This is a genomic window from Aquimarina sp. AD10, from assembly GCF_003443715.1.
In the GTDB taxonomy this organism is placed as follows: domain Bacteria; phylum Bacteroidota; class Bacteroidia; order Flavobacteriales; family Flavobacteriaceae; genus Aquimarina; species Aquimarina aggregata.
Window position 1 is genome coordinate 3,920,287 of record NZ_CP031965.1, and the last position, 115,343, is coordinate 4,035,629.

The following is a 115,343-nucleotide window of genomic DNA, read 5'->3' on the forward strand; positions in this document are numbered from 1 at the left end:
AAAGAGATTCGCTCTTCAAAAGTATCTTCATTAAGAATTACCAGGCGATACTTATTAAGTAGCTTTTTTGTAATTTTCTTTGGTTCTTTGTTCTTTTTTGCCATGGATTACATCTTGAATGCCGCATGTTATCAAAACTGTGCTCGATAACCGCAAATATACATATTCTTGCAATTAAAGAATATAACGCTATCGATTAATAGTTTAGCCTAAATTATAGAAAAAATAACATTTCTAAAATGCTTTTTTAACGATAAGAAACGTCTCTTTTTGTTTCTACATTCATAAAAAGTGCTTTTCTTCGACTATTGTACTTAATTCACTCTTAAAAGGTGTTAATATCTACTCATAATTTTATATCTGCTCTTTTCTTGCTAACTTTGTATCCTAATTTCGAAGATCATGATATCAGCTAGTATAATTTTAGGATTAGTAGGACCATGGCAAATTGCCTTAATTGTTGTAATTGTATTGCTTTTATTTGGAGGAAAAAAAATTCCTGAACTAATGAGAGGCCTTGGTAGTGGTATAAAAGAATTTAAGGATGCTTCTAAAGAAGAAGAGGATCCTAAAATTGATGATAAAAACTAATTCCTGAATACAGAATAATAAAAAGCCTAACTATCTTTAGTTAGGCTTTTTTTATGTTTTACTATTAAACCCTATATACATTAATCAATAAGTGATAATTGGATTCTTTTTCTACTCATATCTACCTCTAACACAGTAACCATAAGGTGCTGATGTAATTGTACTACGGCATTAACATCACTAATAAACTCGTTGGCAAGTTTTGAAATATGTATCAAGCCACTTTCTTTGACTCCTATATCAACAAAACATCCAAAATTTGTTATGTTGTTAACTATTCCTGGTAGTTTCATTCCTGCCTTGATATCAGCAATAGTCTTTACATTTGGGTCAAACTCAAAAACTGTTACTTTTTTTCTTGGGTCTACTCCTGGTTTTTCTAATTCCTTAACAATATCGGTTAAGGTAGGAAGACCGACTTCATCGGTAATATAGTTTTGTAGCTTAATTTTAGCAATTGCATTTTTATTTCCTATTAGTTCTTGCAAAGAAACACCAGATTCTTTGGCCATTTTAGCTACTAATGCATACCGTTCTGGGTGCACTGCAGAATTATCTAATGGGTTCTTTGGGCTAGTAATTCTAAGAAATGCTGCAGCTTGTTCATATGCTTTCCCGCCTAATCTTGGTACTTTTTTTAGTTCATTTCGCGACTGTAACGCACCATTTTCAGATCTATACGTCACAATATTCTCTGCTAATTTTTCACCAATACCAGACACATAACTTAATAGTGGGACACTGGCTGTATTCACGTTTATACCCACACTATTTACGCAGCTCATTACCACTGTATCCAATTCATTTTTAAGTTTTGTTTGGTCTACATCATGCTGATATTGCCCAACACCAATGGATTTGGCATCAATTTTTACAAGTTCTGCCAAGGGGTCTGCCAGCCTTCTTCCTATGGATACTGCACCACGTACTGTAACGTCATAATTAGGAAACTCTGCCCTCGCTATTTTGGATGCAGAATATATTGATGCCCCACTTTCATTTACCATAAATACCTGAATAGGATTATCAAAAGGAATTTTCTTAATAAAAGCTTCTGTTTCTCTTGCTGCGGTGCCATTTCCTATGGCAATAGCCTCAATCTTATATGCATTTACGAGAGATCGTATTTTTTTGATCGCCCCAGTAACCTCACGTTGTGGCGGATGAGGATAAATATTTTCATTATGCAATAAACCTCCTTGTTTATCAAGACAAACCACTTTACAACCTGACTTAAAACCAGGATCTAACGCAAGTATTGTTTTTTGACCCAAGGGAGAAGCTAATAGTAGTTGTTTTAAATTTTGTGCAAAAACCTTAATTGCACTATCGTCAGCTTTTTGTTTTGCCAGATTTAAAATTTCGGTAGAAATTGCAGGAGCTAATAACCTCTTATATGCATCTGAACTTGCTAAAAACATATGGTCGGTACAGGCTTCAACATTAGTTTTTATCATTACGTCATCAATGATATCTAACGCATCATCCTCTGGAACAACAATTTTTACTCTAACTACTTTCTCGTTTTCTGCTCTTAGAATTGCTAAAAGTCGATGAGATGGACATTTATGAAGTGACTCTTCCCACTCAAAATATTGTTGATATTTTTGAGCAGCTTCTTCATCTTTTTTAGTTTTAATTACTGTAGAACTTATGGTGGCTTTACGTTGATATAATCTGCGCAGTCTATTTCTGATTTTCTCGTCTTCACTAATCCATTCTGCGATAATATCTCGAGCACCTTGCAGGGCCAATTCTTCGTTTACTATAGTATCGTTTAGGTACTTAGAAGCTACAAAAAGAATTTCTTCTTCTTTTTGTTCTAGAATGACCTTCGCCAAGGGTTCTAATCCTTGCTCTTTGGCTGCAGAAGCTTTCGTTTTTCGCTTCTTTTTATAAGGTAAGTATAGATCCTCAACTTGTGTAAGCGTATCTGCTGCTATTATTCTTTTTTCAAGTTCGGGTGTTAGTGCTTCTTGTTCTTTTATAGCCGCCAACACACTTTCTTTTCGCTTCTCTAATGCTTCAAAAGCAGTTTTATATTTTACAATTTCACCTATTGCTACTTCATCTAGATCACCAGTCATTTCCTTACGATATCTTGCAATAAAAGGGATGGTAGCGCCCTCATCTAATAAAGAAACGGTTTTAGTAATTTGTTTTTCGGAAATAGGAGTTTGTTTAGCTATAAAAGAAACTGTATTCATTGGAATTTGGAATTTTTATAATTGCTAAATATAATGTCAAAATTCAAGGAATATTTTATACTCAATAGAAAGTTTTCTACAATTTTTAAGAATAAGCGCTATTCACCTTATAAACCTGTGCTTACCAATACACCAAAAAAAGTTTTAATTTGTATTGTTACTTTTTAAGGTCTGCATTTTTGAAATTAACGTTCCGTCGCTTCCCATACCTTCAATATAAAAAGTAACACCCTCTAATCCCGTATCTGGAATCTTAAATAATGCCGAACCGTTTTTATCGGGTTGTAGTTGTGCCTCCCAATGAATCGTACCATAATTTTTAAACCCAGGACTTGAATAATTAAGATACTTTGGCGTGTAAAACTCTTTGATAGGCTCAAAGCCTTTGTCTAAGCTATACTCTGTGATATAAGAGCTTTGCTTTTGATTACCATATTTTCCCAATGGGACTTTTCTGGTATAAATAAGAATTGTTCCACTGCCATTTAATCCAGTTATTGATCCATATTTGTCCACCAAGATCTGATCAATATCTGCAGTCTGTAAATTGAATAAAATATCAAGGTTTGATATCCTAAAATCATCGATATATACGGCAACACCTGATCCATCTAAGGTTACACTATTAATAGGAAGTATTTCTACTTGTTTATCACTATTATTCCAATATCCATATTTCACTCTAAATCCTGTTGTAGCTATATAGTCTAATATGTTAGGGAAGTTCTGTGTATCCTGTTTAGAAATCTTTCTCGCATTTCTCTTTACATTATCAGATATAAAGGCGTCATTAAACTCTTCCTTCTTCTTTGCGCCCTTAACTATTACCTTCTCTAATTTCTCAACATCGTCATTATAAAAACTATCCACAATCTCTGTCAAATCAGGCATAGATAATCTTTTCTTTATACTGGTATCCAACAAATTTGTCTCAAAAGGCTTCTTAAATCGATTCGTCTGTACCTTTAAATACATATTCGTTCTAGCCATACTACCATTACTGCGTATCGTAGAAAAACGAAGCTTCTCATTCTTCTTTAAAAACAAAGTATTTACTACAAAACTATTGTCATTAGGGTCTAAATCAATAACACTGCCAGGATTATTCTCAAAAGGAAACAAATACACCTTATCTATCTTACTTACTCTAGTATTCTGAACCCTACCTCGCAATACCAAACCCCTATTAAAATCATATAATACTTTAGGTTCCTTGTTCTTGATATTATTCCAATGATAACGACTCCAACCCTGTGTTAATAATAACAAATCTAAATCTGATAACTTAATCTCATCCTGATCCCTAAAATAATAACCCCCCTGCTCTATTACTCCCTTAACATAAGGACGTAACAACATAGCAGAAATAATATTATCATGTGGTGCATAACTCTTACTACCCTCTGGTAGTACAGAAACACTTAAATCATAAACAACATCATTCTTAGGAACATTAATACTCATAATCAATGAATCACGCTTACTGTTTAGCTTTGTAACACGAATGTCATCCTCTATCTTATCTGTGCCATTAAATATCAAACGCTCTAACAATGGAGTCTGTTCCCGAAACAATGTTAAGGTATTAACTCCACTAAATAATCGATTCCGTGCAATAGTAAGTGTCTTGGATAATTCTTTGTCATCAAAAACTAAGGCAACCTTATTGGTCTTATCGTTCTGATGTACTAAAACATAATAATCACCACTTACTGAGGGACTAGAAGTCCTATTTAAAACTACAGAAATATGATCCCTATTCCTACTATCAACCTGCATCGAAATACCACTACCCTTTATATCTTTTATAGGAATACTAAGTTCCTTGCCATCTCCTAAAATAACCTTAGCACTATACTGCATCCCTAAAACTGGACGAAACCTAAACTTACCTAAACCTAAACTATTAGATGTAAAACTTACAAGCTTACTACCCTGAGCATCAACTATAAAACCCTCATAAAAACTCTTGCCTCTACCCTGACTATCTAATAACTTAAATCCAACCGTATTGTCTACTTCACTAACCAAATGACCACCCTCTGGCAATAACTGAAAATCATATGAATCCTCAACACTTGTAGCATCTACTGATAAATCACCATTGATAATACGAATCTTTGAAGTAAAAGAATCATCCTCTATAAAATTATTCATCCAATTCGTAGAGATACGAACATAATAATCACCACTCTTCCAATCTGATCCAATCGCAATATTACCCAAAGTAACACCTTGATAGCCTAAAAATAATCCACTATACTTCTCGGTACCTTGATCATCAAAAACCTCTATATTAAAATTAGTGCTCGCTAAAGACGGTAAACCATTCTTACGATCATGAACATAACCCTTAAACCAAATCTCATCCTGAACAACATATGTGCTCTTGTTTAAATGTAAGTAAACCGTCTCTCTTGGTAGTTTAAAATAAGATGATACGGCAGCTTCCGAATCCACAACAGTAACCTGACCAAATGAAAGAAACGAACTAAATAATAAACCTAAAAGAAAAGATGATGAACGCATAATCTGCAGGATTTATAAAGATAAAATTGATGGTTAAAATGACAAATTAGTCAATGAACTTAAATATAAACATCGAAAAACACTTAAACTCTTAACAGTAAGGTTTTTAACTTAAGTTTATTATCTTTTTCTAGTTAGAGTTTTTGTTTTGTATTGTTTGTATTTTTGAAATTAATGTTCCGTCACTTCCCATACCTTCAATATAAAAAGTAACACCCTCTAATCCCGTATCTGGAATCTTAAATAATGCCGAACCGTTTTTATCGGGCTGTAGTTGTGCCTCCCAATGAATCGTACCATAATTTTTAAATCCAGGACTTGAATAATTAAGATACTTTGGCGTGTAAAACTCTTTGATAGACTCAAAGCCTTTGTCTAAGCTATACTCTGTGATATAAGAACTCTCTTTTTGTTTGCCAAACCCTTCTAAGGGAACTTTTCTGGTGTAAATGAGAATGGTTCCAGCACCATTTAATCCAGTTATTGAGCCTCTTTTATCAACTAATATCTGATCAATGTCTGCTGTTTGCATATCAAGTAAGAGATTAAAATTCGATAATCTAAAATCATCAACATATACAGCAACACCAGATCCATTAAATGTTACGCCATTAATCGGAAGTATTGTAACATACTCTGTAGTATTTATGTGATATCCGTATTTCACTCTAAATCCTTTTGTAGCTATATAGTCTAATATATTAGGAAAATCCTGTGTATCCTGTTTAGAAATCTTTCTCGCATTTCTCTTTACATTATCAGATATAAAGGCGTCATTAAACTCTTCCTTCTTCTTTGCGCCCTTAACTATTACCTTCTCTAATTTCTCAACATCGTCATTATAAAAACTATCCACAATCTCTGTCAAATCAGGCATAGATAATCTTTTCTTTATACTGGTATCCAACAAATTTGTCTCAAAAGGCTTCTTAAATCGATTCGTCTGTACCTTTAAATACATATTCGTTCTAGCCATACTACCATTACTGCGTATCGTAGAAAAACGAAGCTTCTCATTCTTCTTTAAAAACAAAGTATTTACTACAAAACTATTGTCATTAGGGTCTAAATCAATAACACTGCCAGGGTTATTCTCAAAGGGAAACAAATAAACCTTATCTATCTTACTTACTCTAGTATTCTGAACCCTACCTCGCAATACCAAGCCCCTATTAAAATCGTATAATACTTTAGGTTCCTTGTTCTTGATATTATTCCAATGATAACGACTCCAACCCTGTGTTAATAATAACAAATCTAAATCTGATAACTTAATCTCATCCTGATCCCTAAAATAATAACCCCCCTGCTCTATTACTCCCTTAACATAAGGACGTAACAACATAGCAGAAATAATATTATCATGTGGTGCATAACTCTTACTACCCTCTGGTAGTACAGAAACACTTAAATCATAAACAACATCATTCTTAGGAACATTAATACTCATAATCAATGAATCACGCTTACTGTTTAGCTTTGTAACACGAATGTCATCCTCTATCTTATCTGTGCCATTAAATATCAAACGCTCTAACAATGGAGTCTGTTCCCGAAACAATGTTAAGGTATTAACTCCACTAAATAATCGATTCCGTGCAATAGTAAGTGTCTTGGATAATTCTTTGTCATCAAAAACTAAGGCAACCTTATTGGTCTTATCGTTCTGATGTACTAAAACATAATAATCACCACTTACTGAGGGACTAGAAGTCCTATTTAAAACTACAGAAATATGATCCCTATTCCTACTATCAACCTGCATCGAAATACCACTACCCTTTATATCTTTTATAGGAATACTAAGTTCCTTGCCATCTCCTAAAATAACCTTAGCACTATACTGCATCCCTAAAACTGGACGAAACCTAAACTTACCTAAACCTAAACTATTAGATGTAAAACTTACAAGCTTACTACCCTGAGCATCAACTATAAAACCCTCATAAAAACTCTTGCCTCTACCCTGACTATCTAATAACTTAAATCCAACCGTATTGTCTACTTCACTAACCAAATGACCACCCTCTGGTAATAACTGAAAATCATATGAATCCTCAACACTTGTAGCATCTACTGATAAAGCACCATTGATAATACGAATCTTTGAAGTAAAAGAATCATCCTCTATAAAATTATTCATCCAATTCGTAGAGATACGAACATAATAATCACCACTCTTCCAATCTGATCCAATCGCAATATTACCCAAAGTAACGCCTTGATAGCCTAAAAATAATCCACTATACTTCTCGGTACCTTGATCATCAAAAACCTCTATATTAAAATTAGTGCTCGCTAAAGACGGTAAACCATTCTTACGATCATGAACATAACCCTTAAACCAAATCTCATCCTGAACAACATATGTGCTCTTGTTTAAATGTAAGTAAACTGTCTCTCTTGGTAGTTTAAAATAAGATGATACGGCAGCTTCTGAATCCACAACAGTAACCTGACCAAATGAAAGAAACGAACTAAATAATAAACCTAAAAGAAAAGATGATGAACGCATAATCTGCACTATTTATAAAAGTAAAATTGATGGTTAAAATGACAAATTAGTCAATGAACTTAAATATAAACATCGAAAAACACTTAAACTCTTAACAATAAGATATTTAACTTAAGTTTATTATCTTTTTCTAGTTAGAGTTTTTGTTTTGTATTGTTTGTATTTTTGAAATTAGTGTTCCGTCGCTTCCCATACCTTCAATATAAAAAGTAACACCCTCTAATCCCGTATCTGGAATCTTAAATAATGCCGAACCGTTTTTATCGGGTTGTAGTTGTGCCTCCCAATGAATCGTACCATAATTTTTAAACCCAGAACTTGAATAATTAAGATACTTTGGCGTGTAAAACTCTTTGATAGGCTCAAATCCTTTGTCTAAACTATACTCTGTGATATAAGAGCTTTGCTTTTGATTACTATATCCCTCTAAGGGAACTTTTCTGGTATAGATAAGGATTGTTCCACTACCACTTAAGCCTGTTATTGCACCATTTCTATCAACTAATACTTGGTCAATATCTGCAGTCTGTAAATTAAACAAGAGATCTAGGCTTGATAACCTAAAATCATCAATATATACAGCAACACCTGCGCCATTTACAGTAGCACTATTGACAGGAAGTATGGAAATTAAAGGGTCTTCACCTTCAGAAGTTGTTGTTCCAGTGCCATATTTTACTCTAAACCCTTTTGTAGCTATATAGTCTAATATGTTAGGGAAGTTCTGTGTATCCTGTTTAGAAATCTTTCTCGCATTTCTCTTTACATTATCAGATATAAAGGCGTCATTAAACTCTTCCTTCTTCTTTGCGCCCTTAACTATTACCTTCTCTAATTTCTCAACATCGTCATTATAAAAACTATCCACAATCTCTGTCAAATCAGGCATAGATAATCTTTTCTTTATACTGGTATCCAACAAATTTGTCTCAAAAGGCTTCTTAAATCGATTCGTCTGTACCTTTAAATACATATTCGTTCTAGCCATACTACCATTACTGCGTATCGTAGAAAAACGAAGCTTCTCATTCTTCTTTAAAAACAAAGTATTTACTACAAAACTATTGTCATTAGGGTCTAAATCAATAACACTGCCAGGATTATTCTCAAAAGGAAACAAATACACCTTATCTATCTTACTTACTCTAGTATTCTGAACCCTACCTCGCAATACCAAACCCCTATTAAAATCATATAATACTTTAGGTTCCTTGTTCTTGATATTATTCCAATGATAACGACTCCAACCCTGTGTTAATAATAACAAATCTAAATCTGATAACTTAATCTCATCCTGATCCCTAAAATAATAACCCCCCTGCTCTATTACTCCCTTAACATAAGGACGTAACAACATAGCAGAAATAATATTATCATGTGGTGCATAACTCTTACTACCCTCTGGTAGTACAGAAACACTTAAATCATAAACAACATCATTCTTAGGAACATTAATACTCATAATCAATGAATCACGCTTACTGTTTAGCTTTGTAACACGAATGTCATCCTCTATCTTATCTGTGCCATTAAATATCAAACGCTCTAACAATGGAGTCTGTTCCCGAAACAATGTTAAGGTATTAACTCCACTAAATAATCGATTCCGTGCAATAGTAAGTGTCTTGGATAATTCTTTGTCATCAAAAACTAAGGCAACCTTATTGGTCTTATCATTCTGATGTACTAAAACATAATAATCACCACTTACTGAGGTACTAGAAGTCCTATTTAAAACTACAGAAATATGATCCCTATTCCTGCTATCAACCTGCATCGAAATACCACTACCCTTTATATCTTTTATAGGAATACTAAGTTCCTTGCCATCTCCTAAAATAACCTTAGCACTATACTGCATCCCTAAAACTGGACGAAACGTAAACTTACCTAAACCTAAACTATTAGATGTAAAACTTACAAGCTTATTATTCTGGGCATCAACTATAAAACCCTCATAAAAACTCTTGCCTCTACCCTGACTATCTAATAACTTAAATCCAACCGTATTGTCTACTTCACTAACCAAATGACCACCTTCTGGCAATAACTGAAAATCATATGAATCCTCAACACTTGTAGCATCTACTGATAAAGCACCATTGATAATACGAATCTTTGAAGTAAAAGAATCATCCTCTATAAAATTATTCATCCAATTCGTAGAGATACGAACATAATAATCCCCACTCTTCCAATCTGATCCAATCGCAATATTACCCAAAGTAACGCCTTGATAGCCTAAAAATAATCCACTATACTTCTCGGTACCTTGATCATCAAAAACCTCTATATTAAAATTAGTGCTCGCTAAAGACGGTAAACCATTCTTACGATCATGAACATAACCCTTAAACCAAATCTCATCCTGAACAACATATGTACTCTTGTTTAAATGTAAGTAAACCGTCTCTCTTGGTAGTTTAAAATAAGACGATACGGCAGCTTCTGAATCCACAACAGTAGCCTGACCAAATGAAAGAAACGAACTAAATAATAAACCTAAAAGAAAAGATGATGAACGCATATTATTTTACTTACTAGTTTTTAATGTATTGTTTTGCCCCTTGCGATGAACTAAAGATAAAAATATAATTCCATCTTTAATTTGAGTTTATATTTTTTATTGTCTGAATTTTTGAAACAAGTGTTCCATCACTTCCAACACCTTCGATATAAAATTTTATGCTTTTTAAAAATGTATCCGGAATTTTTAAGGTACCAATTCCTTTGTCATCAAAAATAACTCTAGGTTGCCAATGTACTGTACCATAATCTCTAAAAAGAGGGTCTTGAAAACTGGCATAAATAGGGTTATAAAATTCCTTTGCAGGTGTAAAACCATTCTTAAAAGTATGTTCTGATATTTTATAATCTATTCCGGCACTTGCAGTACCATCAAAAAATGACTTTTTACTATAAATTCTTATTTCGCCACTACTACCTCCAAAACCAAATTTATCGTAATAAACATCCTCTACATCTTGGGTAAGTGTACTAAGTAAAATACTAAAATCTATGAGCTGTACATCATCTAAATATATTTCAGGAATATTTCTATTTGTCAATATATTTGGGGTCTGCACATTATCTGCATTGGGGTTTTCTGTAGCTCCGGCTGGATTTATATTTAACCGAATACCCAGAGACCGTATTAAATAATCTGCAATCGTTGTGTATGCATTTGCATCTGTTTCACTAATTTCTCTTGATTTTCCTATTAGAAACTCTGATTCTTCTTCTTTCTGTTTTTTCTTACCCTTTATAAGTACCTCATCTAATAGCTCTGTATCTCCAAAAAAATATGAAGGGATAGAAACATCGTCTGTTTTTTTGATGGTTGTTGAAAAAGCAGGTGGTGAAAAAGGTTTTTGAAACCGTTTTTGAAATGCCTGAACATATATGCCGGTTTTTATAAACTTACCTTTTGCATTTACGGCAGAGACATTGATTAATTCGCCTTGATTTGGGTAATAATTTTGAACCTTAAAGGCATTTGTACTATCCAAATCAATCAATCTAGATGTATTGTTTTTAGTTGGATAAAGATACACCTGTTTAATCTCCTTATTTTTAATATTCTGAAGCTTTCCTTTTAGTGTTAACCCGTTATTAAAATTATGTACAATACTTGGGGGTTTATTAAAGACTGTATCCCAGTTATATTTACTCCAACCTTGAGTTAGTAATAATAAATCCAGGTTATATACTTTTCTTCTATTTAAATTGGTAAAGTAGTACTTTGGATTCTGAATAAAACCTTTAACATAGGGTTTAAGAAGTATTGCAGAGCGTATATTATCTTTATGGTTGTACGATTTTGTTTCTTCTGGGAGAACAGAAACACTTAGATCATAGTTTACACCATTAGTGTAAGGCATCTTTATATTAAACAGTAAAGAATCATTTCTTGCATTTTGATATGTTAATTCTATTTCACTTTCTTTTTTTACCGCTGTATTAAAAAGTAACCGCTCTAGAATAGGTGTTTTATTTTTAAAGAGGGTGATTGTATTTACGCCATCATAAAATTGATCTCTTTTAATGTATATCGCTTTTTCAGTTTTTTTAGCAGAAAAATCTATTGCAATCTTCTTTGATTTGCCATTTTGGTGAATCAACAAATAATGCTTCTTATTTTTTATTTCTTTTAATGTGGTCTTATTTGTATTAAAAACGATTATAACATTATCTTTATAAAGGTTATTAACGGTTATAGAAATACCTTTCTTTTTAATTTCAGGGAAAGGTATTTTTATTTCTTTCTTATCGTCAAGAACAACAACTGCTGTATATCCTTGATTTGACTGAGGGTTAAAACTAAATTTTCCGATCCCAAATCTATTTGATGTAAAAGATGCTACTTTATTTTCCTTATCATCAAGTACAAATCCATTATCAAAAGATACCCCGAGTCCCGAATTATTAGTTAGTTTAAATCCAATTGTATTCTCAGCATCTGCAATGAGGTGTCCTCCTTCGGGAAGTAATTGAAAATCATAAAGAATGCTTTTTTCGATGACTTGATTATCCAAGGATTGATTTACAATCTTGATTTCCTTTTTATAATAGTCTTCTTCTAGAAAATTATTCATCCAATTGGTCGATACTCTAAGATAGTAACTGCCACTCGGCCATGTTTTTTTAATTTTAATAGCACCACTGGCACTACCGCGATATCCTAAAAATAGCCCACCAAAGACTTGATTGCCTTTAGTATCAAAAAGCTCAACATTGAAATTTGTTGTAAATCGTGATGGTAAATTGTTTTTTCGATCGTATGCGTACACTTTGAACCAAATTTCTTCTCCTGTTAGAAATGTGCTCTTGTTGACATGTGTATACAACGTTTCTCGAGGGCTTTTGAAATATTCGTCTATTGCTTTTTGAGAAATTTCACTAGAATCTGTTTGTCCGGTTATATGATATGAACAAAATAGTAGTCCAAAAATTAAAATTAGAAGCCGCATATAATTTGTGTGTGTCATCTTTATAAATTGTAAATCAATTATTTACACTCTTGTTTCTTTAAATATAAAAAACCCAATGTGCAATCATTATCACTCTGGGGTTTTTAACTTAATCTTATCAAAAATGCTTGTCTTAATTTGCATTTACATTTCTTATAGTGTGAGTTTTTGATATAAAACTACCGTCACTTCCCATTCCTTCAATAAAAAACTTAATATTTTCTATTGAGGTATCAGGAATTTTAAAAGTCCCTTTTCCTTTTTTATTAAAGGTAATCTCGGGTTGCCAATGGATAGTACCATAATTCACAAAAAGAGGGTCAGAAAAACTACTATATTCAGGGTTATAAAATTCTTTTTTCGGTTCAAACCCCTCCTTGATCTTATGTTCTGAAACTGTAGCCTTAACCTTTGACCCTGATGTATATCCTTCTAAAGGAGTTTTTCTGGTGTAAATAAAAAACGTTCCGTTTCCACTTAAACCAGTTATCCAGCCTCTTCTATCGATTAGTATTCGATCAATATCTTCAGTTCGTAAATTGAATAGTAGGTCCTGATTGGATATTCTAACATCATCAATATATACTGTATTTACCCCAACTATTTCTATTAAAGGGGAAAATACACCATCACCATATCGTACTCTATATCCATTTGCAACAATGTAATCAAGTATATTTGGAAAATTCTGTGTGTCCTGCTTTGTTATCTTTCTAGAATTTCTTTTAACATTATCAGAAATAAAAGCATCGTGAAACTCTTCTTTCTTATTCGAGCCTTTTAATATCACTTTTTCTAATTCCTCAACATTAGTACTGTATAATGAACCAACAATCTCTATAGGATCAAAATTTGTTATTCTATGGTCAACTTGTGTATTAAAAGTATCCAACGAAAGTGGTTTTTTAAATCTATTTGGTTGTACCTGCAAATACACTCCTGTTTTTGCAAAACGCCCATTTGATTTCATTGCTGATAACTTAATCGTTTCGTTCTTTTCTGGATAAAAATCAGTAATTACAAAGCTATTCCTTGTGCTGTCAAGATCAATAATTTTTGATGCATTATATTTCGTCGGAAACAAATATATTTTATTTATATCTTGACTTCTAGTGTTTTGCAATTTTCCTTTAACCGTTATACCATGGTTAAAATTATAATGAACTTTAGGTTGATTGGCATAGATGTTATGCCAGCTATATTTGCTCCACCCCTGTGTAATTAATAAAAGATCCAAATCATATGATTTTTCTCGATCTACATTTGTAAAGTAATATTTTGGGTTCTCAACAAAGCCTTTAAGGTGGTTTTTTAGCATTAAAGCAGATATTATATTATCGTCATGCTCATATGCCTTGGTGTATTCTGGTAATACTGATATACTCATATCATATTGAATCTCTTTTTTCTTATCTACCGCTATCGTAAAGGATAATGAATCTTTTTCTGTTCCTGCAGATGTAATAAGAACTTCATTAGTATTTATTGTCTGTATTGAGTTAAACAATAATCGTTCTAGAACAGGAACTTCTTCCTCAAATAAAGTTATACTATTAATCCCTTCAAAAAGTTCTTTTCTGCCAATATGAATAGGCTTTTTATATTGATTGGGCAAAAAACTCACAGCTACTTTTCTAGACTCACCATTTTGTCTAATCAATAGATAATACTCTTTTTGTTCTATATCTTTTGATGTGTTAGGGTTTGTATTTAATTCGATAACAATACTATCATCAAAAAGGTTATTAATGCTCATGGCAATTCCTTTAGGAGCTATGCTAGGAAAAGTAGTTCTCACTTCTTTTCCGTTCTTTAATTTTACAATAGCTTCATACTTTTTTTCAGGATCGGGCTGTATAGTAAACTTTCCCATTCCAAAAGCATTAGATCTAAAAGAAATGATTTTAGTATTTTGTTGGTCTACAATATAGGCTTCATCAAATGATACTCCGTATCCACGATTGTTTATTAATTTAAAACCAACTGTATTATCAGTGCCTGAGACGATATGACCTCCTTCTGGTAATAACTTAAAGTCGTAAGTAGTTTCCTGCGTTATATCCTCTTTAGCAATTTTTTGATTTATAATTTTAATCTTTTGTGTGTACGAATCATCTTCTATAAAATTATTCATCCAGTTGGTAGAGATTCTTAAATAATAGTTTCCACTGCTCCAGGTCGAATCTATTTTAATAGTTCCGCTGGTTTTACCATTCTCTCCTAAGTGCAAACTACTGTGAAGTTCTTTACCATCTTTATCGAATAGGGCTACATTAAAGTTTTTGGTTCTTAACGAGGGTAATCTATTTTTTCTATCATACGCATAGCCTTTAAACCATATATTCTCTCCTAAAACATAGGTGCTTTTATTAAGGTGAGCATATAGGGATTCTCTAGGTATTTCAAAATACTTAGCATTTGCATCTTCGGGCAACAACGTAACTTTTTTTTGTGAAAAAGAGAAATTAGATAGTACTAGTGTAGTACATAATAATATAAATAGCCTCATTTGATGGTAGTTTTTAAGTCTTAAAAATTTGTGTGTAATTATTATCACTCTTGGGTTTAATTTAACCGTATCAAAAATGCTTATTTTAATTTGCATTTACATTTCTTACGGTATAAACTTTTGATACCAAACTACCATCACTACCTATTCCTTCAATAAAAAATTTAATATTCTTTAAAGAAGTATCAGGAATTTTAAAAGTGCTTTTTCCTTTTTTGTTAAAGGTAATTTCAGGTTGCCAGTGGATCGTACCATAGTCTATAAAAAGAGGGTCAGAAAAACTACTATATTCTGGGTTATAAAATTCTTTTTTAGGCTCAAAACCGTCTTTTATTTTATGTTTTGAAACTGTAGATCTAACTTTTGACCCTGTTTTATATCCGCCCAAAGGAATTTTTCTAGTATAAATTTCAATAGTTCCTGCTCCTCTCAAACCGGTAATCGAACCCGTTCTGTCTATAAAGATTCGTTCTACTTCTTCTGTTCTAAAATTAAACAAGATATCATAATTGGAAAGTAACACGCCATCAAGAAACACTTGCGGAGAATTAGACCCAAGTGCAGAGACAAGTCTTGTCGAGATTATAGTAACCTCACCTTGAGGTGTTGTACTCACTGCATTTCCATTTTCACTACTTCCATATCTAACACGAAATCCCTTGGTCGAAATATAATCCAATACATTGGGATAAGATCTGGCATCTTGTTCTGTAATTTCTTTAGATCTTTTTTTTACATAATCGGGTATAAATATATTACTAAGGTTCTCTTGTTTTTTCACAGCACTAATTTCGACTTTATCCAATTTCTGAATTTCGCTATTAAAAAAGTAATCTGGTATATCCACATCATCCAAAACAATATTGTTTACATCTATTTTTGAGGGAATAGTTGCTGAAAACGATTTTTTAAACCTATTTGGTTGTACTTGAAGATACACTCCTGTTTTTGCAAAACGCCCATTTGATTTGATAGCCGAAAGCTTAACTATTTCGTTCTTTTCTGGATAAAAATCAGTAATTACAAAGCTATTTCTAGTACTGTCAAGATCAATAATTTTTGATGCACTATGTTTTGTTGGAAACAGGTAAATCTTATCAATATCATGATCTCTGGTATTTTGCAATTTCCCTTTAACCGTTATACCATAATTAAAGTCATAACGTATTTTGGGTTGATATGTGAAAATATTATGCCAGCTATATTTGCTCCACCCCTGTGTAATTAATAAAAGATCTAAATCATATGATTTTTCTCGATCTACATTTGTAAAGTAATATTTTGGGTTCTCAACAAAGCCTTTAAGGTGGTTTTTTAGCATTAAAGCAGATATTATATTATCATCATGCTCATATGCCTTGGTATATTCTGGTAATACTGATATACTCATATCATATTGAATCTCTTTTTTCTTATCTATTGCTATCGTAAAGGATAATGAATCTTTTTCTGCTTTTGAAGATGTAATAAGAACTTCATTAGTATTTATTTTGGTTATTGAATTAAACAATAATCGTTCTAGAACTGGAGTTTTATCTTTAAATAGTGTTATGATATTAACACCTTCAAAAAGTTCTTTTCTGCCAATATGAATCGTCTTTTTATATTGATTGGACAAAAAACTCACAGCTACTTTTCTAGACTCACCATTTTGTCTAATCAATAGATAATATTCTTTTTGTTCTATATCTTTTGATGTATTAGGGTTTGTATTTAATTCGATAACAATACTATCATCAAAAAGGTTATTAATGCTCATAGAAATTCCTTTAGGGGCTATGCTAGGAAAAGTAGTTCTCACTTCTTTTCCATTCTTCAATTTTACAATAGCTTCATACTTTTTTTCAGGATCGGGGTGTATAGTAAACTTTCCCATTCCAAAAGCATTAGATCTAAAAGAAATGATTTTAGTATTTTGTTGGTCTACAATATAGGCTTCATCAAATGATACTCCGTAACCACGATCATTTATTAATTTAAAACCAATTGTATTATCTGTGCCCGAAACGATATGACCTCCTTCTGGTAATAACTTAAAGTCGTAAGCAATCTCCTGCGTTATATCCTGTTTAACAATTTTTTGATTTATAATTTTAATCTTTTGCGTATATGAATCATCTTCTATAAAATTATTCATCCAGTTGGTAGAGATTCTTAAATAATAGTTTCCACTGCTCCAGGTCGAATCTATTTTAATAGTTCCGCTGGTTTTACCATCTTCTCCAAGGTGCAGACTACTGTAAACTTCTTTACCTTCTTTATTAAATAACTCTATATTAAAATTTTTAGTTCTTAACGAGGGTAGTCTATTTTTTCGATCATATGCATAGCCTTTAAACCAGATTTGATCTCCCAAAACATAGGTGCTTTTATTAAGATGAACATACAGGGACTCTCTAGGTATTTCAAAATACTTAGCATTTGCATCTTCGGGCAGTTCTGAAGGTGTTTTTTGTGAAAAAGCAAAGTTAGATAGTAGTAGTGTAGTCCACAATAATAGAAATAGCCTCATTTGATGGTAGTTTTTAAGTTTTAAAATGCTTGTGTGCAATTTAAAACAGTCATCAAAAAATATACCATCTCCTAAAAATCTTAAAAAAATACAGTTTTTTCAGGTTTCTAAGGCTATATGGGTGAATTTCTTAACAGAAAGTAAGGAAATACACTATTTAATCATACTATATGAGAAATTACTAATTAAATTTGATTGTTTTAATAATTGCTTCAAGTTCAAACATATTATTCCTTTTAGCAATCGAAGGTGCAAAAACAAACCCTTCTAAAACCAGTAATCTATTGTTTGGAACATCCTCGATAACATAATTTACAAAAGGACCTGCCATAAAGCGTTCTTTAATTTCCCAAGTTCCTTTAGTCTCAAAAGTAAATCTATTATCTAATTTAGTTTCATAAAGGTAAGGTGCATACGCTTCTTCGGTGATAAAATTTCCTACTGCCGATGTTGGGATTTTTACTGCGCCAATAGAATCTCTCATTTTAATAATACTAGAAACTGTGTTAGAATCTTTAGGAATCGTTCCTAAAGGGAGTTCATAAATCATTAAATCCATGCTTCCGTTAGTAATTTCTTTACGTATCCAGAAGAATTTATCCTCTTCAATTGCGACACGATATGCGCTAGGAATATCAAGATTGATTCCCATTTTTTCTGATAATTGCGGAATTCTTTCAAGAGATTTTTTAATCCGCTTATGTTTTTCTTTTGTCTCTGTAAGTTTATAGTTTGAAACTATCGTTTCATGATTTTTATGAATCAGCTCAATAATTTCATTTTCGGTACCCGAAATAACCACCCCATTTTGTGGTGTAGCAAATTTATTCTTTAATGTGATATAGTCTTTCTTCTTTCCTTTCTTAATAAGAAGGAATGTTCTGCTCTTGCGGGCCAAACCTGAAAATGCTGCATTGGGCATTTGCCTCATTGAAAACAAAGGTTCTACTTGCGGTAATCCTGGTACTTCGGCTCCAAAATATTTACGGATAGTATCGCCTACTCTTCCTTTCCAAAGGTCATTATCGATAACTACTGAAAGTTCATTTATTTTACCCACAGAGTGCGCCATTGCACCTCTTGAGGCAGTATCTTTATTCTCTTTTTTTTTCTCTGTACAACTTAAAATACAAAGTGAAAAAATAAATACTAGTGTAAGTTTTTTCATAATATAATACCCTAATTTATTCAAGTAACGGATCCGTGATATTGAACGCATTACATTTATCAGTGTCAATTCCTGATGATTTAATAGCACAAATCGTACCATTTGCTTTAAATAATTGCCCGTTATCTACCAATAATTCGTAAGTAAATACTTTTTTATCAAAAGATTGGTCTATCAAGTCTAATCCAAACCTTTGATTTAGGTGATAGTTTTCTGTTTCAAAAATCAATACACCTCTATCAAATATCTTAATACTATTATTGGGATAGGCTCCTAAACCTGAAATCACAAATTGATCATTAAAACCATCTCCATTAGGTGTAAATACATTAAAAAATAACAATTCAGTATCTCCAGAAAGATTATTTGTTTCGATGCTTAATGCATCTTCTCCACAACAAGATAAGTTATTATTATCAGTGTCATCATCAGAACAATTCAAGAAGAACAGACAGGTGATACCCGTTAAGAATAATTTATACATTATTAGTGTTTGTATTTATGATTTAGAAAGTCTTAATTTCATACCTGGTTTAATACCACTGCCACTAATATCGTTCCAGCTTTTTAGGTTTTCTACAGAAATATTTTTAAACTTCTTAGAAATACTCCATAACGTATCTCCTGATTTAACAGTGTACAATTCTGAAGTACTAGTAACTGTTTTCGCTTTAGTAGTTTTCGAAGAAGATGCTTTTTGAGTTGTATTTACTACGGGACGTCTTGGGTATACGGTAAGACGTTGACCCACTCTTAAGTTATTACTACGTAGTCTATTCCATTTTTTTAGTTGGCTTACTCTAACGCCATATCTTCGGGCGATTTTTCCCAAATAATCTCCACTTCGTACTCTATATCTAATCCTGTCATTAGCTTCAAAATATTTAGGAAGCGGTTTCTCTCGTTTATCAAATTCGGCTTTAGCCAATGTATACACTTGATCCTCATTAGCTACAAAAGGGCCTATTTTATCTAACGGCAAACGCAACACATAATTCTCATCTTTTATATACGGTATAATATCAAGTTTATACGAAGGGTTTAAGAATTGAAGTTCCTCCATGTCTATATTCATATATTCTGAAACCTGATCTAATGAAATCATCTGTTTCACTTTAATAGTATCGGTTTCAAAATATGCAAACTCTGGTTTTCTGGGTTTAAAACCATGTTTGTCTGCATACTCAAAGATATACATAGTGGCAAGAAAGGCAGGCAAATATCCAGCAGTCTCTCTTGGAAGGTTATGTCTTATATTCCAATAATTAGTGTAACCACCACTACGTCTAATTGCCTTAGTTACATTACCTGGTCCAGAATTATATGATGCTAAAGCAAGATCCCAATCTCCAAATATTTTATACAGTTTGGCAAGGTAAGCACAAGCCGCTTGGGTGGCCATAATTGGATCCATACGTTCATCTACATATGAGCTTACTTCTAAGCCATACATTTTTCCTGTACCAAACATAAACTGCCACAATCCTGTAGCGCCAACTCTAGACTTTGCTCTAGGTTTTAAAGCTGATTCTACAATAGCAAGGTATTTAATCTCTAAAGGTATATTTTGATTATCTAATTCTTGTTCAAAAAGAGGAAAATAAAATTCACTAAGTGCCATCAACCTGTTCAAGTGTTCGTGCCTGTTTTTTAAGTAATTTTTGATAACACTCTCTAAAGAAGTGTTGTATTCTACATTAAATGGTGTTCGAGCATTTAACTCTGCTAATCTTGCTTTTAAAGTATCTGTAGGTAAATCAACATATTCTACAGGCTCATATGCTAGTTCTGTAACAGATTTATAAATCGTATCAAAAAGACTAGAGTTGTATAGTTCTTGTTTCCATAAAGAATCTAACTCAGACATTTTTGGATAGTCTTTTGCTGCATAGGTTAGGCTATCTTTTATACTTGTTTTAGTTAGCGTAGTCATTTGCAATTCATTACTTGTAGTAATAATCTGTGTAGTTGTATCTACTACCTGAACTGTATCTCTTTGAACAGTTAGAGACTTTTCTAACAAGATTTCTTTGCTTTTATCTGTATCTGCAGTTTTATGTTCTTTTGTTTTTTGCGCAAATGCACAAAATGAAACCAATAGAAAAAAAAGAAATGAAGAAGTAGTTTTTCTCATACCTAATATTATTTACTTCAAATTTTAGAGATTTAGGGGTATATGTCTTTCTTTATTAAAAAGAATTTAGACAAAACGGGTACTGCTTTCAAAAATAATTAAAAAACAATCACTAATTAACATGTTATCAACAATACCGTCGCGAAAATCGCATTTTTTTTCTAAAGCACAAAAGATCAGAGCGTTAAAAACATAAAAAAACCAGTCGAGATGACTGGTTTTTCCTTCATTTTTTCCAAAACAAGGTTTTTTCTTACAAAACCTTGATGTAACTTATTTTTTTATCGCTGCAATTCCTGGTAATGTTTTTCCTTCTAAACTTTCTAACATAGCCCCTCCACCTGTAGAAACATAACTTACCTTATCACCAAAACCAAACTGTTTTACTGCTGCAACAGAATCTCCTCCTCCTACTAAAGAGAACGCTCCATTCTTAGTTGCTTCGGCAATAGAATCACCTAATGCAATAGTACCTTTTGCAAAATTTTCCATTTCAAAAACTCCTAATGGTCCATTCCATAGAATAGTTTTTGAAGCCAATATTACTTCATGAAAATTTTTCATAGTTTCAGGTCCTGCATCTAGCCCTTGCCAACCCTCTGGGATTTCTTTTACATCAACCACCTTAGTGTTCGCATTATTATCAAATGCATCTGCCCCTAATACATCAACTGGTAGATGAATTTGAACTCCTTTTTCTTTCGCTTGTTTAAGAATATTTAAAGCCAATTCTTGTTTGTCATCCTCACAGATAGAATCACCAATCTGTCCACCTTGCGCTTTTATAAATGTATAGGTCATACCACCACCAACAATCAAGTGATCTACTTTATCTAAAATATTTTCGATAATTGTAATTTTTGAAGATACTTTAGATCCTCCTAAAACAGCAGTTATTGGTTTCTCTCCACTACGCAATACTTTATCAATACTCTCTATTTCTTTTGCAAGCAGACTACCAAAACATTTGTCTTCTGGGAAAAACTGAGCCACTATTGTTGTAGAAGCATGTGCTCTATGGGCGGTTCCAAAAGCATCGTTAACGTAGATATCTCCTAATTTTGATAATTTTTCTGCAAAATCAACATCACCTGCAGTTTCACTAGGATGAAATCTAAGGTTTTCTAACAATAATACCTCACCAGAGCCAAGTTTTGCCACTGCATCTTCAGCTTCTTGTCCTGCACAATTTGGCACAAACTTTACCTGTACTCCAAGTACTTCTGATACTTTATCTACAATATGTCGAAGAGAAAACTCATCTTGAACCCCCTTTGGTCTTCCTAAGTGTGACATCAAAACTGCCGAGCCACCATCTTCTAATACTTTAATAATTGTAGGTTTAGCAGCTTGTATTCTAGTCTCGTCGGTTACCTCAAAACTATCATTTAAGGGTACATTAAAATCTACACGAATTAATGCTTTTTTATTTTCAAAATTAAAATCGTTGATTGTCTTCATCTTACAGTATTGATATTGAGTCAACGAAAATAATTCTATTTCGTTAAAAACATTAAAAATCGGCAGAAAAATTCTTTCGAAAACGATAGTAAATTTTCACTTTTATCGATTCTTTAGAAAAAGTGCTTTTTTGATAAAAAAATGATAGTGTTTTATTAAAAGATACTCTTTTCTAAACTTATAAAAAACACTTTTCAGTCCTACTATTATACAAATATCTTAGTTACAGTACGTGTTTCTTTTGATTCAAAAAGTACCTCAACCTACTTTATATACATAGTTTATTTTTGATTCTGTTTTTTTGCTTTGATCTCATCAAAAAATATATCTCCATTTGGTACATCAAATTCTAATCCTGTTATTTCATTATTTGTATTGGTGATAAAGCCTAGCGTTCCAAAATCAAACCATGCGTGTTCATTTTCCCATTGTATTTCAAAAGTATTGTAGTGCCAATGCGCAAGTTTAGCTGTTAAATCCGGAGCTCCTTCAAAGTTTAATTTTAGTTCATTTTTTGAATTTGTAGATACTGTTATTTTTGCTCCATAAAGATCATCATAATAGCTGCCTTCCATTTCGGTCTTTGCAATGGTAGGAGTGGTACCTTTTTTTTGCTTGGTACGAATGGTATTTTTCTTTTTATCGATCCAATCTGTATAATTAGTATAGTTGTTTAGTCCTATTTTATGCCAATCTGTATCCTTTCTATTTAAAAAGTAATCTAAAATATCATATGTAAGGTAGTCGCCAATACTTTTCATACTATTGGTTAATATTACAATTCCCAATCCTTGTTCTGGTACCATTGCGACTCTTGAATACATACCATCATAGCCGCCACTATGTGTAATTACTTTTTGCCCTTCATAATCATAAAGGCCAAAACCTAAACCATATGCCGAAAAATTCATAGGGTATACCGCCCTTCTTTTATAATTTACTTTATAACTATTATTAGGGTGCCACAATTCTTCTTGTTGATCTTGGGAAAAATATGTCTTATCATCAATCTTTCCATTTGAAAGATGAAGGTTAATCCATTTTAACATATCATCTACACTAGAAATAATGGCTCCGGCACTGCCCATACTATCCCAATTTGTCCATGTAATCGGTTTATTTTCATTTTTAATAGGTTTATGAGGTGTAGCGACATTAGAGAATTTGCCAAGCTCTTCTATGCTAGTTATTGTTCGGGTCATTTGTAAAGGTTCAAAAAAACGTGCTTTTACATAATCACTCCAAGAATTTCCTGTAATGGATTTAATGACTTCTCCCGCACTCATATACATCAAGTTACTATAACCGTATCCATTTCTGAAATCATAAGCTTTAGGGACATATTTGATTCTTTTTAAAAGGTCTGCAGCAGATCTATTATTCTTGTACCATATCACATCTCCACTAAAATTAGCAAAACCTACTTTATGGCTTAATATATCTCGAATTGTAACCTGTTCTGAAGTATAACTATCGTATAGTTCATAATCAGGGATATATTTTCGTACCTTATCATTCCATGATAGTTTTCCTTCTTCGACTAATGTTGCTAATGCTGTTGTCGTAAATGCCTTTGTGTTTGAAGCAATGGCATACATTGTCTTACTATTTGGTTTTTCTTTTCCTTTTGCATTTAAAACACCATATCCTTTTGCCAAGACTACTTTTCCGTCTTTAATAATTCCTATTGACATACCGGGTATATTCCATAATTGCAATGCCTCTTCGAAGCTTTTATCTAACTGCTCGATTGATTTTTGTGCAATAGATGATGCCTGAAAAAAGAACAAAAAAACTAAGACTGTAAGTGTTCTCATTGTTTTATTTATTTTGATAGTTTTAGGTAAGTTATTCATATTTATTATCACTCAAATTATTATTTGCCTCTTAAGAACTATCCCAAATATCTTCTTAAAATTTCTAATAACACAGTTTTACACTAAGACATTTTTACAATATCCTTTATTCATTGTGATCATTAAGACTCTTAAAATAGCCAAATGAGTTTAAAAATTAGTAAATACCCTTGGTTTTTAAATATGATCATAGCACAAGGTTTTCTTGTTTAACTATGAATGAGTTCATTATATTTGTCCATGCTTTTCTCAGAAATTTTAGGCCTAAAACATATTAAGAGCTATTTGGCAACAAGTGCAGATCGTAAGAGAATTCCTCATGCGCAACTTTTTGTAGGTCCAAACGGAAGTGGGACTTTACCAATGGCAATTGCGTATGCGCAATATATATTATGTCAAAATGAAAATGGAGAAAACACTAATGGTAATCAATCCTGCAATATTAAGTTTGATCATCTTGCACATCCTGATCTTCATTTTGCTTATCCAGTTGCCGTAAATGATAAAGTAAAAAAACACCCTACCTCTAATCATTTTGCAGAAGAATGGAGAAGCTTTGTAAAGGAAAACCCTTACGGAAGTATTTTTGACTGGTATCTTTCTTTAGGGATCGAAAAAAAACAAGGACAGATTGGTGTTGATGAGGCGCTAGAGATTGTAAAAAAACTTTCTCTAAAAAGTTATGAAGGTGGGTATAAAGTCATGCTTATTTGGATGGCGAATAAAATGAACATCGCCGCATCAAATAAACTTCTTAAACTTATTGAAGAACCTCCTGAAAAAACTGTATTTATTCTTATAGCAGAAGATGAAGAACAGCTTATACAAACCATTAGATCTAGATGTCAGGTTTTACATTTTCCACCTCTGGGAGAACAAGTTATAAAAGATGTATTACTAGAGAAAGAGAATTTATCTGATAGCGAAGCCTCAAAAATAGCACATCAAGCTAATGGTGATTACAGTAAGGCCTTGCATTTGCTACATCATGATGGAGGTGATGATCAATTTGAAGAATGGTTTATACAATGGGTACGTACTGCCTTTAGAGCAAAAGGAAATAAATCTGCTATAAATGATTTGATTAGTTGGAGTGAATCTATAGCGGGAACCGGAAGAGAAACACAAAAAAAATTCTTAAACTACTGTTTAGACTTTTTTAGACAAGCACTATTATTAAATTATGGCGCTAAAGATCTAGTTTTTCTAGAGCCTACTACAAGTGGTTTTAAACTCGAGAATTTTGCTCCTTTTATTCATGGAGCAAATATCATGGATATTTGTACAGAGTTACAAGATGCTGCGTATCATATAGAACGAAATGGTAATGCCAAAATCGTACTTACAGACCTTTCTATAAAACTTACACGTCTATTACATAAGAAAAGTTAATCGTTGTTGTAATACCCTATAGCTTTTCTTAAATGACATCTAGTTTTCAAATCTTATTCTATATTTGATATACTAAACATACTCATCATGGATAATTTTATGACGCATATTGTATCAATTACAATTCAATTATTTTTACTTATTACTTTTTTACAATCAGGAATTGATAAAATAGTGGATTGGAAAGGAAACGTTGGTTGGCTAAAAGAACATTTTGCAGCCAGTTTTATGGGCAAAATGGTGCCTTTACTATTAGTGATTATTTTGATTCTTGAAGTTTTTACTGCACTATGTTGTATAACTGCAATATATGCTCTCCTATGTTGCGGATATGGCTTTTATGCCATCTTAAGTGCATTTTCAGCGTCTGTAACGCTATTACTACTTCTTTTTGGACAACGAGTAGCAAAAGATTATCAAGGTGCTTTAACAATCACGTGTTACTTTATCGTAGCTATCTTTGGATTGTATATGGCAACAAAATAAAACAAAAAAAAGCTGCCTAAAAAGTATTGATAGTTGTAATCCGTCACATTGAGTGAAGTCGAAATGTATTGAAAATCAAGATATACTATTTCTCAACTTCGCTCGAAATGACAGAAAAATCACCTTTTTAGGCAGCTCTTTTTTATTTAACAATTCATGTTATTTTTTTACTAATCGAGTAAAGACCTCATCATTAGTATTGGTTACTACCTTAACAAAATAAATTCCGTTGGTTAACGAAGCAACGTCATAAGTGCTCTCTGATGTTTGTAAGACTAATTTACCCATCACATCAAAAACCTCTATACTTTTAACCTGCTTATTAATTTGTACCAAGCTAGTAGCCGGATTAGGATACATCACAAAATCTGGTTGGGTATCTGGTACTAGTCTTTCTGCCTTAAAATAATAGGTTTGTATTCGGTCTGTAGATTTATTTGCAAACTCGATTACTACCCTATATTCTCCTGCATCTGCAATGTCGCAATCATTAGTAGTACATAAATTAAACCAGCCAGAAGTGCAACTAGAGTCTGTTGTAGGACAATTATCTTGTAATTCTATATCACAATTAATATCATTAAATTTTTGCCAAACTACAGAAACCACATCCAGAAAAGGAATATCTAAGGTTTCACCATTAGCGTTTTCTATTGCAATTGTAGGGTAAATTTGTCCTGTTATCGTACAAAAGAAAATCTCATCTGCATACTCAATAATCGGGTTTTGAGCAGTAGACTCCATGGTAACTGTCTGGCCAACAATACATCCATTGCTATCCAAAACTTCAACAAGATATTCTCCTGATGAACCTACAGTAAAAGTATTTGAAAGTTGCTCACTAACTACAGTACCGGTCTGTATGTCTTTTAATTGATATATATATGGTGGGTTACCTCCTTTAGCGATGACTTCAATAACTCCATCTGCATCATTAGTAATCGGAGTAACTGTCACGTTCAAGAAAATTGCCGAAGCTTCTAAAATATCAACAGAAAGTGTTGTTATACAACTGTTTGCATCTCGAATATAGATTGTTGTTATTCCTGAAGGAAGATTGTCATAATTTAATTGACCTTCAACAAAATCAACATCATTATTTGTTATATTGGTTTGATATGGCGGAGTTCCTCCCGAAATTTCAAATACCACTGAACCATTACTATCTCCAAAACAAATCTCTGGTGTACTATTCACAACTGAAGCATGTATAGGCGTATTTTCTAAAATTTCTATAGTTGAAAGTTGCTCACACCCATTAGTGTCTTGTGCTAAAACATCATAAGTTCCTGGTCCTAAGTCTTTGAATACATGTTGATTAAAAATACCATCAGAATCATCACTAAAGAATGTATTAGGAATCGAACTAATTGCAAAAGAATAAGGAGGAGTACCTCCTGTTGCTAATATCGTAACGGTCCCATTATTCTCTCCATTACAAGAAACACTGCTTAGCGTTACTTCACTTAAAAACTCTGGTGGGTTTGTAATTGTAAACGGTACCGACACATGTTCTGCGCCCTCTCCGTTTACAGTATAAAGGTATGTCCCCGCAAATAGACCAGAAAAAGTATTACTTGTTTGGGGTCCAGAATTTATGGTTTCTCCTAGAATACTTGTTCCTGTAAGAACATACTCATATATACCCGTTCCTCCTGTTACATTTGATTTTATTGATGCATTACTTTCTCCGAAACAAGATATAAAAGCACTGTCTAAATTTAATACTACCGATATAGGCAATATTAATGGGTCTATCGTTGCTGATACTGTTTTGATACAGCCATTACTATCTCTTATAAATATGGTAAAGGTTCCTGAAGGAAGATTTTCGAAAGTATTTGATGTTTCAAAAATATTTCCCCCATCTAAAGAATATTGATAAGGAGGAGTACCTCCGTCTGTATTTACAATAATTTTTCCGTCATTTATTGTTGTTAGTGGTACGATCTCTGTCGACGCATTTAGGGCAGAAGGTTCTGTGATTTCAAAAATTGAAATATCCTCACAATTTGTAGTAATGTCAAAAACTCTTATGGTATACGTACCAGTTCCAAGATCTGAAACAACAATTGTGTCTACCGTAGACAATGGATTACTAACCATAAACCCAGTTACAGAATCAAAAATTTCATAACCAAAATTAGACGAATTTACTGTAAACGCTACACTACCATCAAGACTACCATTACATGTTATATCTTTAGGATTAAGACTCGTAATTTCAATTTGATTTATTAGATCTGCACTGTAGTTCTTTGCAATACCACATTCGTTATCACTTCTTTTTGCTTCTATAGTATAGATAATACCTCTGCTAAAGGTAATTGGCTGCATACCCGTTGTAGCTGTAATACTAAATGTTGCCGGTCCAGAAAAAGGAGCTGGTTGTATTGTAAAATCATATTGCACCCCATTTGCTATATCTGTAGAAGATAATGCTGGAAATGCTGTTACATCGGTAAGTACTGTTTGGTTTTCACAACTAGATGCTCCTTCTGTTAATATGATATCATCTATTTCTTCTAATTGATTAATGCTGATTGGCGCACTTGTCGGGCAAGCAGGTGCATTTGGGTTTCTAACAAAAATAGTATATACACCTGCCACGCTTATAGGAAACGATGTTATATCAGATACTATAGCAACAAAAGGTCCTGAGGCATTTAAACTCCATTCATAATCTCCTGTGCCGCCAGTAAAATTGGATAATGTAACTTGAGCATCTTCATTTCCAGAAATACAACTTAATTCTCTAGTTAGATTAATATCAAAAGTGATTGGGCTTGGTACAATAATATCATAACCTTCTTTAACAACAGGGCAGATTGAGTCGGCTGTTGGGTCTGTTGTGTCATTGTGCGACGCTCTTATTTTATAGCCTGTTCCTGAAGGTATATTCGTAAATGTAGTAGTAACATTAGATGTACTTATTGATTGTACTACCTCATCTTCACTAGTTAAAACTTCATAAACAAAAGTTCTTCCTGCAACTGCTGATGAAGGTGTAAGGGAAACCTCTATAGTACCCAAATCTGTTGGACAAACGGGATTGGAAGGCACTACCGAAGCAATCTCTATAGGAACGTACGTTTCTATTCCTGATATACTAGCTTCCTTAATGCAACTCAAAGGTAGACTTGTATCAAAAATTTGAAAATTAAATACATCCGAAGGTACCGCAGTAGTTGGTAGTGTAAATCTAAACCTATCTTGCGGTTCACCAGCATCAGGACTTACAAATACGCCTGAAGCAAATCCGAATTGATATGGCCCACCCGAGCCCTCTAAAACAATTACCTCTACTACTGCTCCCGTATCGCAGCTTGCAGGTGCTATAAAATCCACTCTTGTTGTAAACGCCGGTGCTGCAGGAACCACAACATTGGCAAACTCTTGAATGCATTCTGGATCTGGATTACGATTAGAAACTATCTGTACGGTATATATTCCAGGTAATAAGTCATTAAATGTATAATCACCTTGGTTTGATGCCTCATCTCCTGTTACTATATCGATAGCATTAGGTCCTCCCTGGATACGATATTCATATAATGGTAGTCCCCCAATAACTTCGGCTCTAATACTACCCAAACCACTTGGGTTATCAATAGTAGTGCACTCTGGTGCTGTAACAAAAATATCAAAAACAGGGTCAAATGATCTTATCGTACCATCTATCTCATACATACAATTTGGAAGTGCTGTATCCACAGCATACACTGTAAATAAAAATGGATTAGTTTGAAAAGGAATTACAAAACGTCCATCTATATTGGTTGATGCTATTACCTGTGCAGTAGTTGGTGGTGGATCTGAAGCTAGTCGAATCACAAATCTATACGTATCGCCGGGTGGTATATTGTTTACTTGAACAAGTCCATCATTACCACATTCCATATCCGAAATATCTACTTCTGGTTGGTAATCATTTTTATTAATATCAAAATAGAATATCTGCGTGCATCCTCCTACCACTTCTAATACCATTCTGTATTCTCCTGCATCTGTAAATTCATAAGTAGTTGGTGTACCCGATCCAGAAGGTAAGGTTGTCCAATTTCCAAATGCATCACAACCACCAGTAACGGCAGGGCAACTATCTGTTCTATCCTTACATGTATCGTTAGTTAATTGTTGCCAAGTTATAGCGACTAAATTATCTGGATTTGCTTGCGAATCTACAGTATATGTCTCATCACCACATAGATTAATTTTTGCTAAAGGCTGACTGCACCCTCCATTAGTATTATCAAAATAATCTATAAAATTCTCTACAGTTGCATCGTCTTGTAACGGATGAGGAGCCGACGCAAAGTTTATAACATCAAATTCTTCTGTAAGGGTCATACATATACCATCGGCAGGATTAGTATCCTCCTTAATTACGATATACAATCCGCTTTCATTTCCAGGCGGCACAACCACTGACGGTATCGTTGTAACTGTAGAAAAACCATTCGGTCCTGACCATGTATAGCGATCATATCCCGTTCCTGCAGTTAATATTAATTCACCGCCACATGTACTTACACTTTGTGTACACGCTGGTATGTTAACTAAAAAGTTTGTTGCTAATCCATCAGTATTTCCACATTCAAAAACTTCGTTTGCACTCTGTTGTGTTTGTTGTATCCCAGAAACGATACCGGTATATGTAGCTACCGCCAAATTCGTTATTTCATTAGAACACGTATCTCGTAACGATTCACAGTCAGAAACTACGCGTACCGTAAAATCGACAGTCAATTCTCCATCTCCTGGTCCCGAAGGGCTCGTATATTCTAAAAGATCAGCAGGTATTGACAATTTTAAGGTTTGAGTTCCTTGGCTATCAATATTTACTGCATAACCTATGGTAGGAATTGTTGCCAGATTACCTATTGGGTTTGCTGTTACATCAATACCATCAATAGACTCTAAATCAACATTTGCCGGTAATACATCATCTATAGTTACATTCTCTGCATAATTTTCGTTACCAACGTTTTTAACTCGTAAACGATATACTAAAGCATCGCCTGGCTCTACAGCAGTGCCACTAATTGACATGTTTAAGTCTGTTGGATCGTATACCTCGTTAATCAATAATAGTTCCGGTAAAATATCTTCGACTGCAATGACAGACATAAATGCCTGATAGCCGTCACCATTTGATGATAGCCTAAAATTTGCACTAGTAGCATCATTAGGAATAAGATCATTTGCATTATTCGGTAATTCAAAAATATCGGTATCAAAACCAAGCGTGTTGGCAGATGCTGGATTTCTGTTTGTTGATATTACTCCATCAACAGAGATCGAACTATTAAAAAAGTTATCTTGGGGATTAGCTGCATTAAATATGTCTACATAAATCCCAGAGGTGTTTTCTATCTGCAAATTATCATTTACTATACCACTATCACCTTCTAAAGCTCCTATTCCAAACTTTACGTTTACCGGACTTGGAGCAGCAAGGGTTCTAAATCCCTCTATGGGCAAATCGACAGTACTTGATGTCGTACCGGGTTGAATTTCTCTAAAACCATCAAAAACAGACATAAATTTATTGACTCCCTCAAAACTTGGGTCATTATAAATTACAACCAATGACCAACCACCTGTTGCTCCTGAAACTCCCGAAGTATCACCTACCGTTGCTTTCATATTAGCAACTGTATACGTACCATAACCATTTGCTTGCACTATAGCTGTTACATCTGCATAACAAGTGTACGGAACGTTATCACTAGCCGCCATACCAGGGTTTGAAGCTGTACCTGCATAACCATCATAAATAATACCACCATGAGTAGTTGTTCGCGTACCATTTACATCTATTACTTGAGAACCTGTTTGAGGCTGTACAAGTGTATAAGTAACAGCTCCCGGTGCTCCAAAACCTAATTGTATAGCTTTATAATCAGCAGTACCTCTAGCTCTAACATCGTTCAAAGGTAAACCAGTAGTGATTTCGTCACCTGTTGTAGATATGGTAGCGTTCATTACATTAGCCTCAAAATTAATAACATCGATAAGGTTATTACCAAAAATATCATTATTACCTATCGTTACAGACGGTATTGTTATGGTTGCACCATCCCCTGTAGCACGTTGCAAATTACCATTGTCATTTACAATTATTACTCCTATTGCTCCTGCATTTTGTGCATTAATGACTTTTTCTCTATCTGTACAACTACCTCCCGTATCAATAACTGCGATGTTGCCAGCTAATGCTCCTGCGTTTGTTATACCACAACCATTTCTAGGTGCTGCCACAACAAGGTTAGATGACGCAGGACTTAACCTAATATCAGAATTATCGTTAGAAAACTCTGTGACCCTAAGAAAATATGTATCTGCCCATTGTGAATTATTTAGTGTCAATACAGTATTAGAAGTACTAGCATTAACCCTACCAGTACCATCGAAATCTGTGGTGGGAATTTCATCTTCTATATATAAGGTTGGAATACCACCTCTTGCTAAATAATAATTAGCCGTCCAGTACAATCCAGCATATACAATTGTAGAGCAATTCTCGGTACTTGGGTTTTCTAAATCTGCACTACTAGAACTAAACGTTGAATTATCCCCATCGATATCAATATATGCAGTATCAAAGCTAGATCCATTATTAGTTCCAAGTGTATCATAATTTTCATTTGGATTGGACTGTATACCATGGATAGCATTACCGATTAAAAGTATATCTCCTCTGGTAGAAATATTCTGTCTAGGTCTAAAATCTTGTTGAGCCAGTATATTTGATACTGCACCAAAAAGCAAGCCCAATACTAAGAGTTTTTTGAGTAAAGTTGTTTTCATTTGTTTAGGTTTCGTTGATTATAAATTGTTTGTTACCAATAGATTATTCATATACTGTTATTACTTAGTGCAACCAGTAGAACAATTGTTACCCTTTAAAAACATCTTTTTCTTCTTTTTTTTGCATGAATTTAGTATCTCATGATAAAAAATCATGAAATATTCTAGAAAGACATTCATTTAATACAAAAACGTTTGTAAAATTATAGGGTTATGTGGGGTAGGATTTACTACAGGCAAATATAGTTGTCTAAAAATAAATATGTGATATTTATTTATTGTTATTATTTTTAGATAAAATAGTAAGCATAAAAAAGCCGATTCTTATAGGAATCGGCTTTTTAGTTATGTTATTTCTTTTCTAGTATGTACATCCACATTTACTTTGTCGACAACCAAAATCTAGTCCTAACGTAATCATATGAGATCCTGCACTTGTAGTTGGTTGTAATACTTCGTTTACATTTACTTGATATCCATACGCTACATAAAAATTAGCTTTTTTTATACCAATCATTGGTGAAACAGAAAGTGGTTTAAAATCTTGATCCACCAGAGACCTTACGCTTACACCAGCCCAATAATAATCTCCTCGATGTAATTTTCTAACCTTTAAATTTATATCTGTCGTAGAACGGCCATCTCCTGCAAAATTTTGATATAGGATTGAGGGTTCGATTTCTATATCACTAAATCTATGATAAAATGTATATCCTGTATACAAATAGTAGTTTTGTATTTGTGACGGTTCTGTTGGATTAAAATCGTCTATTTGCTTTTGTAATAAGTTTACTGCATTGGCACTTAAGAAAAACCTTCCTAGACGATATAACAATGCAATATCAAAGTTAGAATCATTTACACTTACATCTGCCAATCCTGGATTAAAAGGGTTGTCAGGGTCTCCATTATTAAAATCAGAAGTATCAATACCAAACTGAGTGAATTTATAGCTCAATCCAAAAGAAAGATATTGGTTATCATACTCGCTTATTGTTAAATGGTGTGCAAATGATAATTGAATACCTTTTTGGGTTGTAAAACCATTTTGATCATTAAATAAAATCGCTCCTACTCCTGACCTATCAGATATCCTACCATCTATAGACAGGGATTGTGTTCCTGGGGCATCTTCGATACTCACCCATTGCTCAAATCCGGAGGCTCTTATTTGCCAACAATCTCCTATACCTGCATACGCAGAAGATATTAAATAGGGGTTATCTGCAATGTATTGGTTTTGTACAGGGGCAAAAAACTCTTGTCCAAACGTGCAATAACTTGCAAAAAGACTAAGTATTACAATATATTTCTTCATCTAACATTTAAAATTACTAACCATTGACTTTTGTGTTTACGTGTCATTTGGCATTATCCATATTGTTTCTTCTATAACTCTCTTCGTTTTTATATATTATCTATATAAAGTAAAGTGGCCAGTAAACTCTCTTCTGTCAACATCATTAAGAACGATAGTAAACCAATAATCTCCAGACGGAAGTTCTTTTCCTTGATAAATACCAGACCATCCTTGTTGATTTCCTTTAAACTCTTTCAACATTCTACCGTATCTATCAAAAATTGTTACCTCCATATTTTCAAAGAAGAATGGGTCTCCTGCGGTTCCTGGGGGTAAAATTTGTCTAGGATACCAGAATCTTTCTTCTGAGCTTGCATTTGGATCATCTGGTCTAAAGTAATTAGGAATACGAATATTGATATACGTAAGCTCTTGAAGTGATATTACCTCACAACCATTTGCATCTATTACTCGTATTGCATAAAATCCAGTCTGTCGTATTCTAAAGACATTTCCATCAACCGCAATATTATAGTCCACTTCGTTTAATGGTGTCTCATTTGATGTTAATCCTACATATCCCACAAGGAATGTGTAGAAAGGATCTGTTGGTAATTGAACTCCTCCTGTAACATTGATCTCATATTCATTTGGATCTTGAGGGTTACCTGTCATCACTGCTACTGGTAATGTCATTGGTATGTATTCTTCTACCTCTATACGTGGTATTGGCTCAGAACATCCATCAGCATGTAACATTGTTCCTTCATATTCACCAGGTGATACCTCAAAAGTACCTGTCATATTAAAGTTACTAGGTGGGTTTGGTGTACCATTAACTCCTGTTAATGTATATACGATATCTGTAGTCACAGAATTTTCACCCAGTACAAAATCAATAAAGTATCTTGGTGCTTGTGTTACATTTCCATCTAAATCAATAACAGGACAATCTAATCTGTCTCTAAGTATTCCTTCAAGAATAACACCTGGATCTATCGTTACAGAAATATCTGTTGGACAGTCATTAGCATCTCGAATAAATATTCTTACAACTCCAGCGGCAAGGTCATCAAATGTAAATTGATCTTGTACAAAATCTGCATCATTATTGGTTAGACTAGTTCTATATGGTGGTGTACCACCTGTTATTATTATTGTTACCGAACCATCTTCATCACCAAAGCAGGTTTCTGGCGTAGGCTCGCCATCTACACCAACCATTAATGCTGTTGGTTCTGTAATCTCTATATCTCTAATCTCACTACAACCAAGTGCATCCTGAGCTATTACAGTGTACATTCCAGGAGCTAACTCATCAAAAGTATGCTCTCCTATAATTCCGTCTGATACATCATTAAGGAATGCTTCATTATTAATCGCATAAGAATATGGTGGCGTACCCCCACTTGCAACAATTCGAATGAAACCATTGTCCTCTCCAGCACAAGTTACATTTCCAACATCACTAAAATCTGGTGTAAATTCTGGTGGATTAATGATTGTAAATTGCTCTTGAGCAGAACAACTTCTATCGGTTGTTACTGTATATACATACACTGCAGGAGCTAAATCTCTAAACTCACTTGTAGATTGTACAATTGGTGTAAACGGTGTACCATCTGCAAGGTTACCAGATACTGTACTAAGTGTAAACGTATACATTCCTGTACCTCCTATAACGCTAGCATCTATTACTCCGTTTGATCCTCCATTACAATTTACGAAGGCAAAACGATCGTCTAATGTAATTTCTATATCTGGTATTGCAATAACAGGTAATGCTCCCGATGGTCTTGATTCACACCCTGTGTTATCAATAACAAAGAATTGATATTCTCCGACTGGTAAGGTAAATATACCTGTCGTATTTCTTTGAACCTCTACCGGATTTAATCGATCTGTACCGATATCTAACACTACAAAGGTTGTTATTGTTCTACCATTAATGATTCCTGTAGCTCCATCAAATCCTCCTGTCACAGTTACATCAACCGTTGGGTTAGGGTTTCCTGTACAATCAATTAATGAGGCATTAAAGTTCACTGTTAACTCAGCAAGTTCATTAATTATGGCTGGTGAAGTATCTGTACAACCTAATTCATCATAAGCCGTAACGGTATAATTACCAGGTGCTAAGTTTCTAAATTCATTTGAAGTTTGTAGTACACCTTCTGTACCTCCTGCTGGAGTTAAAGAATAACGTAATGGTGTATCAGTACCTGTAGCGGTTACTACAATTCTACCGTCTGCCTCACCAAAACATGATACATCAAAATCTTCGACTAAGCTTATATTAACATCATCAGCTGGTGGTCGAACAGTAATAATATCATCATCTGTACATACAAAGGTACCTCCCGGATCTGTATCTGTAGCAGTAACCGTAAACGTAAATGTTGGTGGTACAGTTGGTGGTACAACTGGTGTAGCTTGCGCTATTGACAACCCTTCAAATAATCCAGTAGTATTAGTTAATCCAGTTTCAACGAGTGTATAGGTAACATCTCCTCTTGCTCCTGTAACACTAGCCTGGAAAGAAATATCTCCTCCTGGATTACAAGATTCCTGATCATTTCTAGGGCTTATGTCTACTTCAAAGTCAGCTGTAGGTCCTGTAATTGTAAAGCTAGCAGCTTCATCACATTCAGGAGCACCAATTTGTACAACGTTAATGGTATAATTTCCTATTCCTAATCCAGGCTCCCCTGCTCTAGGTACTACAAAACTATTCGTTGTCGCTGTAGTTGTTTCGTTAGTACCACTTGCGGCACTATCATAAATTATCGTTACAGTTCCAACTGCATCTTCAGACGTAATTGTATAAGAAACTACACCTATATATCCGCCAAGTACAGTAAAACGAGCTCTACCATCTCTATCTTCGAAACAGGTTTCAGGTGTTTCTTCTGCAGCTGTTAACTCAAAATTATCATACTCAGGTATTGTATATGTTGTCGGTATTGTACACATTGTTCCTTCATCCCTCACTACAAAATTAAATGTATCGCCTACTACATTATTTAATGTGAAATCTGCTTCAAAAATTCCTGCTGCAGGGTCTTGAGTATCTAATACAGCACCCGTGCCATCTACTCTTGTAAAAATATAGTTTCCAGAACCTCCAGTTACCGTAACAGTTACTATTTCATTACTAGTACATGTCGCAGCCGTATCCTGGTTTGCTTCTGCCATGGTCATAATTTCAAAAACAGGAACAGGTATATTTGTTGTTCCAGAACAGTTATTACTATCCTCTATTGTGAAAGTATAAGTGCCATTACCTACAGGAGCTGTTACTTGATGTTGTACTCCAGGAGTAACAGGATCAGAATCTACTGCAACCTCATCTACTACAGGAGATAAAGGTGCTGGTCTTGTATATGAAACTCTATAAGTTCCATCGCCCCCAGAAATATCTAATGTAATCACAGGGAATACTTCATTATTAGATGAATCACAACCATATGGTGTTACACTAGGGTTTGCCACTATAGGAGCTGGTTCTGTGATAGGAATATTTGCTGTATTAACACATTCTACAGTTACCGCTCCAGCTCCAGAACCATTCACTACAGTTGCATAAACTGTTACTTCATATACATCCACATCTAAATTATTGAATGTAGGACTAACTTGTCTAGCTCTTAAGTCTCCTGTTGCAGGGGCTGCAGTAATCTCATACTCGTAAGTCACTCCAGCCTCAAAAGGAGCTGTTAATGTTACTGTAATACTTCCTGTAGGCGGTGTATCACTATTACATGTCATGTTTGTTATACCCATTGTAGGGTCAATAACAGGTAATGTCGGCCCCTCTAGACCTACTCTTGTTCTATAAGGACAACCTGTAGCAGGATTTCTATCAATATCGGTCAAGACAATCTCGTACTCTCCAACAGCTATACCAGGAAATACTCCTGTCGCATTTGTTTGAATAGCAGGAGTCACTACAACTCCACCAGTAACAGTAAACAATTCATATCTAGGTGGTGTAGCTCCGGCTAAGGTTCCTGATGTAATACTTGTAGTAATTGTTCCATCTGCTGCCTCACAATTTGGTGCAGTAAATACGGCTTCTATTGCTAAAGGAGGTAAAATGGTTATTGTATCGGTATCAGTACATCCGTTTCCGTCTCTAACAATAACTGTATATGTACCCGGTGCGTCTACCATAAATTCATGACTTGCACCATCTGGTACAAAAGCCACAGGATTAACACCATCATCAATACCATAAGATAAACTACCTGTTCCTACTGCTGTTACTGTAAAGACAAAATCATCTGTATCACAAGGGTTATCTACAATAGTCGGAGTAGTTAATGTAGGTCCAGGAATTACACTTACTGTAATTTCTAATCGGTGTTCACAACCATTATCATCACGGGTTAAAATATCCCATAGTAATTGATCTGTTGCATCTGTTGCACCATCACCATTAGTATCCGTATTAAAGGTTATTGTATTTGGAGCAGCTGTTACTGGGATTGGTAATGAGACATAGTTAGCTGGCACGGCTGGATCACCACGCTCGACCACTTGATACACATAACCGTCTCCAGGGGTAATGCTTCCACCTGTTTCTGTACCACCTGTTGTATTAACAACTAAAGAAGCCGATGTTTGGCATTCTGGTACGCTTGGATTATTTCCTGTTGTCACTAAAGGATCAGGAGTTTCTATTTCAAACTCTACAAGGTTACTAGGACATTGAGCGCCCAATCTTTCTGTTACTCTTAAAAAGTATCTTCCTTCTGGTAAAGCTCCTAATGGACCTATTGTTTCTGGATCAGTTGTTAAAACAACTGTTGTTCCTGTTTGAATTACATTAGTTAGATCAAATCTATCTAAAACTTCCCATGTTAAATCTTGACCTGGTACTGGATCATATCCAGTAATGTCAAATGTAAAAGTTCCATCAGTTAACGCTGGGGTTTGATTACATGAAATATCACCCGGCACCACATTAGAAATCACAGGACTACTTGGTCCGTTTTCGTTAAATTCTGCACGGAATCGACATCCTGTGTTAAGGTCTCTAACCGTAACTACATAAGTAACTCCAAAATCTAAGCCTGATTCTGAATATGTTGTAATCGGGTTACCGAATCCATCAACACCAAGGTTAGTAGTTACTATAGATGTTGCCGAACCTAAAATTCTTAAATCTAATTCAAATCCAGGAGCAGTTGTTGATCCTCCTGTAATATTCACATTCTGCGTATATCCAGCTGGACATGTTGCACCAACAGCTCCTAAAGTAAAGGTAACTCTTGGTCCAGAATTAATTGTTTCTGTAACTGTTGTTGTACAATCATTATCATCAGTAATTAAAATCTCATAGACTCCAAAATCCAAACCATCAAACAAAACTTCATCCACACCTAATGCTGGTGGGTTTGGTGGTACTGTTGGAGCAAAAGCAGGAAGAATAGTTGCATCGACTACACCATTACGAGTAACTTGATATGTATACCCAGATGCATCTCCTGCCGGGGTAACTGTACCACCCGTTAACGTAATTCTAATAGATCCTAAGATTTCTCCAACTCCTCCTACTGAATCGTCACATGTAATATCTGTTTTTGAAGAAGCTGCATTTAATGCCGCTGGTTCGTTGACGTCTACATCAAATCCTGTATAAGGACAACTTCTACTGTCTCTAAACTCAAAAGGATAGTTTCCGGCACCACGCACAAATTCTATAGTTCCACTTGGTGGCATAGGAACAAAGGCTGCTCCATCAAAACTAATCTGATATCCTCCAGAATCTGCTCCTGTAGCCGTAATTCTTATAATACCCGTATCTCCGTTACAGTCAACATCTATATCTGGTGCTGTAACCGTAGGCGGGTTATTATTTGATGTTACTTCTGCTGTAGATGTATCTGTACAACCTCTTGCATCAGTTACCGTAAAAATATAATCACCTACATCGCTTGTAAGATGAGTAAATACTGGTCCTGCACCGGGGCTTCCAGCAACAGTTCCCGATGTAGTATTTGTAGTATTCTCCCAAGTAACTGTATAATCGGTATAACCATCACTTATCGTTAATTCTATCTCTGCTTGTAAAAGTAATCCAGTAACTGGATCACATCTTAGGTCATTAACTCTTCTAGCTGCAATATTAACTGCAGGCTCTACAGTTTCGGTAAGTGTTACAGAACAATCATTATCATCGGTAAGTATAATTTCATAGTCACCATCTTGTGTAAATGTATTTGTAGTGAAACTAGCAATTGCACCAGTAACAACTGTAGATGTCTGAACAATAGTTCCGTTTCTGGATACTGTGTATCTGTAGTCCGGAGTTCCTGTACTTCCGTTACTATTTGGATTTATGGTAACAATAAAGCTAATTGCATTATCATCTAAACAAACATCTGATGTATTTGCAATTGCTGCCTCTAAAGGTGTTAATGCATCTATTGTTAATGTTTGTGTTGCATTACAAACACCTGTATTATCAAAAACAGTTACTGTATAATCTGTACCCGCACCATTAGGAACATTAGGAATAGCATCTGTTGAATTTGCTGGTCCAAAAGTACCATTTACGGGGTGAGTTAAGGTATAAGTATATGTAGGCCCATTTCCTCCTGTAGCGTTGCTAATTGAAACCTCATTAAGATTCGTACCACAATCTTGATTAACGTCATTAATTGTAAATGTAATTACATTAGGCTGCGTAATCGTAACTGTTCTTGTATCCATACATACTGTTGAACCTGCTCCCAATGTTCTATCGGTTACTGTAATTGTATACTCACCAGCAACCAAAGGATTACCTGCAGTTCCAGTTATAGTAACAGGGTTCGTTGTATTATTAGGAACATCTGCAATTGTTGTTGAAGAACCTCCTGTAGGACCAGTAACAACATAATCAAAAGTAGTACTATTTGCTACTGTAAACTGAAAAGCTCCATCAAAACCACCGTTACAAGTAACTGGACTAGTTTGATCTGCAGCAGTAATATCTATTTCTGGTAATACAGGTCTAGTAAATGGTGCATCTAAAGAACATTGATTATCTGTTCTTTGAGCCGTAAACACATAATTTGTACCTCTATCTAAAGTAAATACCCCAGTTGTAGCATTTCCAGCTACAGGCGCCGGAGTAACACTATATGTATACGTAGGTCCAACGGGTTCTGCATCAACAGTAACTACAATTGTTTGAGCCGTACAATCGGACACTCCATCAGAAATATTAAGAGCTGTAACCTCTAACAATGCTGGAATATCTACAGATTGCGGAACAGAACAATCTGGAGCTAGAGGGTCTCTAACATATACTGTAAAACCTGTTTGAGCTGTATCCACATCTATTACAACCGAAGTACCTGTAATAGCAACAAAACCAGTTGTAGGAGAAGTTATAGAATATTCATAAGTTCCTGCTCCCCCGCTAAAGTTGCTAATGGTAACTTGTGCATCTTCACTGCCTGTTATACAACTTAAATCTCTTGTTCTATTAATATCAAAATCAACTGCCGTTGCTGCAGTAATATCAAACGGTGGAGTAGAAAATACTGCACAAATAGGTGCGCCTGCAGGATCTGTAGTGTTATTATGAGTTACTCTTATTACATAATCGGTACCTACTGGTACGTTGGCAATATTAACTGTTGGATCTGGAGACGTCGCTGTTTGTACTGTAGTTAATACTGTTGGTGGAGTAGTACTTGAGTCTATAGTTACTACCTCATATGTGAAACTCCTACCTGCAATATCAGACGCGGGTGTTAGTGTCACTGCTACACTTCCTGGGTCTGTTGGACAAACAGGGCTAGTTGGTACTACAGATTGAATCTCTATAGGTACGTATGCTTCTATTCCCGTAATATCTGCTTCAATAACACATGCCAACGTTGTACTTGTATCACTTACTTCAAAAGTAAATACATCTGTCGGCACTGCTGTAGTTGGTAATGTAAATCTAAATCTATCTTGTGGATCACCCGCTGCTGGAGTTTGAAAAACACCTCCTTGTAAAGCAAATCGATATGGTCCTCTTGGTGGAGTACCTGCTGGAGAAGTAACTACCACTTCTACTATCGCTCCCGAATCACATGTGGCCGGAGCTATAAGGTCTACTCTTGCAGTAAAATCTGGCGCCTCTGGAACAACTAAACCAGCAAATTCAGCCATACATTCTGGGTCAGGGTTTCGATTCGAAACAACCTGTAATGTATATGTTCCTGGAGCTAAATCATTAAATGTATAATCTCCGTTACTCTCTGCTTCATTACCCGTTACAATATCAATGTTACTAGGACCTCCAATTAAACGATATTCATAAAGAGGAATACCTCCTGTTACTTCTATACTAATACTTCCTACCCCATTTCCATTATCATTGTTAACACACTGCGGTCCTGTTATTACAGGAGGGCCAAATACAGGATTGAATGATCTTACTGTACCATCTATCTCATATACACAATTCGGAAATGCAGTATCTACAGCATATACTGTAAATATATACGGATTTGTTTGAAAAGGAATTATAAAACGACCATCAATATTGGTAGATGCAGTCACTTGAGCAATAGTTGGTTCTGGATCCGTAGCTAATCGAATTACAAATCTATACGTGCCTCCTGGTGGTACATTGTTTACTTGTACAAGTCCATCATTCGAACACTCCATGTCGATAGTATCGACTCTTGGTTGATAATCATTCTTATTAATATCGAAGTAGAATACTCTTGTACATCCACCAACAATTTCTAGAACTAATCTATATTCTCCTGCATCAGAGAATTCATAAGTAATTGGTTTTGCGTCTGCAGATGGAAGAATGTCCCAATTCGCAGCGGCATCACACCCTCCTGTAATAGCAGGACAATTATCATCTCTATCTCTACAAGCATCGTTATTAAGTCTTTGCCATGTAATACTTACCAAGTTATCTGGGTTACGTTCAGAATCAACTGTATATGTTTCATCACCACATAACGTTATTTTTGCTAAGGGTTGACCACAACCTCCGTTAGTACTATCAAAATAATCTATAAAATCTTCTGTAGTTGCATCGTTTTGTAATGGGTGCGCTATAACACTAAAGTCAGTTACTTCTATCTCTTCTGTTAACGTCATACAGGTACCATCTGCAGGATTTGTATCCTCTTTGATAACGGTATATGTTCCTGCTCTTGTTGCTGGTGGTGCAACATCTGGTACGATAACTGAGGGTATTGCTGTTACCGCTGAAAAACCGTTAGGTCCTGACCATGTATAACGATCATAGCCAGTTCCCGCTGTAAGAATTAATTCATCACCACAAGTACTTGCATTCTGTTCACAAGCAGGTACGTTAGCCAAAAAGTTTGTTGCTAACCCATCTGTATCACCACAGACTAAGATCGCACTACTACTTGGGTCACCAGTAATAGTAACTCCCGATAGCGCTCCTGTGTAAGTACCTACTGCTATATTATTAATTTCATTAGAACATGCATCTCTTAGTGATGCACAATCGGATACTAATCGTACTAAAAAGTCTATTGTTACTTCTCCCGAGCCTGGTGCGCCGGGTTCACTGTGTGTTAATAAACCTGGCGGAATAGAAAATTGTATCGTTTGAACACCTCCACTACCTACTCCTGTAGATGTATAACCAATAGAAGGAATACTGCTCAAATTTCCTGTTGGATTTGCAACAATATCAATACCATCCACTGCCTCTAGGTTAACATTTGCTGGTAATACATCATCAATGATAACATTACCAACATAATCTTCATTTCCTGTGTTTTCTATACGCAAACGGTATATTAATGGATCTCCTAATTCGACAGAGGTATTATTAATTACTGTTCCTAAATCTGCAGGATCATATACTTCTTTGATGATTCTAAGATCCGGAACTATTTCTTCTACCGAAAATACAGACATAAATGCCTGATATGTATCTCCGTTTGTAGATAATCGAAAATCTGCTTGTGTAGCATCATTTGGAATAAGATCCTTGGAATCATTAGCCAATTCGAAAAAATCCGTATCAAAACCAAGTGTGTTGGCAGATGCAGGGTTACGATTTGTGGTAACTACTCCATCTAATGATATTGAACTATTAAAAAAGTTGTTTTGTGGGTTTGCAGCATTAAATATATCTACATATACTCCTGAAGTATTTTCTATCTGTAAATCATCATTTACAATACCACTATCTCCTTCTAAGGCACCTACACCAAATTTTACATTTACTGGATTAGGCGCAGGAAGTGTTCTAAATCCAGAAATTGGTAAATCTACTGTCGATGCACTTGATCCTCCTTGAATTTCTCTAAAACCATCAAAAACAGACATAAATCTATTCACTGCAGAAACATCAGGATCACTATAAATAACTACTAATGACCAACCACCAGTTGCTCCAGAAACCCCCGAAGTATCACCCAAAGTTGCTTTCATGTTTGCAACTGTATACGTACCATAACCATTAGCTTGTACTATAGCTGTTACATCTGCATAACAAGTGTACGGAACGTTATCACTAGCCGCCGTACCAGGGTTTGAAGCTGTACCGGCATAACCATCATAAATAATACCACCATGAGTAGTTGTTGGGGTACCATTTACATCTATTACTTGAGAACCTGTTTGAGGCTGTACAAGTGTATAAGTCACCGCTCCCGGTGCTCCAAAACCTAATTGTATATCTTTATAATCGGCAATACCATTAATTCTTACATCATTTGCAGGTAAACCAGTAGTAATTTCGTTACCTGTAGTAGACATGGTAGCGTTCATTACATTAGTCTCAAAATTAATAACATCGATAAGGTTATTACCAAAAATATCATTATTACCAATCGTCACAGACGGTATTGTTATGGTTGCACCACCACCTGTGGCACGTTGTAAATTACCATTATCATTCACAATAATAACCCCTATTGCTCCTGCATTCTGCGCATTGATTACTTTTTCTCTATCTGTACAGCCACCTCCGGTATCAAATACAGCAATATTACCCGCCAAAGCACCTGCGTTTGTAATACCACAACCGCTTCTTGGTGCTGCCACAACAAGATTAGATGATGCGGGACTTAACCTAATATCGGAATTATCGTTAGTAAATTCTGTAACCCTAAGAAAAAATGTCTCTGCCCATTGTGAATTATTTAGTGTTAACACCGTATTAGAATTACTAGCATTAACCCTACCAGTACCGTCAAAATCTGTGGTGGGAATTTCATCCTCTGTATACGTGGTCGGTGTTGCTGCTCTGGCTAAATAATAGTTAGCTGTCCAATATAATCCTGCATACAAAATTTCGGTACACCCTATATTCGGATCAACTAAATCTGCACTACTAGAACTAAACGTTGAATTATCCCCATCGATATCAATATACGCAGTATCAAAGCTAGATCCATTATTGGTTCCTAAAGTATTGTAACTATCATTAGGATTGGCTTGTCTACCATGTATAGCATTACCGATCAAAAGCACATCTCCTTTTGCAGAAATATTTTGCCTTGGCCGAAAATCTTGCTGAGCAAACACCCCTATAGTAGTCAAGAACAATAATACTACTAATTTTAGGTGCCTGTAGTTTTCTTTTTTCATAATGGGGGGTACAACGTTCTCTTTAGGTTTCATCTCCATCTATCTTTTGGGGTTACTGTATCTTTAATATATATAAATCACCATCATACGAATTGTTTACGTTAGAGAATAAGCTCTGTTTCGCATCATCAAGATTATCAAATCTTTTTAGGTAAACATATATATAATTATCTTTTGGATTTCTGAAAAATTGAGGTTCTAAGCCTTGCGATTTTAATTTAGCCATTCCTCTTTCAAAATAGTTTTCTCTCTTAAAAATGTTAGTAATTAAGTAGTATCCGTTCTCTATATTATGGCCTCCAATAAATGAAAGGCTTTCGCTTAATACAGTGTCGTCTTTAACTGTATCGGTTATTAATTTGGTTTCTTGTAATAATCGTTTAAAAGATGCCATTCTACTCTTAGCGATATGTAATATCCACATATCTCCATAGTATCTATTGTCAATATTACTCAAGTACTTCCTTGCTGCTTCATCTTTGTCTTGATAACTCTCAATAGCAACGTACTGGAAGTTGTTTTCAGGGTTTAGAATTATCTGTGAATTATTAAATCCTAAATCCTTCAATGTACTTGTGAATTTATTAGCATACTCGCCACCTTTAAACACGTTACCTATTAAATAATATCCTTCTGGATATCCTGGGATATATTTAGTAGCAAACTGTGCTTCTGGTCTTGTAGCATCAGCAAATTTTACAAATCTATTATTTGCAGACAATCGCTTAGAACTTGATGGATTTGCTTCTGCTTCTTTAGCATCGTCATCCATATTTACAAGAGATTCTAATAATTTATTAAATCCTCGTTTATCCACATTTAGACTAGTCGTTAATAATGAATCTCTACGAGCAAATATTTTATTCGTAATTCGACTATTGTTATCTAATTCTTTCTTTATTTCTTCTAAGCCTTCTTCATTTTCCTCTGGTACATTTGCAGCAGCTTCTGCAGCTAATCTCTGCTCTTCTGCTAATCGTGCAGCTTCTGCTTCTGCAGCTAATCTCTGCTCCTCGGCTAATCGTGCAGCTTCTGCCTCTGCAGCTAATCTCTGCTCCTCGGCTAATCGTGCAGCTTCTGCCTCTGCAGCTAATCTCTGCTCCTCGGCTAATCGTGCAGCTTCTGCCTCTGCAGCTAATCTCTGCTCCTCGGCTAATCGTGCAGCTTCTGCCTCTGCAGCTAATCTCTGCTCCTCGGCTAATCGTGCAGCTTCTGCCTCTGCAGCTAATCTCTGCTCCTCGGCTAATCGTGCAGCTTCTGCCTCTGCAGCTAATCTCTGCTCCTCGGCTAATCGTGCAGCTTCTGCTTCCGCAGCTAATCTCTGCTCCTCGGCTAATCGTGCGGCTTCTGCCTCTTCCGCCAATCTCTGTTCCTCAGCCAATCGTGCAGCTTCTGCTTCCGCAGCTAATCTCTGCTCCTCGGCTAATCGTGCAGCTTCTGCTTCCGCAGCTAATCTCTGCTCCTCGGCCAATCGTGCAGCCTCTGCTTCTGCAGCTAATCTCTGCTCCTCGGCTAATCGTGCAGCTTCCGCTTCTGCAGCTAATCTCTGCTCCTCAGCCAATCGCGCAGCTTCTGCCTCTTCCGCCAATCTCTGCTCCTCGGCTAATCGTGCAGCTTCTGCTTCCGCAGCTAATCTCTGCTCCTCGGCTAATCGTGCAGCTTCCGCTTCTGCAGCTAATCTCTGCTCTTCGGCTAATCGTGCGGCTTCTGCCTCTGCAGCTTGTTTATCTTCTTGTTCATTTTCAACACGTTCAATTTCTCTTTGTGCTGCCAAACGTTCCTCTTCAACCTTTTGTTCTGCTTCAACACGTTCGATTTCTCTTTGTGCGGCTAAACGTTCCTCTTCTGCTTTTTGCTCTGCTTCAACACGTTCTATCTCTCTTTGTGCGGCTAAACGTTCCTCTTCTGCCTTCTGCTCTGCTTCAACACGTTCTACCTCTCTTTGTGCAGCTAAACGTTCCTCTTCTGCCTTCTGCTCTGCTTCAACACGTTCTACTTCTCTTTGTGCAGCCAGACGTTCCTCTTCTGCTTTTTGCTCTGCGTCTTCTCTTTCGATTTCTCTTTGAGCAGCTAATCTATCTTCCTCTGCCTGCTGTTTAGCAGCCTCTGCTTCTCTTTCAGCTTCTTCTGCGGCAATCCTTGCCTCTTCAGTTTCTTGAGTAGATACTTCTCGCTCCACTTCTCTTTGCGCAGCTAAACGTTCCTCTTCTGCTTTTTGCTCTGCTTCTTCTCTTTCGATTTCTCTTTGAGCAGCTAATCTATCTTCTTCTGCTTGCTTATTAAGTAGTTTTACTTCTTCTTCACGTTGTAACTCTAACTGTCTTGCTGCTTCTGCTTCTTTTTCTTTGGCTTCTGCAATAGATCGTTCAAGTTCGCTCATTGCTCTTTGTTCCTGACTTTCAGCATCACCACGTTGTTCTTGAAGTTCTCTTATAATTCTATTCTGTTCTAATATTTCTCTTTTTAATCTTCTGATTTCAGAATCTCTTTCTTCATATGCTTTCTGAGATGATGTCTTTCTTCCTGATTTTCTTGAAGATCTTCTGTCTGATTCAAAATTATAGGCCAAACCAAATTCGTGCGTAGCACCAAATTCTGCTATAACCGCTTCTCCTCCTATACCGGGTTCTACCGTATATCCTATTGATACGTTTTTGGTAATATTTGCTCCTATACCTATTGCGGCCCCATAAAAACTATTATAACCCACTTGTCCCCATCCATATTGTGGTAATTCAAAAATCACGTTACCTCCGTATCTAAGTGCTTCTTCTCCTGGCTTAGAGGCATATACCATCCCACGGATTTCGTTATCTGCTCTCCAATCTAGATTTGTCGTATACATTACATGACCCGATAATATCATATTATCGGTGATCAATTCACTAGAAGAAACATTATACGCTACAAGGTTTCCTGCAGACACACCTACATCAAAATTTTCCCAATTAAAATTTACTCCAGGGTGAAGAAGGAAAACTGAACTATTCTGAAAATTATTTACAATATCATCATCTGCTTGTGCTTGATCTAAATTACTCTTAAGTCCACTTTGAGAATAGTTTAAATTCATCCCAAAAGTAAAATTCATATCTCTATTCAGTTCAATATTATACGCATAGTTTAAAGCTGCGCCAAAAAATCTGAATATGCCAACATTTTGCTGAAATAAACCTACTCCAACCCCTGTTTTTTCTTCGAATCTTGCCGAATAATTCATAAAATAAGTTTGTGAATTATCGCTGAAACTAGCTCTAGGGTTCCTGTTATAAATATTGATTGAATTTTTATTTTCTCTTACTAAAGAAAAGGTAGGATTAAACACGAAACGATTATACTTAATTGAATTGTGTAGAGGAATATCCGAAGGTAAAACTCCGCTAATAGGGGTCTCATCCTCTTGACCCATAATTACATTACAGGAAACTAAACATATGGCAATAAAAAGTATTCTTTTAATCATAAATTATCTCATTACTGTAATTGTACCTTTCCTGACTACGGAATTGCTTTTAGTTATTATATAAAAGTATAGTGATTCACTAGCTCCCGTAGCCGAATTTGCTGGCCATTCCTCATTATATCCTCCTGACTTCTGGAAATCTAATTCTCCTCTTGTACTATAAATACTTACTTCTACATCTGATTCGTTATACGTTGCGGGTAATATCCAATTGTTATTTGCACTATTTCCTCCTGGGGTGATTAGATTTGGTATTAATTCTGATACTCCTGGTGGATTACCTATAACAATACTATCATCATCCATACATATTCCTGACGAAATCATAACCTTATATTCTCCTTCTGCAGTAACTGTTATTGTATTACCATTAAGTCCTACTAAAGGTTCATCTACTCCATCAATTATTCTAAACCATTCATATGTATATGCCGGATTTTGTGGTACGGATAAAGTAACAGATCCACCTGCCGGTAAGGAGGTGGGTGAAGCTGTAATTTCGATACCTGATGGTATTGGTGCTATAGTTAGAGGGGGACTTGATTCGGCATCTAATTCTGGTCTTACTTCTCTATTAAATGTTGCTCGTAAAGCATACTCAGCGTTTTCGTCTGCTGTACTTATTTCTAATGTTCTTTCTGTTACTCCTGTAGGTACTCCATCTTTAAGCCACATAAAATCAAAAAGGTCATATTGATCCTCAGTCAAAGATACTTGCGGTGGTGCGCCACTACCACTCACAGTAAAACCAAACATGTCCTTAATTTCTAAAATTACAGAACTATCTGCACAATCAAAATCATCTGTCGCACCGATAGTTATTCCGATACCTACTGGTGCAAATACATTAGTTGTAGAATTTAACATACTAGAACAACTATCATCTGCCATGATGTCTATACTATATGTTCCAGGATTACCAACCGAAATACTTATAGTTGGATCTGTAAGCGATAGAATACCTGTAAGTGGACTGGTATCTCTAAACCATTGAAATAAACTTGTGGCTGGAGAAACTGGTGCATCTGTAGTAACTTCTAAGTCAAGTGTTTCTGTAGGAAGTATGATCAAATTCTCTAATAGTGGTGTTGTTATAGTAGATCCATCATTGATGACTCTAATTGGGTTAACTGGTAACGGGCAAGATGCTCCTATTTCTATATTTACATTATAATTACCATCAAAATTATTATCAGGTAAAGTATATGTAGGACCTGTAGCACCATCTATATCAACATCATCTTTTTGCCATTGAAAAGTTGCTCTAACGATTAATTGTGGATTAAGAACATCAACGATATTAGTTCTTAAAGTTTTATCTGGATCCTGTGGGCAAAAATTTACACTTGGTGAACCGATAATATTAATATCAGCAGTATCTACTTGTTGTACTCTAACAACATTTGTTTCTTCATTTGTAAAAGTTCCATTACACAAACCAAAATCTATAACTGCAAAAAAACTGGCGGTACCAGTTGCGTCAAGATCTCCTTGTGTTATGTCTAAAGTAGGTCCTGTCTCACCTGGAATTAGGACCTCATCAATTGCTGGTCTTCCTTTAAACCATTTATATGTAAAATCACCAGCATTAATTTCGTTGCCCGCTTCATCTCTTACACTAAAAGAAAGTGTTTCAACAAAATTAACCACATTACAAACTACAATAGTTCCTCCTGTCGTGTTGTTAAATCTAAGACTTAAGTCATTTCTGTAAAAATGAATCGGTAAGGGTTCGGAAACATCACCAGAATCTCCGGTTGATGATGTAACTACTCTAATCCTGTGTGTATCGCTGTTTGCATTTGGTGGTATCGCAATGTTTTCAAATCGCAAAATTACATCTGCCAAAGAAGCAGCGTTTTGTGTACCATTCCTCCCCAACTCTTGCGCATTATCAAAATTACCATCGGCATCAGAAAGTTCTAAAATAAATTCATTGTCACTTGGTAAAGCATCTCCAGGCCTTAAAACGGCTACCGCTGTAAAATTATTATTTGCAGGTGTAGAACTATTTGCGGCCGAAGCACATACCTGCTCAAGCTCATCACCTATATTATCGATAAAGTTAGGTGCTAAAATAGTACGTTGTGCTAAAAGTTCACCGTAGTTAATGAACGATAGCAGACTAACGAGTAGTATTAGGTTAAGTTTTTTATTCATGATATCACACTTATAATTCTGGTGGATATACTATATCAACTTCGCGATTTGGGGCGCTTGTTAATAATATTGTTAATATATTTTTTACCAAGTTATAAAATTATAAATTAAATAGTTATATCAAACTAATTTTTGATGTTTTTTTGTAATAATTTTCTGACTTCTAGTTTGTTATCTCATTCAAACTGAAACATTTTTAAATCATAATAACAAGTTAATATACATAAATTTTTGTTAATCAACTAGTTGTATTGTAAAAAAGATAGTAAAAGTACTGTAAATAAAAGCAGAAATTTCCCCATAATCTATCTAAAAAAATGTTCTATTTCAAAGAAAATCTATCTAATTTTTCCGCAAATATAGATTATTATACAGGTTAAAAAACACTTAAAAAGGCATTTTTTTTCGATTAAGTGTAAAAAAAAAGTAAAAAAATCAGCGAAGAAAAACCATTTTTTCCATCTTTAAAAGGATGTTTTTAGGCCTGTTTTATTAACTAGATTTACAGCAAAAAAATAACAAAAATGTATTTAGCTCAGTTACACTGGATAACCTAAATTATAGCTATAAAAATTACTCAATAACTATTCTTTTTCAACTACATTATCCCGTATTTATACTCTATAAATATACACTTACTAGCTTATCTACTAAAACCCATTTACTCATAAAAATCCCGACTATTCATTACATAAAAATGATACCCGTTTTTGAATAAATTCAAAAAAAAACCTCATTAGAAATGTCTAATGAGGTATATACATTCGATATAAAATATTATTCTTTTGTTTCTGTTTTGGCAGTTTCTCCACCATTTAATTCTTTAATAACATCTTCTGTAATATCTAATTCTTCTTTACCGTATAAAATATTACTAACCTCGGTATCACCATAGATATATGTATATCCATTTTTCTTACCGTATTCTTTAATAAAATCTTTTACTTTTGAAATTATAGAATCTATTTCTTTTTGGCTTCCTTGTTGAATCTCCTGCATTCTAGATTGTTGCTCTCTCTGAAGACCTTGTTGTTTAGCCATTAATTCTTGTTCTTTCTTCTCTCTATTCGTCTTAGACATAGATTTCATGATATTTTGATACCCTTGTACCTCGATCTGAAATTGTTTTGCCTTTTCCTCAAGCTCTGCTCTTACTTCGGTATTACGTTTTGTCCATTTTTCCTGAGCAACTTTCATTTCGGTGAAATCAGAAACAACTTTTGTGTTATTTACGAAACCTGTTTTCTCTATTTGTTGTTGACAAGAAGCAAATATCAAACATGCCCCCGCAATCCATAAAAATCTTTTCATTTTTCAAAAATTTAGTTCTGGGCAAAAATATCAAAGTTCAACTGATGTTATTCACTATATTCATCAAAAAAACAATTTATAATAAAAAACAATTAATTTATGTTTTATTATAAACAAAATCTATTAAAAAGAAGTTAATTTAAAGCTTTTTAAGCACTATTTAAAAATCTCGCATACGTTAACCCCAAATAAGCTCTAAAAAGCAAAGAAAACTTAATTAAAAACGATTTGATCACTTTTTTAACACATAAATATGCGAAGAAAACTCTTTTGTGCGCATTGCTTTTATGTTTGAAACAATTCCGACCCAAAAAGCTTTTAAAAAATTCATTTTTCCGTTTTTATATTTTTCGGATAACAAAGACACATAAAAAGAATCAAACCTCATTGGAAGTGTTTTCTGTAACATAATGTTCTCTTTTGAAAAAAGTGTTTTGATTGAAGTTTTAGAGAAATGCCATAAATGTCTTGGTACATCATAAGCCGCCCAAAATTTCTTATAATAATCAGCGTCATACGATTTGAAATTTGGTACAGCGATAATAAGATACCCTTCGGGTTTTAAAAGTCTTTTAATTTCTAAAATTTGATCATCCAAATCAGAAACATGTTCTAAAACGTGCCACATTGTAATAACATCGAACTTCTGTGATTCATAATCCAATGTAGTCCCGTCTAAATCAATTCCTTTTTGTTTGGCTAAATTTTTTGCTTGTTGATTAGGTTCTGTGCCAAAAACATGCCATCCAGCATTTTTGGCTACCAACAAAAATTCTCCTGTACCCGCTCCAATATCCAACAATATACCTGATTTACTTTTATTAGTTCTGGAGACAAGTCTTACTTTTTTACTAAGAGAGTATGTTTTAACCAAATGATATATTTTCTCAAAAAGAGATCTCTTTGCATCTGTATGAGAAATATAATCTTCGCTTTCATAATATTTCCCAATTTCTTCATTTTTTGGTTTAGGAGAAGTTATTAGCATATCATATTGTTTATCATGAAACAATTGAAATTTTTCTCCAGACACACTATGATCTTTACACTCGATAAAAAGTTCTAAATTTTGTTTTGTATTCATTATTCTGAAATCATTGGCTTAAGATAATCTTCTTTTTTAATGTTGTTTTTTATATCAAGTAACTTCGCTTTTGTTTTACTATAAAATAAAGAATGTGTAGATAGACAGTTTTTTCCGTTATTATCTTTAACGATTATTTTCACAAAAGTATATGTCGAGTTCTTAGTATGCTGTGATAAGTTATCACACAAACCTGGAGCAACATTTTTGTATGTATCCAAGTCTGTGTCAAAATTAATACTAACTGTAAAATTCAAATCTAAATTTTCAAACAATTTAGTTTTAAAGAAATTTAGTTTTTCATCCTCTTTCAATTCGAAATTTTTTCTCAACCAATATTTAGCTTCAGGAGTGGTAATTTTTGATTTAAACAAAAAATAGTCTCCAGTTCCGTATTTAAAAGAAACTATTCTATAATTTTCTATTTTGTTGATCGACTTACAGGAAAAAAAGAAAAAGGAAAGAAAAAAAACATATTTCACACAGCCTTTGTTCCACGTGGAACTATTCTTTGATAGCATCATGAATTTCTACATTTAGCACCTTACCCAATTTATTTGCAATTTTGACCGCATCATCATATCGTTTTGTTTTATAAACAGTATGATGTTTATTGTTTCTAAAAAACCGAATGACAATTCTATCATGCTTTTCACTTGTTCCTAAAGCACTCACTGTACTCCATTCATTATTTAATTTGAAAGAAGCTGAAAAAACAGAAATATAATCAGGGAATTCCAAATTCAAGTCTACGGCAAAAAAAGGAATTCCAAAACAACTGTATACTTTTTTATTTCTAAAATCTTTTGAGATTTTAAAAGAAATAGAAAAACCAAAAATTATGAGCGTCACAAAGAACAAAATAATTCTTGGTAAAAAAGGTTCGGTTTCATTAAATAAAAAAAGAAAAGAAAAAACCAAAACGATAGTTGTTAAGATTTTTCCTTTTAGTGCTTTTTCCTGTTTACAAATTACACTTTCCATTATCTGCCCATATAAACTAAAAGAACAGAAATATCACTTGGAGATACTCCACTAATTCTAGACGCTTGAGAAATTGTTGCTGGCTTAATTTTTGACATCTTTTCACATGCTTCAAAAGAAAGTGATTTAAGTTTAGTATAATCAAAATCTTTCGGGATTTTAATATCTTCTAATCTATTTAATTTATCAGCGTTATTTTTTTCCTTCTCTATGTACCCAGAATATTTTACTTGAATTTCAGCTTGCTCTAAAACTTCTTTATCCAAATTATGTTCCTGGATATACTCAGACACTTTTTTAAAATGTTTAATATCCTCTAATGCAATTTGCGGCCTAGAAAACAATTTAAACATTTTGCCACTTTGATTTATTAAAGAAGAATTGTTTGCTTCTAAAACTGGATTTGCTTCTTCTGGTGAAACACTAGTGTCTTTAAAAAACTGAACAAAAGCTGAAGACTTTTTCTCTTTATCTTCCATTCGTTTCATTCTATCATCTGATGCCAACCCTATCTTATGTGCTTTGGGTGTAAGTCTAAAGTCTGCATTATCCTGTCTAAGCAACGTTCTATACTCTGCTCTTGATGTAAACATCCTATAAGGCTCTTCTGTACCCTTAGTAATTAGATCGTCTATTAAGACCCCTATATACGCTTCACTTCTTTTAAGAATAAAAGACTCTTGTTCTTTTACTTTTAAGGCAGCATTCATTCCTGCCATTAGACCTTGAGATGCCGCTTCTTCATACCCTGTTGTTCCGTTAATCTGACCAGCAAAAAATAAACCAGAAACTAATTTTGTTTCTAAAGTATGCGTTAACTGCGTAGGCGGAAAATAATCATACTCGATTGCGTATCCAGGTCTAAAAAATTTGACATTTTCAAAACCAACCACAGATCTTAATGCTTTAAATTGTACATCTTCTGGCAAAGATGTTGAGAAACCATTTACATATACTTCTACAGTGTTCCAACCTTCTGGTTCCACAAATAACTGATGTCTGTCTTTATCTGCAAATCTATTAATCTTATCCTCGATAGACGGACAATATCTAGGACCTATACTTTTTATTCTACCATTAAACATTGGTGATCTATCAAAACCTTCTCGAAGTAAATCATGAACCTCATTAGAGGTATATGTCATGTAGCAGGATCTTTGTTCTTTTAATGGTTTTGTTAAATCGGTATAACTAAATTTCTCAGGATGATCGTCACCTGGTTGTTCAATCATCTTCGAATAATCCAAAGATCGTCCATCTACTCTTGGAGGTGTTCCGGTTTTCATTCTTCCAGAATCAAAACCAAAATCAATTAATTGTTCTGTAATTCCAGTTGCTGCTCTTTCACCTGCTCTACCTCCTCCAAATTGTTTCTCACCTATATGAATCAAACCGTTTAAAAAAGTCCCATTTGTAAGCACTACAGCTTTGGCTCTAACCTCAATTCCTAAAGAAGTTTTAACCCCACGAATTTCATCATTTTCTACAATAAGACCACTTACCATCTCCTGATAAAAATCTACATTAGGTGTTCCTTCAAGAAGCAACCTCCACTCTTCTGCAAAACGCATTCTATCACTTTGAACTCTCGGGCTCCACATTGCTGGACCTTTTGATTTGTTCAACATTTTAAATTGTATTGCCGTGCGATCACTAACTATTCCGCTATATCCTCCTAATGCATCAATTTCTCTTACTATTTGTCCTTTTGCAATTCCTCCCATTGCGGGATTACAACTCATTTGCGCGATGTTTTGCAGGTTCATAGTAATTAACAATGTACTACATCCTAAATTTGCCGCTGCCGCGGCAGCTTCACTACCCGCGTGTCCCGCACCAACAACTATAACATCATACTCCTTATCAAACATATTATTTCTTTTTGTTCCACGTGGAACATCATATTATAAAACATTTTTTTGTTCCACGTGGAACAAAAATTAAAACCAAAAAACTGCTATTGTTCCACGTGGAACAATAGCAGTTTTTCGTCTTCCTTATTTCTCATTAAAGCAGCCTCGTCATCTGATTTATCCTTATAACCACATAGGTGCAAAATTCCATGAACTATCACTCTACTCATCTCATTAGTTTCACTTACTTTAAACTTTTTTGCGTTCTCAAAAACTCTTTCAGTGGATATAAAAATATCTCCATTCAATTCGTTTCCCAAACTGTTATCAAAGCTAATAATATCCGTATACGTATCATGATTAAGAAATTCTTTGTTTAACTTCAACAAATACTCATCGTCACAAAAAATGAAACTTATTTCTCCTTCCTCTTTACTCTCGGATGAGATTACCTCACTAATCCATGAAGATATTCTGTCTTCATTTAACCTATCAATATCTCCTTCGTAAAAAAAATTAATCATTGTTTTTATTAAAATACTCTTGTACTTTTTGTTTATAATTTTGCCGCAAAGGTAATACTTGTCTGTTTAATATCTCGGTTGTATTAAAATATTGTTTCGCTCTGTTCAAACGTTCTGTATTTGTGTTTTTAAAATTAACCTTATTGGTTTTACTTTCTCTCTTTTTTTCTTCGCCTTGCTCAAAAGTAGCTTCCTCTAATTTTAATAACTCATGTTTTAAGTCTAACATTTTGCTTAACGTTTTTTCATTAAAACCTTTGTCCAAAAGCTCTTGTTCTACCTGCTCCATTCTTCTTAGTAAATCACTTCCTTTCTTGTTTCCAAAACCTTGCTTTTCAAGTTTATCTTGAAGCGCATTTCTCAACTGTTGTTGCTGTTTAAAAATATTATATAGTTCTCCGTTTAAGTCTTCATTAAATTCTTCATTATCCCCTTCCTCGCCATTTTGTTTCCCATCTTTACCTTTACCATTTTTTCCATTCTTCCCGTTCTTCTTTCCACTTTTACCTCCTTCTTTTTGACCATCTTTATGTCCTCCATTCTCGCCACTTTCACCTTTCTCTCCTTCTTTTCCATTCTGCTTTCCACCCTTCTCTTTTCCGCCTTCCTTATTTCCTTTCTCCTTACCTTTCTTCGTGCCTTCTTTCATTTTATCATTAAGTTCTTCTTGTTTCTTAATGATATCCGGCAACTGAAACTCACCCTTGCTATTCTTCCCTTTCTTACCCTTTCCAGATGCAGACATACTGTTCTGCATTTGATCCAAAGTTCTACTTAATAAATACGCCAAATCATTAGATCCAGTAATAGTGTATTGTTGATTTGCTGACCCCTGCACTATTTGGTTCTCTGCTAATTTCTCTAAAGACTTATCTATATTAAACTCTATATCTGTAAGCTTTTGCGTTACGTCCTCTGTTATTTGCGGTGTTCTTAACGCCAACGCATATAAACTATCATCTATGTGAACAAAGTTCTCTCGCAATACACTTTGCCTTTTTAATTTTTCAGAATACGTAGGATTGTCTTTTGTTACTTTTTTAAATCCAGCCATCAGGTTCTCTTGTTCAAAAGAAAAATCAACTAAGTTGTCTAGAATTTGTCTAAGCATTTCCATGTCCTCTTGTTGTTGCTCACTACCCGACATATTCATTTGCATCCTCATATTATTACTCATCTGCTTCATCTTCTGAGCTGCACTTTTTTGGTTTTTCTTAGCATCAGATTTATTCTCTTTCTCCAAATTTTCACTTGCCTTCTTCTGCTCTTCCTTTACCTCATTCTCATCTTCCTTTTTTTCATCTAAGCTCATAGGCTTTTTAAGCCCTTCATTTTGTTTTCTAAGATCCTCCATTTCCTTCTGGAAGTCGTCAAACTCTTTATTAAGCTTTTCTTGCCTTTCTTTGGTATTCTCTTCATCTTTCTTTTCAGAAAGTTCTTCTTGCTTTTTAGACATTTCTTCTAAAGCCAAACTTAGTTTTTCATGTTTCTCGATAACATAATATCTCTTTGTTAGCTCTAAAAGTTGTTCGAGATTTTTGTTTAAATTTTTATTTTCTTTACCTAATTCTTCTAACTTTTTCGTTAACTCTTCCTTTTGTATTTTATCAGAAAGCTTCTCAATTTCTTTTAATAATTTTTCATTTTTCTTTAGTCTTTCTTCATTACGTTCTAAACGCTCTTTTAGTGCATCCTTAAAAGGTTCCTCCTCTTCTTTTTTATCTAATTTCTCTAAATTATCTTTTAGCTGTTTAGAGAAGTTTTTCATCATTTTTTCTTGTTGCTTTTGTCTTTTTAAAAAATCCTCAAGTTTCTTTTTATCATTAAAATCTAATCTCTTTTTTTCTTTTTGTAACTTACTTAAGCTATTAAGTTCTTCCTGTTGTTTCTTAAACTTATCCAAAGATTTATCCAATCCGGATATCGCTTCATTTTGTTTTTCTAACAATTTATTTGATATTTCTTCTTTGGTAAGTTTGGTGAAATTAAAAACCTGACTCTTGGTACTTTTGAAATTATGAATTGCGTCATTGTCAAAAATCTCAAAATAAAACTCCTGTTCTATTCCTTCATTGATTTCTAAATCACCAGGGAATGTATATATAAACTCGTCAAAATTTGATTGACTAATTGTAATATTCTTAAATCTCTTTTGATCTGGTTTTTCTTGATCATAATAAACCAATCTTAATTTACTTAACCCATAATCATCACTTACACGTCCAAAAAAATACATGGTACTATTATCTAATGTATCCTTTTCTGACTTTAAATTTAGCTCTGGATATTGATCTTTGATAACATTCAAATTAAAAGACAGCCTATCATAATTATTTACATTTACATTAGAGGTAGTGATCTCGTAATCCATGTTTTTATAAATGTTCTTTTCTTTAGAAAAAGCAGTTTCATTTTTTTCCATTGGAATAATGGTGTCCTTAGTTTTTAATTCTACTTTATCAGTGTTTCGTGTATATACAAGCCAACTTACTTTTGTTCCTTCTGGTATCACAGCATTCCCTGTACTTTTTAAAACTTCATCACTTTTTTTTGTATATGCTGGGTAATCCAACCTCATTTCAAAATTCAATAAAGCCGGTACAGGTACTACTTCTAACTGATACGGAATCGAACTTACATCATTAGCACTTAATGTAAAATCAACTGAATTTTTGGGTTTTACAAACGTATACTCAAACTCACCGACTGCCGTATTCTTTAGAAAATAAATTTCTTCATTATAGTTAATAGTTACTGTTTCAGGAATTATATCCCCAGCAATCTTGACTTTTAGTAAAAAGTCCTTATTTTCAAAAGCATTTAGGTTTTCATTTACCACAAAAAACTGAAAAGGTGCCGGTGGCGTATACGCAACCTTATAATTTACCACTCTTTCATAACTATCTGAAATCCAACTAGTTTTATTAAAAACAGATAATAACAACAATATTACCACAGGTATTGCAGCATATTTTAAATATCCTACGTTTTTTCCAAAATTTATAGCTAGTTTAAAAGGAATCGGAGTTAGTTCTTCTGATTTTTGTTCTATACTTGCTAACAGTAATGATGAAGATGAATTGTTTTCTCTTAGCTGCAGTAGATTTAACAATCTATCACTTACCTCTGGGAAATGATTTCCAATAATTCCAGATGCATCCTTATAATCTATTCCTTTAGCCAATCTAAATAATTTAGCCAATGGTATAGCTATAAACTTTATAAACAAACCTAATTCTACAGTAATAAATAACCAAAACAATATGGTTCTACCTATAGGGTTTAACCATAAAAGATTTTCGATTAACAGTGTTATCAAAAAATATAACACTCCTATTGCGAAGAAAAGGATAAGTCCTTTTATTAATTCGTTTATATAATATTTTCTAGTAAACTGTTCTAGCTTACTCTTTATGACCTCAAAATTATTCATATACAGCTATCTTCATTTAGCATTAACTTTTAAAACTACAACTTTATTTTCAATAGATTTGTTATATTTATGATAATTCAACCCCTTATTATCTAAAGAGTTATGAAGGACCTTAAATATATATGTGCCTATACCATACCTATAACGGCTATCCTAGGTCTTTTCTTACAAGGCTATTTCACCTATTTAACACCTATTTATGCATTTGGTCTTATACCAATAATCGAATTATTTACTCAGGATTCTAAACAAAACTTAAACGAGCAACAACGATTATCTAAAGGGCAAAAAAAACTATTTAATTGGTTATTATACCTTAATTTACCCATTGTATACAGTCTAATATTTTTTACCATTTACACCTGTACCAATCAAACATTTTTTACTTATGAACTTATAGGAATTGTTATTTCTACAGGAATCGTATTAGGTACTAATGGTATTAATGTAGGTCATGAATTAGGACATAGATCCACTTATGAACGTTTTTTAGGTAAGGCTTTACTCCTACCTTCTTTATATATGCATTTTTTTATTGAACATAATTACGGCCATCATTTAAAAGTTGCCACCAAAGAAGATCCGGCTACTGCCAAATTTAATCATCCTGTATATTGGTTTTGGATTACCTCTACCATTGGACAATACATTAGCGCTTGGAAAATCCAGTTTAAGCTTTTACAACAAAACAAGCTTTCTTTATTTTCTATAAAAAATGATATGTTCTGGTATCTAATCATAACCGTATCCTATTTATTACTTATTTATTTCTCTTTTGGATCCTTTGGTTTTATCATTGCTTTGTCTAGTGGTATAGTAGGCTTTTTACTATTAGAAACAATAAATTATATTGAACATTATGGTCTAGCCAGAAGTAAAACAACAACCGGTAGATATGAACGAGTACGTGAAATTCACTCCTGGAACTCTAATCATACATTAGGTAGAATATTATTATACGAACTAACAAGACATAGTGATCATCATCATCGTGCGGCAAAAAAATATCAGTTATTAGATCATCATGATAAAAGTCCACAGCTGCCTTTTGGATATCCCACATCAATGGTATTATCCCTTATTCCTCCCCTATGGTTTATGGTCATGAATAAACATGTTCCACGTGAAATGAGAAATATTTCAAAATCTCAACACTAAAATTTCACAAGCAAAATCATTTCAACAGGACATTTAAGATTGTATCTTTGCCTTTAATTTTAGATCAAAAACCACACGATCATGGCAAATAATATTAGGGTTCGATTTGCACCTAGTCCCACAGGTCCGTTACATATTGGTGGCGTAAGAACCGCATTGTTTAATTATCTTTTTGCTAAAAAACAAAAAGGAACATTTATACTTCGTATAGAAGATACTGATCAAAACAGATATGTAGAAGGTGCAGAAGACTATATAAAACAAGCTTTGGATTGGTGCGGAATTCCGTTTGATGAAGGACCAGGAAAAGATGGCGGATTTGGACCTTACCGACAAAGTGAACGCAAACATTTATATAAGCAATATGCCGATCAGCTTATCAAAAATGGTCATGCTTATTATGCATTTGACACAGCAGAAGCATTAGATCATCACCGTAAAGATCATGAAAGTAAAGGTAAAACCTTTATTTATAATTGGCATAATAGAGAAAAGTTAACTAATTCATTATCATTAACAGACGATGAAGTTCAACAGAATTTAAATTCTGGTGTGTCGTATGTGATTCGATTTAAATCTCCACAAGACGAAACGCTTCATCTTTTTGATGAAATTCGTGGTGACATAAAAATTGATACCAACATCTTAGATGACAAGATTCTATTTAAAAGTGATGGTATGCCAACATATCACCTTGCCAACATTGTAGACGATCATTTAATGCAAATAACTCACGTTATTCGTGGAGAAGAATGGTTACCATCTCTAGCTTTACATGTATTGCTATATCGTTCTTTAGGTTGGAATCCTCCAAGTTTTTCGCATTTACCATTAATTTTAAAACCTGTTGGTAAAGGAAAACTAAGCAAACGTGATGGTGATAAATTAGGTTTTCCCGTATTTCCATTAGCTTGGACAGATCCTAAAACTAAAGATATATCATCAGGTTATAAAGAAGATGGTTACCTACCTCAAGCAGTTGTTAACATGTTAGCATTCTTGGGCTGGAACCCCGGAACTGAACAAGAATTATTTTCTTTAGAAGAATTAATTCAAGAATTCGATCTTAAACGTGTTAATAAAGCAGGCGCTAAATTTGATCCCGAAAAAACGAAATGGTTTCAACAACAACATTTACAGCAGACTAAGACCTCGATATTATCAGATCAATACGCCCAATTACTACAACAAAAAAATGTTTCAACTACTTTAGACATCCATAAAATTGTAGATACCATAAAAGAAAGAGCAGTATTCGTCGAGGATTTTTGGAATCTAAGTAACTTCTTTTTTATTGCACCTTCTGAATATGAAGCAAAAGCCACTAAAAAAGCTTGGAAAGAAGATACCCCTAGCCTAATGCACGAACTAGTTAGAATTCTTGATGATATCACCGATTTTTCTGAAGAAAATGTTTCTACGATTACCAAAGGATGGATTACCGGTAAAGAAATTGGATTTGGTAAAATTATGATGCCCCTTAGAGTAGCCCTTGTAGGTTCTTTACAGGGTCCTGATCTATTTCTTATTGCTTCTATGATTGGAAAAAATGAAACCATTCAACGTATAGAAAACGCTATAGAAAAACTTTAAAATACATAGTACAACTCCTAAAGAAAACCATTAATAGTTCAGACTATTAATGGTTTTCTTAGTTTATCGCCTGTAACATTTTTATCCCATCGTACACTAATACAGTAAGAACACATTGAACTAATACAACTATGGGAAAACAATTTAAAGTAATAGAAATATCTCATTCTTGGTCTCTTAAAAAACTAAGAGCAAAAGTTGAAGATGAATTAAATAGGGTATCAAAAGACGGCTGGGAGATTGTAGATATCTCTTTTATCGGAAGTATGTATACAGCAATGATAACAATTTCTAAATAACAACAATTGATCTATAATTTATTACTAAATTCAATCATTATTAACTTTAAAATATAAAAGATGGGGCAATATATAATTTATCTATTTTTATTCTTCGGAATTATAATCATATTAAAAGGAATATTTACTGTAAAACAACAAACTTCTGCAATTGTAGAACGTTTTGGTAAATTTTTAAGTATTAGAAACTCAGGATTACACTTTAAAATCCCAGTTTTTGATCGTATTGCAGGACGTATTAATCTTAAAATTCAACAGTTAGATGTATTAGTTGAAACAAAAACAAAAGATGATGTATTTGTACGTCTTAAGATTTCAGTACAATTTCAAGTTATTAAAGAAAAGGTTTACGATGCCTTTTATAAACTAGAAAATCCGCATGATCAAATTACATCTTATGTATTTGATGTTGTACGTGCTGAAGTTCCTAAAATGAAGTTGGATGATGTTTTTGAGCGTAAAGATGACATTGCAATTGCAGTGAAACAAGAACTTAATGAGGCCATGGTTAATTATGGATACGACATCATTAAAACTTTAGTTACCGATATTGATCCAGATCTGCAAGTTAAAGAAGCTATGAATCGTATTAATGCTGCAGAAAGAGAAAAAGTAGCAGCCGAGTATGAAGCTGAGGCTGAACGAATTAAAATTGTAGCAAAAGCCCGTGCCGAAGCTGAAAGTAAAAGATTACAAGGACAAGGTATTGCTGATCAACGTAGAGAAATTGCTAGAGGTTTAGAAGAGAGTGTTGATGTGTTAAATAATGTTGGTATAAATTCGCAAGAAGCCTCTGCCCTAATTGTAGTTACTCAACATTATGATACCCTTCAATCGATAGGTGAAGAAACTAATAGTAATTTAATATTACTTCCTAATTCTCCTCAAGCTGGTAGTGATATGTTAAACAATATGATTGCATCTTTTACAGCCTCTAACCAAATTGGTGAAGAAATGAAAAAACAAAATGCAAAAAAAGGAATCACTAGAAAAAAACCAGATTCTGACGCTTAAAAAATTATATCATTCACGTACCGAAACCCGATCCTAAAATTGATCGGGTTTTATTTTGTTAATTTTTATTCAAAATTAATTTAAGACCTTTTAAGCCATTTTAACATCATCATTAATCCAATCATAAATCGATGTTTTTTAAACACAACAAACAGCTTTATTTTAATTCAATTTTAATCATAAAAAATTATTAATACTAAAACTTAATAAATAAAATCTATTATAGTTAATATAGATTTTAACATCACTTATTATAATATTAATTTATCAAATATGAATGTATTTCATTTTACAAAATAATACGCTAAAATCTGTAGCGTCATAAATTTTATAATAGATCCAATATCAATAACTCATTTGTTCTACAAATAAAATTATTCTTTATAGACTTACCTTCCACATAGATTGCCCACTATATGTCTTATTAATAATTTTAATCCAAACTATTCTAATTCTAAAAACATTGTATTTTGGTTAAAATTACTTTACTTTTTGTACTACTGTTATTTCAATTTTTAGGGCACTCACAGCCCCCTGAACCACCTATTGGGCATCGTTGGGTACTATTTGATCAATACTCTGATGAATTCAACGATAAAGCTTTAGATACTAAGAAATGGCGAGATACATTTAATGGTTGGAAAGGCAGGCCACCCGCAAAGTTTGATCCTTCTACTATATCAGTACAAAACGGTACGATGCAAATAAAAAATAAAAAATTGGGTACTCCAGATGGAAAATATACTATAGCTGGGGGTGCCGTTCAATCTCTAAAACAAACTGCCCATTTTGGATACTACGAAGTTAAATTTAAAGCATCCAAACTATCTATGTCTACAACATTTTGGATGTCTAACGGCAAGAAAAAAATAAAAGGTCCAACCAAACTAAGTAATGATTGCCAAAAAGATAGCTGGAGTCAAGAATTGGACATTATAGAGAGTGTAGGTGGTGAATTTAATCAACCATGGGCGTCCGGTTTTAGAACAAAAATAAATTTTAATACACATTACCGTTATATTGACTGTAACGGATCTCCAGAAAAATTCTACTCTGCCGGAAATAATGCTATAGAAGGAAATGGTATCAAAGCCGATGCAACTCTCGTAGGTGGTGGTGAATCCTGGGAAGATTTTCATACTTATGGTTGCTATTGGAGAGATAGTAAAACCTTTGATTTTTATGTAGATAAAAAGTACGCCGGTACTGTAATCGCTAGTACAAATGTGGTAGACACCCCTTTCTCAGAACCAATGGGTATTAATATGGTTACAGAAACTTATGATTTTGCAACCCCCTATCCTACTGATGATCAATTATCTAATAATAAAATTAATACATCATATTACGATTGGGTAAGATCATATAGATTATTTGCTGTAAATGAACCTGAATCTAGTACTATTGATACTTCTATAGTTGAAGTTTTTGATGAAACTATATCTTTTTTTAAAGACCCAATTTTAGATAGTAAAAAGAACGGAATTACCCTTTCCTATTTATACAAAGCCAATCAAAATAGAACCTTAAAAGTTCATATTATTAATAATAAAAATAAGGAAGTTTATTCTCAAGATTTAAAGGTTTTAGAAGGTTACGGTAAAGCAAAAACCCAATTAAATTTAAAAACTTCTTTACCAAAAGGGTCTTATACAATTACTGCAGATATTAGATCTAATGTACCATCTAATACCTCGGTAATTGCAGTAACAAAAGACCATACAATAATATTTTAATTTACAATATTTTAGAATTAAAAGAAACTATTGCTAGAAGTTCTACTTTTTGGTACTATTTTTGCTCCGCATACTATAAATAGTTATCAATTTTAAAAGATCCTTTGATAATATCTGTTATACGTTAAGATATTGATTTATTAGAGTTTACAATAAATTTGTTTAATTTAAAATTAATTATACTTATAACAAAAGTCTCATGAAAAATTACTTAATCATTTTTTTATTCATCTCTGGAAATATATTTTCTCAAAGTATAGGTGAATTAAAAAAAACAGCTAAACGTGACGCTCAAGCAACAATTCAAGCTTCTGTGGATAGAAATCTTAGTACCATATTAAAATATACTCATCCTACCGTTTTTAAAGCATATGGCGAACAGAAACTTATGGAAACTATGAATGATATTTTTAGAACTATGGACGCCCAAAAAATCAAAATAAAAGACTTTAAAATTGATGAAGTAACAGAAGTTAAAAAAGAAGGAAATCAATATAAATCTTTAGTAAAAAACACGATTAATATGGATTTTAATGGGCGTTCTGTAACATTAAAGAGTTCATTATTTGGTTTTTATAATAAAAAGAAAGCACAATGGTATTTTGTTGAATCTAATAAACTTCTAGACGATCCCGATACCAAAAAGCTATTTCCAAAATTTAAAACCGATATAGAAATTCCTCTAGATGAACATATCGCAGATGATTATTAAATCATAAACAATCAAAAAAAAATAACCCCAAAACTCAAAGTTTTGGGGTTATTTTTTGGTTATAAACTGTACGTAGATGCTAATTCTTTAGCTTCTAATTGTAGCAATTCATTTTTATCTTCTAATGCCTTATTAATAAAATCCTTTGCCTCTTGATTGGGTTTTAACTTGTTATTTTTTAAAACAATACCAAGAGCTATCATTGTAGCAATTCTAGTACCTACTTTTTTAACAGCAGTTCCATATAACGGTTCCAGCTCTTCGATAGTTACATTGTTCGCAGCCTCCTGAATTTTATTTTTAAGTATAATTCTTTTCTCATCAGGTAAATTAGTGTACTTCTTACCTGCTCTTTTTACTTCTTCTATAGCAGGTATTACGGCTTGTTTATTATTTTGTTGTGGTTTTTGAGATTTATGTTGTTCTTGAACTGGTTTAACTTTAGCCCATGTGTCTCGTAAACCTACAGTTTTATTAAATACCAAATTTTCTGCAGTACTATCACTATCCATATTAAAATATCCTAATCTCTGAAATTGAAATTGTTCTAAAAGTTTACCTGTCTTTAAACTAGGTTCTACATAACCAGTTATTATTTTAAGAGAATCTGAATTAATAAATTCTACAAAATCCTTATCCTTATCACTATCAGGTGCTTCGTGATTAAATAAACGATCATAAATTCTAATTTCTGCAGGAATAGCATGTTTTACAGTAACCCAATGCAATGTTCCTTTTACATTGCGTTTAGATTCTTCTGTACCACTTCCCGATTTACTTTTAGGGTCATAAGTACAATGAATTTCTGTAATCTTACCGTTTTCATCTTTTACAACTCCTTCTCCTTTGATAATGTAAGCGTTTTTAAGACGTACCTCTTTACCTAATGTTAGTCTAAAGAACTTTCTACCTGCCTCTTCTTTAAAATCCTCTCTTTCGATATATAATTCACCAGAAAAAGGAACTTGTCTTGATCCTGCAGTTTCATCTTCAGGATTATTTTCTGCTGTTAACCATTCATCTTGATCTTTTGGATAGTTTGTAATTACCAATTTAACGGGATCAAGTACTGCCATTACACGTGATGCAGTTTTATTAAGATCCTCACGTACACAAAACTCTAACAACGAAACATCTATTACGTTTTCACGTTTTGCTACACCAACGGTATCTACAAATTTACGTATTGAATTAGGTGTATATCCTCTCCTTCTTAGTCCTGATATAGTAGGCATTCTTGGATCATCCCACCCAGATACTACTCCTTCTTGAACCAATCTAAGTAACTTGCGCTTACTCATTATGGTATAGCTTAAGTTAAGACGAGCAAATTCTCTTTGTTTTGGTCTAATATTGCTACTGTAGATTTGATCTAAAAACCAATCATAAAGTTTTCTATGCGGCTTAAACTCTAATGAACATAGTGAATGTGAAATATTTTCTATATAATCACTTTCACCATGTGTCCAATCATACATTGGATAAATACACCAATCATCTCCAGTTCTATGATGAGTTTTCTTTAAAATTCTATACATCAAAGGATCACGCATTAACATATTTGGATCTGCCATATCTATTTTGGCTCTAACCACGTGAGCTCCCTCATCAAACTCCCCATCTTTCATCTTTTGAAATAAGGACAGGTTTTCTTCTACCGAGCGATCTCTAAAAGGACTGTCAGTTCCAGGTTCTGTAGTTGTTCCTTTTTGCTCTGCAATAGCCTCTGCAGATTGTGAATCAACATATGCTTTACCTTCTTTGATTAACAATACCGTCCAATCATACAACTGTTGAAAGTAATCAGAAGAATAACACTCTTTATCCCATTGATATCCTAACCATGCGATATCTTCTTTGATAGCATCAACATATTCTTGTTCTTCTTTTGCAGGGTTAGTGTCGTCAAAGCGCAAATTTACAGGTGCGTTGTATCTAAGACCAAGACCAAAACTTATTCCTATAGCTTTGGTATGCCCTATGTGTAAATATCCATTAGGTTCTGGTGGAAAACGAAAGCGTAAGCTATCACTATTCATTCCTTCTTTTAGATCTTCTTCTATGATATGCTCTATAAAATTGAGCGATTTTTTCTCTTCTGTCATTACTTAAAAATAAAACACAAAACTACAAATTCTAATCCTGCTTAGCTATTCTATAAAAATGTTTAATATAAATTATTATGTATTCTATAATTTCATTTAAAAAGGGGTCGTTTTCCCTTGTTAATTAAACCAACATTCTCATTACCTTTGTTTAAAAAAAAGCAGTGGGATATATCAAACTGAAAAATATTAAAGTTTATGCCTATCATGGTTGTCTTGTTGAAGAAAAAAAAATAGGTTCTGATTATCGAGTAGATTTAAAAATTAAAGGTGATCTATCTAATTCTGCACAAACCGATCGTTTGGCGGATACTATAGATTACGTTCATCTAAATCATATTGTAAAAGAAGAGATGGCGATACGTTCTAAGCTACTAGAACATGCAGCAGAGCGTATTTTAAATAGAATCATAGTAGAGTTACCTTTGGTTCAAAAAGCGACCGTAGATGTCTCTAAAATCAATCCTCCTATTGGTGGAAATGTAGAAATGGTAACAATTACCAGAACCAAAAAACGCTAACTTTATAGTGTTAAAAAAAAATGAATGTTGTTTTAATGTGAAATCATTTGTTTAGAACTAATAAATTTTTTTACATTTGCCTGAATCCAACCAAAACTGGTGTCGTGGCCGAGTGGCTAGGCAGTGGTCTGCAACACCATCTACAGCGGTTCGAATCCGCTCGACACCTCAAAAAAATCCTGTAAGTATTTACAGGATTTTTTTATTTAGTATTAAAACTTGATTCTGGTCTAATTTTTTCGATTCTATCTTGAATTTTCTTTTCCATTGTGTCAGGTAATACACCTTTAAGAATAAGAAATACGCCAAAAACTACCATCATTATACTGATAACTCTTTTTATAATATACGTTCTTTTTGGTGTTAATTTCTTTTTTAAACGTTTAGCTAATAACATTTTAAAAATATCAATAAGTAGATAGGTTCCTAAAACCATACTAAAAAAATACAGAATTCTATTCGTATTCATATCTAGTTGTGGTCCAATTACTATGATTATACTTAACCAAAAACCTAGTACACCGATATTAATAAAATTAAGTAGAAACCCTTTTACAAAAAGCATTAAATAATTATGCTTATTAATAACTTCTACCGATGTATCTCTAAGTTTATTATAATTTTTACGTTCTTGAATAAATGATATTATCCCATAGGTACCTAGAAGCATTCCGCCAAAAATGAATAATGCGGGATCATCTTTTATTTTTTCTAAAATTTGATTTGTACTAAAATATGCAATAAGAATAAATACAATATCCGCAAAGATTACTCCTAAATCAACTGCAAGTGCTGCTCTAAAACCTTTTATAGCTGCAGTTTCTAACAATACAAAAAACACAGGTCCTATTAGAAATGCTAATAAAAACCCTAAAGGTATTGCTGCTTGTGCATCTTGGAGCATGTGATTTATGAATCTTTCTTACAAAGTTAAAAAACTACTTAGTTAACTTCAATAATTTTTCCTCCTAAAAGTTTTTGAGTATCCATTTCTTTTGGATTACCATAAATTCTGATCGTTCCACCAGCATTAGTATTTGCTTTGATATAGTTTTTGGCATATACTTCTGCCGAACCACCTGCACTAATTTTTACTTGTGTATCTTTTGTTTTTAGGTTTCTTCCGTAATATTGTCCACCAGATGTAACAACTACCTCCTGCTCTTTTACCTCACCATCTATTTCTATTTCTCCTCCTGATATTGCTTTTACAAATAAATGTTCTGCTTCAATATTTGCTCCAATACTGGCACCTTCTTGAGCTCTTAAATCTAACGAATTAGAAGATATTACATCTTTAGATTCTACTCGGGATCCTTCATTAACATCAATCTTTCTTAATTCTTTATAATACACAACCACCTGAGTGTTATTATTATCCCAAATATTATCTAAAGACATACTAATCTTTAACAGATTATTGTTTTGTATAACATTTATATTTCTGCGTTTTACTCCAGTAATTTCAACTTTATTTTCATCACTTTGAACTAAAGTAACTTGAATTTTATTAAATATTTTTAATTCACTGAAGTCACCAACATTTTTAGTTACTACATCCTGTGCTTGAACTACAGATACTGCACATACAAGTAAAAGAAACATTATTTTTTTCATCGCCCTATTTTTAAGATTTATAATTTTTTGTTTTATTATGAACGACACTTATATATTATTATTCCATTTCTTCTCTACTTCCTAACAACGTAAAGTCTAAGTGCCTTTTCACGAGATCAGCGTTTTTTACTCTCACAACCACTTCATCTCCTAATTGGTATGTTTTCTTATTGGTTTGCCCAATTACAGCATATTCATCTTGATCAAAAACATAATGATCATCTGCTATATCTTTAAGTCGAACCATGCCTTCGCATTTATTGCTTAAGATTTCTACATAAATACCCCATTCTGTTACTCCAGAGATCACTCCTATGAAATTTTCATTTTCATGATCTTTCATAAATTTTATCTGCATAAACTTAATAGAATCACGTTCTGCACTAGCAGCTAGATTTTCCATGCTACTACTGTGATTACATTTTTCTTCATATTCTTCTTCTACTACAGATTTTCCTTTATCTAAATAATGTTGTAGCAAACGGTGTGCCATAACATCAGGATACCTTCTTATTGGTGATGTAAAATGAGAATAATAATCAAAAGCTAAACCATAATGCCCTATGTTATGGGTTGTATATTCTGCTTTACTCATACTTCGTATAGCTAAAGTATCTACAAGATTTTGTTCTTTTTTACCTTGAACATCTTTTAATAAACCATTAAGTGATTTTGTAGTGGTCTTGCGATCTCTAAGATCTAGCTTATACCCAAATCGACCTATAATGTTTTGTAAGGCTGCTAATTTTTCATCATTAGGTTCATCATGAACTCTATAAATAAATGTTTTTTTAGGGTTCTGTTTTCCTATAAATTCTGCAACTTTTTTATTAGCTAGAAGCATAAACTCTTCGATAAGCTTATTTGCATCTTTAGAAGTCTTAAAAAATACTCCTACAGGTTCGTTATCTTGATTTAAATTAAACTTAACTTCTACCTTGTCAAAAGATATAGCTCCTTCTCCCATTCGTTTTGCACGCATTATTTTAGCTAATTCATCTAATTTTAATGTTGCTTCTGCTACTTTAGGATCTGCTTTATATTCTTTTCCTGTTAATGAGATTTCTGCAGGTATGGTATTTTCTTTAGTTTCTATGATATGCTGTGCTTCTTCATAAGCAAAACGTGCATCAGAATAGGTTACTGTTCTACCAAACCATTGATCTACAATTTCTGCTTTATGATTAAGTTCAAATACAGCAGAAAATGTATATTTTTCTTCATTTGGTCTCAATGAACAAGCATTATTAGACAAGACTTCTGGCAACATAGGTACTACTCTATCTACTAAATATACAGAGGTTGCTCTCTCATATGCTTCATCATCCAGAATTGTTCCTGGTTGTAGATAATGGGATACATCTGCAATATGAATCCCTATTTCATAGTTACCATTTTCTAATACTTCAAAAGACAACGCATCATCAAAATCCTTAGCATCTTTTGGATCAATTGTAAAGGTGAGAGTTTTTCTCATATCTCTACGTTTCTTGATCTCAGACTCTTGGATACTGGTATCTAGCGTATTTGCATATTCTTCTACTTCTGCCGGAAATTCATATGGTAAACCATACTGCGCCAAAATTGAATGAATTTCTGTATCATGCTCTCCTGGTTTTCCTAAAACACTAACTATTTTACCAAAAGGAGAATCTGCTTTTTCTGGCCAATCTTCGAGTTTAACCAATACTTTATCGCCATTTTCTGCGTCTCCAATTTTATTTTTAGGAACAAAAACATCGGTATACATTTTAGGATCCTGCATGTTTACAAATGCATAATTTTTTTGAATCTCTATAACGCCTACAAACTCCTCTCTTTTACGTGTTATAATTCTAGTAACCTCACCTTCACTTTTTCCTCTTCGTTTTCTGCGATATACATACACTTCTACTTCATCTCCATGTAAACCTTTATTTAGATTATTGCTAGGGATAAAGATATCATCATCTAGATCCTTTACGATAACATATCCACTACCTTTAGATGTGATATCTAAGATACCAGTGTATGTATTTATATTGGGTATTATTTTAAACTTTCCTCTATCTACCTCTTCTATTTGCTTTTTAGCAGCAAGCTGTGCTAATTTTTTAATAATTTGATTACGACTACTTGCGTCATTAACACCAAATTTTGCAGCTATTTGTTTATAATTAAAAGGGGTATTAGGTTCTGATTTTAATATTTTAAGTATTCCTTGGGTGATATTCTCTATTTTTGGAGACTTTTTTTTTCTATTTCTCTTTCTTTTCATTAATATTCATTATATATATACGTTAAAAGTACAGCTTATCTTTTAACATTTGTAATTTTAAGTTTAATCTTTTATTAATCCTTTAAAAGTGTCCTTAATTCAGCTGTTCAAAATATAGTATCTGTAAATCAACGTATTACAGTTATATATTTTATCTAAATCATCATTTATTTCTGATTTTTTGATTAATTTTAAAACACTAGGATATTATTTTGTTTACTAAGTATTTCCCCCTAATGAGTAAAGTCAAAAAAATACATAAGATTATATTTCTATTCGTTCTAATTTTTATCATAGGTGTTTACTCTTTTTCATTGTATATCAATAACACTATAGATAAGAAAAAAGAAACTACCTTAGAATCAGAAACTCACAACATTGACAAACAAGATCAAAAAGCAATACAATTATAGTAAACCTATAGGTCTATTCTATATTTAATTCATTCATATTTACGTATTCAATTATTACTACTTATTTTGTATATTTAGATTTACTATACCACAGGGAATTATTAGATGAAAGACTTTGTTATTATAAAAACGTATACCTATCCGCACGAGTATGCTGTTCTAAAACTTCTTTTAGACAAGGAACGCATTTCTTACTTTTTTGAAAATGAAACCATGATTGGCGTTTTTCCTTTTTACTCAAACGCACTAGGAGGTATTAATCTAAAAGTACATCAAAAAGACAAAGCAAAGGTACTACAAATTATAGACAATCTAAATACGGACTCTCATTTAACAATAGTCTAAACTTTTATTTCAATTTTATTTCACGATTTAAAACAGTTGTCAACACATATTATATATATATCTTTTTTCTTTTAAAATTTAAAAAATAAAATAGTGATTATTATATAGTGTGAATAGCGGTATAACTTTTCTAAGTTTTATTAGGTTCTTACGTTAGATTGAATTTTCAGAATGATATTAACAGGATATGAATATAGTAAGTACTTGAAAATCTTCTAAAAATGAAATTTAATTAACAACTGTTAATAGCTAATAAACACATATAATCTTTAATATTTTTACGGTAAAACCGTAGTTCATAACATTAAATTAATGTTTAAAAACTTATCCAAAAAAACATGAGTTATAATTTTGATATATGGTCATGATGCTTGTATTCTAATAAAAATGATAACGACCAAATAAACTTTCTGAATTTTAAGAACTATTTATCCACATGCAATGTTAACAGAGGATAGGGACTTATTAACATTGGGGTAACATTAAGGTAAAATATTGATTTTTTGGAGGTTAGTATTTCTGAGATTGAAGTATCTTTGTTGAAACAATAAAAACGTATTCAAAAAATGAAAATCGCCATTGGAAATGATCACGCCGGCACGGCATATAAGTTCGGTATTACTGAATATCTAAAATCTCAAGGGATTGAAGTTAATAATTATGGTACTAATGAAGATAGTAGTGTAGATTATCCAGATTTTGTTCATCCAGTTGCAAAAGATGTAGATGGTGAAGCAGTAGATTTTGGTATTTTAATTTGCGGTAGTGGAAATGGAGTATGCATGACAGCAAATAAATACAAAAATGTTAGAGCTGGATTATGTTGGACCAAAGAGATTACAGAATTAACAAGACAACATAATAATGCAAATATTATTTGTATTCCAGCTAGATTTACATCTCAACCCCAGGCATTAGAAATGGTAAAAACTTTTCTTGCTACAAGTTTTGAAGGAGGTAGACATCAAAATAGAGTAGATAAAATATCGATGTGCGTATAATTGTATGACAAAAACACACGCTCATAATCATTCTCATCAAAAACGTACTGGGCGTAATTTATTATTTTCAATTGTATTAAATATAGTAATTACAGTTGCTCAAGTAATTGGTGGATTGTTATCAGGTAGTTTATCTTTACTATCCGATGCGCTTCATAATTTTAGTGATGTTTTATCACTTATCGTAAGTTATTTTGCTAATCGATTGGCAAAGAAAGAGGCATCGATAAAAAGAACTTTTGGATTTAAGAGAGCAGAAATTATGGCAGCATTTATTAATGCTGCTTCTTTGATTATTATAGCTATTATTCTTGTTTTTGAAGCTGTAGAGCGATTACAAAACCCACAAGAGATTAGTGTTGGGATTGTGATTATATTATCTATCGTAGCTATATTAGGTAATGGTTTAAGTGTTTTACTATTACAAAAAGATAGTAAAGTAAATATGAATATGCGGTCGGCATATGTGCATTTACTTACAGATTTAATGGCTTCTGTAGCTGTTTTGTTAGGAGGTTTATTAATGCGATTTTATGAATTATTCTGGATAGATAGTGTATTAACTTTTGCTATTGCTGTTTATTTAATAATAGTAGGTTATGACCTTTTAAGAAAATCGTTTAAAATATTAATGCTGTATACGCCAGATACTATCGAAGTAAAAGAAATTGTAGCTACAATTAATGCATTGCCCAAAGTAAAAAGTATTCACCATGTACATGTATGGCAATTAAACGAAGAAGAAACACATCTAGAAGCTCATATTGATTTTAGTGCAGATATTCCTGTTTCTGAATTTGGAGAGATTCTTCATACAATTGAAGCTATAGTACACGAAAAATTTGAGATTAATCATGTTACTTTGCAACCAGAATTTGATAAAGAAGACAGTAAAGATATTATAGTACAAGACTAGGTTTATGAGTGTTAATTTTAGAGTGAAACAGTTTGAAGAAATCGAGGCATTAGAGTTATACAAAATTCTGCGCTTACGCGCAGAAGTATTTGTAGTAGAGCAAGATTGTGTTTATCAAGATATAGACAATAAAGATCAGAAAGCGCTGCATGTTATAGGATATAAAAACGATCAAATTGTGGCTTATACCAGATTATTTAAGGGTGGCGATTATTTTGAAAATGCAAGTATCGGTAGGGTAGTCGTATCGCAAAAAGAAAGACAATTTGGGTATGGTCATGATCTTATAAAAGCCAGTATTGAAGCTATAGAAAAACACTTTAAAACAACCGAAATTAAAATATCCGCACAAACGTATCTAAAGAAGTTTTATGAAAGCCATGGGTTCTCGCAAATAGGAGAGGAGTATCTAGAAGATGGTATCCCTCATATTGCGATGGTTAGAAGATGAGTTGATTTTAATTTCGTACTTCATTTTGATACGTATTAAGACCCCGGGGGTTTTCAAAACCTTTGGGGTGTACAACAGCTAAATTATTCTAAAGTATACTTAGCTTCAATAAAAACCTTTTTTTGAATATGAGCATATTCAAAGTTGGATTTTCCATCAAATATATCAAGTACATAGTTCCTAGAAACACTTGTTTCCTTATTTGATAGATATGCACGATATGATGAATGAGGATATCTTCTGAAATCTTTTGTTATTTGATGATGTTCTGCATTTGTATGAATATACAGTACTAAATTCTTAAAATATACTTCGTCTGTTATTCGTATTCTAGAAAACTTTCTTTTAAACAAACTTCCTGTTCTGTTGTACATTTTATTAATTGCTTTTGCTTTCTAAATTATGTTTTGTTTTTATCAATAAATGAAAATGATTAGGAAGCAGACAATAACAATGAATGTTAGCAATAGGAAGAATATGATTTTTCAATAATTTTAGAAAATAAGTATAGTTTTTTTCTTCAATAAATAAGTTTTCTTTATTGTTTCCTTGATTATAGATATGATAATATTGATTAGGCTGTACTACTTCGTACTTCATTTTGATACGTATTAAGACCCCGGGGGTTTTCAAAACCCCCGGGGTCTGGCAAGCTGTTAATTACTTTTAATTTTAATATTATCAATGTGATATCTGGTTGTAGCCCTTGGATCTCCTCCAACATACTTAAAACCAATTCGCATAGAACCTTCGACACAAGATAGGTTTATGGGTCCAGCAGGAGAAAAATCTCCAAATGCATTTATAGGACCTCTAGGGATCTGTGCATCAAGAAGTGTCCATGTTGCTGTGTTTATATCATCAGTAAAGTCATTAGAGACAAAGACTTGTAAAATATTACCATTATCAAAACCAGCTTGTAGATCAAAATTTAATACCTCATCTGTTGTGGTACTCATATCAATTTCTGGAGATAATAACCAGATTTCATACAAGGGTTCTTTTGATCTAAATCCGGTGATTTGTACATATTCGTTTTCACTAAATGTTGCAATATCATAATCCAAATCACCTTTTGTTAGATTGATATTAATCCATCCTTTTTCTTCAAGATCTTTTATTTTTAAACCTGTAAATTCTTCTTCAAATAAGACGTTTTTTCCTTCTGTAGCCGATGTACATGTTAATACTTCTGGATCACAACGATTTTCAATATCAAAAACCAATCCATCAGGATCGTTAAGTGCCAAATTGTATGCATTACCAAGAAAATTTTTGGTTAATATTCCTGTAAAACTTCCTTGTTGATTAGGAAGTGTGAGACCTCTAAAATCAGAAAAAGTACTGGTGCTTAAAATAGTAGTTCTTCCTGTTTCGCAACTTTCAATAATGCGTTCACCATCAAACTTATCATTGGGTTCTGCTGCAAATGTGAAAGCGTTGTTTTCTTGCACGATATTTTTATTAAACTGAATATTATTTACTTTGACATAAAGGTTTAAAAGACGATCTGTAAAATTATCTATGGTTGTTTCTAGAGGCGTGATAGCAAAAACTTCAGAAGATCGATTAATAACTTCGTTCACCGAAAACGAAGGAATAGCAGCAATAGTATTGCCATCTAAAACACCTAGTGTTGGCACACCATTTTCTATACCTATAGACAATCCATCTAGTTTTATAAATACTTTTCTACCAAACTCATACGAAGTGAATAAAGGCGCATTATCAATTAGTACGCGTATGCCAGCTGTTGGGTTTACTGTTGCATTCTGAAGTATCAATTCTTTAAAAAAATTGCCTCCTTTATCACTAGAAACAACATAACCAATACTATAATTATTGGTATCGGTAAAACTAGCTTTAGCATTTTCTCCTTCTTTCTCGATTTCTTGTGCTAAAATGCCGAGTAAGGCTTCTAAATCCATGACTGTACCATTAATAATGGGATCTTCTATAAGTAAAGGCGGTGTTTTAAAATCTTCTTCGGGTGTGCAACGTATTGCAATAAGTGTAAGGATAAAGATAAACACGATTGGTTTTAAATAGTGTGTAGACATATTTTTGTTTGTGTTAATTGTTTAAAATCGTACGTAAAAATTGATGTAATAAGATGTTCCAAAACCGTAGAAGTATTTGGGACCAAAAACAGGTGTTTGACGCTTGGATTCTTCTAGCGCTCTTCTATAATTCGCATTTCTGGTTTGTTCAAAACCTCCTGTTCTGTATTGTTGATTAAAAATGTTATTTACAGATGCAAAGAACCCAACATAATATTGATCTATTTTCCAGGATTTACCACCGATAGCATTCACTAAAAAGTAAGCATCGAATTGTTCTTGTTTTAGTAAGTTATTAGCAATGTTTTGATCAAAATCATTAAAAGGTAATCCATCTACATCTTGGTTAAAGTTAGTTGTTCGGGCAAACGGGCTAATACTTATAAAAGCGTTAGAAAAGTAGTTTGTTGTGGCACCAAACCACCAAAATTTAGGGTCGCGATATTCAAAACCTAATTGTGCCGCATTTTGAGGACCACCAGAAAGGTAATATCCTTTTAAGCTAGATTTTCCGAAGGAACGTATACCTTGAACATCAGTAAAAATATCACTTGTGCTGGCTAGTGCAAGATCAGGGTTATTATCATATTTAAATCGACCAATACCCGCTGCGCCTTTAAGTTTTATGGTAGGTGTGATTTGATATTCAATTCCAAGCTCCGCACCCAGATGTGACTTATCGATATCGGTTAAGATTTCCTGAACAAAACCAGCTCCCGAGCCAGCAATTGACTGAGTAAAGAAAAAAGAAATATTCGTTGCGTCAAGAATTTTTGTGTAGTAGCCAGTTAGCCGGGCTTTTATTTTAGAAGAGCGAAACACATAACTGGCATCTATAGATTGTATTTTTTCAGTTTCTTGTGGTTTTCCTATTAATTGAGAAACAGGTGCATTATTTTGTCTTGCGTTTACAAACGTATTTCGAATAGTCGGCGCTTTATTAAAATAGGCAGCATTAACTACTGCAGAGTGTTTTCCGTGTAATCGAAAGGTTGCTCCACTTTTGACACCATAATTTTTAAAAGAAACTGCAGGACTCTTTCCTAGAGATTGTGCTCCGGGAAAATATCCGTTTTCAAATAAACCATTACGCTGGTAGGTAGTGTTGGCTACATTTCCGCTTACAAAAAAATCGAGGTTTTTATATTTAAATTGTGCTTGTACAAATCCATTTAGTACGGCTGCATTAATTTCATAATTATAGTCAAAACGATCTCCTTCTCCAACGATTCGATTAGGGTTTTGTAAATCGCTTTGTGCACGATTTGTTAATGCCGTATTTGAGAATCCTGAAGCTGATGTAGCAAATAAATCTACATCAAGAAATCCTGTTCCTCCAAGAAGATCCTTGACCCGAGCAAAATTCTCACTTTTTAAGTTTCTATACTTGACAGATGCATTTAAGGTAAGGTGATTGGTTATTCTGCTGTTTAGGATAATATTTCCGGTAAGCTGTGTATCATCATTTCTGTCTTCATATAAAATATACGTAGCATTGCTTCCTTGTTGTGCATTTTGTTGATTTGTTTGTCGTAAAGTATCCCAATCTAATTGGCCATTGTTAATAAGGTTTTGTTGCGCCAAAAAAGCATTTTGATAGTCAACGGCAGTGGGATTAGCTTCTTTTAAAAAAGAACTAGGTAGATGATCCGGATGCACTGGATTGGTATTTGCTCCTCTGCCACCGCCAAGGTAAACAGACTCTCCAGATGTATTGGTTACTAGATCTCCCCCTCCAGTATCTATTCGTGTATTGGCTATTGTACCGGTTTGAAAGGCTAAATTTGTATTAATGCTGGTTTTTGGAGTCACATCCCAATAGTGATTTATCATGAGTACTGGTTCTTTAACACTACGTTCTCTTGCATTTCTTATTTTACCATCTTGATATCCCCAGTTGGGATTGTATCTCGCCCCTTTTATGTTAAAAACCTCTTCGGTAATAGCAGTAGATCTACCTCGACGATTGGGAGTATAAAACCCGGTAAGATTAAGACTATGGTATTTGTTTAATTTCTTTTCAATTGCGATAAAAAAAGAATTAGCATCATAGCCTGTACCCTCTATAAACCCTTGATTACCAAATCTACGCGCTAACGAGAGTGAAAAAGCCCATCCTTTTCGTGTAATTCCAGAGTTGTAGGTGCCTATGATCCTACCTTGATAACTTCGATTAGAAGATGCATAGGAGACTCTACCACCTTTTCTGTATGTAGATGCTCTCATGATGATGTTTGAAGTCCCTAGCAAATCACCAAAGGTGTAATCGTTTTGAGAAATGCCTGCAGAAAATTCCTGATTGCGTTGCACATCATTAAGACCCCCCCAGTTACTCCATTGTGGTCTTCCGGTAGCTAGTTTATTCATTTCAATACCATTGATTAAAACTTTTCCGTTCTCATTATTTAATCCTCTTGGGCGAAAGAATGTTGCACTAAAATCAAATGCCGCGGCATTTAAAAACGTATCTCGATTTGCATGCAGTAATGCAGCCACAGTAAAAGAAGTATCATCTGCATCGTTTATTTCAGCGTCAGAAAGAGATATCGTTGCTATCTGCGATTGCGCTATTGTAAAGTCATGTTGCAGCGTTATTTTTTTGAGATCTAGAAGTTTCCCTTCATTAATCACTATAGGAAATCTCTTGGTGATATATCCTGGTTTTGAAATGATCAGGATTTGTTCGCCTAAAGGAAGTGTTTCGTTTTTAAAATCAAATACTCCAAAACTGTTTGTAGCACTCTGGATTGTTGAAGCTTTAATACGTATAGCAACTGCAGCGATATTCTCTTTAGAAATCGCATCAATAATCCTTCCTTTTACATTGGTTTGTTGTGCGTGTGTTTTAGCAATACAAGATAAAAATAGTACCGCTATTATTTTTAAAACATGAGATTTTAGAATCATTTTTTGACGTGTGTAAACTTTTAACGAATTAAAAATGTTGAGGTTAATGATTGGTACAATAGTAGGATGCGCCAGTTTCATTTTTCGGAACTGAAAAAAACAATCTTTGCACTAAGACCATTTACATTTTGATTTTGCTGTAAAATAGAATCAACTATTTTTTGTCTATGTGAATAAGAAAAATTAAGCATAGCCATAGCTACGGTTAATTTTTATTGTGAAACAGATATGAAAAAGAGTACTTGTATTAAGGTAAATTCAATGTGTAAATGATATAAACTTATAATTACTAAGAAGATGTTACGAAGTTTACCGTACTTAATTATGCTGATTTGTACCGTAGTCTTTTCACAAGAAAAGAAGACCTATAAAATCAATACGATTGCGTTTTATAATCTTGAAAATCTCTTTGATCCAGAAGATGATCCCAAAACTTTTGATGATGACAGAACCCCAAATGGTAAAGATCATTGGACCTATGACATATATGCCCATAAACTAAAAAACATGGCAGATGCAATCTCTAAAATAGGTGCAGACCTTACTAAAAATGCACCGGTAGTTTTGGGTGTTGCAGAGATAGAAAACAGAAAGGTTTTAGAAGATCTCGTAAATGAAAAAGTATTGCAATCGAATGATTATGGTATCGCTCATGTAGATTCTCCGGATAGAAGAGGTATAGATGTGGCCTTATTATACCAAAAGGCATTGTTTAAGCTTAAAAATATAAAAACTCATGCTTTGCTACTATATGATCATGAAAAAGAAAATAAGCGTATGTATACAAGAGATCAATTGGTGGTTAGTGGGTATCTGGATGGGGATTTAATGCATATTATTGTAAACCACTGGCCATCACGAAGGGGAGGAGAAGCCCGAAGTCGGCAAAAACGTATACAAGCAGCAATAGTAAATAAAAAAATTATAGATTCTCTTTTTTCAATAGACCCATATGCTAAGATTGTCACTATGGGTGATTTTAATGATGAACCCAATAGCCCAAGTATCAAAAAAATCCTAAAGCCCAAATCAAATCAAGAAGATGTGGCGCTAAAAGGATTGTACAACCCCATGATCAAAATGGCTAAAAAAGGAGTAGGTTCACTTGCCTGGCGAGATAATTGGACACTTTTTGATCAAATCATACTCTCTAAAGGACTATTAGATAATACTAAAGGCTATCGTTACTATAAAGCAGGAGTGTTTAACAAAGACTTTTTAACGACCCAAAAGGGAAAATACAAGGGATATCCCTTTAGGAGTTATAGTAGCGGTCAATACGCAGGTGGCTATAGTGATCATTTTCCTGTGTATGTGTATTTGATTAAAGAGGAATAAAAGTAAATTTTGATTGTTATTTTTTGTTTTTAGACATCTTCTCTGCTAATAACAAAGCATTATAGGCGTTCACGATTTTGCCAGATTTTGAGAGTTCTGAAAAGGGAATCAGTTTTTTCTCTCCATTTTCACCTGTGATTTCTACATCTATATCATAAGAAGTGCCAGATTCTAAAATAACTTTTTTTACCTGACTTGCACTTAGATTAGGGTAATAGGACCTAATTAAAGCTGCAACTCCAGCTGTTATTGGTGAAGCTATAGATGTACCTCTAGAAAATTCATATTTGTTATTAATATCGGTAGTATAAATTTTTTCTCCCGGAGCAAAAACATCAACATTCTTTTTTCCGTAGTTTGAAAAAAATGCTACTAAATTTTTGTCTAAAGCGTGAGTTGTAGCCCCTACAACTATATAATTATCAATGATTTCTTTATCGTTTTTATAATCAATAGGAAAAAAATCTTTTGTATCATTACTTCTACCATCATTTCCTCCGCCAGCAACTAAAAGCACATCATTTTTTTCGGCATATTTCATTGCATCCTGAACCCAATCTTTATGAAGAGAAAAATCTTTACCCCAACTCATGTTTATTACTTTGGCTCCATTGTCGACCGCATATCTGATCGCTGATACAATATCTTTATCATGTTCATCACCAGAAGCAACCATTACCACGGGCATTATTTTAATATTATCAGATACTCCTTTAATACCAATATTATTGTTTCTTGTAGCCGCTAGAACACCACTCACTACGATTGAATGTTGAAAAGGAACATCTCCATAAACTTGATTGTAACCATAATTTAAATCTTTATTATCATTTGGATTATCGCCTATAAGTTCACGCTCTTTATAATCAACATTTAATACTGTTTTTAATGCTTCTTGAGTCTCAGGAATATACTCTTCGTAGAATTCTGGAGTAAGTTCATAAGTAATCGCGCGTTTTATGAATTGTATATGAGCTTTTGCTAAACTATCACTTGGTTTAGTATTCGATAAACTATCTAATTGTGAGATTGTATACTTATTTTTTGGAAAAAAAGTGTTTAAATACCCTTTTGCTTTTGGATATACTTCTAACCAATTTTTTGCATATTTGATGAAATCTTCCTCTTCCTGTATTGCATCGTTGACCCTTTTTTTTGCTTTTGAGTATAACTCATAAAGTTCTTTTTGATCTTGGGAAATAGTTTCTGGCGCTTTATCTTTAAAAAGAGGAGTATATTTTCTAAGGATCCGAACGGCTTCTGTATTTTCATATTTCAGATATTCACCTTTAGTATTACCTAAAAAATCCCAACCATGAATATCGTCGATATATCCGTTTTGATCATCATCAATGCCATTATTTGCTATTTCATCGGTATTTAGCCATAATTGTTGTTTAATATCTTCATGATGGATATCTAGTTTGGTATCTAAAACAGCAACAATAATTTCTTTTCCTTTTTTGTTGTACAGCAACTCTTTGTAAGCTTTATCTAAGCTTATACCTGGTATAGTATCTTCTTTTAGATCTTTATGATACCAGTTTTTAAGTTCATGTTCAGAAAGCTCTTGTTGTTTTGTTATTACATTGCCTGCTTGAGCATAGTTTAATAGAGGAATACTAAAGAAAAAGAATATTGTTTTAAGCTTCATAAATTAACTATTGTAATTGATACATTTTAGTTGCCCTAATTTCGAACAAATATATGGCAAAGAATACTTCAATCATTACGTTTAGGCACGTGCTCTACCAAAAGTAAAGCATTATAGGCATTAACGGCTTTACCAGATTTTGAGAGTTCTGAAAATGTAATCAATTTTTAGGTTGATAATCAGGATGTCCTATTTGATAAAGATTTAGTAAATGTATGTAAAGAAAAAAAAATCTCCTCATATTGAAGTTATTCCCCATTTTTAATCCGTTTCTCGATTTCCCTTTTACCGGCGGGAGTAAGGATGGCGGCAGAGGTTTCTTTAATAAAGATTATACCATCAAATTGTTTTCCCGGTATTATGTTAAAAATCGGAGAATAAGAACGATCAAATGTCCATGTTGCGCCTGCTGAGTGCATTTTTAGATTTTTCTTTAAAAATGATTGTACCGCATTAGGGTTGGTAAGTTGTTTTAGGTGAATGTATAACCTATCTTTTTTTGACTGTGCAAAGTACCAATCAAAATGACCTTCTTCCCCGGGGTAAATCTTAAAAGAACCTGCTTTTCCATACACATATGTATTTTTGTTTTTTGTATAACTCCTAGCCTGAAATGTGCCTTGGTAGGTTGCAAACCCAATAGCATAATACTTTTTATCTCCCAGATAACGTTTTAAAGCACTACCTAAAGGTTTTTGACTGCTATTAGTATAAGAACTTGGATCTTTATTAATGTGACTATTATGTGCCCATAACATCATTTTAGCATTGGATCCTTCCTTTTGCAAAGCCTCTACTACAGTCTGTGCCATATATTCGTCACGTATGTTAAACCCAGCTCGTTTTTGTAATTTACTATCTTTTACTTCGACACCTTGAATAATTTTTTTTAAATCTGCTATTACATTAAAATATTCCTTATTTGAGGTTTTTTGAACGAGATGCGTCTTGTTCATAATTATATAAGAAAGCAAAGTGTATAATTTTTGCCTTGTATCAGAAACACTAATTTTATCACTCTTTAAAGTTTTGGTAGCTTTAAATATAGAATCAATGTTAACCTCTAGCATAGGGTGATTTGCAGTCCTTTTTAAGAAGTTTCTTACTCTGGTGTATGCTAAATCCAATCCTACCAGTTGAGTATCTATACCAACAAATTTTACTTTCTTAGCATCTGGTATGGTTTTATTATAATCGTGCATCCATTCGATCATCTCGATTACCTCTTCGGTATTCCAAATCCAAAACCCTTGGGCAGACAATGCATCTCTACTGTTACCTTTACCATGTAACACATAATCATTAATCGGTCTACACCCCACATGGCTGGCTTCAATACCAAATAATGTAAATCCCATTTCTTTTACCAAAAACTCGAGCATACGATGTTTCATTTGGAAGATTTCCTTGGTACCATGACTAGTTTCGCCCATGCCTACCACCTGTATATCTTTTAAAATGGGTTTAAGATGATTAAGATCTTCAAATCCTGTTTCTGCTATTACACTGTTTATCGTGATGGATTTCTTTTGGATCCATGAAACGACACTGTCCTTTTGTTTTTGTCTAAATTCCAGAAGTGTTTCATACTGTTTTTGGGATAAAATTTTAAACTTCTCTATAGCATAACTACCATTAATATTTTTTATAAAATTATCTCGGTCAGTACCTTTTAACCATCTTGATATATATGGAGAAATTTGAAAAATATAGGTATCACTTTTCTTGACCGGAAACTCAACAATCTCCAGTCCATCTTTTCTAAAATTATTTAAAAACCCTTGTAATGTATCTTTTTGGGAAGACAGCAATAATACTTGAAGATTTACATTTTTTTGTTTAAGGTGTAATTGAAAAAAATCTCCTTTCTTTAATTGGAGTTCATAAGTATGTGTTTCATTTCCTTTGAGATTTATTTCTTTGTTTTCCTCAAAAGTTCTTATTGCTTCTTGACTATAGAGTTCGTTTTGGATAAAACATAAAAAGAGTAAACAAAAAAGTAATTTAAGTATATTCATTCTAAGTTTTGATTTATGTACTGTCTTTTTAGAGTATTACTCAAAAAACAAACTTTTAATTATAGAATAACAATATAAGATCTACCTATTCTCTCTTAATCGTTTTTCAATTTCTTTTTGCCCACCAGGAGTTAGTGTAGCGGCAGAGGTTTCTTTAATAAAAATCATTCCGTCATAAGATTTTCCGGGTTCAACTCTACGCGTTGGGGAATAAGAATATTCGAAAGTCCAATTGGCTCCGGCGCTGTTTGTTTTGTGTTTAGTGTTTAAAAAGGTTTGAACAGCATTTGAATTTGGATAAGGATTAAAATTAAGAAAGAATATGTCTTTTTTAGATTGGTTAAAATACCAATCTAAACTTTCTACCTCGGCAGGTGATATTTTAAAAGAAACGGCTCCCGCATATTTTTTTTCTTTTGGGCTATAATTTCTGGCCTGAAAACTTCCTTGATATGTTGAAAACCCAACAGCATAATACGCATCGCCTAAATCCCGTTTTAAAACACTTCCTAAAGATTTTAAATATCCATTTATATAAGCTCCCGAGTTTTTAGAAATATGACCATTATGTGCCCAAAGAACCATTTTAGACCCTAATTTTTCTTTGTGTAATACTTCTAAAGTAGTTTGTGCCATATATTCATCGCGAATATCAAAGTCAACCTTTTTCTGAAATTTACGATCATTAGACTCTACTCCCTGTATAATTTTTTTTAAGTCTCTAATAGTTTTAGCGTATTCTTGATTAGAGGTATTGCGAACTAATCTAGTTTCATTTACTATGAGATATGACAATAAGGTATATAATTGTTGTCGTTGCAAAGAGATATCCGTTCTATCTCTATTCGTTTTTAATCCTTGAAATACGGAATCTACTTGTATGTCGTGTAATTCATTAAAATTAGTTTTTTTTATAAAACCACTTACATTTTTATAAGCTAGATCTAATGCTACTATTTGTGTGTCAATACCTACAAATTTTATTTTTTCATCATCATTCACAGAGGTGTTATACTTTCTCATCCACTCGATCATGTCAATCACTTCTTCTGTATTCCAGATCCAAAACTCTTGAGCAGACAAGGCAGTTCTACTAGTCCCTTTACCGTGCAATATATACTCATTAATAGGACGACAACCCACATGACTTGCCTCGATTGCAAATATTTTAAAGCCCATTTCTTTGACTAAAAACTCTAGCATGCGATGCTTCATCTGGAAAATTTCTTTAGTGCCGTGACTAGTTTCTCCTAAGCCAACAATTTGTACATCTTTTAAAATAGGTTTTAAATAAGCTAAATCAGTGAGACCTGTTTCTGCTTTTACACTTTTTAAGGTGATAGATTTATCTTTTATCCAAGAAATTACACTTTCCTTTTGTGCTTTTCTAAAAGTTGCTATTTTCTTATGTTCTAAGATTGATAAAACCTTAAATTTATTAACTTTATAACTACCATCTATTTTTTTTATAAAATTTGCTCGGGCGGAATCAGTATATCTTTTAGATATGAATGGTTTGACTTTAAAAGAATAGATTCCATTTTTTTTGATTGGTAGTTCTATGATTTCCTCCCCCTTTTTTCCATTAATCAAATCGAAATTTTGTAAAGAATCCTTATCAGGAGAAAGTGCCAAGATCTGGATATCTACATTTTTTTGCTGTAAATGTAATTGTAAAAGCTCTCCTTTTTTTAATAATACTTCATAGGTATGTGTTGCATTTCCCTTAAGCTTTGTTTCTTTATTATTTTCAAACGACATGGGTGTTTCTTGCCCAAAGGATAATTGTAGGAAAGTAAAAAATACAAGGGTTAATAAATGGACATATCGATTGTTTTTTTTTTGCATAATGAGATTTATAAGAATTTATACCATTCAAAGTATGAATGAGATGATAGTAATTTTAGGCATTAACAAAAGCTAAATATTTCCCCAAAAAGGAAAGTTTAAACATTCTGACGTATTCTTCAAGTTTTTTATAATCATTCCAAGAGAAAATAATCAATTTTTAACATGCCTGATAACTAGTTTCACATATAGGATTTGTGCCTTCCTCATCGGATTCGCCACCACCGAAAATCTTTATCAGATTATTTCTATCAAGTTTTGAAACCTTTATTTTAACGAATTTCAGCTTTTTCGATTCTTTATTTTTCTTCATCATTTTAATTTTTAATTTAAAAGCAAATATATAGTAAAAGGTTCCGTAAGACCTTAATTACCATAAGAAACTGGTCTTAATTCTAGAATTAAGACTAAGAAACATTAACTTTATTGAGTTTGAATCCTTTTCACGAAGTAAGACGGGTATATTCCCGTTTTTTTAAAAAAAGATTTTGAAAACACTTCGGTAGAATTAAATCCTGCTTCTGATGCTAATGCCTTAATGGTGTATTTTTGTAATTTAGTATCTTTTTTTAATTGTTGAATTATATATTCTATTCGAAGATCATTGATGTACGGAGAAAAGCTTTTATTTCTATGATATTTAATAACTTTAGTTAAATATTTAGAATTAGTATCTAAATTTTTTGCAAGTATATTCGAAGTAATATTAATTTCTAAAAAACCATTGGTTTTTTCAAAATCATCTAACCCCTTTAAAATTACGTTAACAACATCTTCAGCAATACCGATAGAAGAACTTTTCTTCATTATTTCGTTTTCAGCTTTTTCTCCTGTAACTTTTTTTTCAGTAGAACTCATCAACTCATCAAAACGTTTTCGATATAGTCTGTTTTTTTTGTAACTAATAAAAAGAATGGTAGTAATAATTAGAATAATGACCAATGAAAAAATAAGGCTATAATTCGACCGATCATTTTTAGTCTTCAGTTCAGTAATCAGTTCTTCTTTTTGTATAAGTAATAAAGGAGTATCATATTCTTTAACTAATTTAACACTCAAAGATTTATGTTTACTATTAAATATGCTATCGTTATGGAGTAATCGATTAATATAGTAGAGTTGATTATTCTTATCCTTTAAAGTTTTATAGTATTTAATTATTTCTAAATAAGCAGGTCTGGATTCAGAAATTAAATTATGGGATTGTTGTACAATTGAATCTATTTTCTTAAAATAAGTAAGACCTTTTTCCTTTTTAGATAATGCATTGTATGATTTCCCTAAAAAGTAATATGCATCAATTAAGTTGTGATATCCACATTCTATTTTTAGCTTGCTTTTTAAAAATTCATCTAAGCCTGTATTTATTGTTATAATGGCATTGTTATATTCTTTATTGTAATAGTAAAATATTCCTTCATTTAATCTGAATAGACCTTGTATATCAGTACCTTTTGACATCTCAATTCCCAAATTATGGTAATAGGAAGCAGAATCTATTTCTTTATTCTGTCTACAGGTTGTAATTAAATTAGAAATAGTTAACAAATATGGTATGGAATCATTTGGTTTTTCCCCAATTCGTTCTTTTCGGTACCCTAGGCATTTTTTGAATAGCAATTTTGCTTCTTCATACTTTCCTAATTTTCTTTTTAGTGTTGCAATATTACTTTGTAAAACAGATATAAAAGGTAGGATATTTTCTTTTTTTGCATATGCTAGCCCTTCTAGGTAATAATCCAAAGCTTTATCATAATTGCCATTGGTTTGCGCTATAGTTCCTTTATAATTATGCAAAAAAACAGTTTGTTGTATACGCCATGTGTTTTTAACCATATCAAGTGCACTATCAAGATATATAATACGTTTTTCATGGTTATCCATAAAAAGTTTGGATGTATAGAAAAAACCCTTAGATGTTTCAAAAACACTATCAAGATTCTTTCCTTTTTGCAAATAGGCTCTTACATATAATTCTGCATTAGATTTATTAGTTTTTATGTTTTCATAAAATTTATCATGTAGTACTTTAAAATTTAACCCAACTAAAGAATCCAAGTCGCTAGAAGTTATTTCTTGACTATATGAGGTACTTTGTATACCAAACAAAAAAAGTAAATAAAATAATAACGTATATCTAGGCATTTTTGTTTTGATTCTTTTATAGTATATGTCTTATCGTCTTAAAATATTACCCTAAAAATTAAAAAAACTGTTTTTTAAACCATTTAAGAAGATTTTGTTGAGTTTTTCTTTAAGCTTTAAAGGACACAAAGATACATTTAATATGTGTTATTAAAAAAACGTTAAAGCCTTTTGAAATCAAATAATTACAACGTTTATACTGTAGTCTTAATTCTAGAATTTGGTGCTAGATTTTCTAGAATCAAGACTAGCTCTAGTTGTTTTATAGAGAGTGCTCCAACTACATTTGACCCATCAAAACGCAAAAGATGGGAACACAAACCAACCAGCAGCAACACCAATTTATCAATGCTATTTTAGAGACATTTCACTTAAAGATGGATGTGTTTTTCTATAACATCGTACATCATCATCGGTATGAGATTATCATGTATTTGTGGATTACAAAATTGTATACTCAAGGTAAGTCTATAGATCACGCCATACAAATCCTGTATAAAGCCAGAAATCGGTTTATGTTACCTAACTGCTACCAAAAGAAATCATAACGCTACACATACATTTAAAATAAAAACATCATGAGAAATATTATAGAAGACCAATTAAGCCAAGAAGAAAAAGATAAAGCCAGCGATTTGATCACGCAATTAGAAGCCATTTTTAATGATAAACTATCGGCACTTACCGAAAAACAACGCCAGGATTATAAAGCAATCAACGAAAAAAACAAATTGTTTGTAAATAAGGTGTGGGATTATCGTCAGCATAGCGAAGCTTTAAGTTCGCCCGATGTTGATTGGCAGGAGTTTGAGCGGGATTATAAAGCACGTGTATTTACCGAAAACCTATTGGGTAGAGTAGAAAGTCTGGTATATCGATTAGAGAGTACCAAGATCCTGCACGATTATGATAACTATCAGGACTCGTTAAATGATTATGCCTATGCACAATATAGCAAAGGAGCTGGTAAAGCAGGATTTACTGAAAAAGTAGCCGAGTTAAAGCAATTTTTTAACCGCACCAAAAGTACCCCAAAAACAGAAAATATAGTTGAGTGAGTGTAAAAGACCTTCCGTTGGGCCCAAAAGGCCCTCGGTTGGACTTATGAGACCCAATTTTAGACACAATAGGTCTAAAATTAGAGCAACGGAGTCTAATTTTTAACCCATCGGGTTCAAATTTAAACCGTATCGACCCAAGATTACCCCCCAGAGGTCTAACACTTCGTCAATCTTGCCCAACAGAAGGTCAAAAAGGCCCATAGCATGGTATAGGTCGCTCAAATTTTAGGTTGCGAAGTCTAAGATTACACCCCTGAGTCCCATCATTAGCTATCATAACCCCAAGATTGAGGTTTTCAAGGAAAACAAATAGTATAAAAATAAAAGGGAATTACAATGAATATTTTAATCAAACAAATAGAACTAATAGATCGCATAGATCAACTGATCCGATTACAAGCTACTGGGACTCCAGAATCGCTAGCGCATCGGTTAGGAGTTTCAAAAACGAAACTCTATAGAATCATTAATATCATGAAAGATCTAAACGCCCCCATACTTTATGATGTAGCCATACAAAGTTTTGTGTATGAAGCTGCGGTGGGGTTTCAGTTTGGGTTTTATGACAAAGAAACGAGTTCTAGAGGGGTGAATCCTTTTGTGGGGTAACCAATTTAACATAGAAAAATAAAATCGTTGCGCAGTGTAAGGCGAAAACCGAAAAGCCTTTTTTAAAAGAGTAGGTGTACACAAAACATGTTATCAATGAAAGATTATTTGAAATCAAGGCTGAAAAGAAAACTTTTACAACCACTTCTTAATTGTATAGTTATTTTAATTGTTTTTTCAAGTTGTGAATTGGAAAATAACAATCAAGCAGAGTTAAGTCAAGAACAAAAGCTAGAGCAAGCATTTTCTTTAGATGCTTTTAAAAATTCACCTGCTATACAAAAAGAAGATTTAATTATTGATTGGACCTCTTCTATCGAAAGGAAATTTGATTCTTCAATATTTTATGAATATTTCATTACTCATAAAAATGCTTCTTTATTAAGTATTGAAGGGTATGTTTCAAAAGCAAGTTATCGTTTGTTAGCTCGATTTGATGAAGATAACCAGCCTGAATATTTTCTAGTAGAGTTATTACCTTCTATTGATAATATTACTAAGGATATATCTTATTTAAATATATCGGGATATTCAGGAATGGCTTATCTATTTGACCTTACTGGAGAAAAAATAGGAAGAGAGTCTTATGAGGATGGCGTATTACAAACTAAATCTATTGGAAAAGGTGTTGGTAGGAGTTTGCTACCTCGACTACCCTCTAAGTGTGCTATATTAGAAGGTTTAGAACCAGTCGGCTGTAGCGGTGGCGGCGGTTGCTCTACAAGCACAGTAACTGTAAGACATTGGGAGTATTTCTATGATGTAAGTTATTATCAAAATACTGGGCAGATTATTGATATCACATATTCGCACAGAGAATCAAGAGGACAAACAATACAACAAGTGACAAATTGTAGTTCATCTGGTACGCCTGTTGCTACTCATACTAGAACAGAGAGTGTTAAAAGTAATCCTCCTGGAATATTATCTACAGAAGAAGGGGAAGATGACCAAGTAATTTTATTTGCAGATTGTTCAAGTTGGGAGTTTGCAAATCAGTCAGACGGAGCTAAGGCTTGTGGAATTACCGGGATTACTAATATATTTGTTGGGTTTAAGAGAGTAAACGGACAGCTTTCGGTTGTAACGCAACCAATAACTGCAACAGCTCCATTATACTTTACTATGCCGTCTAATTGGACGAATGGAAGGGCATCCACAGTTGCAGCATTAGCTTATGACACAGCTACAAAGAAAACAGAAGCTTGGTTTGCTCTACACCCGGACACTTCAGGTAGGGATTTGCTAGATGAATGGAAAAAGGCATTGGTATTTGCATTTAAAGAAGCGAAAGGAAGTGTCTCAGGAAGTAACAAACATGGGGTTTTTAGAACGGCTCCTTTTAAACGTAGTTTTAAGCCCAATAAATGCGATTAATTCCGACTTTATTTGTAAACTCGCAATATGAAAACCTTATTTATATGTAATTTATTAATATTTATGATGAATGATATTCCTTTGGATTTGCTTGGACAACATATTAGTGATGTTCCTGAAGCCTATACGTGGTCTAATGAAAAGCCAGCTGATGGAGAGATATATATGATTGATGTTTTAGATGATTTTTTAGGTAAGCCATATCAAAAAGTTTTTATTGCTACCGATAGTGATGGGTTGATACAAAATTTCACTATATATGTGGATGAGATAGTCAACCAATCATTTTTTGATCTTATGGTTGAAGAGTATGGTAAGCCAAATAACATGTTTAAGGAGGGAGATATTATATCTCAAGAGAAAACTACTGTAAAAAACGATTTCTTAGAGTTACAAGGAGCAACAGTATCTAGTATTGAAGAGTGTACTTTTGAAGAATCTCCTCGTTATATAGTATGGCGTAAAGAAGGATACGACATAGAGGTTATTATCGGTCATCATGTAGATACTTTTACTAAAACTAAGATATTGTTTGGAAAAGGAAGTCTAAATGCCTTAGGTGAATAACAAAGGAATCAATTCGATCTATTATAAAATAACCGCGACTATTATTTAAAATAGTTGTGGTTTTGTTTTCATAAAAAATAACTACCCCAGTGTCGAAAAATGAAACTAACTAATCTTAGTTTTGAAGTCACAAAAAAACAATATTAACTTATGTATACGCACTATGGATACTATTTCTTATTTCCTTTTGATCTGGCAAATTATTATTCTTATTCTAGCAATAGGCTTTTTAGTCATTATCCTACGCTCATTTTATATGCTTACCAAAATATATAACAAAATAGTAAAGGCAGAAGATGCTAACAACTAAGTTTCTAAGTTAAAAAATGACACAAAAAAATATAGTCGTAGCGATCATTATACTTTTATGTACTGTTTCTACTAAAGCACAGTATAAAAAGAAAATTTATTTAGACGAATTTAATCAGCAAATCAAATTTGAAACCTATCGACAAAAATCGCAATCCAAAGTTTTTGATCAGGTTACATTTAATAATGATACAGTTGAGGTAAAGAAACTGCGGTTTAGAACTTATTTTGGTAAACTTAATACAGAAAAGAAAGAACAGCTTAACAAGTTCTTTTTGGCAAGACATGGTATAGATTCTACCAAAGTATGGCTAATACACCATGTGGATACGTTACCTAATCCTAAACAGATGCCCAAAACATCAAAAATAGTCTATCTGGATAGTACAAAAAGAAAGCATAAGCATGTATTAAATTTAGAAGATTACGAGGGCATTATTGCTAAGGAAAGAGAAAATCTAAAACATAAAAAAGACATCGCTTTATTACATTTTTATACAAACGATAATCAATATCCCGTACAAGAACATTCAAACAATTGGTACAAAGATGAAAGCACGATACTCAAAAGAATATTCTCTGATGGTTTTATGCGATATCGAGTAATTATTGTCTATCCTAATGGCGATTTTTTTCTTTCACACTATTATAGATGTAACGAAAAAGAGTTATTGCGTGCTAAAGGGTTTAAAAAACGCAAAAAACAATGGGTTAGTGCCTTTTAGACTGTTTTGAGTATGTGGTTTTTCCTATAAATAAAAATTATAGCTATAAGGTTAGTAAATTCAAAAATGCTTTTAAAAAAGTGTCATCCAATAGAAGTATTGTCTATTGGTTTACTTTGATTATTAGCCTTTTAAGAAATAGTAAACTTAAAGTATCGTACAATCGCCTAGAGCATCTAACTGTTCTCTAAACGAAGCCTCTGTTGCTGCATCGGGACTACAATTGTTGTTTAGATAATTTTGTAAAGCCGTTTTATAAGCATTACAACTTTCGGTAGTTCTGCTTTCTCCAAAAGTAGAGGCCGCATCTAATGCATTTGTACTTAATGAAAGACAATCAATGCCTGGATCATCACTACCACATGAATTTAAAAAAGAAGCAAAAACAAATAACAATGCAACGAATATCGTTTTTTTCATAATGTCGGGGGTAAGGGTTATTTTTTGTGACACAAATATATGTAAAATTATGTTAAAACAAAACCGTTAATCGAATATAAATGCATTTAATCGATATATTTGAAATGGATTTTGAGATGTATGCATTAAAAAAAGGAATCTATAAGACTCCCTTTATATTATTTATACCTTAAAATTATTAGTTTACATTAGGGTATAACAACCACGTCACAACTTCTTTCTACAAACTCGGCAAAAGTTTCTCCGTCTCTAAACGAATCTACAGTAGTTGTAGTGGTTCCTGTTATAGATATAGTAGCGGTACGATCACCATTGTCACAAATAGTTACAGGAATCCCTGCTACCTCACAAGAGCTGCAGTTATCTCCACCATCATCATCACTTCCGCAAGACAGTAATAACAAGACAAAAGCTCCTGTGGCAAACAACATTAGTTTTTTCATAATTTGAGGAATTTAGGTTTTAATACCTTTCAAAGATAACTCTTAAAGGATAGGTAACAAAAAAAGACCTCTTAAATACGCTACCGTTGTTTTGTTAAAATTAAATAGGCTGTTATTATCTAACCTCTTCTATATCAATAGGTTTTCCTATATATGCTAATATGCTATCTTCATCTATTTGTTGTATTTCTTCACTGTAGGAAGAAATAATTCTAATACTTTTTTGGGCGTTTTTAAGAAATAAAGGTATAATTTCTGCGTCTTCTTTGGTGAGGTCGATAAGTGTTTTATAGTGTTTTTTATCTTTGATTTTTATCTCCTGAATACCTGGAAATTTTTCGGCAAGTGTCATTAATTTATGAAAATCATCGGTATGCGAAAACAACCCTTCTTGAGGGTTATTATTAGGATTCTTCATCTCTTCGGGTGTAATAAGTCTAAAAGCTCCTTGCTCTCCAAACTGCTCTCCAAATTTATTGATCGCATATTTATTAATGTCACTATTAGCCGTTAATGCCATTAAATAGCCTACATCATTTAACTCGATATCATCTTTGAGCTTGTCTCCGTAAATATTTCCTTCGATAGCTTCTAATCCCAGATCTTTAGCTTTGTTAATATTATCTCTATTACTATCTACAAGGACTACATGACGATTGTTTTCTTTAATATAAACCGCAATTAATCTAGATACTTTAGAAGCTCCAACGATTAAAATCCCTTCGGATTTTTTAAGAAAAACACCAACTAATTTTGCAAAAAGTCGAGCTGTGGTAGCATTTAATAACACCGTACCCAAAACAATCATGAATACTAATGGCGTAATATACTCTGCACCCGGCACCCCTTCTTTGTATAATTTTAATCCAAATAAAGAAGCAATACCCGCAGCTACAATTCCTCTTGGTCCCACCCAACTAATAAATAGTTTTTCATTGGTTTTTAGACCCGAACCAGAAGCGCTTAAAAATACTCCTAGCGGTCGTACAATAAACACTACAATGGCAAATAATAAAATGGCATCCCAATTATAGATCAGTTTGAGGTCTTCTAAGTTAATATTTGCAGATAGTAAAATGAACAATATCGAAATTAATAATACACTAAGAGACTCTTTAAAATATAGGATTTCATTTAGGTTAGGCAGGTTAATATTCCCTAATACCATACCCATAACCACTACCGATAGCAGCCCAGATTCATGCGCAAACACATCAGATAGTACAAAAACACCTAAAACTGCCGCCAAAGTGACTACATTTAATAAGTAATGAGGAATAATTTTCTTTTTGATAGCAAAAGCTAAAGAATGTGCAAATGTAAAACCAAACGTAAGACCAAAAAGGACAATTTTTCCAAATTCTGCCAAAGCTGTGAATGTAAATTCTTCTCCGCCACCCACTTTTATAAATTCAAAAACCAATACAGCCAATAAAGCCCCTACAGGATCGATTAAAATCCCTTCCCATTTTAGTACTGCAGATACATCTTTGGTAAGTGGGATATTTCTTAGGATAGGTGTAATTACAGTTGGTCCGGTAACTACAATTAATGACGAAAACAAGAATGAAATGGGCCAGCTCAAATTAAAAATATAATGAGCGGCAATTCCTGCGCCAAAAAAAGTAACCACAACGGCCAAAGTAATTAGTTTGATAATTACCGGGCCAACATTTAAAATTTCGTTTCTTCTAAGTGTTAAGCCTCCTTCAAAAAGTATAATACTAATGGCTAGAGAAACAAAATAAAACAGACTTTCACCAGGAAATAATCCATTTACACCATTCCAGATTGGTTGTATTAGTTTAGTGCCGTCACTTGTAATTAGTGTGGCAAAAGGGCCTACCAAAAGACCTATTAAAATGAGTGGTAGAATTGCTGGGATTTTAAATTTCCAGGCTACCCATTGTGCCAATATGCCTAATATAATGATTCCTGCTAGTTCTAACATGGTTTAAATTTAATCTAGTAATGAACTCATGAAGAGTACATACGTTTTGTAATCAAGAAAGATCGCAAATTTTTTAAACATATTGGAAATAAGTTTTATTTTATGGTTTAAAAAAATAAGTTTATATCTTACCGCATTAAATTAAAAGAAAGTATAAGATCTTGAGCGAAGCATTACATCATAAATTTAACACTATACTTATTGGTGTTGCTTTTTCTCCTAATCTGAAGAACAATATTTTTGAAGCCATGAGAATGGTGGATTTCTTTGATTGCAAAATGATCATTGTACATGTTGGAGAGAAAACACAAGAGAAAGAAGACAAGATCAAAGCTTTAATTTCTGGATTTTCTGAAGATCATGAAAAAGTAAAAGTAATCTGGAAACAAGGAAATCCTGTAGAGGTCATTATAGAAACAGCTAAAACAAATCATGCTGACCTTATTATGCTCGGGGCAATCCCCAGAGAAGATTTTCTTAAGTTTTATATAGGGTCAATAGCCAGAAAAATTACAAGACATGCACATTGTTCTGTATTGCTATTAATAAAACCCTCAGAAGATTTAAGACCATGCAATCATATTGTGGTAAATGGACTGCAAGATGAAAAAACAAGACAAACTATATTAGATTCGTTTGAAGTTGCCCAAAATCTTGGGGCCCAAAAACTAACCATTGTTGAAGAAATTTCTCATCAAGAAGTAAAAGTAGTGGTCGAAGATGATAGATCCCTGCTTAAGGATACCTTAATAAAAGAACAATTAGCAAAAAAAGAAGACTTAAGAGTACAACATATTTTAGAGGATGTACCGGAAGACCTTAAATACGGAATTTTGATTAAAACACAATCTATTTTTGGAAAAAGAGGATATTCTATAGGACATTATGCCAAAGTGGTTGCCGCAGATCTATTGATCATGAATGCACCCGAAAGAACGACATTTTTGGATCGTATTTTTATTCAGGATATAGAGCATATTTTGTCAGAATTACCAACAGATGTTTTAATAATGAGATAGATGGGAAATAGCAAAAGCAATACCTCTAAATTTATATCAGAATTACCAAAAAACATGTTTTCGGGCTTTGTAGTTTCTCTTATTGCCTTGCCATTAGGTTTAGGGCTGGCACTAGCTTCTGAAGCACCACCAATTTCTGGGGTGATTGCCTCTATCGTAGGTGGTATTGTTGTTTCTATATTTGGTGGCTCAAATGTAACGATAACTGGTCCTGGTAATGGATTAGTAGTGGTATTATTAGGAGCAATTACGATACTGGCCGATGGAAATATGTACCAAGGATATATTTTTACATTAGCCGCAATTATATGTTCTGGGGTGCTAATGATCATTATAGGACAATTGCGTTTAGGAACACTAAGTGATTTTTTCCCCTCATCTGCAATTCAAGGAATGCTAGCTGCTATTGGTATTAGTATCTTTGCAAAACAGTTTCATGTAATGTTGGCCAACACAAGTATTAAAGGCGATACCCTCTCGATGCTTGCAGATATTCCAACCAGTATTTCGGTATTGTTTACACAAGAATACAGTGATATTGTCATCGCCGCCGTTGTTGGAGTATCCAGCTTATTTATAATGGTATTTTACGGAAAGATTAGAAATAAATATTTTCAGTTAGTACCTGCTCCCATGTGGATTGTTCTTATCGCAATTGGTTTGAGTTATTATTATGAGTTTTTTTCAACAGAAGCGTATCCAATAAGTGCCTCTCTTTTGGTTCAAATACCCAATGAAGTTTTTTCTAGCTTTCCCAGACCAGATTTTTCATTACTACTCGACATGAAATTTATTGGAGTAGTCGTTTCGATTACATTAATATCTACGATAGAGTCTTTACTAAGTATAAAAGCAGTAGATAAACTAGACCCATTAAAAAGAAGATCAAATGTTAATAAAGATCTCACAGCTCTTGGGATTGCTTCAATTGTTAGTGGTTTTGTAGGAGGATTAAATGTAGTTACTGTTATTGCGCGTAGCTCTGTAAATGTTAATAACGGAGGCTCGAATCGATCTTCGAACTTTTTTCACTCGGTGTTCTTAATCCTATTTGTAGTATTATTTCAGGATCAACTTAGAAGAATACCCCTTACCGCATTAGCCGCAATCTTAGTGTATACAGGATATAAACTTGCGGCACCCAAAAACCTTAAAGATGTAGCAAAAATAGGAAAAGAACAACTACTTATTTTTTCGGCAACAGTTATAGCTACAATTACTACAAATCTTATTACCGGAATTTTGGTAGGGATCTTAACCACTATACTTATTCATTTTGTATTAAATAAGAGTATTATGTTTTTTGTCAGAAACCTTTTTAAGCCTAATGTGCTTATGTTTAAAGAAGAGATTAATGACAACTACTTTGTGAGTATCAAGAATTTTTCAAGCTTTATGAATTATACCAAATTAAAAAAGAAACTTGATACTATTCCAGAAAATGAAGATGCGGTGGTAGACTTCTCATTATGTGATTTTGTGGATTATACCGTACAAGAAAGTTTACTAGGGTATCAGGAAACATTTAAAAGAAAAGGAGGTTCTTTTGAAATAACGGGGCTTGATATTCACGGCGCATCATCAGAACACCCACTTGCCGTTCGAAGTTTAATACCATTTTCTAAGAAATTAAAAGTAGGACCAAAATCTAACCTTACCAAAAGACAGTTTGATTTACAGCAGATAGCCGACGATTTTTCATGGAATTATGATCCTAAAAAAGACGAAAATGTATTGGCATTAAGTAACTTTGTATTCTTTAAAATTAAAAAGGTTAGCTATCTTAATAACGCTATTTTTGATCAAAGAGACGTTTTTAGAATATCAGATGTGGTTTTCTCTGAGGGTGAATTTATTGCAAGGTCACTAGTAAGGACTACCGTTTTGACCATAAAATTGAATAAAGAGATACCTAAATTTACACTAGATAAAGAAGGGCTATTAGAATTTGTGTATAAGTTCGCAGGATTTAAAGATGTTACCATTCAAGGACATCCTGATTTTTCTAAACGATTCTATCTTTTAGGAGAAGACACAGAAAATATAAGATCATTTTTTACAGATGAAATAGTCTTGTTTTTTGAAAGTAATCCGTATTATCATATAGAGTGTAATGGGCAATCCTTATTGCTAATGCGAAAAGAACGTTTAGCAAGTATAAAAGAAATAAAAGCACTATTAGATTACGGAACTCGCCTAGAAAAGATAATATCTGGCACTCAATATGATGAAATAGTGTTAAAAACTCCAAAAATTAAAACTTGATCCTCTTCTTTTTTTCTATTTTGCAAAGATTTTTATCAAAATTTGAAATAAACCATACTAAGCAGAGTCATTTAAGAAGAGATAATATGGGGGCATACAATCTTATGATTGAAAAATAAAAATGTAAATAGAGTAAAAAAATCAACCGGTGTTTTGTGCATACTTATCTTAGTATCAGAGTATAGATAACGAATAATCGTTGTACCTTCACCAGAAAATTTAAAGAAATATAGCGTTAAATACATGAATTTACACCCTATAAAAGCAGGAAATTTTAAACTCGATGGCGGCGCCATGTTTGGGGTCGTTCCTAAAACATTATGGCAAAAAACGAATCCTGCAGATAATAATAACTTAATAGATATTGCAGCAAGGTGTTTATTAATAGAAAATGGAGATAAACTTATACTGATCGACTCTGGAATGGGAGATAAGCAATCAGAAAAGTTTTTTGGATACTATTCGCTTTGGGGAGATGATAGTCTTGATGCTTCGCTAAAAGCAAAAGGGTTTCATAGAGATGATATTACAGATGTATTTATAACGCACCTTCATTTTGACCATTGTGGTGGTGTCGTGCAGTGGAACGATAGTAGAACAGGATATGAACTAGCATTTAAAAATGCTAAGATCTGGAGCAATAAAGAACATTGGCAATGGGCCGTAGCACCAAATGCACGCGAAAAAGCATCATTTCTTAAAGAAAATATACTACCAATTGAAGAAAGTGGACACTTAAACTTTATTTCAAGAACAGATGCAACATTTCAAAAAACGTCAGAATTAGGTTTTGGCGTACTATTTGCAAATGGTCATACAGAAAAGCAAATGATTCCGCATATAGCATATAAAGATAAAACCATAGTTTTTATGGCCGATCTTTTACCAACGGTAGGACATATACCTCTACCCTATGTAATGGGCTATGACACTAGACCTTTATTAACTTTGGATGAAAAAAAACTTTTTCTAGAAAACGCTGCTACCCATGGGTGGTACTTATTTCTAGAACATGATGCACATAATGAAATTATAACAGTACAGCATACCGAGAAAGGAGTGCGATTAAAAGAAATATTTACTTGCAATGACATATTTAATTAAAAGAAAGAATACGGTAATGACCCTATCAAATAAAGTACTTTTTACGATTGCTTCATCAATACTATTAGCAAGTTGTGGTGGCGCACCAGCTATAGTTTCTACACCAATAGAAAATATAGATACGATTCCGTTAAAAAATGTTGATTTAGACAACACGCAATTAAAAAATTGGTTTCTAAAAGACCTCGTTTCGGATACTATTCCAGGAATGAGTGTTGATAAGGCATACGATGAACTGCTAAAAAATAAAAAAGGAACTACAGTAATCGTAGGGGTTATTGATAGCGGTGTAGATATCGAGCACGAAGATCTTAAAGGAGTAGTGTGGACCAATACTGATGAGATTAAGGGAAATGGAAAAGATGATGATAACAATGGGTATATTGATGATATACATGGTTGGAATTTCTTAGGAGATTCTTATAACGAAAACCTGGAGTTTGTTAGAATTATTAAAAAATTGAAACCAAAATATACAGGTAAAAATTTAGCATCGGTTGCAGAAGAAGATAGAGACGAGTATAGAAATTATATAGAAGCTAAAGCAGAATTTGAAAAAGAGTATCAAGAAAATGCTGAGCAAAAAATTCAATACGAACAAATCCTGCAACAATCTGAAGCTTCTCATAAAGCAATTGTTGCTAGTATTGGTAAAGAAGACTATTCTAGAGAAGAACTTTTAAATGTAGAAGCAAAAACACCTGAAATGCAGCAACATGTTGCATTTTTGGCACAAATGTTTGGGTTTCTAGATGCAGGAGATACGATCCCTGATTTTATAAAAAACATAACAGAAGGCGTAGATCACTTTACAGAGCAATTAAACTATAACTTAAGCCTAGAGCTTGATGGTAGAGCAAAAGTTGGTGATAACGTTGATGATATTACAGATACCGATTATGGTAATAACAATGTAATGGGACCTGATCCTAAAAAAGAAGGTATTAGGCACGGTACTCACGTTGCAGGTATTATTGCAGCACAACGAAACAATGGAAAAGGAATGAATGGTGTGGCCAAAAATGTAAAAATAATGGCATTAAGAGCAGTACCTAACGGAGATGAATATGATAAAGACATTGCTTTAGCCATTCGATATGCTGCAGATAACGGGGCAAAAGTTATAAATACTAGTTTTGGTAAATACTATAGCACGCACCCAGAATGGGTAAGAGAAGCTATTGTATATGCAGAATCAAAAGATGTATTGATCGTAAATGCTGCCGGTAATGAAGGAGAGGATTTAGATCAAAAATTAGTATATCCTAATGATCAAATCGACAATAACACCGAAGTTGCAAATAATTTTATAACTATAGGAGCTTTAAATTATGAATACGGTGCTAATTTGGTTGCTGATTTTTCAAATTACGGAAAAAGCAATGTAGACGTATTTTCTCCAGGAGTAAAAATATGGTCTACTACACCTAATAATAATTATGAATTTCTACAAGGAACCTCTATGGCATCTCCAGCTGTAGCAGGTGTAGCTGCATTAATAAGATCGTATTATCCTAAGCTAAAAGCGGCTCAGGTAAAACAAATACTTATGAATAGTGGTTTAGCTACAAAGGCAACCGTTATGGTGGCAGGAGATGAAACAAACACCAAGAAATTTTCTGAATTATCTAAATCAGGAAAAATGGTTAACTTGTATAATGCCTTAATCTTGGCAGATAAAATGTCTAAGTAATATTACTGATTATGATTAAAAAAATTGCCCTAGTTTTCTTATTTGGTGCATTTAGTGCAAATGCCCAAAACAATACTTCATACTGGCAACAGCATGTGGATTATGTGATGAAAGTGGATATGAATGTAGAAAACTTTCAATATTTAGGAACACAAGAATTGGTGTACACAAACAATTCACCAGATACATTAAGTAAGGTATTTTATCATTTATATTTCAATGCTTTTAAACCAGGTAGTGAAATGGATATTCGATCTCTTAACTTACCTGATCCAGATCCAAGAGTACTAGATAAGATTAGTAAGTTAACACCAGAAGAGTCTGGATATTTAATGGTTTCATCGTTAACACAAAACAAAAAACCATTAACATATAAGGTCGAAGGAACAGTGTTAGAAGTTACTTTAGATAAACCAATATTGCCTGGTGAAAAAACGACTTTTTCGATGAAGTTTAATGGTCAGGTACCAAAACAAATTCGTAGATCAGGACGCAATAATAAAGAAGGTGTTGCCTTGTCTATGACACAATGGTATCCCAAAATTGCCGAGTATGATTTTGAAGGTTGGCATGCAGATCCATATATAGCAAGAGAGTTTCATGGTGTATGGGGTGATTTTGATGTAACCATAAATATAGATAAAGATTATGTTTTAGGCGGTTCAGGATATTTACAAAACCCTCAGGAAATAGGGCATGGTTACGAAAAACCAGGAACCAAAGTTAAACATAAAGGAAAAACATTATCCTGGCATTTTAAAGCACCAAATGTTCATGATTTTGCTTGGGCAGCAGATCCAGAATATATACACGATAGCGTAAAAGTACCAAATGGACCAACACTTCACTTTTTATATAAAGATAAAAAGGAAATTTTGGATAACTGGAAAGATCTACAACCTAAAACAGTAGAACTGATGAACTATTTTAGTGAAAAAATAGGGAAATATCCGTACGATCAATATTCTGTGATACAAGGAGGTGATGGTGGTATGGAGTATGCAATGTCTACATTGATTACAGGAGAACGAAGTTTTGAGAGTCTTGTTGGGGTTACTGCTCATGAAATGGCGCATTCTTGGTTTCAACATATCTTAGCGACTAACGAGGCTAAACACGAATGGATGGATGAAGGCTTTACAAGTTATATTTCTACCTTGGCAATGAATGAAGTTATGAAGCAAAATAACCCAAATTCGCTTAAAGGTATGTACAAGACCTACTTTCAGTTAGCAATATCAGGAGTAGAGCAGCCACAAACAACGCAAGCAGATCGATATGCACATAATGCCGCATACGGTGCTTCTGCATATGCCAAAGGAGCTGTGTTTTTATCTCAATTAGGATATGTTATAGGAGAAGATAACCTTGCTAAAACAATAAGAAGATATTTTGACACCTGGAAATTTAAACATCCTACTCCAAATGATTTTAAACGAATTGCCGAAAAAGTTTCAGGATTAGAACTTGATTGGTACCTAACCGATTGGACACAGACCACCAACAGAATTGACTACGGAATTAAAGAAGTAATCGAAGAATCAGGAAAAACAAAAGTAGTTTTAGAACGTAATGGACAAATGCCAATGCCTATTGATCTTTACGTAGAATATACAGACGGAACAATAGAGTCATTTTATATGCCTATTCGATTAATGAGAGGAGAAAAAGAAAACCCAATCTCTTCGATGAAACGAACAGTGCTTGCCGATTGGCCATGGGCTAACCCTACATATACGGTAGAATTAGATAAGCCAGCTGCAGCAATAAAATCGATTTCAATAGATATTATGAACCTTTTGGCAGACGTTAATCCAAGTAATAATAGCTACACAAATTAATAAAAATAGTAATTCTATATAATGATCCGACCTTTGCTATATAGTTAAGGTCGGTTTTTTTAATCATTACCTTATCACTACATTTAGTATCTAATGAGGGAGACATTTAATAAGAAGGAAAGGCTTAAAAGTAAAAAGGAAATAGAGCTACTTTTTTCTGAAGGAAAATCGGTTTCGAAATATCCCATCAGGTTAGTCTATAGAAAGACTGTCTTTGAAGATGATGTTACGATTAAAACTGGTGTATCTGTAAGTAAAAAGCACTTTAAAAGTGCAGTAAAACGCAATCGTATAAAACGTTTATTGCGCGAAAGTTATCGAAAAAATAAGTATATTGTAGCCAACACTACGCATCAATTTACTTTTATGTTTTTATATACCGGTAAGGAGTTACCGGAGTATGCATTGATTGAAACTAAAATTAAAAAAATATTACAAAAATTTATCGAGAAAGAAATAACGTCTAAATAAATGATGTTATTTCTGTTTTTAGTTTTTGTAATAATTAATAAAAATAGATCCATGAAGAAGAGAATTATTTACCCCGTAATTGCTGTTGTTATTTTATTGACTACAGTAAGTTTTAAATCTGATTTTTTTGAAATTGCAAAACAGATTGAAATCTTCACAACTATGTTTAAAGAATTAAACATGAACTATGTAGATGAAACCAATCCAGCAGAACTCATGGATACTGCTATCAAAGCAATGCTCGATGATTTGGATCCGTATACCAAATACTGGAACGAACAAGATGTAGAAGCCTCGAAAATTCGTAATGCGGGAGAATATACAGGTATAGGAGCTTCTGTACGAACAATAAAAGATAAGATTATTATCATAGAACCGTATAAAGACTATCCTGCAGATAAGGCAGGCTTAAAAGCAGGTGATGAGATTATTCAAATTGGAGACGTAAAGGTTGCCGATTTTAAAGATGATGCAGGTGAGCTTTTAAAAGGAGCAAGTGGGACCAAAGTAGATATTACCTATACAAGACAAGGAGAAACTAAAAAAACAGTGCTTTCAAGAGAAGAAATAGAGGTAGATGCGGTGCCGTTTTTTACATTGTTAGATGACAATACGGGATATATTGTATTATCAAAATTTAATAATAAAGCCTCAAGCGAAACGATAGCAGCTTTAAAAGATTTAAAGGCTAAAGGTGCTAATAAGGTTATTTTAGATTTACGAGGAAACCCAGGAGGACTTTTAAGTGAAGCTATTAATGTTACTAATATTTTTGTTCCTAAAGGAGAGCTAATAACGACCACAAAGTCGGTAGTTAAAAAATATAATAAAGAATATTTTACAAAAAAAGCACCTGTTGATACTCAAATCCCTTTGGTAGTTTTAGTAAACGGAAGAAGTGCTTCTGCCAGTGAAATTGTTGCAGGAAGTATTCAAGATTTGGATAGAGGTGTAGTTATAGGAGCAAGGAGTTTTGGTAAAGGATTAGTACAACGTCCTAAAAAATTGACCTATGGGACACAACTAAAAATAACCATTTCTAGATACTATACGCCAAGCGGTAGATGTATCCAAGCACTAGACTATTGGAATCGTGATAAAAATAATAATGCCGTACGTATTGATGAAAAGGATTTTAAAGCCTTTAAGACTAAAAATGGAAGAACAGTATATGATGGAGGGGGAATAGAACCAGATATAGTACTAGAGACTTCTAAATACAGTAAGATCACTACAGCCTTGCTAAAGTCTGATGCTATTTTTGGATATGGTACCAAATATTACTATTCACACCAGTTAAAAGAATCAGGAGATTTTAAATTTACAGATAAGGATTATGAAGATTTTAAAAGCTTCGTAAAGCAAAGCGATTTTAATTTTGAAACCGAAACCGAAACGGCTTTTAGTAAGTCACTACTTACCGCCAAAAAAGAGAAATTAGATGCAGAAATTACCAAAAGTTATGCTGCACTTATGGATGCGATAAAAGTTTCTAAAGAGAAAGCATTAGATACTCATAAGGAAGAAATCGTAAACCTACTTACCGATGAGATTATTAAGCGCTATTTTTATAGAGAAGGATTATATAATTATTATGTAAAAAATAATCCTGAAGTCGCTAAAAGTAAAGAGATACTTAATGATGAGAAGAAGTATCAGGAAATTTTAAAATAGAATTTTTTAATATGTAAATGAGCATATGTACTTTTATTGTTTTTAGGATGTAAGTTGTGTTGTTCTGGAGATCATGCAAACTGCAGAAATTATCGAAAAAACACTCATTGTTGTAGTTCCTTTTAATTATGTAAAAGGAACGATTACTGTATAAAATGACACGGGATACAGAAGCAGTTTTTACGCATTTAATTTTCAGAAACCTGTTCTAATACTCTTTCTGCTTGAGCTATATGTCTCTGATTATGGTAGATAACTACTCTAAACGTATCACCCAACTTTAATTTGATCCATTTAGAAATTGAAATTGAAGTTTTTGTTGTATTCAAATTCACATTTTTGGCAAGACTTAATGCATCAATTAATAAATGTTGTTGTTGTATAAACTTAGATAGTACATCCGGATGTAATACACTACCCAAAGGATTCATAGAAACAAAGGTTTTCATGGTATTTAATTTCTCTTTAGGAAGCATGACATTAGCAAAATAGTTTCCTAATCCACTACTTTTGAATCGATCAACACTAGTACTTTTAGAATGTTTAATTTTTTCTTCAATTTCTGGAATATAGAAATCACCATACCTGTTTAAATGTTCAACACACTCTAAAATACTCCAACTTTTTTGATCTTTTTTCCAGTTTAAAGTTTCTAGAGGTAATTGCTTAAGTTGTTCTGCTTTATTAATATGCTCTCGTGTTCTTTCGATTAAATCTTGTATTAATTCTACTGATGAAATATTCATTGTTTTTATTACAAAAATCAGAATACAAAGAGAATAAAATCTTGATTCAAATTAAGATTTTTTAATTCGTGATAATGTTTCTGGAGTCATCCTTAGGTATGACGCTATGTATTTATTAGGTATTTCCTGAAAGAGTTGCGGACTTCTTTTTAAGACTCTTTTATATCGTTCTAAAGGTGATGTGGTGAGTATATCTCTTTCTCTTTCCATTTGTTGTAATACAAAATTTTCTAAAATTTGATTCCATAATTTAATGTTTTCAGGAGATGAGGTAATAAAATTTAGATACTCGGTTTTGTAGATAACTTTTAAAGTAGTTTTTTTTAATGCCTGAATATAAAAATCCGAAGGTTGTTCATTCAGAAATGAATCTAGAGATGCGATTAAATTGTTTTTGTAGCCAAACCTAATGGTGTGTTCTTCAAATTCGTCAAGAACAAAAATTCTTAAACTTCCACTTTGTACTAAATATATGTTTGTATCAATACTACCCTTTACCTTTAAATATTCATTTCTATCCAATGTTATTTCTTTATTCCACAAATTGTGGTGACTTATTTTTTCTATTAAGACAGAAATTGGATTCATGATTTAGATTGTAAAAATTATACTTTGATAAATATACATGAACCATTAGAACAGTTATATGCGTTTTTAAAAAAAGGTGAATTGATGTATACCCTGTCTATTTCTTTAATTGAGAATTAATAGCAATGAAGTTATTGATATAGTTTTTAATTTCTAAAGGAATAGCCTCTTTAAGTTCATCAAATACGAATGTTTTTGACGTACCATTAATTCTTAAGTTAATAAAATAGTCAAAATCAGAGATTATTTGACTGCCAATTTCAAACTCATAGGATAATAAAATATCAGGTATTTGTAGTAATGGTTTAGCTAAATCGAACTGATCCATGGCTAACGATTGATTTTGAAATGTAGTGTTTTCCCAATCTCCATAAATTGTGTTGCTATTGGCGTCACCATACACTCCTTGCGCTGTTAATAAATATAGGTTTCGGCAATCCCCAACGCATGCCCCATATATTTCTCCAAATATGATGCTATCGGTAGGAATTATATCTTGACTATCATCGGCTCTGTTACAACTATATATTAATACAATTACTAAAATAAGCAGGCTAAAATTTTTCATTTTGTTAAGGGTATTTTTTTGTAGATGAATAAGGGATAGAAAGGTTGCATTTGTCTGTGTTAATTAACAGGTTTATTTTCCCTGAAACATAACAATTAGTAAATTTAGGAATGATATAAAACAAAAACAGCCATATTCAAGTATTTGAATATGGCTGTTTTTAAATGCTAGTGTGTGTTATTGATGTATAATCTTTTCAACGACACTAAAACTTCCTTTTTCGTCGGCAGCACTTACCATATAGAAACCTTTAGGGTAGCGCGTCATATCAATAGTTAGTTTAGATTCTCCAACATTAAGTTGTATACTTTGGTTATATACTGTTTTTCCAGTCACATCTGTCATTATAACATTGACGTTGCTTTTTGCTAGTGTATTAAATGCGATGGATAACTTTTCGTTAGTAGGGTTAGGATACATGGCTATAGCTATTTCTTCTAGACCAAAATCTTTTTCCATTAATTCACTTTCAAAAGCAGTAGGCGTACCTATAAATGTTGTTGCATTTTTTGTTGAAAAACGCTTACCATTTTCTAAACAAACAATAGCATCAAGGTCATAGCCATCGGCAAACCAAGGAAATATGTTTTTATCACTAGTATCGACCACTTTAATATATTTGGCAGATCCTAAATTACCTGTAGCTAAGTCAAATTCTCCATCCTGACAAGTAGTCCCCAGAGATACAAATTCAACACCATCTTGTGATGCGAACACCTCTGCAGATTCTGGAAAATAATGACAAGGAATGTTATCAAAGAAGCCTGTGGATTCAAATACAGCAAACTCATTTGTATCTGCATTGTCAAAGATTTCATTAGTAAGTTCTATAGTGATAGATCCACCAAATCCTAAGCTCACAAAATTAAAATACCTTCTTTCTCTTGGATTTCCTAGAGCTTTTTGTGGATAACTTCTAAATCTTGAGATTCTACGACCATCTCGTCTACGACCTTGATCAAACGAAACGACAGTACCACCGGCGCATTCATTGTCTACAAATTCAGGTTCTAATAAGAATCGAGCAGAAACAGGTAAATGATCAGATGCGGTAAATGCATAATCATTATCATACACATCATAATGCACAGTGACAGAATTTTCGATATAAGCTTCATTAAGGTCATTTGTAATGGCAATATGATCAATCATATTTTCTCTAGAAATAAAAGAGCGTAAACCTGCATCACTTAGTGCCGAAGAAACAATGTTATAATTAGCATTATCATCAACATATTCCTGGAAACTAGAAATAGTTGAGGTAATGTCGGCAACAGTCTCATCAACATCATCATTATAATCCCCTAACAAAATTACTTTGTTATTTGCAAAATTAGCGTCTAATGAATCTTTTAACACCTCAACATCATATTTACGCATATCATAACGATTTTGCGCACCATTACCACTATTTGCTCTGGCGTGCAAAGCAATAAGGTCGATACGTTCTGTTACTCCATTAATTGTTACATCTGCAGTCATTAAGAAAGGTAATCTTCCACTTGCATAAAAACGAGAAGTTTCACTTGGATAATTTACTAGAGCAGAATCATCACCTCCATTATATAAAGGGTGTATTGATTGTAACATTGCTCTTGTCTTAACCACAGAAACAGTTTGTGTATTATAGATAAAACCTACTTTTTGAAAAGGAGGTGTACCTCCCGGATTAGAAACGGCATCAGACAAGATATAATCATATCCTGGTAATAAACCTACTAACTCGTCAAACAAAGCATCATCTGCGATCTCTTCTACAGCATATACATCTGCATTTAGTGTTCTTAATACGGCAGCAGTACTATCTCTTTGTATGGCATCAGACATTGGATTTTGACCTACAGGAGAGTTGTTTTCGTCTCCAAACCACTCGATATTCCAAGTGACTACATCAAATGTATCTTCTTTAGGAAAACCAACAGTATCTCCAGGAGGTATAAATTCTACTGCACAAGGAATATCACTATCTTGTCTAGGTAATAACTGGAAAAACTCTCTAAAACGACCAACAACACCAGTAACTTCTGGACATGTAATTGGCTGTACTTTACCTACTACAGAAGCAACATTATTATCTACACGTAATTCTCCATTTCCACTTGCATCAGTAAGTGTAAAATTAGAATTTCCAAATAATAGATCACCAGGATTTGGGAATGTAGTATTAAGTATTTTAACTAACTCACCAGGATGGTCGGCAAGTTCTGCTAATGTTATTTCTAAAGGAGCAATAGGGTTTTGTGGAAGCCCATTATTAATGACCTCTACAACACCATTGATTTGAACCTGATCATTAAAGTTATCTCTAACACCTGTTAAGGTAATAGAGTCTCCAACTTTTACATTAGGATTGTCATGTACTTGTTGATCAAAAACAGCAATTCCACCCGTTTCATCTTGTATAAATGCAGGACCATTAAAACTATCGGTAACGGTAAGTACTCCTGTAATAGTAACAGGAGTCCCGGCAGCAGCAGCTCTCGCTTCTGCTATGGTAATTGGTTCTCCGGGAACAACAATAACACCATCATTACTGGCTCCTGGAGTAGGAGCTTTTGCAACATATGTACTGGTGTTACGAGCACCCCCTTCGCCATTAGGAACTCGTTGCAAAGATTCAACATCTTTGTTTCCGTTAGCATCTTCATTAACTTGTAGTTGACCAGCATTTAATAAAACTAATAATTCTGGATCATCGCTATCATTAGTATCATAAACTATAGCATCAATGATATTATCAGTACTTACGGCAGTACCATTAGGAAAAGAAGTTGCGTCTCCAAAATAAAGCACTACAGCATCCGCTCCATTTTGAAACGAATTTCCTGGAACTACAAGATCTACATTAGCAACATCAGTATTACCAATAACAAAGTAACCCTCTGCATCTGTAGAAAACCCATCTAAATCAATAGCATTATAACTAGTATTATTGCTTCCGTTATAATTTACCAATACAAAACCATCTAGAGAGGTATTTCCTGTTCCGCCATCATACAATTCTACAAACTCTAAAGCGTCAGAACCTTGCGTGTCTGCGTCGATTTCATTAATTATTAAATTTACTACTTCTGTAGCATTCGTATTTGCACTACCCGGAGTAGCAATTGCCTGTGTATAAGTAGAAGTGTTTCTTAATCCTCCAGAACCGTTTGGAAAACGTTGTAAAGAGTGAAAATCTTTATCTCCTTTTTCATCTTCGTTGACTTGTGGCTCGTTAGCATTTAATAGTGCTAACAGCTCAACATCATCGCTATCGTTTGTATCATAAACAATGGCATCGATAAGATTGTCAATAGTAACGGCCGAACCATTAGGAAAGTTTGATGCTTCTGTTTTATATAGGGCAACGGCATCTTGTCCATTTTGTAGTCCATTCCCAGGAAATGTGATTGATACATTAGGAACGTCTGTATTGCCAATCACGAAATATCCGTTAGTATTTGTAGTAAATCCAGTGAGATCATAAGTGGCATAACTTTGATTATTTGATCCATTATAAAATACTAGTATATGACCATCTAAAGAAGTATTTCCTGTTCCGCCATCATATAGCTCAACAAATTCTAAAACATCAGATCCATTAGTATCTGCATCTATTTCATTGATAACTAATACTGCATCTTCTCCGCCAACATCTTCAATGATTACATTTTCTCTGTTAGGTGTATTTACAGCTTCTCCTGGTTCTGCTGCTACTGCAGGAAAACTTGGTAAGCCACTTCCGTCGAAGTCATTTCTTGTCCAGTCGGATACTGCATCGGTATCCATTCCATTAGGAAACCTTGAGGCCCCACCCACAGTAAAGGTGCTACCATCAAAAGATTGCAATAATGTAGTTGTTGCATAATTTAAATCTGCGGCACCACCATCATTTACACCTATGTCATCAATGATCTCTTCCCAAGGTGTAGTATCTAGAGTACCATCATCATTTGTATCGAGGTCTTGTCCTAAAGTACCTGTAAAGTTTTTTACTAGAAGTAAAGCTACGCTTCCATTTTCATAGGTGTTTCCTGCAAAAGGAGTTGTATAATAACCGTTTACATCTGTTGTTCCTAATTGTATAACTTCATCTATAGTACCAGAAGCATTACTATCTCCTTCGATTTCTAATATCCAAAATGTACTTAAATCAGTATTTGCCGGTGCGATAACTTCAACAAATTCATCGGTGTCTGCTCCTGTATGATTAAATACAAACTCATTAATTAATGGCATTACTACTGGGTTGCCAAAAGTCTGATTTGTATTTACTGCACCATACGTATTAGTTGTAGTTGCTTCCCAAGCAAAATCTGCGGCAGTAGTACCTGCTCCCGATAATTGTAATGATGCTCCTACAACTGTGCTGCTAGATTCTGATACCCCAATATCAACACTTGTTGTCCCAGATGCAGGTCCGCTAGTTGCAGTAATAGCACCTTCGTAACTTAAAAATTGAATAACAGTATCTGTGTTATCCACTAACGCGAGTCCATCAGGGGCTCCATTTTGTAATCCATTTGAAGGAAGTACTTCGATAACTGTTCCAAATCCGTTTTGTTGATCCGGAATGGTGCCAGAAAGTGATACGGTATTATAAACAGTACCATTAGAACCATTATATAACGCTATACTCCAACCCGTAAGGTCTGTTCCTGAAACTCCTGCTATTTCAACAGCTTCTTCGACATCTCCGCCAGCATTATCATAATGTATTTCGTTAATAAATGTAGTTTGAGAAAATCCATTTTGCATTGCTAGAAAAAAGCAGATAGCAAACGGAATTAAAAGTAATTTTAATTTCATGACTATTAATTTGAATGTGTGATTTTTTGCATATCGCAAGGTATGGCATTAGAACCATTCAATCCTACTAGCAATGTTAAAAAAACATAAAGAAATGAATATTTATGACACGAGCTCTTTAATAATCAGTTATATAGGTAAATCAATAATGTTAAAATAAAAAGCTAATCTAGCT

73 protein-coding genes and 1 tRNA gene (1 of these 74 running past the window's edge) are annotated in these 115,343 nt (G+C 33.4%); 29 read left to right on the plus strand and 45 right to left on the minus strand.

Annotated elements, in window-relative coordinates; genetic code table 11:
• Window positions 1-104: the start of a M23 family metallopeptidase gene (locus D1816_RS16280; RefSeq protein WP_118504200.1), read on the minus strand. It extends 769 nt beyond the left edge of the window; 104 of the gene's 873 nt are visible here — the first part of the coding sequence; it begins with the start codon at window positions 102-104; its stop codon lies beyond the left edge, outside the window.
• A gap of 298 nt (window positions 105-402) precedes the next feature.
• Here D1816_RS16280 and D1816_RS16285 point away from each other — a divergent pair, with 298 nt between their 5' ends.
• Window positions 403-591 carry a twin-arginine translocase TatA/TatE family subunit gene (locus D1816_RS16285; protein ID WP_066312392.1) on the plus strand — a complete coding sequence of 63 codons (189 nt, stop codon included), beginning with the start codon at window positions 403-405 and terminating at the stop codon, window positions 589-591.
• An 80-nt stretch (window positions 592-671) separates the two neighbouring features.
• Here the strand turns inward: D1816_RS16285 and D1816_RS16290 are convergent, their stop codons facing one another.
• From D1816_RS16290 to D1816_RS16345, 12 genes are all read right to left on the minus strand, one after another.
• Window positions 672-2,798: a Tex family protein gene (locus D1816_RS16290; RefSeq protein WP_118504202.1), complete on the minus strand. Its 2,127-nt coding sequence runs from the start codon at window positions 2,796-2,798 to the stop codon at window positions 672-674.
• Between the two features lie 144 nt (window positions 2,799-2,942).
• Window positions 2,943-5,327, minus strand: coding sequence for a hypothetical protein (locus D1816_RS16295; protein ID WP_118504204.1), 2,385 nt, complete (start codon window positions 5,325-5,327; stop codon window positions 2,943-2,945).
• Window positions 5,328-5,457: 130 nt separating this feature from the next.
• Window positions 5,458-7,842, minus strand: coding sequence for a hypothetical protein (locus D1816_RS16300; protein ID WP_118504206.1), 2,385 nt, complete (start codon window positions 7,840-7,842; stop codon window positions 5,458-5,460).
• A 130-nt stretch (window positions 7,843-7,972) separates the two neighbouring features.
• Window positions 7,973-10,369: a hypothetical protein gene (locus D1816_RS16305; protein WP_118504208.1), complete on the minus strand. Its 2,397-nt coding sequence runs from the start codon at window positions 10,367-10,369 to the stop codon at window positions 7,973-7,975.
• A gap of 76 nt (window positions 10,370-10,445) precedes the next feature.
• Complete coding sequence (locus D1816_RS16310) at window positions 10,446-12,812, minus strand: hypothetical protein (RefSeq protein WP_118504210.1); 2,367 nt, start codon at window positions 12,810-12,812, stop codon at window positions 10,446-10,448.
• Window positions 12,813-12,945: 133 nt separating this feature from the next.
• Window positions 12,946-15,321: a hypothetical protein gene (locus D1816_RS16315; protein WP_147405007.1), complete on the minus strand. Its 2,376-nt coding sequence runs from the start codon at window positions 15,319-15,321 to the stop codon at window positions 12,946-12,948.
• 85 nt (window positions 15,322-15,406) lie between these two features.
• Window positions 15,407-17,833 (minus strand): hypothetical protein, encoded by a 2,427-nt coding sequence (locus D1816_RS16320; protein WP_118504214.1) that lies wholly within the window; start codon window positions 17,831-17,833, stop codon window positions 15,407-15,409.
• A 181-nt stretch (window positions 17,834-18,014) separates the two neighbouring features.
• Entirely contained in the window at window positions 18,015-19,001 is a 987-nt protein-coding gene (locus tag D1816_RS16325; RefSeq protein ID WP_118504216.1) for a DUF4837 family protein, read from the minus strand.
• A gap of 16 nt (window positions 19,002-19,017) precedes the next feature.
• Entirely contained in the window at window positions 19,018-19,485 is a 468-nt protein-coding gene (locus D1816_RS16330; protein ID WP_118504218.1) for a gliding motility-associated C-terminal domain-containing protein, read from the minus strand.
• A gap of 15 nt (window positions 19,486-19,500) precedes the next feature.
• Window positions 19,501-21,135, minus strand: a complete 1,635-nt coding sequence (locus D1816_RS16335) for a LysM peptidoglycan-binding domain-containing protein (protein WP_118504220.1) — start codon at window positions 21,133-21,135, stop codon at window positions 19,501-19,503.
• A gap of 273 nt (window positions 21,136-21,408) precedes the next feature.
• Window positions 21,409-22,596, minus strand: a complete 1,188-nt coding sequence (pgk, locus tag D1816_RS16340; protein ID WP_118504222.1) for a phosphoglycerate kinase — start codon at window positions 22,594-22,596, stop codon at window positions 21,409-21,411.
• 281 nt (window positions 22,597-22,877) lie between these two features.
• A complete protein-coding gene (locus tag D1816_RS16345; protein ID WP_158597689.1) occupies window positions 22,878-24,413 on the minus strand; it encodes a serine hydrolase in 1,536 nt (511 codons plus the stop codon).
• A 279-nt stretch (window positions 24,414-24,692) separates the two neighbouring features.
• Between D1816_RS16345 and D1816_RS16350 the strand changes: the two genes are divergently transcribed.
• A complete protein-coding gene (locus D1816_RS16350; RefSeq protein WP_066315068.1) occupies window positions 24,693-25,844 on the plus strand; it encodes a DNA polymerase III subunit delta' in 1,152 nt (383 codons plus the stop codon).
• Between the two features lie 87 nt (window positions 25,845-25,931).
• The gene (locus D1816_RS16355; protein ID WP_066315070.1) at window positions 25,932-26,330 is read left to right on the plus strand and encodes a DoxX family protein; all 399 of its coding nucleotides are present in this window, start codon (window positions 25,932-25,934) and stop codon (window positions 26,328-26,330) included.
• Window positions 26,331-26,489: 159 nt separating this feature from the next.
• On the opposite strand, the gene D1816_RS16360 is transcribed toward D1816_RS16355, so the two are convergent.
• The 12 genes from D1816_RS16360 to D1816_RS16415 form a co-directional block, all read right to left on the minus strand.
• Entirely contained in the window at window positions 26,490-33,143 is a 6,654-nt protein-coding gene (locus D1816_RS16360; RefSeq protein WP_118504226.1) for a PA domain-containing protein, read from the minus strand.
• A gap of 361 nt (window positions 33,144-33,504) precedes the next feature.
• A complete protein-coding gene (locus D1816_RS16365) occupies window positions 33,505-34,461 on the minus strand; it encodes a type IX secretion system membrane protein PorP/SprF (RefSeq protein WP_066315075.1) in 957 nt (318 codons plus the stop codon).
• Between the two features lie 96 nt (window positions 34,462-34,557).
• Window positions 34,558-46,026: a T9SS type B sorting domain-containing protein gene (locus D1816_RS16370; protein WP_158597690.1), complete on the minus strand. Its 11,469-nt coding sequence runs from the start codon at window positions 46,024-46,026 to the stop codon at window positions 34,558-34,560.
• Window positions 46,027-46,078: 52 nt separating this feature from the next.
• Window positions 46,079-49,489, minus strand: coding sequence for a PorP/SprF family type IX secretion system membrane protein (locus D1816_RS16375; protein ID WP_118504230.1), 3,411 nt, complete (start codon window positions 49,487-49,489; stop codon window positions 46,079-46,081).
• A gap of 3 nt (window positions 49,490-49,492) precedes the next feature.
• On the minus strand, window positions 49,493-51,649 hold the full coding sequence (locus D1816_RS16380) for a gliding motility-associated C-terminal domain-containing protein (protein WP_118504233.1): 2,157 nt from the start codon (window positions 51,647-51,649) through the stop codon (window positions 49,493-49,495).
• Between the two features lie 777 nt (window positions 51,650-52,426).
• Window positions 52,427-52,960: an OmpH family outer membrane protein gene (locus D1816_RS16385; protein WP_066315087.1), complete on the minus strand. Its 534-nt coding sequence runs from the start codon at window positions 52,958-52,960 to the stop codon at window positions 52,427-52,429.
• Window positions 52,961-53,192: 232 nt separating this feature from the next.
• Window positions 53,193-54,044, minus strand: coding sequence for a bifunctional 2-polyprenyl-6-hydroxyphenol methylase/3-demethylubiquinol 3-O-methyltransferase UbiG (locus D1816_RS16390; protein ID WP_118504235.1), 852 nt, complete (start codon window positions 54,042-54,044; stop codon window positions 53,193-53,195).
• The gene (locus tag D1816_RS16395) at window positions 54,044-54,568 is read right to left on the minus strand and encodes a hypothetical protein (RefSeq protein ID WP_066315096.1); all 525 of its coding nucleotides are present in this window, start codon (window positions 54,566-54,568) and stop codon (window positions 54,044-54,046) included. The genes D1816_RS16390 and D1816_RS16395 overlap by 1 nt, the downstream gene beginning before the upstream one ends.
• A complete protein-coding gene (locus tag D1816_RS16400) occupies window positions 54,549-55,028 on the minus strand; it encodes a hypothetical protein (RefSeq protein ID WP_118504239.1) in 480 nt (159 codons plus the stop codon). Before D1816_RS16400 ends, D1816_RS16395 begins: the two co-directional genes overlap by 20 nt.
• Entirely contained in the window at window positions 55,028-56,899 is a 1,872-nt protein-coding gene (gene mnmG, locus D1816_RS16405) for a tRNA uridine-5-carboxymethylaminomethyl(34) synthesis enzyme MnmG (protein WP_066315099.1), read from the minus strand. The genes D1816_RS16400 and mnmG overlap by 1 nt, the downstream gene beginning before the upstream one ends.
• Before the next feature lie 86 nt (window positions 56,900-56,985).
• Window positions 56,986-57,405, minus strand: a complete 420-nt coding sequence (ybeY, locus tag D1816_RS16410; RefSeq protein ID WP_118504241.1) for an rRNA maturation RNase YbeY — start codon at window positions 57,403-57,405, stop codon at window positions 56,986-56,988.
• Window positions 57,398-60,838, minus strand: a complete 3,441-nt coding sequence (locus tag D1816_RS16415; protein ID WP_118504243.1) for a DUF4175 family protein — start codon at window positions 60,836-60,838, stop codon at window positions 57,398-57,400. Before D1816_RS16415 ends, ybeY begins: the two co-directional genes overlap by 8 nt.
• Window positions 60,839-60,940: 102 nt before the next feature.
• Here D1816_RS16415 and D1816_RS16420 point away from each other — a divergent pair, with 102 nt between their 5' ends.
• The 6 genes from D1816_RS16420 to D1816_RS16440 all read left to right on the plus strand — a co-directional run bounded on the left by D1816_RS16420 (window position 60,941) and on the right by D1816_RS16440 (window position 67,350).
• Window positions 60,941-61,996 carry an alkane 1-monooxygenase gene (locus D1816_RS16420; RefSeq protein WP_118504245.1) on the plus strand — a complete coding sequence of 352 codons (1,056 nt, stop codon included), beginning with the start codon at window positions 60,941-60,943 and terminating at the stop codon, window positions 61,994-61,996.
• A gap of 81 nt (window positions 61,997-62,077) precedes the next feature.
• Window positions 62,078-63,589 carry a glutamate--tRNA ligase gene (gltX, locus tag D1816_RS16425; protein ID WP_118504247.1) on the plus strand — a complete coding sequence of 504 codons (1,512 nt, stop codon included), beginning with the start codon at window positions 62,078-62,080 and terminating at the stop codon, window positions 63,587-63,589.
• A 131-nt stretch (window positions 63,590-63,720) separates the two neighbouring features.
• Window positions 63,721-63,888, plus strand: a complete 168-nt coding sequence (locus D1816_RS25775; protein ID WP_158597691.1) for a hypothetical protein — start codon at window positions 63,721-63,723, stop codon at window positions 63,886-63,888.
• 60 nt (window positions 63,889-63,948) lie between these two features.
• Complete coding sequence (locus D1816_RS16430; RefSeq protein WP_118504249.1) at window positions 63,949-64,902, plus strand: SPFH domain-containing protein; 954 nt, start codon at window positions 63,949-63,951, stop codon at window positions 64,900-64,902.
• A 470-nt stretch (window positions 64,903-65,372) separates the two neighbouring features.
• Window positions 65,373-66,638 carry a family 16 glycosylhydrolase gene (locus D1816_RS16435; RefSeq protein WP_118504251.1) on the plus strand — a complete coding sequence of 422 codons (1,266 nt, stop codon included), beginning with the start codon at window positions 65,373-65,375 and terminating at the stop codon, window positions 66,636-66,638.
• A 199-nt stretch (window positions 66,639-66,837) separates the two neighbouring features.
• Window positions 66,838-67,350, plus strand: a complete 513-nt coding sequence (locus D1816_RS16440; protein WP_066315115.1) for a hypothetical protein — start codon at window positions 66,838-66,840, stop codon at window positions 67,348-67,350.
• Between the two features lie 59 nt (window positions 67,351-67,409).
• Here the strand turns inward: D1816_RS16440 and D1816_RS16445 are convergent, their stop codons facing one another.
• A complete protein-coding gene (locus tag D1816_RS16445) occupies window positions 67,410-69,455 on the minus strand; it encodes a glutamine--tRNA ligase/YqeY domain fusion protein (RefSeq protein WP_118504253.1) in 2,046 nt (681 codons plus the stop codon).
• A gap of 164 nt (window positions 69,456-69,619) precedes the next feature.
• On the opposite strand from D1816_RS16445, the gene folB reads away from it, so the two are divergent.
• Together folB and D1816_RS16455 are read left to right on the plus strand one after the other, a co-directional pair.
• Window positions 69,620-69,976 (plus strand): dihydroneopterin aldolase, encoded by a 357-nt coding sequence (folB, locus tag D1816_RS16450; protein WP_066315117.1) that lies wholly within the window; start codon window positions 69,620-69,622, stop codon window positions 69,974-69,976.
• Window positions 69,977-70,074: 98 nt separating this feature from the next.
• A tRNA-Cys gene (locus D1816_RS16455) sits at window positions 70,075-70,145 on the plus strand.
• A gap of 33 nt (window positions 70,146-70,178) precedes the next feature.
• On the opposite strand, the gene D1816_RS16460 is transcribed toward D1816_RS16455, so the two are convergent.
• The 3 genes from D1816_RS16460 to rnr are packed head-to-tail and all read right to left on the minus strand — an operon-like array spanning window position 70,179 to window position 73,850.
• A complete protein-coding gene (locus D1816_RS16460; RefSeq protein WP_118504255.1) occupies window positions 70,179-70,880 on the minus strand; it encodes a LysE family translocator in 702 nt (233 codons plus the stop codon).
• A gap of 38 nt (window positions 70,881-70,918) precedes the next feature.
• On the minus strand, window positions 70,919-71,593 hold the full coding sequence (locus tag D1816_RS16465; protein ID WP_066315122.1) for a head GIN domain-containing protein: 675 nt from the start codon (window positions 71,591-71,593) through the stop codon (window positions 70,919-70,921).
• Window positions 71,594-71,651: 58 nt separating this feature from the next.
• The gene (gene rnr / locus D1816_RS16470) at window positions 71,652-73,850 is read right to left on the minus strand and encodes a ribonuclease R (RefSeq protein WP_118504257.1); all 2,199 of its coding nucleotides are present in this window, start codon (window positions 73,848-73,850) and stop codon (window positions 71,652-71,654) included.
• A 518-nt stretch (window positions 73,851-74,368) separates the two neighbouring features.
• Between rnr and D1816_RS16475 the strand changes: the two genes are divergently transcribed.
• From D1816_RS16475 to D1816_RS16490, 4 genes are all read left to right on the plus strand, one after another.
• A complete protein-coding gene (locus D1816_RS16475) occupies window positions 74,369-74,608 on the plus strand; it encodes a hypothetical protein (protein ID WP_066315125.1) in 240 nt (79 codons plus the stop codon).
• Window positions 74,609-75,174: 566 nt separating this feature from the next.
• Window positions 75,175-75,609: a ribose 5-phosphate isomerase B gene (gene rpiB, locus D1816_RS16480; protein WP_066315126.1), complete on the plus strand. Its 435-nt coding sequence runs from the start codon at window positions 75,175-75,177 to the stop codon at window positions 75,607-75,609.
• Between the two features lie 4 nt (window positions 75,610-75,613).
• Entirely contained in the window at window positions 75,614-76,525 is a 912-nt protein-coding gene (locus D1816_RS16485) for a cation diffusion facilitator family transporter (RefSeq protein ID WP_118504259.1), read from the plus strand.
• 4 nt (window positions 76,526-76,529) lie between these two features.
• The gene (locus tag D1816_RS16490) at window positions 76,530-76,976 is read left to right on the plus strand and encodes a GNAT family N-acetyltransferase (protein WP_118504262.1); all 447 of its coding nucleotides are present in this window, start codon (window positions 76,530-76,532) and stop codon (window positions 76,974-76,976) included.
• Window positions 76,977-77,059: 83 nt separating this feature from the next.
• Here D1816_RS16490 and D1816_RS26135 read toward each other — a convergent pair whose 3' ends face one another.
• From D1816_RS26135 to D1816_RS16505, 4 genes are read right to left on the minus strand one after another with little or no spacing between them, the layout of a single operon-like run.
• Window positions 77,060-77,350 (minus strand): hypothetical protein, encoded by a 291-nt coding sequence (locus D1816_RS26135; protein WP_233565204.1) that lies wholly within the window; start codon window positions 77,348-77,350, stop codon window positions 77,060-77,062.
• Between the two features lie 4 nt (window positions 77,351-77,354).
• Complete coding sequence (locus tag D1816_RS26140) at window positions 77,355-77,576, minus strand: hypothetical protein (protein WP_233565205.1); 222 nt, start codon at window positions 77,574-77,576, stop codon at window positions 77,355-77,357.
• A 56-nt stretch (window positions 77,577-77,632) separates the two neighbouring features.
• A complete protein-coding gene (locus D1816_RS16500; protein WP_118504264.1) occupies window positions 77,633-79,036 on the minus strand; it encodes a DUF5689 domain-containing protein in 1,404 nt (467 codons plus the stop codon).
• A 21-nt stretch (window positions 79,037-79,057) separates the two neighbouring features.
• Entirely contained in the window at window positions 79,058-81,943 is a 2,886-nt protein-coding gene (locus tag D1816_RS16505) for a TonB-dependent receptor (RefSeq protein ID WP_233565206.1), read from the minus strand.
• Between the two features lie 297 nt (window positions 81,944-82,240).
• Between D1816_RS16505 and D1816_RS16510 the strand changes: the two genes are divergently transcribed.
• The gene (locus D1816_RS16510; RefSeq protein ID WP_118504266.1) at window positions 82,241-83,281 is read left to right on the plus strand and encodes an endonuclease/exonuclease/phosphatase family protein; all 1,041 of its coding nucleotides are present in this window, start codon (window positions 82,241-82,243) and stop codon (window positions 83,279-83,281) included.
• Window positions 83,282-83,297: 16 nt separating this feature from the next.
• Here D1816_RS16510 and D1816_RS16515 read toward each other — a convergent pair whose 3' ends face one another.
• From D1816_RS16515 to D1816_RS16530, 5 genes are all read right to left on the minus strand, one after another.
• A complete protein-coding gene (locus D1816_RS16515) occupies window positions 83,298-84,935 on the minus strand; it encodes a S8 family serine peptidase (RefSeq protein WP_118504268.1) in 1,638 nt (545 codons plus the stop codon).
• Window positions 84,936-85,183: 248 nt separating this feature from the next.
• Complete coding sequence (locus tag D1816_RS16520) at window positions 85,184-86,953, minus strand: erythromycin esterase family protein (protein WP_118504270.1); 1,770 nt, start codon at window positions 86,951-86,953, stop codon at window positions 85,184-85,186.
• Window positions 86,954-87,034: 81 nt separating this feature from the next.
• Complete coding sequence (locus D1816_RS16525; RefSeq protein ID WP_118504272.1) at window positions 87,035-88,801, minus strand: erythromycin esterase family protein; 1,767 nt, start codon at window positions 88,799-88,801, stop codon at window positions 87,035-87,037.
• A 160-nt stretch (window positions 88,802-88,961) separates the two neighbouring features.
• Window positions 88,962-89,114, minus strand: a complete 153-nt coding sequence (locus tag D1816_RS25780; protein ID WP_158597693.1) for a hypothetical protein — start codon at window positions 89,112-89,114, stop codon at window positions 88,962-88,964.
• A 110-nt stretch (window positions 89,115-89,224) separates the two neighbouring features.
• On the minus strand, window positions 89,225-90,946 hold the full coding sequence (locus D1816_RS16530; RefSeq protein ID WP_118504274.1) for an AraC family transcriptional regulator: 1,722 nt from the start codon (window positions 90,944-90,946) through the stop codon (window positions 89,225-89,227).
• A gap of 308 nt (window positions 90,947-91,254) precedes the next feature.
• Between D1816_RS16530 and D1816_RS25785 the strand changes: the two genes are divergently transcribed.
• From D1816_RS25785 to D1816_RS16555, 6 genes are all read left to right on the plus strand, one after another.
• Window positions 91,255-91,494 (plus strand): hypothetical protein, encoded by a 240-nt coding sequence (locus tag D1816_RS25785; protein ID WP_147405009.1) that lies wholly within the window; start codon window positions 91,255-91,257, stop codon window positions 91,492-91,494.
• 30 nt (window positions 91,495-91,524) lie between these two features.
• A complete protein-coding gene (locus D1816_RS16535) occupies window positions 91,525-92,004 on the plus strand; it encodes a hypothetical protein (RefSeq protein ID WP_118504276.1) in 480 nt (159 codons plus the stop codon).
• A 339-nt stretch (window positions 92,005-92,343) separates the two neighbouring features.
• Entirely contained in the window at window positions 92,344-92,616 is a 273-nt protein-coding gene (locus D1816_RS16540; RefSeq protein ID WP_118504278.1) for a DNA-binding protein, read from the plus strand.
• 96 nt (window positions 92,617-92,712) lie between these two features.
• Window positions 92,713-93,993, plus strand: coding sequence for a hypothetical protein (locus D1816_RS16545; protein ID WP_118504280.1), 1,281 nt, complete (start codon window positions 92,713-92,715; stop codon window positions 93,991-93,993).
• 27 nt (window positions 93,994-94,020) lie between these two features.
• Window positions 94,021-94,560, plus strand: a complete 540-nt coding sequence (locus tag D1816_RS16550; RefSeq protein ID WP_147405010.1) for a hypothetical protein — start codon at window positions 94,021-94,023, stop codon at window positions 94,558-94,560.
• Between the two features lie 326 nt (window positions 94,561-94,886).
• Complete coding sequence (locus D1816_RS16555; protein ID WP_118504284.1) at window positions 94,887-95,594, plus strand: hypothetical protein; 708 nt, start codon at window positions 94,887-94,889, stop codon at window positions 95,592-95,594.
• Between the two features lie 147 nt (window positions 95,595-95,741).
• Here D1816_RS16555 and D1816_RS16560 read toward each other — a convergent pair whose 3' ends face one another.
• The 3 genes from D1816_RS16560 to D1816_RS16570 all read right to left on the minus strand — a co-directional run bounded on the left by D1816_RS16560 (window position 95,742) and on the right by D1816_RS16570 (window position 98,408).
• Window positions 95,742-96,014 carry a hypothetical protein gene (locus tag D1816_RS16560; protein WP_066315156.1) on the minus strand — a complete coding sequence of 91 codons (273 nt, stop codon included), beginning with the start codon at window positions 96,012-96,014 and terminating at the stop codon, window positions 95,742-95,744.
• Window positions 96,015-96,202: 188 nt separating this feature from the next.
• A complete protein-coding gene (locus D1816_RS16565) occupies window positions 96,203-96,457 on the minus strand; it encodes a hypothetical protein (RefSeq protein ID WP_066315163.1) in 255 nt (84 codons plus the stop codon).
• Window positions 96,458-96,572: 115 nt separating this feature from the next.
• Window positions 96,573-98,408, minus strand: coding sequence for a sodium:proton antiporter (locus D1816_RS16570; RefSeq protein WP_066315165.1), 1,836 nt, complete (start codon window positions 98,406-98,408; stop codon window positions 96,573-96,575).
• 161 nt (window positions 98,409-98,569) lie between these two features.
• Between D1816_RS16570 and D1816_RS16575 the strand changes: the two genes are divergently transcribed.
• From D1816_RS16575 to D1816_RS16605, 7 genes are all read left to right on the plus strand, one after another.
• Complete coding sequence (locus tag D1816_RS16575) at window positions 98,570-99,427, plus strand: universal stress protein (RefSeq protein ID WP_066315168.1); 858 nt, start codon at window positions 98,570-98,572, stop codon at window positions 99,425-99,427.
• Window positions 99,428-101,692 carry a SulP family inorganic anion transporter gene (locus D1816_RS16580; protein ID WP_118504286.1) on the plus strand — a complete coding sequence of 755 codons (2,265 nt, stop codon included), beginning with the start codon at window positions 99,428-99,430 and terminating at the stop codon, window positions 101,690-101,692.
• A 243-nt stretch (window positions 101,693-101,935) separates the two neighbouring features.
• On the plus strand, window positions 101,936-102,796 hold the full coding sequence (locus tag D1816_RS16585; protein ID WP_118504288.1) for an MBL fold metallo-hydrolase: 861 nt from the start codon (window positions 101,936-101,938) through the stop codon (window positions 102,794-102,796).
• Window positions 102,780-104,489: a S8 family peptidase gene (locus tag D1816_RS16590; protein WP_232517396.1), complete on the plus strand. Its 1,710-nt coding sequence runs from the start codon at window positions 102,780-102,782 to the stop codon at window positions 104,487-104,489. The genes D1816_RS16585 and D1816_RS16590 overlap by 17 nt, the downstream gene beginning before the upstream one ends.
• Before the next feature lie 11 nt (window positions 104,490-104,500).
• Window positions 104,501-106,330, plus strand: coding sequence for a M1 family metallopeptidase (locus D1816_RS16595; protein ID WP_118504290.1), 1,830 nt, complete (start codon window positions 104,501-104,503; stop codon window positions 106,328-106,330).
• Window positions 106,331-106,423: 93 nt separating this feature from the next.
• A complete protein-coding gene (gene rnpA / locus D1816_RS16600) occupies window positions 106,424-106,801 on the plus strand; it encodes a ribonuclease P protein component (protein WP_066315174.1) in 378 nt (125 codons plus the stop codon).
• Window positions 106,802-106,852: 51 nt separating this feature from the next.
• Window positions 106,853-108,475, plus strand: a complete 1,623-nt coding sequence (locus D1816_RS16605; protein WP_118504292.1) for a S41 family peptidase — start codon at window positions 106,853-106,855, stop codon at window positions 108,473-108,475.
• 188 nt (window positions 108,476-108,663) lie between these two features.
• Here the strand turns inward: D1816_RS16605 and D1816_RS16610 are convergent, their stop codons facing one another.
• The 4 genes from D1816_RS16610 to D1816_RS16625 form a co-directional block, all read right to left on the minus strand.
• Window positions 108,664-109,221: a DinB family protein gene (locus D1816_RS16610; protein ID WP_199729927.1), complete on the minus strand. Its 558-nt coding sequence runs from the start codon at window positions 109,219-109,221 to the stop codon at window positions 108,664-108,666.
• Between the two features lie 51 nt (window positions 109,222-109,272).
• Window positions 109,273-109,809 carry a Crp/Fnr family transcriptional regulator gene (locus tag D1816_RS16615; protein WP_118504294.1) on the minus strand — a complete coding sequence of 179 codons (537 nt, stop codon included), beginning with the start codon at window positions 109,807-109,809 and terminating at the stop codon, window positions 109,273-109,275.
• Between the two features lie 97 nt (window positions 109,810-109,906).
• Window positions 109,907-110,377 carry a hypothetical protein gene (locus D1816_RS16620; protein WP_118504296.1) on the minus strand — a complete coding sequence of 157 codons (471 nt, stop codon included), beginning with the start codon at window positions 110,375-110,377 and terminating at the stop codon, window positions 109,907-109,909.
• A gap of 177 nt (window positions 110,378-110,554) precedes the next feature.
• A complete protein-coding gene (locus tag D1816_RS16625) occupies window positions 110,555-115,168 on the minus strand; it encodes a T9SS type A sorting domain-containing protein (RefSeq protein WP_120702385.1) in 4,614 nt (1,537 codons plus the stop codon).
• Window positions 115,169-115,343 lie beyond the last annotated feature (175 nt).

What these genes read in the sequence shown, in the direction of transcription:
- D1816_RS16285 (WP_066312392.1), top strand. Translation starts at nt 403, where the DNA reads ATGATATCAGCTAGTATAATTTTAGGATTAGTAGGACCATGGCAAATT.
- D1816_RS16290 (WP_118504202.1), bottom strand. Translation starts at nt 2,798, where the DNA reads ATGAATACAGTTTCTTTTATAGCTAAACAAACTCCTATTTCCGAAAAA.
- D1816_RS16295 (WP_118504204.1), bottom strand. Translation starts at nt 5,327, where the DNA reads ATGCGTTCATCATCTTTTCTTTTAGGTTTATTATTTAGTTCGTTTCTT.
- D1816_RS16300 (WP_118504206.1), bottom strand. Translation starts at nt 7,842, where the DNA reads ATGCGTTCATCATCTTTTCTTTTAGGTTTATTATTTAGTTCGTTTCTT.
- D1816_RS16305 (WP_118504208.1), bottom strand. Translation starts at nt 10,369, where the DNA reads ATGCGTTCATCATCTTTTCTTTTAGGTTTATTATTTAGTTCGTTTCTT.
- D1816_RS16310 (WP_118504210.1), bottom strand. Translation starts at nt 12,812, where the DNA reads ATGCGGCTTCTAATTTTAATTTTTGGACTACTATTTTGTTCATATCAT.
- D1816_RS16315 (WP_147405007.1), bottom strand. Translation starts at nt 15,321, where the DNA reads ATGAGGCTATTTATATTATTATGTACTACACTAGTACTATCTAATTTC.
- D1816_RS16320 (WP_118504214.1), bottom strand. Translation starts at nt 17,833, where the DNA reads ATGAGGCTATTTCTATTATTGTGGACTACACTACTACTATCTAACTTT.
- D1816_RS16325 (WP_118504216.1), bottom strand. Translation starts at nt 19,001, where the DNA reads ATGAAAAAACTTACACTAGTATTTATTTTTTCACTTTGTATTTTAAGT.
- D1816_RS16330 (WP_118504218.1), bottom strand. Translation starts at nt 19,485, where the DNA reads ATGTATAAATTATTCTTAACGGGTATCACCTGTCTGTTCTTCTTGAAT.
- D1816_RS16335 (WP_118504220.1), bottom strand. Translation starts at nt 21,135, where the DNA reads ATGAGAAAAACTACTTCTTCATTTCTTTTTTTTCTATTGGTTTCATTT.
- pgk (WP_118504222.1), bottom strand. Translation starts at nt 22,596, where the DNA reads ATGAAGACAATCAACGATTTTAATTTTGAAAATAAAAAAGCATTAATT.
- D1816_RS16345 (WP_158597689.1), bottom strand. Translation starts at nt 24,413, where the DNA reads ATGAGAACACTTACAGTCTTAGTTTTTTTGTTCTTTTTTCAGGCATCA.
- D1816_RS16350 (WP_066315068.1), top strand. Translation starts at nt 24,693, where the DNA reads ATGCTTTTCTCAGAAATTTTAGGCCTAAAACATATTAAGAGCTATTTG.
- D1816_RS16355 (WP_066315070.1), top strand. Translation starts at nt 25,932, where the DNA reads ATGGATAATTTTATGACGCATATTGTATCAATTACAATTCAATTATTT.
- D1816_RS16360 (WP_118504226.1), bottom strand. Translation starts at nt 33,143, where the DNA reads ATGAAAACAACTTTACTCAAAAAACTCTTAGTATTGGGCTTGCTTTTT.
- D1816_RS16365 (WP_066315075.1), bottom strand. Translation starts at nt 34,461, where the DNA reads ATGAAGAAATATATTGTAATACTTAGTCTTTTTGCAAGTTATTGCACG.
- D1816_RS16370 (WP_158597690.1), bottom strand. Translation starts at nt 46,026, where the DNA reads ATGAAAAAAGAAAACTACAGGCACCTAAAATTAGTAGTATTATTGTTC.
- D1816_RS16375 (WP_118504230.1), bottom strand. Translation starts at nt 49,489, where the DNA reads ATGATTAAAAGAATACTTTTTATTGCCATATGTTTAGTTTCCTGTAAT.
- D1816_RS16380 (WP_118504233.1), bottom strand. Translation starts at nt 51,649, where the DNA reads ATGAATAAAAAACTTAACCTAATACTACTCGTTAGTCTGCTATCGTTC.
- D1816_RS16385 (WP_066315087.1), bottom strand. Translation starts at nt 52,960, where the DNA reads ATGAAAAGATTTTTATGGATTGCGGGGGCATGTTTGATATTTGCTTCT.
- D1816_RS16390 (WP_118504235.1), bottom strand. Translation starts at nt 54,044, where the DNA reads ATGAATACAAAACAAAATTTAGAACTTTTTATCGAGTGTAAAGATCAT.
- D1816_RS16395 (WP_066315096.1), bottom strand. Translation starts at nt 54,568, where the DNA reads ATGATGCTATCAAAGAATAGTTCCACGTGGAACAAAGGCTGTGTGAAA.
- D1816_RS16400 (WP_118504239.1), bottom strand. Translation starts at nt 55,028, where the DNA reads ATGGAAAGTGTAATTTGTAAACAGGAAAAAGCACTAAAAGGAAAAATC.
- mnmG (WP_066315099.1), bottom strand. Translation starts at nt 56,899, where the DNA reads ATGTTTGATAAGGAGTATGATGTTATAGTTGTTGGTGCGGGACACGCG.
- ybeY (WP_118504241.1), bottom strand. Translation starts at nt 57,405, where the DNA reads ATGATTAATTTTTTTTACGAAGGAGATATTGATAGGTTAAATGAAGAC.
- D1816_RS16415 (WP_118504243.1), bottom strand. Translation starts at nt 60,838, where the DNA reads ATGAATAATTTTGAGGTCATAAAGAGTAAGCTAGAACAGTTTACTAGA.
- D1816_RS16420 (WP_118504245.1), top strand. Translation starts at nt 60,941, where the DNA reads ATGAAGGACCTTAAATATATATGTGCCTATACCATACCTATAACGGCT.
- gltX (WP_118504247.1), top strand. Translation starts at nt 62,078, where the DNA reads ATGGCAAATAATATTAGGGTTCGATTTGCACCTAGTCCCACAGGTCCG.
- D1816_RS25775 (WP_158597691.1), top strand. Translation starts at nt 63,721, where the DNA reads ATGGGAAAACAATTTAAAGTAATAGAAATATCTCATTCTTGGTCTCTT.
- D1816_RS16430 (WP_118504249.1), top strand. Translation starts at nt 63,949, where the DNA reads ATGGGGCAATATATAATTTATCTATTTTTATTCTTCGGAATTATAATC.
- D1816_RS16440 (WP_066315115.1), top strand. Translation starts at nt 66,838, where the DNA reads ATGAAAAATTACTTAATCATTTTTTTATTCATCTCTGGAAATATATTT.
- D1816_RS16445 (WP_118504253.1), bottom strand. Translation starts at nt 69,455, where the DNA reads ATGACAGAAGAGAAAAAATCGCTCAATTTTATAGAGCATATCATAGAA.
- D1816_RS16460 (WP_118504255.1), bottom strand. Translation starts at nt 70,880, where the DNA reads ATGCTCCAAGATGCACAAGCAGCAATACCTTTAGGGTTTTTATTAGCA.
- D1816_RS16465 (WP_066315122.1), bottom strand. Translation starts at nt 71,593, where the DNA reads ATGAAAAAAATAATGTTTCTTTTACTTGTATGTGCAGTATCTGTAGTT.
- rnr (WP_118504257.1), bottom strand. Translation starts at nt 73,850, where the DNA reads ATGAAAAGAAAGAGAAATAGAAAAAAAAAGTCTCCAAAAATAGAGAAT.
- D1816_RS16475 (WP_066315125.1), top strand. Translation starts at nt 74,369, where the DNA reads ATGAAAGACTTTGTTATTATAAAAACGTATACCTATCCGCACGAGTAT.
- rpiB (WP_066315126.1), top strand. Translation starts at nt 75,175, where the DNA reads ATGAAAATCGCCATTGGAAATGATCACGCCGGCACGGCATATAAGTTC.
- D1816_RS16485 (WP_118504259.1), top strand. Translation starts at nt 75,614, where the DNA reads ATGACAAAAACACACGCTCATAATCATTCTCATCAAAAACGTACTGGG.
- D1816_RS16490 (WP_118504262.1), top strand. Translation starts at nt 76,530, where the DNA reads ATGAGTGTTAATTTTAGAGTGAAACAGTTTGAAGAAATCGAGGCATTA.
- D1816_RS26135 (WP_233565204.1), bottom strand. Translation starts at nt 77,350, where the DNA reads ATGTACAACAGAACAGGAAGTTTGTTTAAAAGAAAGTTTTCTAGAATA.
- D1816_RS26140 (WP_233565205.1), bottom strand. Translation starts at nt 77,576, where the DNA reads ATGAAGTACGAAGTAGTACAGCCTAATCAATATTATCATATCTATAAT.
- D1816_RS16500 (WP_118504264.1), bottom strand. Translation starts at nt 79,036, where the DNA reads ATGTCTACACACTATTTAAAACCAATCGTGTTTATCTTTATCCTTACA.
- D1816_RS16505 (WP_233565206.1), bottom strand. Translation starts at nt 81,943, where the DNA reads ATGATTCTAAAATCTCATGTTTTAAAAATAATAGCGGTACTATTTTTA.
- D1816_RS16510 (WP_118504266.1), top strand. Translation starts at nt 82,241, where the DNA reads ATGTTACGAAGTTTACCGTACTTAATTATGCTGATTTGTACCGTAGTC.
- D1816_RS16515 (WP_118504268.1), bottom strand. Translation starts at nt 84,935, where the DNA reads ATGAAGCTTAAAACAATATTCTTTTTCTTTAGTATTCCTCTATTAAAC.
- D1816_RS16520 (WP_118504270.1), bottom strand. Translation starts at nt 86,953, where the DNA reads ATGAATATACTTAAATTACTTTTTTGTTTACTCTTTTTATGTTTTATC.
- D1816_RS16525 (WP_118504272.1), bottom strand. Translation starts at nt 88,801, where the DNA reads ATGCAAAAAAAAAACAATCGATATGTCCATTTATTAACCCTTGTATTT.
- D1816_RS25780 (WP_158597693.1), bottom strand. Translation starts at nt 89,114, where the DNA reads ATGAAGAAAAATAAAGAATCGAAAAAGCTGAAATTCGTTAAAATAAAG.
- D1816_RS16530 (WP_118504274.1), bottom strand. Translation starts at nt 90,946, where the DNA reads ATGCCTAGATATACGTTATTATTTTATTTACTTTTTTTGTTTGGTATA.
- D1816_RS25785 (WP_147405009.1), top strand. Translation starts at nt 91,255, where the DNA reads ATGGGAACACAAACCAACCAGCAGCAACACCAATTTATCAATGCTATT.
- D1816_RS16535 (WP_118504276.1), top strand. Translation starts at nt 91,525, where the DNA reads ATGAGAAATATTATAGAAGACCAATTAAGCCAAGAAGAAAAAGATAAA.
- D1816_RS16540 (WP_118504278.1), top strand. Translation starts at nt 92,344, where the DNA reads ATGAATATTTTAATCAAACAAATAGAACTAATAGATCGCATAGATCAA.
- D1816_RS16545 (WP_118504280.1), top strand. Translation starts at nt 92,713, where the DNA reads ATGAAAGATTATTTGAAATCAAGGCTGAAAAGAAAACTTTTACAACCA.
- D1816_RS16550 (WP_147405010.1), top strand. Translation starts at nt 94,021, where the DNA reads ATGAAAACCTTATTTATATGTAATTTATTAATATTTATGATGAATGAT.
- D1816_RS16555 (WP_118504284.1), top strand. Translation starts at nt 94,887, where the DNA reads ATGACACAAAAAAATATAGTCGTAGCGATCATTATACTTTTATGTACT.
- D1816_RS16560 (WP_066315156.1), bottom strand. Translation starts at nt 96,014, where the DNA reads ATGAAAAAAACGATATTCGTTGCATTGTTATTTGTTTTTGCTTCTTTT.
- D1816_RS16565 (WP_066315163.1), bottom strand. Translation starts at nt 96,457, where the DNA reads ATGAAAAAACTAATGTTGTTTGCCACAGGAGCTTTTGTCTTGTTATTA.
- D1816_RS16570 (WP_066315165.1), bottom strand. Translation starts at nt 98,408, where the DNA reads ATGTTAGAACTAGCAGGAATCATTATATTAGGCATATTGGCACAATGG.
- D1816_RS16580 (WP_118504286.1), top strand. Translation starts at nt 99,428, where the DNA reads ATGGGAAATAGCAAAAGCAATACCTCTAAATTTATATCAGAATTACCA.
- D1816_RS16585 (WP_118504288.1), top strand. Translation starts at nt 101,936, where the DNA reads ATGAATTTACACCCTATAAAAGCAGGAAATTTTAAACTCGATGGCGGC.
- D1816_RS16590 (WP_232517396.1), top strand. Translation starts at nt 102,780, where the DNA reads ATGACATATTTAATTAAAAGAAAGAATACGGTAATGACCCTATCAAAT.
- D1816_RS16595 (WP_118504290.1), top strand. Translation starts at nt 104,501, where the DNA reads ATGATTAAAAAAATTGCCCTAGTTTTCTTATTTGGTGCATTTAGTGCA.
- rnpA (WP_066315174.1), top strand. Translation starts at nt 106,424, where the DNA reads ATGAGGGAGACATTTAATAAGAAGGAAAGGCTTAAAAGTAAAAAGGAA.
- D1816_RS16605 (WP_118504292.1), top strand. Translation starts at nt 106,853, where the DNA reads ATGAAGAAGAGAATTATTTACCCCGTAATTGCTGTTGTTATTTTATTG.
- D1816_RS16610 (WP_199729927.1), bottom strand. Translation starts at nt 109,221, where the DNA reads ATGAATATTTCATCAGTAGAATTAATACAAGATTTAATCGAAAGAACA.
- D1816_RS16615 (WP_118504294.1), bottom strand. Translation starts at nt 109,809, where the DNA reads ATGAATCCAATTTCTGTCTTAATAGAAAAAATAAGTCACCACAATTTG.
- D1816_RS16620 (WP_118504296.1), bottom strand. Translation starts at nt 110,377, where the DNA reads ATGAAAAATTTTAGCCTGCTTATTTTAGTAATTGTATTAATATATAGT.
- D1816_RS16625 (WP_120702385.1), bottom strand. Translation starts at nt 115,168, where the DNA reads ATGAAATTAAAATTACTTTTAATTCCGTTTGCTATCTGCTTTTTTCTA.